The following is a 113,329-nucleotide window of genomic DNA, read 5'->3' on the forward strand; positions in this document are numbered from 1 at the left end:
CACGAACACATCCGCCGGCATCGGCCGCTGCAGCTTCCACGTGATCGCGATCGGTTTCTCGCCCGTGTGCTGCACGTAGTCCACCTGTCCCAGGCACGTGTACGGAACTGTCAGGCCGGTCTCGTCGTCCGCGGTATCCCTGGTGAAGATCAAGACCCTCGAGCCATGCGAAGCCCGATCCAGGTACCGCTTCCCCGTCGGACTACCGGGTGAGGTCGCGTTCTGCGACTCCCAATGAAACAACTCCGGGCTGATAGCGTAGTCCTTGTACATCGTCGTAGCCGAGTGCTTCTTGTCGTCCTTGTTGAGAGTGACAAAGAAGGCGTCCGTGGACGTCGCCGGGCACCACGCCACACCCTCGCGGTGCTGAACGTTTTTGCTCAACTCCAGCGATCCATACTGGAGCGCCGCAAGGATCTCCTCGCGCCGATAAGTCGCGTGCGACAGCAGCGGAACATGTTGCAGCCCAACACCCAGACCTTTGGCCGCGTGCTTGGAAGCGGCCACTCCCAACTGGACGATCTGGCGGATCTCGCTGCACACAAACTGGTAGCCGCGCAGATAGTTCAGGGCGGCGTCGTACGTCTGGAAACCGCCGCCGTCGTCCCACAGGGTATAAAACAGCATGCGGGCGAACGTCTGCTCCCTCATTCCAAGCTCCGAGTAGCGGAGCGCGTCGGGGCCGACCAGCATCGAGTACGCCTCGGCGCGTTCCGGATCGTCCACATGGATGAGCGCCGCCATGCGTCCAAGAAGCTTCTTCTCGTCGGCATCTGCATTAGCGACGAGTTGGCCTTTGATTATGTCTTGTGCCGGCGATTCCGACAGGCTTGATTTCGACAGGCTCAATCCCCGGTCCTCGATCAGCCCCGCTTGGCGGAGGTAGCCGGTCCACGAGTCCCTGGTCGAACGGTAGATCGACTTCACGTCGTTCCCTGACCGCTCCAAATAGCCCTCGAGCTCGGTCTCGGCGTAGGAAGCGATATCACGGACCAACTGTGCCCGGTTGAACCGGAGCTGTGCCTTGATGTTGTCCAGCACCACCTTCTGCGCCACCCGGTCCAGCATGATCTGGGAGCCCGACGGCAAATACGGGAACTCCTCCTCGACAGCCTTCTCCAGCTCCTTGCGCCCGTAGCCAGTGAGCGCCCGGTAGCGCAGATCGAAACGGAACTCACGGCGCTGCTGGCCGATAAAGTCCATGACCGTCAGAACGGCCTTTCCCTCGGCACGGCGCAGCCCCCGTCCCAGCTGCTGGAGGAAAATCGTGGCGCTCTGCGTGGGCCGAAGCAGCAGGATGGTGTCCACTTGCGGCAGGTCCAGGCCTTCGTTGAAGAGGTCAACGGCGAAGATGCAGTTGATTTCCCCTCGGCGGAGGCGCTCAAGCGCCGCTGCGCGGTCGGCGTCGTCAGTGCTGCCGTCGACAGCAACGGAGGCGATTCCGGCACGATTGAACACCTCGGCCATGTAGTGGGCGTGCTGGACCGAGACGCAGAAGCCGATGGCCCGCATCTGGTCGGTGCTAGTGACCTTGTCGCGGAGTTCGCGGATCACCTTGGCAGCGCGGGCGTCGTTGCCGGTGTAGAGGTTGCTGAGTTGCGTGGTGTCGTAGTTGCCGCGCTTCCAATCCAGCTGGCTCAGATCGACGTCGTCCGAGACGCCGAAGTAGTGGAACGGAACCAGCAGGTCAGCATCCAGGGCGTCCCAAAGCCTGAGCTCACTGGCCGTGCGCCCGTCGAAGAACTGCTTGGCGACGTCGACCCCGTCGCCGCGTTCCGGCGTAGCAGTGAGTCCCAGAAGTTGCTGCGGCTTCAGGTGATCCAGCAGGCGTCGGTAGGTGGGCGCCATGGCGTGGTGGAATTCATCTATGACGACGACGTCGAAGAAGCCCTGTTCCAGCTGCTCGATGCCTAGCGAGGACAGCGACTGGACTGAGGCGAAGACGTGCTTCCACTCTTTCGGGCTGTGGTCCCCCACGTAGAGTTCACCGAATGCGCCGTCCTGCATGACGTCCCGGTAGGTGCGCATCGCTTGCTTGAGGATTTCCTGTCGGTGGGCAACGAAAAGCATTTTCAGGTCGCGGCCAGCGGCTTCGCAGAGGCGCTTGTAGTCCAGGGCAGCAATAACTGTCTTCCCCGTGCCCGTGGCGGCGACCAGGAGGTTGTGGTTGAATCCTTTGAGCCGCTCGGCTTCCAGCTCTTCTAGCATCTCCTCCTGGTGGAGGTACGGCTGAACTTCGAGCCCGGTGGCTGCGCCCGGCGCTGCGGTGCGACGGCCGCCATTACGTTCGAGTGCTGCGTCCAGCTTTTCGCCGTCTCGTACCGGGTCGTAGCTTTGGAAGGCTCGCTGCTCCCAGTAGCTGTCGAAGGTGACCTCGAACTTCTGCAGGAGAGTGGGCGTGCCAACTGAGCTGAGCCTGACGTTCCATTCCAGGCCATCCAGCAGCGCAGCCTGGCTGAGGTTGGAGCTCCCGACGTACGCGGTGTCGAAGCCGGAGTTACGGCGGAACAGCCAGGCTTTGGCGTGAAGGCGCGTGGCTTGGGTTTCGTAATTGATCTTCACCTCAGCCCCGTAGCGGTTGACGAGTTCGTCGATGGCCCGGCGTTCCGTGGCGCCCATATAGGTAGTGGTGAGGACTCTCAGGCGGGCTCCCCGCTCCTTGAGCTCCTCGAGGGCCGGCTGCAGCAGGCGAAGGCCCGTCCAGCGGACGAAGGCGCAGAGCAGGTCAATCGTGTTGGCGGACTCGATCTCGGCCCGGAGCTCCGCGGCGAGGTTCGGCTCGTCTTTGCTGTTGGTCAGCAGTGCTGCGTCACTGAGCTTGGTGGTGGGACGGCGGAGTTGCCTGCGTTTGAGGGCGTCCGGGCGGTGCAGCGATTGAAGTTGGGCGGGACCATCGGCAATACGATCTGGGGTACTCAATTCCCGGAGGAGCCGGTTGGCCAACTCAACTCTGTCCGATGGCTTCTCTGCGCTGAGAGCTTGCCTGACGGCGTCAGCGACGTGGCGGGAAAGGACGTCTGCGGCGTCTTCGTCGTCAACAGACCCGAAACGGGCCTCCAGCTGAGGAATCTTTGTGAGGCATGTCATCAGCCCATCGGTTTTGAGTAGTTCATATAGACCTTCGGGCAATTGCTCAATTGCCGATCCCCCATCGGATGTGTTCACTGCGCCAGGCTATTTGGTGGAGCCGACAAATACCAATAACGCGTATTGTCCGGGGTGTCATTTAGCATGGCCCAATGACCATTTCAGTGGGGGAACTCTTCGAAAAATCCGAATTACATCCGGCGGGTGTTGTGATTTGGGGCGACCAAGTTCCGCTAGACCGTCCCGGCGTCTACGTGGTGGCGTCCACCCCGGACGTCAGCGACGCGGTTGGCCGGAGCGGGATCTATCAGCCTGACTTCGAGGCGCTTGCGTCTCTCAGGACCAACTGCCCGTCAGTGACGGTCGATGGTGCGCCGGCAACAAGCGAGCAACTAGCCGATCGAATCGGAGCTTTCTGGATTCCGGAATCAGCCGTCTTGTACGTCGGGCTGGCCGGAACTTCAGTCCGGAATCGCCTCAATCAGTACTACAGAACTCAAATAGGCCAACGGGCACCGCATGCAGGTGGATGGTGGCTGAAGACTCTAGACAACCTTGGCGAACTTTTTGTCCACTACGCGGCGACCGAAGCACCAAAATCGGCCGAGGCGCGACTGCTCGAAACCTTCGCGGCTGCGGTGCACCCTTCCCTACGCCGCGCTCTTCACGATTCTGAGCGAATTGCTCCGTTTGCGAACGTCCAGGTACAAGATGGCACTCTGAAGAGGCACGGTATGGCCGGATACAAGCTTGAGCGAGTGAACAGCTCAACTATGTTGACACCAGCCGTACATGCTGAAGTCCCGTCAACCCCGGCCGCTGTTCCTCGCCCTGAAAACCTGACTGACGCGGTCAAAGTCGGCGCGGCCCAAGAAACGCGAATTGAGTCTCAGGTCATCACCGATAAGGACCGTGCTGGATCCAACCTGCGCATCCCCGCCCGATCGAAGTTCGCGTTGCCTGCGGTAGATGGACACCTGGACGTGCACTATCAGGGGCAGAGAGTCGAAGCGCGGTGGCGAGTGAATGGCTCCCGCTCTGGAACCCTTGGACTAGGTAAAACGATCATGAAATCGATTGGATCGCCCAAGGACAGCATTTGGTTGCGGGTCAATGGCGCCTCAATCATTATCGAGGAGTGAGCCGGCATGACTAAGCCGCACGTTTTTGTAGCCATGGCCGACATCTTGAATCTTAAGTGTGATGCTTGGTTGCTTCCGACGGACACGAACGTCCGTATCGAGCAACACTGGCTCTTGGCTCATCCTCAGCTCCGGGAGCTCGCCGCCGCTTCAGCTTCGGACAGTTTCCGTGACGGAGTTGCGTTGGCCGAGCCGCTCCGGCCTTGGGACCCAAATACACCGCAGCCGATAATGACTGCGGTCCCGGACGACGGCAGTTGGACGCCAGCCCGCGTTAGCACGCGGCTGGAAGCATTTGTGCAAAGCGCCGTGGCTGTGATTCCAGAATCAGGCACGCGTCCGAGGCGGCTCTTAGCCTTGCCATTTTTCGGTACGGCCGGAGGCGGGGCTGGGAATCACCTAGGCGCTGCTCTGCGCGCGATTCTCGACGCCTGCAACGAACTCGCTTCCCGGTACGGCGTCGATCTCGTCTTGGTGCTGCGAGACAAAGCTGCGTTCTCCTTGGCTCAAAAGCTGCGCCGCGAGTCGGCCAATCACTCAACGTGGCCTTCCCTCGGTGATCAACTGCATGGCAGCGCCAAGAATCTAGGCGGCAAAGCCCGGGCCGGGCACCTGGTTCCCTTTCTGGGCGCCGGCGTCAGCGTCAGCGCCGGAGCACCAAGCTGGGGTCAACTCCTCGACAAGCTCAGGACAGGCGTCCAGCTGATGCCAACGGAAGAGGCAGCTTTCAAGAATCTCGGTGTTCTTGACCAGGCAGGGGTACTCGAGCAACTCTATTCCGACCAGCATGGGTCGCCCACAGCTTTTGGAGAGGCTGTAGCAGATGCCGTCGACCTGCCCAGGTACGGATTGGCGCCCGCGTTGCTTGCCACGCTGCCATCGGTAGGCGCAATCACACTCAATTACGACAGACTCTTCGAAACCGCCTGTCTCGATGCGCAGAGGCCGAGAACTGTCTTGCCGGAGAATGTTCCTGCAGTCGGCAACAACTGGCTGCTGAAGCTGCACGGATCCGTCAGTCAGCCGGGGAGTATTGTGCTCACACGGGATGATTACCTCGGTTACAACAGCAACAGGGAAGCGCTCTCAGCTCTGGTTAAAGCTCACCTGCTCACGCATCACCTGCTCTTCGTCGGCTTCGGTCTTGCCGACGATCATTTCCACGAAATCGTCCACGACGTCAGGCGCGCACTGCCGACCAACGTCTCCCAGAGGCACCAAATGGGCACGGTTTTATCACTCTTTCACGAGCCGCTTCAGAAGCTCGTCTGGGAAGGGAGACTGGACATCTTGCCTATGTCGGGGGACACCCCCGATCTGGACTCAGGTGAGGAGGCGATGCAGAACGCGGTTAGCGCAGCGGGAAGGGAGCTCGAAATCTTCCTCGACATGATGATGGCCTACGCGACGGACAGTCACTCCTATCTGCTGGCTCCCGCATACACTCGCGGACTCTCCAGGGAGGAGAACCAACTCCGACAGCAGCTTTTGACACTCGCAAAACAATCTAGGTATGAGGCTACCGCCGAGGTATGGGACGTACTCCACACAGCGCTCCTGACGTTGGGCTACAGCCCAGGCAACGACTACGAACGGAATGAAGTGCTGTGAAAATTGACGTTAGGGTCCTGACACAGGTCGCCGAGTACCTCGGCAATTACGTCTATCTCCTGATTGACCCACGCACAATGTCGCCCTTCTATGTGGGCAAGGGAACAGGAACCCGACTTGCAGCTCACGGAATTGAGGCGGAGACCCTCTCTGCCAGCGACGACGAGACGCCGGTGGAGCGATCGCGAAAGATCGCGGTCATCCACGACATTCGAAGCGTGGGACTGGAGCCAGAGGTGTGGATTCTTCGGCATGGCATGGGAAGCGAATACACCCACGTCGAAGCCGCCGCCATCGATCTCCTGTCGTCGTTCCTGACTCAATCGAGCTCACGCATGACACCGCTTTCTCATCTCGCTGCGCTGACGAATGAACGACGAGAGTCGGCCCGTGGCCATGGGATCGAAACGTTGTCCAACATCGTCGCTGAGTTCGGAGCTCCCGACCTTCAGCCGAACGTTCCCCAAATTCTTCTCATCACGCTCAAACCGTGGGTGGACCTTGAAGAAGTCTCGCCGGGCGGTACGGTACGTAGTGGATACGGCTTCCGTACCGAATGGCTCAATTCGACTGACCGGGCAGCATACGCAAATGAACTGGGCGATTCCGTCCGTTGCTGGTGGAAGCTGAGCCAGTCCAGGGTCGAAGAGCACGGCATTGACCAAGTAGTGGCGGTCCACCGGGGCGTCACCCGCGGTCTCTTCCGCATCATTCCGGACAGCTGGGAGCACGACGCCGGCTCGGGCCGGCGAGGATTTATGGTCGATCCTGTCCTAGAAGGTCCGCTGTTCGACCGAGTAATTGGCAAGTACGGCTACCGTACGCCCACCAAAAAACGCGGTGATATCAGCACACTCAATTACTGGCCACGGCCATTGTGATGTGTCGAACGCCATAGGAATTGAAGTTAGTCACTTCAACGACCGTCTAAAGCAAGTGGCCACCGAAGTGTTCCAGCACTACTCGATGGAGACTTCTGTCCAGCAGTTTGTAACATGCCTGCAAATCAACCAGGCCGCGTTCCGTCTTTACCCATCCAAAGTTATCGAATTCGGCAATGCACAAGTTGTCTTTGATGATCTGATGGCGGGCGCCTTCCCAATTCTTGAGACGGCCACGACTAAATTCGCTAGCTGGGTCTAGGGGACCGCGTCCAATGGACCGCTCCATCCATCGGGCCCTTTCAGTCGCAGTGATCTCCAGGAGCGACGCTATAACGCGGTAGCCGAGCGCTCGCGGCGTGGTGGGAGGGGACTGCGCAGGAAAGCTGAACCCAATCCCTTGCTCAAGAGCCAAAGCAATTTCTCGAGCGCTATTGAACTGCTGCGCGCGATCCCACTCAATCTGAAGCTCCATGTCACCTTTCGCCGCCACGAAGCCGAGACCGTACCGGCGGGCCTGGTACGTAAGACCAGCTGATGACAGAACCATGAGCGCGTTGGCGTCAACGCCGTTGTCAGCTCTGCCCTTCGGTCCGAGGTACAAGTTGTTGTCCCGACGACAGAGCTCGCCGACAACTTTCCACGCCAGCGCATTTCTCTGCCTATACACAATCGAATTCTGATCCACGTACCGGATCCCCTTCTGAAACATTCTTGGCCGACTCCGCCCTTAACGGGGCGCGAGCACTACAAATAGCCCGCGTGATCGAACTCTAAGGCCATAGTCGATTCATGCTCGATGCCAACACGGATCTAGGGCCTTCTCCACAACCGTGAAGGCCTGCCCCTCGTCCCGTCAGACATCTGCCCCGTCCCGGCCAGCTTGGGCTCCATGAACCGCCGGAACGTGTCCCGCATCAAAGGAGCGCCGGCCACCGCCTCATGCAACTCCCGCAGGTCCTTCAACGTGAACGGCTCATCCAGCAGCGCCCTAGGGTCCGGCTCTTCCGCGTAAGCGGCCCGCAGCCACTCCACCGCCGTCGCCACAATGTCCGCGTGCCCGTACGGCAGTCCGGCGATCAGCTCCGGCTCCCCGGTCACGGAGGCCAGCCTGACGCCGTCGGACTTCAACGCCTCATGCAGTGCCGCCAGCGGCACCACATCCACGTGCGCCACCGACAGCACCCAGCCGCGGTCGTCGCGCCCCGGCTCGTCAAACACCTGCAGCTGCCGCGGCACCCGCCCGGAGATTCCAGCCTTCTCGCGCAGGCACCGCAGGACCGCATCCGCCAGGGTCTCGCGTTCGCGCAGGAACGTGCCTGGGAGGGCCCACTTTCCGTGCTGGTGGTCCTCGGAGCGGCGCACCAGCAGCACGCAGATACTGCCTTCCGCGACGGTCAGCACCGCAGTGTCCACCGCCACCGACGGCCGCGGGTAGTCAAGCAGGGACATTGCAGGGTTGTTCTTGGAATCCTTCACACCATTATTTATCGCAGTATTGCGCTAAAGATGCAAGCGGTGCATACTGGGATCAATTAGCGCAGAAATGCATTAAATCAACCGGAGGTCACCATGAAAGTCCCACAGCTCCACGTCGGCGCCGGCAGCAGGCTCGGCCCCCTCAGCATCTTTCCCGTCTGGACCTCCGGCTCCGGCAGCCTCGGCATCAGCACCGGCACCCACGCCGACGTCGCCGTCACCGAGCTCGCCGGCGGCGCCCAGGTGGCCCGCCTCACCGTCACCAACAAGGGCCCACACCCCGCACTGCTGCTGGAAGGCGAGCTGCTCGAAGGCGGCCAGCAGCACCGGACCTGTGCCCGCGACGTCGTGCTCGCTCCCGGCGAAACCCGCGACATCGACACCTTCTGCGTCGAAGCCGGCCGCTGGGAAGCCGGCCAAACCACTCACCGCCGGGAAGCCCGACGCGCGCCGCTCAATGTCTGGTCCGAACTGGCCAACGGCACCGGCGGCGAGCGCGGCGGAAACCGGCAGGGGCGAATCTGGGAGCGGGTCAGCCGCTTCGACAACGCCCGCGGCGCTTCCGCCACCAGTTCACTCCTCCAGCACATGGACTGGTTCAAGGACGACAAGGAGGAACGGAACCGCTTCAGCGCCGCGGACGCGCCGAAGCCGCTGGAAGGCCAGCGCGGCGTGGTGATCGGCCTCGGCCAGCAGCCGCTGCTCCTTGAGGTCTTCGGCACCAGCACGCTCTTCCTCCGCCACTACCGCCAGCTGGTCGAGGCGGCGCTGCTGGACCTCGAGCTCCTGTCGCCACAGGTGCTGGCATCCGGACCGATGCCCGGCCAGCGCGCCCGCGACTTCGCCGCCCACGTCCAGGCGATGGACTTCGGAACGTTCGACGGCGGCGCGGCGGCCGTGGAGGACCGTGATCACGGCTCCCTCCGCAGCCGCAACGTCTCCCGCGCTGCGGGAGCTGTCACCGCGGCCGGCATCGCCGTCGCCCTCCCCCAGCGCCACCCCCAGCTGGCCCACCTGACCGGCTGGAACACCCAACACCCCCTGATGGAGATGGCATGAAACTGAACCCCCTGCAGAATGACCGCGCGGCCGGCGTCCTCGTCGCCCTGGCCGCCGGCGACGCCCTCGGAGCCGGCTACGAGTTCGGCGCACCGCTGCCGGACGGCGCCGAAGTCACCATGAAGGGCGGCGGCCCGTTCGGGTTCGCGCCGGTCGAGTGGACCGACGACACGTCCATGGCCATCCCGATCGCCCAGGCGCTGCTGGAGTCCGCGTCCGCCGCCGGGTCCACCTCTCCTACGGCGCTGACCATGGTGGTCCGGGCGTGGACTTCGTGGGCGGCGGAAGCCAAGGACGTGGGCGCGCAGACCAGCACCGTCATTGCGGCTGCCCGCCGGCTGGCTACGGCCGCCGGGCGGAGCAAGGTCCACGCGGCCGACTTCAGCGCCGCCGCGGACTTCCACGTCCGCACGGGCCGCAGCGCCGGCAACGGTTCGCTGATGCGCACGGCCCCGTTGGCCCTCGCGTACCTGGACCGGAAACCGGCTGAACTGATGGCTGCCGCCGGTGTGATGAGCGCCCTGACCCACGCCGATCCTGATGCGCAGGAGGCGTGCGGGCTGTGGTGCGTTGCCATCCGCAATGCTGTGCTCACCGGGCTACTCGATGTGCGGGTCGGCCTGCCGCTGCTGCCGGCTGACCGGGCTGCTGTGTGGCTGGAGCGGATCGAGACGGCCGAGCGATCCCGGCCGCGGGACTTCCCAAACAACGGCTGGGTGGTGGAGGCCTTCCAAGGCGCATGGAGCGCCATCTACTATGCGGGCCTGTCGGCATCTGGGCCGGCGCATCTGCGGGCGGCTTTGGAGGAGGCTGTGCGCGGCGGCCGGGACACCGACACGGTGGCCGCGATCGCCGGCGGACTGCTGGGCGCTGCCTACGGCTACACGGCGGTCCCCTTCGAGTGGCGTCGGCGTCTGCACGGCTGGCCCGGCATGCACGCCCGCGACCTGATGGTCCTGGGCATGGAGCTGGGCCGTGGCGAGGGGCGCCGGTCGGCCTCCTGGCCGCGTGCTGACCGTCACGACTACAGCATGTGGAGCCGCACCGATGTGCTGGTCCGGCACCCGCACGACGGCGGAGTGTGGCTGGGCGGGGTCAGCTCTCTTGCTCGGGTTACGGAGTTGGGCATCGATGCCGTGGTGTCGCTCTGCAGGCTGGGGACGCTTGATGTGGCCGGGGTGGCACCTGAGGACCACGCCACGTTCTGGGTCATCGACTCAGCAGTTGACGGCGACAACGCCCACGCCGCCTTTACGCTGCAGGAGGCGGCGGCCGCCGTCGAACGTTACCGGGCAGAGGGCAAGACTGTACTGCTTCACTGCGTCCGGGCGGAGTCCCGGACACCGACGGTCGCTGCGCTTTATGGGGCGTCGGTGGCGGGCATCTCGCCGGTGGAGGCTCTGGCTGATCTGCGGCGGGTGCTGCCTGGGGCGCGGCCCAACGAGCTGTTCATGCGGGTGCTGCGAGATGCCGACGGTGCCATCGAGCGAGTTCCCGGCGGGGCCACGCCACCGGTTGCCATGTAATGGCCGAGCCTGCTGATAGGAATATGACCATGACAACAACTCCTGAACTCAGTCGGGACCAGCGCGACGCTGCAATGGTGGAGCGCTACTCCGACGGCCAGACGCTCGAAGCCATCGGCCAGAGCTTCGGCATCACGCGTGAGCGCGTCCGGCAGATCATCGCTAAGGTGGGCGGAACTAACGCCGAGGAATCCCGCAAGAGCCGGATTGCCGCACGGGAAGCGGCGACCGCCGCGGCCCATAAGGCATTCCTGGCTGAGTACGGTGACCTTGCCCGCCAGATGGCCAAGCGTGGCGTGACCCGGCCGGACGCTGTGCTGAAGCTGCAGGCGCTCTACCCAGCAATCGACGTCGATCTGGCTGAAGAGTCACTGAGGGGGTCCACTATCGTCTTCTCCAAGGCACAGATGGATGACATCTTCTCGAAGGAGGCGTTGGCGGCGGGGATCTGGTTCCTGCTGGGCTCGGACCGAAACCTTTCACCTGACCGCAAATGGGCGGCAGTCAACCTGGATCTTTCCCTCATGAGTGAGCTGCGGGCTGCATTGGAATCTGCCGAAGCTTCGCCCGATGACGTGGCGACCATCTTGGGCGTGATTGGTGCCGCACAGAAGCACGTGTCGGAAAACCCGACCGCCAGCATCACAGGTGCGCGCTACCAGGATCTCCGGGAAGAGCTGGTCGTCGCGCTGGGTCTGGTGTCCAGGCAAGGAGCCTTCCCTTGGCCGCCCACCCGGCAAACCGTCACGAAGCGCTTCGGTGGCTGGAACGAGGCACTCGAAGCAATGGGGATCGGGACCACAACACAGGGCCGTCCGAAGGGACTGCTGAAATTCACCCGCGAAGACTACGACGACGCTGTGCGTGATTATTGCCTCCATGCCTCGGCGGCGGAAGCGAAGGCCACCTATTCCGGGTACGACGTTTGGGCCAAGCAGGAAATCGCTGCCGGTCACGAACGGCCGTCCGGGGCGTCTGTACGAAACATCTACGGCACCTGGGCGGATGCCGTCCGTTCCGTGCAGGAGTAGGCGGAGGACTTGGGGGACGGTATGGGGGGACAACTTGTCGCGCCAGTCGACATCAGGGTGCCTCAAGAAATTGCCCCGCGGCGCACATTGGTCGAGGCCTACCGCAGGGGCGATCCGCTGCGGGTGATCGCCAACGATTTCGGTGGGAGCGTCGCCGGCATCTGCGATGCACTCATTGTGGAGACGGTGCCGGAAGACGAACTTGAACGGTACCGGTCGGTCCGGGGCAGGGGCCGGGCCGCCTTGGGCTCCATCTGGGACAGCGCGGAAATGGCCACCAGGCTGAACCGCTCCGGAATGGGCCGCTCTGAAATTCCTGTGGTGCTGCATGCGCTCGGGAAGGAGCTCGACGTCGAGGTCGCCGTCGAACTTTTGCGCATCCGCTGGGTCCCGGTCTACGACCCCACGATCCTTTCGCAGCCAATCCGGCTTAGCGACAAGCTCGCGCTGCTTTACGTCATTGGAAAACGCCATGGGATTGAACCTGACTACCAGCTGGCGCTTGGCCAGATACCCGCGGATGAAGTCATCGAACTGCGACTCCTGACGAAGTCATGCTTCCCACCAAGGCGCTTCGCGGAAATTCTCGCAACTGCGGAGACCACCAAACTGGCTGTGCGTGCACGGGTTGCCACGTCCTTGTCCGTCGCGGAATACGACGCCACCGCGAACCCCCTTTCAAGGCGCCTCAGAGACTACATTTCCGAGGGCACTGACCCTTGGCCTCCCCCTGCCCCAACACTGGTGCGGCGCCTCGGTGCCGGCAGCTGGGAGCAGGCCCTGAACACGGTCGGGTTGAAGTTGAGCACAGCCGCGGATCGTCTTGGACTGGACGAGTTCGACCCCGCGCTGCATGATTTCGCCGAAGAATGTGCCGACTCTGACTTTCCGTTGACCCTCGAGGTTTATGACCGCTGGGTCACGGCGGAGACTGCATTGGATGGCAACCGTCCATCAGTCCTCGAGGTCATAGACCACTACGGCGGCTGGGATGAAGCGCTCAGTCAGGTCCTTGATTACCAGGGAAATGAAGGGTTGGAGCAGCGTTCCAAGTCGCCTGTTCGCTCAGCACCGCTCCTGGAAGGCAGGGATTCAGCCTTGGAAGCGGCCTGGGTGCGCGCCGGAGAGTACATCTCTGAACTCCTGGCTCATATGCCCCGCAACAGGGCGCTGCACATTCAGTACGGCGATGCTGGTGGCGCGGCACTCCGGCCATACGCGGAGGGAACGCGGGGGCCCGACGGGATTTGGTGCGAAATAGTCTCCGAGCGACTGTTGCCTGCCGATCGGTGGCCGATTGATGTGGACCTGTTGCAGTCAGAAGACTGGATTGCACCGGACGACGGGTTTCCAAACTGGTGCAAGGAGAAAGTGCCCGTCCACGAGGCGGGGCATCAGCTGCTCAGGGGGCTGCGGTACGGGCGCCTGAGCCCTGATCCGTGGCAGCTCCGGTGGGGCACTCGCCAACCCATCGGCGGACCTGGGCGAGACCACGGTGTGACTCTCGAAGACGCCCTCGCTGGTGAAGTGCAGACTCTGAGAAATGCAGGCTGAGGCTCTCGCGACCTTCGCGGACGTCCCTCGCCGGACTTGATCATTACTAGACGAATGGGAACACACGATGACGACACCGCACCTCGGCTCGACAGCTGCCGGTGACCGCGCTGAGACCATTGAGCAGGCCATGAGGTCTTTTCTCGCCGGGGATCCGCTGAGATCCATCTCGGAGGCCACAAACCTGAGCAGCTGGGACTTGCTGGGCATCCTTAGCGGACGCATAGCGGATCGCGGCGAGAAACTGCGGTCCACAGCGCTCCGCGATCGTTGTTCCTCGACGGCCAGGATCCTGGTTCAGGAGATGGAACGGTTCGAGCAGCTCATGAGTGCCGGAATCGATGTCCTCGACGTACCGAAAGTGCTGGCCGCGCTGGGCGTCCAGGTCGACGTTCCCATAGCCGTGGAGATGCTCCGGAGCATGCCGATCGTCAAGGACATACACGGAAGGGTTTCCCATATCCCCGAGGGACTGCCCATCGATGCCCTGAGTCTGCTTTACGCCACCGGATTCGCCCGCGGACTGACGCCAGACCATGAACTGGCTCTGGGAAGGATGGACCCGTCATCCATCGCGGAAATCCGAAACTTCCTGGGCCAAAGTTTTTCCTATAAGAAGACAGCCCGAATCCTGGGATTGATTGAAACGACGGCAGAGGCAATCCGCGCTGGCGACGTAGCGGGAATCTCATACTCGGACTATGAGGAAATAGCTTGGGCACACTCGGGGGAAGAAGGAGACACTACAGCCAACCCGACGGCAAGCTGGCCTGTTCCCGCAAAAGACCTCCGCCGGCGGTTGGGCCAAGGGTTCTGGGAGACGGCATTGAACTCGGTGGGGCTGGAACTCCTTTCAGCCAACGACCGGTTCGGCCCGACTGATTTTGTCGCGGCGTCCAGAGGATTCATGGAGAGTTACCGGTACTTCGGCTCTCCGAAAGACGTGTCAAGCTACGACAGCTGGGTCATTGCCGAAGCAGCCGCCGGCCGCGATCGACCGTCCGTTATTGCGATACGCCGGCACTTCGGAGCCTGGGAGTCGGTGATCGGGGCGGTCATGCCTCCCGAGGTCGGTGAAGAGGAGTTCGCCGGTCTCGTTGAACTCTGCAGGACTCAAAACAGCGTCGAAGAACGGTGGGCGCGGGCGGGCGAACTGGTCAGCGAAGTGCTGGCCAAGATGCCGTGGAATTCGTTTCTGAGCATTGATTACGGTGACGAGACCGACGGGCCGCGCCGGCCATACGCCCAGGCAAACCCGAGCGCGGACGGCGTTTGGTGCGAGATCGTATCGGGAGAGTTCCTTCCCGCGGACGAGTGGCCCATCGACACCGACTACCTCCTGAGAAACGGCTGGTCCGCGCCTGACGAGGAAGTCCCGAACTGGCACAAGCAGGGCGTTCCGCCCCTTGAAGCCGGGCACCAGCTACTGGAGGGCCTGGCGCGCGGCCGGCGCTGCCATGATCCAGAGAAGGTCCGCTGGCATAGTGGAGACTTTCCCGGTGGCCCGGGGCCCGACGGTGGCGTCATTTTGGACTTTGAGACCGGCGGAGCGGTCCGGGACCTGCGGCGCGCGAGCTGAACATCGGCCCAGCCGGGAACACCTCCCGCAATAATGTCAGTGGCCGCCTATATCCTTCCGAACATCAGATAGTCCGCTGCAAGGAGGCCCACATGCCGTTCCCCACTCCGTTCCCACGCCGAGTCCTTTCGGCTGCCGAAGCTGTAGCCAAACGTTCCGGGCTCACCGTCCTTGTCGTGCCGCGGCGGGGCCTCGTCCTCTGGGCCGTGGCGCGAACGGTCGAATCAACTGTGCTCGTAATTCGATCCGGCTGGATTCCCGTGGCCTCGGCAGGACCGCGCTGCGGCAAAGCCTACGCCGAGGCTGTTCGCGCCGTCACCGAACTGGATCCCGGCCGGAATGAACCCGTCTTTTCTGTAGTGGATACTGCGGCTGAACTGTTGCTGGAACTTGGGCTTCATGTTGATCTCTCCTATCCCCCAGCGGCGGGAGTGGTGGCTACGGAAAAGGCAGTCACCGATGAACTGAAGGCGTTGTTTTGCCGGTTGGAGATCGCCACCGATGCCTCGGTGGGACACCGCACCTCCTGGGCAGGGCACGGCTGGGTATTGGATTTCGGAAAGGGGCTGCCGCTCCGCCCCGGGCTGAAGGCCGTCAGCGGCGGAAGCATCCTGGAAAGCGAACTGCGTGCCATCCGGCTGGCCCTGGGTGCTGCAAAGAACGTGCACACAGGCGTCTTGGATGGAAGCTGTGCGGTCACCGTTTCCTCCGATAACCTCACGGCCGTCACGATGCTCAAGGAGGCCGACTCGCATCGCGGGCACTCAACGGTGGCCTGCCGCGAGGAAGTGCAGCGGATTCTGACCCAGGCCGCATTTGCAGACGTCGAGTTCCGCTGGGTCAAAGGCCACGCGGATCATCAGCTCAACGTTCTCGCTGACCGGCTGGCCGTCATGGCCCGCAGGCACAAGGAAGCCGATCTCCCGCTAGAGGACACTTTCCGTATGGCCGCCGGCCTCGTCGAACAGGGGCACATGGACCTGGCTGCCTGAATGCGACACTTTTGCCAGACCAGTGGAATCCGCAAGATATTTCCGAAGTGTCTTTGTTTGCCAGTCCGTGAGACCGGACGGGGCCGAACCGGAACGATATTTCCGATTTGCTCTCCCCGACACCGTAGACCCAAGCGAATTAGTCTAGGGGGCAACAATCACGAGATCGAGCTCCTCGTCCCTCTGCCCGGAGTGGGCATGGCAGCCATCGAGTTCAAAGGCGGGCATTGCATGGTGATGACGATGAAGCCGTGATCCGGAGCCGGCGGGGATTCCGACGAACTGGGCAGTCAGCTAGGTGGCCGCAGGGCTTCCATCTGACGCCATCCGCCCATCATGCCTGAACAGTCGCCGCCGAAATAGGATCCCGCTCCATCACCGCTTTTACGCGCTCGACATACTGCTGGCAGTGGAGCCTGTATTGGTGCTCGTAGTGGCTGAAGTAGCCGGCCGCCTCTCCGGGCCACGTGAAGTACAGACCGTGCTCAAGAATGGTTGCGTCGTCACCAGCATCCTGCAAGAAGTCTCGGCTTCGCGCAGATGGATCCGGGTCGCCGAGGGTTCGGGTAACCGCAAGTTCATACGGAACCTCGTGTTCCACTTCGATGGCCGAAACCGACTCCGCACCATCCCGAACTGAGATGAAAACTTGGATTTCACCTTTTCCGTCCGTTCCGGGAGTGCTGAAGCCCCTCACCACCTCTGGATCCACCAAGACGCTGTTCTCAGCTGGCTTGATGAAGTTCCAAACCTGTGATCGTGTCGCCCGAATCGTGGCAATCGCGGACACGTAGTGGACAGATGAAACAGGTACCGACTCTGTCTGCCGGCGTTCGAACCAAGGACTCATGAAGCGAGCATTCCATCGGAGCTACCGGCCCGCAAACTCACGTGCTAAAGATGGCGCTTTTCAGAACACTGGTCATCGTAAATGGCGCCACTTTCGGCATCAAGCCAGACGGCAGTCCCCGTATCACCCTGGACTTTTATTGCCGGCTCATTGCGTGCGGCGCTATGCATTCTGCCCGCCACTTACTGCTCTGCGAGTACTTATCAGCAAGATGTTGCCGAAATGACATGAACAACTCGCTAAAAGCTCTAGAAAGGGCTGGATCGGAAATGACAATTCCGGTTCATTTTTTCGGCGTTCGACTAACGTTGGTACAGCGCAAGACCGGGCGCCGGTTCATCAATTTTGGGGGCAGCAATGAGGTGCATTCCGGAAGAACCGGAGTTCGGCGAAGGACAATTGGCGGAAAAGGCGGTCTGGACGGCTCTAAAGGCCAGCCTCCCCGACGACGCCGTCTTGGCCCACTCCGTCCAGCTACGCGATGGGCGGAACGAATACGAGATTGACCTGCTCGTCCTCTGGCCCGGGCTGGGAATGGCGGCCATCGAAGTCAAAGGCGGCCAGGTCAGCATCGCCGAAGGCCAGTGGTACCAGTCGGACCGAAACCAAAAGCGCAAGATACAGAGCCCCGTGGCGCAGTCGCAAAGCTCGCTCCACGCGCTTAAGAACTGGCTCGAGAACCAACTCGGTTCACGTGTAAGCAGCCGCTGCGTCTACATGGTCAGCCTGCCGTACACAGACGTGCGAAGTGACTGGACGATGGCCGGCTGCCCCCGCGCCCTCATTCTGGATCAGACCGAAAACAAGTCCCCCGCAGAGCTGGTGCGCCGCGCGATTGAAAACGAAGGGGGCGGCGCCGCCCCGTTGGCCCCGGCATTCCTGGAACGCATCGTCCGTCAGCTGAGCGGAAACCTGGACCCCGACGTCGGGACCTCCCACAATCCCCAGGAAGATGAAGACGCCCAGGACCTCCTCACCGAGCGTCAGTCCGTGCTACTACAGGCAACCCGGTCACTCCCCCGGATCCGCTTCGCCGGCGGTGCGGGCAGCGGGAAGACCTGGCTGGCAGTTGAGAAGGCCCGGCTGCTCAGCAGGCAAGGCAAGCGCGTGGGCCTCTTTTGCTACAACAAGGGCCTCGGCCAGTATCTGCAGGATCGCGTGTCCACGTGGCGTCAGGCCAAGCCCGTGTTTACCGGTGAGTTCCACGAATACGTCCGCGGGCTGGGGGTTCCGGACGGCTCCGGTCAGGACTACTTCGACGTCGAGATGCCCCGCATGCTGAAGGAACTGGCAGCCAAAATGGAGCCTCACGAACGGCTGGATGCCGTCATCGTCGATGAAGCCCAGGACTTCGCCCCGCTGTGGTGGGATGCGCTGCTCGCCTGCACCAAGGACCCCGACGGCGGCGAGGTGTACGCCTTTATGGACGACCGTCAGGACGTCTACCGCCGGTGGGGAGGCGCGACGGCGGACCTGGCCTTCGGCCCCACCGCGACGTTTGTGCCCATCCACATAGATGACAACCTGCGCAACACCCGCAAGATCGCCGAAACGCTCAAGCCGTTCGCCGGCGAGCACTTCACTCCTCGGGGCAGCACAGGCCTCCCCGTCCGCGTAGTGGACTGCCCCACCGACCAGGCGCTCGGCGTCGCCGACGACTGCGTGGATGCCCTCATCGCTGAAGGCTGGGCCAACAACCAGATTGCGCTGCTGACCACCAAGGACCGGCACCCGATCCATCTGGACTTCTACGAGCGCAATGCCACCGAGGACTACTGGCGCGAGTTCCACGCAGGGGACGCCGAATTCTACGGCCACGTGCTCGGCTTCAAAGGTCTGGAACGGTCCGTAGTGGTCCTTTGCGTCAACGGTTTCAAGGACATGGAACGGGCGGCCGAACAGCTCTACGTCGGGCTCTCCCGCGCGCGGAGTCTGTTGGTGGTGGTTGGCGATTCCAAGCTCCTGGAGGAAGCCGGCGGCCGGGAGCTGAAGGCTGCATTGTCGCGGACGCAGGTATGGAAACCGGCACCCCAGGCGCCCTAATCGATGGGCCCGACGGTAATTGTCAGAGCCCCTGCATAGTCTTCAGTCACTAGCTTCAGAACGTCCAATGGGGGATGAAATGCCAGAACTGGTCGACGCCGGGTCCAACCCTATCGCGACGCTGCCGCAGGTGCGCACCCAGGTTCCGCCCGCGGCTGTGCCAACTTCCTATGACTACGCCTTCTTGTACGGGTGGCAGCAGGAAGCGCTGAAGGCGTGGCACTCCAACGCCCGAAGGGGTGTGGTTGAGGCAGTCACCGGTTCCGGTAAGACCCGTGTGGGAATCGCGGCCGCCTTCGAAGCGGTCCGGCAAGGCATCAAGGTCCTCATCCTGGTGCCCACTGCCGAGCTCCAGCGCCAATGGCTGGTGTCGCTCCGGCGCGACCTTCCTGCCGCGAGGCGTGGTGCCCTGGGCGACGGCCGGTCGGACTCCCTCGATGACGTGGACATACTGGTGGCCATCGTCCATTCGGCGTCCAACCGCGAAACGCTCCGTACGCACAAGGCCGGACTGATCATCACGGACGAGTGCCACCGCTATGCCGCACCGATGTTCACGGGCGCGCTGCAGGAGGGGTACGCCTGGCGTCTTGGGCTGACCGCCACTTATGAAAGGTCGGACGGTGAGCACGAAAACCTCCTGACGCCCTACTTCGGCGGAGTCATCTACAACCTCTGGTACGACCGCGCACTCAAGGACGAAGTGATCGCGCCGTTTGATATCGCGCTTGTCGGCGTCGACCTCACGGCATCCGAGCAGACTGACTACGACGAATTCTCCAGCACGATGTCCGATGCCGCCCGGAATCTGGAGTCCTATGCAGGAATCCCGCGCCGGCCCTTCCATCAGTTCATCGCCGCCGTCGCCACCCTTGCGGCGTCGGACTCGCCTAGCAGGGAAGCCACGGTTGCCCGCAAATACATGCGCGCGATGGCGTCCCGGCTGACTCTGCTGGCTGAGGCCAAGACCAAGTACCTTGCTCTCGCAGCCCTCAAGGACACGGTGGACCAGTCCAATGGCACTCTCGTCTTCACCCAGACTCAGGAATCCGCCCGCCGCGCCCAAGAGCTGTACACCGCGATGGGGACCAAGGCCTCTGCGCTGTACAGCGGAATGGCCAAGGACGACCGCAGGCAGGGCATGGAGGACTTCCGCAGCGGCGCCTCCCAGATCCTTGCCGCACCGAGGCTCCTCGACGAAGGCATCGACGTCCCCGAGGCAGACCTCGGCGTGATCGTCGCGGCCAACCGCAGCCAGCGTCAGATGGTGCAGCGACTCGGGCGCGTCATCCGCAAGAAGGAGGACGGCCGGGCGGGACGTCTGGTGGTTCTTTACTCCAAGGGCACGGTTGAGGATCCCGATGTCCAGGGCGAGGAATTCCTCGGCAAGGTTCTGCCGTTCGCGCGCAACGTTGGCTTCTTCGACATCAAGTCGGACCAGGATCGGTTGCTGGGCTTCCTCCGGCAGGCGCCGGTGGAGGAACCTCAGGTTTCCGAACCTTCGGTTCCCGAACCCCCAACCGTACCCCCGGTCAATGAGCCTGTAGAGCCCGAGCCGTCATCCTTTGATCTGGAAGACCAGGAATGGCCGGAGGAACTTGCCGGCACAGAGGGCTTCAGCGACGATGCGGTGTCCGACTACCTTCGCCGGGCGGGGCGCGCAGAGCTGCTGACAGCCGGGCAGGAAGTGGAGCTCGCCAAGGAGATCGAGGCCGGACTTTATGCCGCCCACCTCCTGGCAGACGGCGCTCCCCGCGGCCGCAAGGAATCCAGGGAACTCCGGACGATTGCTTTGCTGGGTGAGCGCGCCGCCGATACCTTGCTGGAGGCAAACCTCCGGCTGGTCGTGTCCATTGCCAAGAAGTACGTGTATCAGGGCATGGACCTTCTGGACCTGATTCAGGAGGGCAACATCGGGCTCCACAGGGCAGTCTGCAAGTTCGACTACACCCTGGGTTTCAAGTTCTCCACGTACGCAACGTGGTGGATCCGACAGGCAGTGACCCGTGCCCTGGCGGATCAGGGCCGAACCATCCGGCTTCCGGTCCACATGGTGGAGCAGATCCACAAGGTACAGTCCGTCCAGCGCGAGGCAGCCAAGAAAGGCCGCACCTACAGCCTCGAAGAGCTCGGCAAGCTCACCAGTCAGTCCGCAGACAAAGTGGAGCATCTGCTCTCCTTGGACAAGCCAGTACGCTCGCTCGATACCCTTGTCCCGGACGGCCGCGGCGGCCTGGAACCGCTGGCGGACCAGCTGGTGGATCCAACCGACACGGACGTCATCGACCGGATCGCCACGGAACAGCTCGAGGCCCACATCCATGCGGTCCTGGACACCCTGACTGAACGCGAAGCCGGAGTCATTGCCATGCGCTTCGGCTTGGACGACGGCGAGGAAAAAACACTTGATGCGATCGGCAAGGTCTACGGCGTGACCCGCGAGCGTATCCGCCAGATCGAGTCGAAGACCATGGCATTGCTCCGCGAGCCCGAACGGTCCCAATCCCTTCGCGAGTACAACTTTGGCAGTGTCACCCCGACCAGCTGCACCGAGGCGGGTGCAGCGTGATGGCGGAGCCGCGAAAGCTGCCGTGGCCGACCAAAAGTGCGCCGCCTGTGGACAACTACGAAGAGTTCATCGGCCGCCTCGACGCCGCCAGCGCCAAGCTCAGCGTACGGCGCGACAGCCTCAACGAAACAGTTGAAATCCTGGCACTGCTGATGAGTCAAAACACCATGGGTATTCAGCTCTGGGAGCAGCGGCTTCACGTGTGCGAAGAGCTGTTGGCACATGCCGCTGGAAAGCCTGAACGGAGAACTGACCTGATGGAACTTCACCAGGTTGCGCTCAAAATGGAGCCCCTGTTCCGGAACCGGGCGCAGCGGATCGACGTGCGGCTGGCCGCGGTCCGCGCGCGCTGCGCGGAGATCAACAGCTCCCTCCACGGGCTGGAGAAGAGCAGAATCAAACTGACGTCATCCCGGATGATTTCGCAGGAACGCGGGAACCTGAGCAGGGCGATCGGAGAACTCAGCGGGACGGCGGACGCGGTTGCAGTGGCCCACCCGGACCCGGGCCTGCGCAGCGATCTCCAGGACGCACGGCACGCCATCATCCTGGCCGAAGCCCTGCTGGAAGCGAAACGGGAGAAATGATGCCGAATCCCAAGCCGGAGCAGCGTGTGCTCCATGCTTTCACCTCCGAACAGTGGAGCGGCCGGCCGGCAAAGGACGGCGGCAACATCTTCGTTGGGTCCGCCATCATCGGCGCTGTGCTATGCCTGGTCCTCATGATCTTCGTGCCGGGCCTCAGGAGCGGTGGAGCATTCACCCTCTTTACCGCTGCCTTCGCCGTCCTCTTCACGGTGCTGGCAATCAAGGGGAAGGCTTCTGCCGAACGCAAATTCCTGGCAGCCCTGACCGCAACGCTCAACGACACAATCGTGGGGCTGACAGGAAACATTGAACACCGGTTGTCGGCCCAACAGTTCAGGGCACTGATCGAAAACGGCGCGCCCCTCCCGCTGCCTGTCAACGGTGTGCCCGGGCTGGAACTCCAGGCGATCCGGGAGAAACCGGCTGTGCAGCTGCGGAATGCCGCTGGGAAGCGTGCGGATAACGTAGCCCAGGCCACGCGCATCGTCATCACGGCCACCCCTCCCGATTACGGCATAACGAGCTTTGACCACTTGCTTGCCGCGGCCGTAGAAGCTGACGGGAGTAACGGCGGCGGGGTTCCATAGCAGTTTTGTCAGCGCCGGTTGCTATGTTTTGTGAAATATCAGGATGAGGGGGACAGCATGACCCGCACTACTTTTGCTTCGGTGAGCGATGCTCTGGCCGAACTTGCGGTAATAATCAGCCGCACCCAGGCCACGGATCCGCTGGCTCCGGTGACCATTTTGGTCCCGTCCCATGCTTCCGGGCGGGACGTGACCCACTTCCTTGGCAGGACCCTCAACGCCGGGGCAGGAAGTGCAGGCATCAAGGCACTCACGCTGAAGGACCTGGCAAACGAGCTTATCGCGGACGATCCCGCCGTTACTGGAAGGCGTCCGCTTCTTCCCGTCCTCCGGCTGGGAGCGGTCAGCAAGGTCCTGATGGACGAGCCGGGGCTCTTCAAGGACGTCGCCGGCCAGCCCGCCACCTCCCGCGCCATAGCCAAGACGGCCGAGCTGCTGGATGCGGTACCGAACGCCGCCGGCCCCGCACTCCCCGGTCTCATGAATGAGGTGCTTCGAATCCACGGTGCGGCCAAGCAGTCGCTCGGACCTCAGTGGTACACCGATCATGAGGCCTATGCCCTTGCGGGCCGCAAACTTGGAACCAGCACCGTGATGCGGCGCCTCGGCACAGTCATCGGATTCATGCTGGGCACCGAACACCGCTCCTCGGAGGCCGCCTTCAGAGGGCGCCTCGAAGAAACGGGGATGCAGCACGTCACGGCGTCCGGGTCCGCGGAGGACGGCACAAACCTGATGACGGCTTCCGATGCCGACGACGAAGTCCGCGCCGTTGTCCGGCTCGTCGTCGAGAAGCTGGCAGGAGGCACTCCGGGCCACCGCATCGGGATATTCCACTCCGCTTCCCAGCCCTACGCCGCCCTGCTGACGCAGCGCCTTGACCAAGCAGGAGTCACCTTCGTCGGTCCGGCAGCCCACAGGCTCACGGACTCACCGCTTGCCCGCGCCCTGCTTCAGCTACTGAAACTCGACCCGCAGCTTCCGGACATTCGAGCCATTCTGAACATCCATGCCGAAGGCACCTTCGTCTGGCAGAAACAGAAACTGCCTAGCAGCGCCGTGTGTGAAAGGCTCTACGCGGATCCCCCCACCGAAGAGGACGCCGCGGGGCAAGACTCCGCCAAGCGTGCCTTTCACCTTGAACACTTCGGGATTCTCCGCTCCTTTGTCGAAGCCCTTGCCTTGCGGATCGGTCGAATCCATATGGCAGCAACGTGGAGCGAAGTGTCAGGGGAGCTTGTCCTGCTTCTGGACGGCTTCATGGGCCCGCGAACAGCCACCGAACGGCCGGAAAAGACCGCTGCCCGGGAAGCCCTGACCGTGGCCGCCTCGGAGCTCCGGCACCTGGACCTCGTCGGTCCGGCACCCCGCCCCTCGCTCATCCAAAGTGCCATGGAGGACGCCATCACCTCAAAAGGCGGCTGGACCGGGAAAAGCGGCACCGGCGTCGTCATCGGCAGCTACGCCGACGCCGTGGCAAGGGACCTGGACGTCCTGTTCCTTCTCGGCGCGGCGGAAGGTCTGGCTCCGGCAAGGATCCGGGAAAACCCGCTCCTTCCGGACAGTGTGCGGGCCATGATGGGCGGCGGCCTCCCCAGTGTGGAGCAGCGTGCGGAAGCCAGCAAGGAACAGTTTTTTGCTGCCCTCGCTGCCGGGTCCGAGCGGACCATCACCTACCCGCGCGGCGATCTGCGCGGATCCGGCAGCTACCAGATTTCCCGCTGGATCACCGCCAGGCCCAGGCCCGAGGACGAACTGCAGTCCTTCGCCCACGGCATCGAGAACAGCGCCCCCACTGTGGCTGCGCTTCCCCCGACAGCGCAGGAATGGCGGCTGCGCTGCATCCTCACTGCCGAGGAGCGCACAGCGGCGCTTCCGGAGGATGATGCGCTGCAGCGGGCACTGGCTGCTACCCGTGACCGGCGCGATGGAATCTTCTCCAGGTTCAACGGCAACCTCGGCGCCCATGCCGGGGCCATCGTTGACCCCGAAAAGGCGCTGTCCCCCACGCGCCTCGAAGACTGGGTGACCAGCCCGTTCAGCTACTTCCTGAAACACGTCCTGAAGGTGAACATCCTGGAGGACGCCGCACTGGAGGTGCAGATTTCGCCGCAGGAGCGGGGCACCCTTGTCCACCAGATACTGGAGGACTACGTCCGCAGCATCACCAAGGACGGCCTTCCCCCGTCGGCGGACCGCCTTAGGGAGCTGGCAGACGCCGCCTTTGCCGAATTCGCCAACCCTGCGTGGCTCAGCCACGTCTGGGAGCGCAACCAGGCCATGATCCGCCAGGATCTGGCGCGGGTGCTGGAAGATGACAACGAAAGGTTCGCGGACGGCTGGAGCTACCTCGCGGAAGAGGCAAGCTTCGGTCCGGAGGACACGGACAGCTATCCGCCGGTTGAGCTGGCCCTTGAGGACGGCACCGTCGTCCGGTTCCGAGGGAAGGTGGACCGGATTGACCGGCACGACGACGGCAGGGTCCGGGTCATCGACTACAAGACCGGCAGGATAAGCGACAAATACAAGGCCCTCAGGCAGCATCCGACCGCGGACGGCACCCGCTACCAGCTGCCCGTCTACGGCCTGTTCGCGCAAACCCTCCAAACCTCTGCCTCCCCTGTAGAGGCGGAGTACTGGTTCATCTCGAAAGCCGGCAACTTCGAGAAGATCGGCTATACGGTGACGGATGAAGTTATGGAACAACTCCGCGCGGACGCCGGCCTCATCTTTTCAGCGTTGCGGAACGGGATCTTCCCGCCCCGCCCCGAGTCTGACCGCTACGTCAACTTCACCACCATGATGGGAGCCCCGGAGCTCGGCCAACAGTGGCTGAAACTCCAGAACGCCCCCGAACTTCAGCCCTATGCCCAGCTCCTGAAGGCGGAAAAATGAAATCCGAAGTCCTGGACCTTGCAGACCAGAATGACCGCACGCTCATCGAGAAAGAGCTCGAAGCAAACATCTTCGTCGAAGCCGGCGCCGGCAGCGGCAAGACGCATGAACTTGTCGAGCGCATCTGCGCCATGGTCGACGCAGGCGTGGAACTTAAGAGCGTGGCAGCCATCACCTTTACGGAAAAGGCGGCAGGTGAGCTCCGGGAACGGGTCCGCCGGCAGCTGGACGACGCCAGCCCGACAGACCTGCGCCGGCGGGCCCTCGACCAGCTGGACACCGCGCCCATCGGCACCATCCACTCCTTCGCTGCCCGCATCATCAGCGAACATCCCATCGAGGCCGGCGTCCCGCCCCTGATCACCGTGGTGGACGAGCTGCGGTCCCAGATCGCCTTTACCCGCCGTTGGGAGGCTGCGCGGCAAAAACTCTTCACCGACCCGTCCATCGACGACGCCCTCCGCATCCTCCTCGCGGTCGGCGTGTCGCTGGACCACCTGCAGAACGTGGCGTCCGGCCTGGACTCGAACTGGGACCGGCTGGAAAGCCACCCTCCGCAGCGGCGCCACATCCCGGCCGTGGAGCTGGGCCCGCTTCTGCGCCAGACCTCCGAGGTCCTCGCGCATGCTGACCACTGCACGGATCCGGCAGACAAGCTGCTCACCGCCTTCGAACACATCAAGAGCTGGCACGGCCGGCTCGCCGAGGCCGAAACCGGTGAACTGGGCCTGGTCCTTGAGCTCCTGCATTCCGTTCCGCAATCCGGCTTCGGCGGCGGCCAAAAGGGCAACTGGTCCGTCAACGTCGCTGACGTGCGGAGCTCCTGCAAAGACTTGGCAGAGCAAGCGATCGCGCTGCGCAACAGCTTCGTCCAGCCCGCCGTTGAAACCGTCACGGCCGCCATGGCTGAGGTTCTTCTGCAGGCTGCACGTGAACGCCAGCACAGCGGCGAGCTCGAGTACCACGACCTCCTGATCCACGCTCGGGACCTCCTGGTCGGCGAGGACAAACATGCCGTCCATGCGGCACTCCACAATCGTTACCACTGCATCATGCTGGACGAATTCCAGGACACCGACCCCGTCCAGGCGGAACTTGCGACCCGGATTGCGGCGGACGAGGTATGTGGGCCGGAGGGCTGGGAGCAGCTACGGGTGCCGCCGGGCCGGCTGTTCACGGTTGGTGACCCCAAGCAGTCCATCTACCGATTCCGCAGGGCCGACATCGCCACCTATCTTGCGGCGCAGGAGCGCTTCTCCGGCGACCCTTCTTCGAGCATCGCCTCGCTCCAGACCAACTTCCGCTCGACCGGAGCGCTACTCGAATGGATCAATAGCACCTTCGGGCATCTCATTGTGCCGAGCGGAACCATCCAACCTGAATACCGCGCGCTGGCGCCCGATCCCCAGCGCCCCGATTGGAACAACGGACACGGCGCGGCCGTCTCGGTCATCGGGCGGGCAGGCGCCCAGCCCGGACAATCGGGAAAGGTCACTGCTGACGACATGCGCCGGCAGGAGGCGGCCGACGTCGCCGCAGGCATCAGGATCGCAACCGGCACTGCAGGGTTGCCTGCATGGCAAAAGCAAAGCAAGCGGTCTGATGGTTTTAAATGTTCGCCGGTGGAGCTGAAGGACATCTGCGTCCTGATCCCCACCCGTACCTCCCTTGCCGCCCTCGAAGACGCGCTGGACGACGCCGGCATCGAGTACAGGGCCGAGGCATCATCGCTGGTCTACTCCACCCAGGAGGTCACGGACCTCCTGCTCGCGATGCGGGCCATCTCCAACACAGCGGATGAAGCCGCGCTGGTGCTGTCCCTGCGGTCGGCGATGTTCGGCTGCGGCGATGATGAACTGTTCGAGTGGAAGCAGGCCGGCGGCCATTGGAACATCTTCTCGAATGTGCCGGAGACGCTCAACGACTCCACTGTGGCACACGGCCTGCAGTACCTTGCGGTCCTGTGCCGCGACACCGAGGTGCTCACGCCCACCGAGATCATGGAACGCCTTGTCACGGACCGTCGCATGCTGGAGGCAGCAATTGACGCCCCTCGCTACCGGGATGTCTGGCGCCGGCTCCGCTTCGTCCTCGACCAGGCCCGCGCCTGGACGGAGGCAACGCACGGTGGCCTGCGCGACTACCTGGTCTGGGCGGCCGTGCAGCAGGAAGAGAACTCCCGGGTCAAGGAAGCGGTAGTGCCGGAGACCGATGTCCAGGCCGTGCGGATCATGACCATCCACGCCTCCAAGGGGCTCGAATTCCCCATGGTTATCCTTGCTGGCACCGGATCGGGGCCCAAGAACCAGAAGGCCTCAGCGCTCTGGGATCAACGCGCGCAACTCCAAGTGCACTTCATCGGCGACATCCGGTCGGCCGGGTATGGAAGGGCCGAGGCCGTAGAGAAGGAGTTCGACGACGCCGAGCGTCGCCGGCTGCTCTACGTTGCGTGCACACGCGCGGAAAGCCACCTCGTGGTCTCCCACTACGTGAATGCGAGGAACAGCCTCGGCCAGATCCTGAAGGACGCAGACGCGGCGTCGGCGCCAGATCTCGCCATTCCCGAGGACATGCCGTTACAGGCGAGAGCGCCTCACGAAGTGCTTCCCGTCGAAGCGTTCGACGCGTGGCAGCAGCGCCGCGACGAGTGGAAGAAGAACTCCGCACTCGCGTCCGCCACCTCCGTAACAGCGATTGCCAAGGGAGCCGAGGACCTGGCCGGCCCTGAACCCGATGGTGCGCCGCGCTTTGTGGGCATCGACGAAGACGGCGCACTGCCGTCCTTCGCAGCCCCGGGCGGAGAACACGGCCCGGAGTTCGGGACAGCACTGCACCGGCTGCTGGAGCTCAGCGACCTGCGGGAAGCCGCGAACTTTGATGAGCTAGCCGAAAGGATCGCCGATGCAGCAGGCCTCGGGGATCCGGCGGGCCTCGCGGAACGGGCCCGCTCTGCACTGAGGAGCACCCCCGTCCAGCGCGCCGCGGAACGGGAACACTGGCTTGAACTGCCCGTTGTCACGTCCAAGGATGGCGTGACCCTGGAGGGCATCATCGACCTGATGTACCGGGAGGACGACGGGACACTGGTTGTTGCCGACTTCAAGACGGACATCAGTGTTCCTCGGGAGCGGCTGGCGGCGTACTGGCGCCAGCTCTCCACCTACGCCGGGATGGTGGAGCGCATCACCGGTCAGAAGGTAAGCGAGCTGGTCCTGATTTTCTGCCGGGCCGGAGACGCCGAAATCCGCCGTCAGACACGGCATACGAAAGCAGAGACCGAGTTATAGAGTGACGAGTGCCGTTACCACCAGCGGTGGCGGCACTCGTCATTTTGGCAAGCCCATTCCGGCAGGCCCCATTCAACCTGGCCGGTCGCGGGATAAATGCGCTGTTCGTGCATCATGACGCAGCCAGCGAATTCGGCTTTCGGGTTTTGCTCCACTGTGTCGCGCATGACCATGCCGTAGATGATGCGCCAAGATTCGTGGCCGCACACCGGGCATCTCCTCGTCGCATTTTTTCTCTTGGTATTTCCATTCTCTGCCATCTTAGAAACGTAGCCTCGGCAGCTGACATTCTGTCGACTTACAAAAAGTTCTAGGGCCCGATAGCTACAAAGGAAACAGGAGCAGCAACCCACGTGACTACCTCTGAACCGCGAATAGCAGTGTTGCCAGATGCGCCCGAAACGAGGCTTTTGGTAGCACTTACCAGTCATGCCTCCGACCTTTCGGAAGCAGCGCATACCCTGCGTAATGCCTTCGAGGCCGGTGAAGGTTCCGAGCTTTGGCTCCCACTGACTTCGCATGCAGTCACTGCTTACATCCGCCCGTTCATCGATTCGAACGTTCGCACACGACTCGACGAAATGCCGGAAATCCCGGCGTTGCCGCCTACCCTGGCTGGGGTGCACGACAAGATACGGAAGTATCGAAACACCACCGTCGCGCACTCACAGTCAGAATTGACCCTGCCGCTACCCGTTGCATTCCTCGATGCCGAGGGATTCGGAGTCAAGGTCAGCGGAATTTCGATCATTCATCCGATGCCTTTGGCAATTGCCGCGAGCTTCTCGGACCTGATCTCAGTAATGGAGGACGTGGTGGACCACGCGACACAGCCAGTCCTCGAGAACCTGCGCGTCTGGTTGCAAGGTCAGGCCCCGGAAACCATCAAAGGTTGGGACCATCCGGAGTTTATCCACGCAACCCACTCGGACTTCAGTGCTGCCACTAGAAGAACGCCGGCGCCTCGGTTTACGGCTTATTGGCACGTGGAGCCCTGACCAACGACGAGACACAACCACCCGCGTATTAGGCCGTCAGCCGCTCCGTTGCGTACTTGTTCAGTGGCACTCCGTGATTGGCAGCCTCGATAGCCAGCTTGCGGTGAAGTTCCGGTGGGACGCGAAGGTTGAGTCTGCCACTAAAGGTTTGGGTTGCAATTGGCTGAGGCACAGGTTCGCCCGACTTGGCGAGGTCATCGATGACATCGGACACTAAGCGTTCTATGCCGCGGAGCGCCTCGAACTGATCCTCATCCAGCCAAGAGAGGGATGGGAACTCAAGAACAGTGGCTACAAACTCTAGATCCTCGGGCGACCACTGGACCGAGTAACGATATTGCGCCACCGGGGACGGTACGGCAACTGCTTTTCTGGTGGACATCTACTTCTCCTTGCTCCGATCGATGGCTTGTCGCATCGCCATGGTGCCAGTTTTGGCACCATTTCTCAAGGCCCCTTGCACCCTCGGGACACTGCTCCGGCACATATGGCAAAGGCGCGCCCGGCCATAGCCGGACGCGCCCTGGGAGTGTCACCGAACCCACCATGGGTTCAAGGCGCCTGATTCAGTCGATGAGCACCGGCTGCTTGGCACCATCCGAAGACTCGACAATGGGCAGAACCTTGCCGGAACGGTGGTGGAGCCAGTTTGCCACCGCCAGAAGCGCCACAAGTCCGAAAGTGCTCAGGAGCTGGGGACGGGAATCCTCGCCGATGAAGCCCACCGTGAAGATCGCCGCAAGGATGAGCAGACCAAAGCACGTGAGCCACGGGAAGCCGGGCATCCGCAGGGGAAGCTCCGTTCCTTCTCGGTCGGCGCGGAGGCGCAGCGCGAGCTGGGCGAGGAGCGCGGACGTCCACACCAGAAGGCACGTCGAACCCACGATGTTGAGCAGGACGGGAAGGACCTTCTCCGGGAAAGCCAACTCCAGCACAACCGTGACAACGCCGAAAGCGACGCTGGCCAGGACGGCGACAACCGGGACCCGTGCCTTGGACACGGAAGCGAGCAGCCGTGGTGCTTCGCCCCGCTCGGCGAGGGAGAACGCCATCCGTGACGCACCGTAGAGGTTGGCGTTGAGGGCGGAGAGCAATGCGGCGACGGCCACCAGGGTGATGGCGGTGGCCGCGCCCGGCATGCCGGCGGCCTCCAACACCGCGGCGAACGGGCTCTTCAGCCCCGCCGAACCCACGGGAACCACGGCCGCGATAACGAAGATCGCACCAATGTAGAAGACCAGGATGCGCCACAGCACCGTGCGGACTGCTGTCCGCACGGTGCGGGCCGGCTCGGCGGTCTCGGCTGCCGCCACGGACACGATCTCGGTGCCGCCGAACGCAAATGCCACCACGAAAAGTGCCGTGGCGATCCCGGCGAAGCCGTCGGGCGCGAAGCCGTCTCCGGTGAAGTTGGAAAGGCCCGGCGACTGCACGCCCGGCAGCCAGCCGAAGAGCAGGGCAGCGCCGACCAGGAGGAACCCGACGATTGCTGCCACCTTGAGCAGGGCGAACCAGAACTCGAACTCGCCGAAGTTCTTCACACTGGTGAGGTTCACGGCGGTAAGCACCACGATGAACACGAATGCCATCAGCCACACCGGCAGGGCCGGGAAAATCGTGGACAGCAGGCCTGCCGCACCGAGCGCTTCGGCCGCGATGACCACCACGAGCTGCAGCCACCAGAGCCAGCCCACCGTGGCGCCGGCCACCGGCCCGTAGGCCTTGGCGGTATAGACAGAGAAGGCGCCGCTGTCCGGGTTGGCGGCGGCCATCTCGCCGAGGGCCCACATCACCAGGATGATGAGGGTGCCGGCCACGAGGTAGGAGATCAGCACGGCCGGCCCGGCGGCCTGGATGCCGGCGCCGGAGCCGATGAAGAGGCCCGCGCCGATGGCGCTTCCGAGCCCCATCATGGTGAGCTGGCGGGGTTTGAGTGCCGCGCCCAGTGCGCGGCCAGACGTCTTTGTCTGTTGTTCCATGGGGAGTCCTCTGGTTTGTAGGTGGAACGGATTGAATTTCAGGTCAGTCGATTTGTCAGGCAGCGTGGGCTTCGAGCAGCCGGAGCACGCGGTCGTTCGAGGCGGGATCGGCAACGGTGATCCGCACGCCGTCGCCCTGGTACGCCCGGACCAGGATGCTGGCGCTGTCGAACGCGTCCACCAGCCTCGCGCAGAGATCGTCATCCGCACGGATCCACAGGAAATTGCCCTGGCTCGGCTGCAGGTTCCAGCCCCGGGCTTCGAGCTGCGCGGCCATGCGGCCGCGCTCCTGCCTGACGGCGGCCACGCGCGCTTCCATCTCCTCCCCCGCGTCCAGCGAAGCGATGGCCGCCGTCTGGGCCATGCCGCTCACAGAGAAGGGAAGGGCGGTCCGGCGCAGTCCCTCGGCGATGCTCGGCGCCGCCACGGCGTAGCCCACGCGCAGGCCGGCGAGTCCGTAGGCCTTCGAGAACGTGCGCAGGATGCAGACGTTCGGGTACTGGCGGTAGAGCGCCAGGGAATCGGGGCCGCTGCCCCCTTCAGCGTATTCCACGTAGGCCTCGTCGATCACCACGAGGATGTCTGAGCGGACGGATTGCAGGAAGGCCTCGACGCGTTCATGGCTGATCGGCACGCCGGTGGGATTGTTGGGGGTGCAGAGCAGGATGACCTTCGTGCGGGCAGTGACGGCCGCGGCCATGGCATCGAGGTCGTGGCCCTCAGCGCCGTCCAGAGGTATGCGGACCGACCGGGCGCCTGCAAGCTCAACCAGGATGGGGTAAGCCTCGAAAGAGCGCCAGGCGAAGATCACTTCATCCCCAGCATCGCAAAGGCCGGTGATGATCTGCTGGAGGACGCCGACGCTGCCGGGTCCCACCGCGACCTCTCCGGCCGTGACGCCGAGGTGGCGGGCAATCCGTTCGCGGAGTTCGACGGCGGCACTGTCAGGGTAGCGGTTCATCGTACCGGCCGCTGCGGCCACCGCGGCGGCGGCAGCGGGCAGTGGCTCGTAGTGGCTTTCGTTGCTGGCGAGGGCTGCGATGTCCGTGCCGGCGCTGCGCCGGCCCGGGACGTAGGGCGGGAGGCCGGCCACCGCGCCACGAAGGGTGGGAAGCGCGGTGTCCGGTGCGGTCAGGATCTGATCACGGGTCATGAGGAACGATCATGTTGTGACCCGGCCCACATTGCAAGATACGCTCAACCCATTGGGACTTCTGCTCAACTTCTACTGTCTGTGGTGAAAATATGACCATCCCGAACCCCCGCACCGTGGATTCCCTCGACGGCAGGATCATCCTGGCCCTCGACAAGGATCCGGAAGCCAGCGCCCTGGCACTCTCGCGGACGCTCGGCGTCGCACGGAACACGGTCCATGCCCGGCTGGCACGGCTGGAGCGCAGCGGCGCCCTCCGCTCCTTCAGCCGGAGACTGGATCCCGCCGCGCTTGGATATGACCTGATGGCCTTCCTCTCACTGTCCATCAGCCAGACGCGGACAGGTGCGGTGGAAGACGGGCTCGCCGCGATTCCGGAGGTCATCGAGGTGCACGCCACCACCGGGGACGCGGACCTCATGGCCAAGGTGGTGGCCCGCAGCACGGCCGACCTCTACCGCATCACCAACCAGATCCTGGAAATCGAGGGGATCCAACGGACCAGCACGGCCATTTCGGTACTGGAACTCATGCCGCCCCGCTACGACGGCCTCCTCAGCCGGCTCTCAGAGCAGGAATCCCGCCCTTCCAGCTAAGGACGGGTGATGCACGCCACAAGTGGGCATATTTTCACTTAGGCCTGCATCGTCCTGCCAAATATCCCAATCAAATTCGCTCCTCTTGCCTATCTTTGAACCAGCCCACAAGATTCCTGCATGACTTCACTTACCGTCTCCGGCCGCGTGGCACAGGTTCTCAGCAGCTACCTCAGCGATGTATTCGGCGTCATGGGCAACGGAAACGTCTACTTCCTGGACGCCGCGGAAAAGCTGGGACTCCGCTTCTCCCCCGTCCGCCATGAAGGCGCCGCCATCGCCGCGGCCGACGCTTACTACAGAACGTCAGGACGTCTCGCAGCGGGCACCACCACCTACGGCCCCGGCTACACCAATGCACTCACCGCCCTCGCAGAGGCGGTCCAGGCCCAGATCCCCGTCGTGCTGGTCACCGGGGACGCTCCGAGCACTGGCGCCCGGCCCCAGGACGTGGACCAGGCGGCAATCGCCGCAGGCCTCGGCGCGGCGACCTTCACCGTCACCCGCGAAGCCGCGGGCTCCATCACACGGCAGGCGGTGGAGTACGCACTCACCAAGCGCACCGCCGTCGTGATTGCCATCCCCTACGACCTCGCGGCACTCGAGGCGGCAGATGAAGAACTTCCGGCGCCGTTGGCACCTCAGGTAACGGACGACGGCGGCGGCGACCTCGTGCAGGTAGCCCGCCTGCTCGCCGGGGCGAAGCGGCCGCTGATCCTCGCCGGCCGCGGTGCGCATCTCGCCGGAGCCGGCCCGGAGCTCCGGGAGCTCGCCGACCGCCTGGGCGCGCTGACCGCCGGAACCGCTCTGGCGCTCAACCTCCTCCAGGGCGAGGGCTACCTCGGCGTCGCGGGCGGCTTCGGCACGGACACCGCGGCCGGGCTCATGGGTGAGGCTGATGTGGTCCTCGTGGCCGGGGCAAGCCTGAGCCCCTTCACCATGCGCTTCGGGCACCTGCTCGGCCCGGACAGCACCGTCATCCAGATCGACGCCGCGCTGCAGCCGACGCACCCCCGGGTGGATACGTTCGTCAGCGCGGACGTGAAGTCTGCCGCGGGACACATCCTCCAGATGCTGGATGGCCCGGCCTCGCCGGACGCCAGCCGCGCAGAAGCCTGGCGTGCGGAAGCCCGCAAGCGCCTGGTCGAAGGACCGGCCCACCACCCTGGCTCCGACGAGACCCCAGACGGCCGGCTGGACCCGCGCTCCCTTGCCACGGCACTGGATGCGGTGCTGCCGGAGCGCCGCACGGTGGTCCAGGACGGCGGCCACTTCGTCGGCTGGGCACCCATGTACTGGCACATCCCGAGGCCCCAGGACCTGGTCATGGTCGGAACCGCCTACCAGGCCATCGGGCTGGGCCTCGCCAGCGCCGTCGGGGCAGCCCGCGCAGTGGAGGACGGCCGCACCCTGGTGCTGGCCTCCGGCGACGGCGGCTTCCTGATGGGCCTCTCCGACCTCGAATCTCTCATTGGCGCGGCACACAGCGCCGTCGTCGTGATCTACAACGATGCCGCCTACGGAGCCGAAATCCACCAGTACGGCTCCCAGGGCCTGACCCAAAAGCCCATGCTGATCCCCGAGGTGGACTTCAGCGGCATCGCCCGGGCGCTCGGTGCCGAGTCGGTGATCATCCGCTCACTGGCGGACCTTGCCGCACTCACGGATTGGATCGATGCCGGCGCCAAGGGAACCTTCGTGGCCGACTGCCGCATCACCTCGAGCGTCCGGGCCCCGTGGCTGAGCGAGTGGATGGCGGCCAAGCAGGAGGCGAAGGCTGCGGTGGCGGGCTAGCTGGAATTCGCAGGTCCACGGCCCAACTACCCCATTTTGCTTCCGTTGATCGCGTCCCCGAGCCAATTCATGCCGCCTCTGATTTATGTGACCAGCGGTGAGCGAATGACTTCCGGTACCTTTAGGCTGGCAGGATTCCGGAACGGCTCAGCAGTGCCCGGGTCTTCGGGTGCTGCGGGGCAGTGAAGATCTGGCTTGGTGGGCCCTCCTCGACGATGATTCCCTGGTCCATGACAACAATTCGGTCGGCAATTTCCCGGGCGAACTGCATTTCGTGGGTGACGATGACCATGGTGGTTCCCTGCTGGGCGATTTTCTTGATGACGGAGAGGACTTCGCCCACCAGTTCCGGGTCCAGTGCCGATGTAGGTTCGTCGAAAAGCATGACGCTGGGTTCCATGGCGAGAGCACGGGCGATAGCAACGCGCTGCTTTTGGCCGCCGGAGAGCTTGCTGGGGTAGTTCTCCATCTTGTCGCCTAGTCCCACCATTTCGAGGTTGGGGACGGCTATATTGCGGGCCTCTGAGGCGGAGAGCTTTTTCACGTCCCGCAACGGTGCCATGACGTTGCCCAGGGCCGTCTTGTTGAGGAACAGGTTGAAGTGTTGAAAGACGAACCCGATGTCGGTGCGCTTTTGGGCGGTAATCGAGGCTTTTTCGGCGATCAGTCCGCCGTCGCGTTCTTCGTAGCCGATCAGGTGCCCGTTGACGTAGATCCGCCCGGCTTCGATGGTTTCCAGTTTGTTGATACAGCGCAGCAGGGTGCTCTTACCGGATCCGCTGGACCCCAGGATCGCGATGGTTTCGCCGCGGTGGACCACCAGGTCCACGCCCTTGAGCACTTCCACCCGTTTTTCCACGTGGGGGCGCCCCGTCAGCCGGCTCCATAGCGTCCGCTTTGTTTCCGAGACGAAAGTTTTGTGGACGTCGCGGACCTCGATGATGGTGTCGTCAGCCATTGGCCCGGGCCTTTCGTTCAAGCACTACCACGATGCGCGAAAGCGGCAGGCTGATAATCAGATAGAGAATGGCCGCGGCGGTATAGATGGCCGTGGTCTGGAAGGTCTGGCTGTTGAGGATGTTGGCTGTCTTCAGGATCTCGGTCACGGCGATCACCGAGGTCAGCGCGGTGTCCTTGACCATCGCGATGAAGTAGTTGCCGATTGGCCCCATGGAAACAACGAATGACTGCGGAATGACCACTTTCCAAAGGGTTTTGGTAGGTGTGTATCCGAGCGAGAGGGCGGCCTCGGTTTGGCCGTGTTCCACGGACAGGATGGCGGAGCGGAAAACTTCTGAGAGATAGGCGGCGTAGTTCAGGCCCAGGCCCAGGATGCCGGCCGGAACCGGTTCGATGGACACCCCGATGCTGGGAAGCACGAAGAAGATGTAGACCAACTGCACCAGCAGCGGGGTTCCACGGATCACTTCGAGGTAGAAGGTGGCTATTCCGCGGAGGATTTTGATGTTGGAGATCCGCGCCAAGGCAATCAGGAGGCCGAGGACTAGCGCCAGCGCCATGGCGCCGAGGGCAAGTTGGACGACAACGGGCACGGCAAAAAGGAGGGCAGGGAACACGGCGAGCGTGTTGGTGATGAAGTCCATGAAGGAATCCCTAAGTCAAGGGTCGGGCAGGGCCGGCGGAGCCGCGGCATTAGCGAATGCCCGCCGGCCCTGCGTGAGTTGAAATCTACTTGACCATGTTGGCTTCACCGAGGCCGTACTTCTTGAGGATCTCAAGGTACTTGGGCGAATTCTTGAGCTCAGTCAGTCCCGAGTTCAGGTCCTGCAGCAGCTGCGTATCGTCCTTGCGCACTCCGGCTCCGATGATGCCCGGGTAGAACGGCTCATAGGGGTCGACGAGCTTGAGCTTGGGGTTCGGTTTCTGGACGAGGCTGTAACCGATGACGGCGCTGTCCGTGAACACGGCGTCGACCTGTTTGTTTTCCACTGCTGCGAGCAGGGCCGCCTGCGAGTCGAAGAGCTTGACCTGGCTTCCGCCGAGGCTGTCCACGAGGTCCTTGAATACCGTGCCGGTCTGAGCGCCGAGCACCTTGCCCTTGACGTCGTCGCGCGAGGCCAAAGTGGAATCCGCGGGAACCACCATGGCCTCACCCTCGGTGTACCAGGGCTCGGTGAAGTTGATCTCCTTCTTGCGATCGTCGGTGATGTACATCGCATCCACGATGACGTCGGCCTTCTTCGCGTTCAGCGCCGCAATCAGCGTGGCGAACTCCGAGGTGAAGACTTTGACCTTCCATCCCTTCGCCGCGGCGATGGCGTTGATCATTTCCCCGTCGATGCCTTTGAGTTCACCGGTTGCCTGGTCGGTGTAGGAGAAGGGGGCGTCGTTGGAGGTGGCGATGGTAATGGTCTTCTGTTCGGCCCCGCCGGTGCTGGACCCGCCGCCGCTTCCTGAGCCGCAAGCGGTCATGGCCAGGGCGACAGCTACGCCCATAGGCACCAATGCAGCAAACCGCTTGCGGAGCATATTTTTGTTCATCGTGAAGTGCCTTCGTTAGTGATGGTTTTTATCGGTTGAAGCGGTCGAGCCGCAGGGTAGCAGTGGCCTTGTGAGCCTCCATGCCTTCGAATCCGGAGATCGTTGCCACGTAGTTAGCCAGGCGCGGAGTGGCGTCTTTTTCGACCCGCTGAAACGTCAGCGGTTTCAGGAAGCGGGATACCGAGAGCCCTGCCGAGGACCGGGCGCCGCCACCAGTGGGCAGGACATGGTTGGTGCCTGAGGTGCCCTTGTCTGAGTAGGCAACCGTGGACCACGGACCCAGGAAGATGGAGCCGTAGTTTTGCAGGTTCGCATGGTAGTAGGAATCGTCGGACGTTTGAATCTCGAGGTGTTCCGGCGCCAGCAGGTCCATGATCTGCACCGCCGTCGCGCGGTCCTCGGCGACGTAAACGGTGCCGTAGTCCCGCCACGCCGGGCCGGCGATGTCCCGGGTGTCCAGCGTCCGCAGCTGCTTGCTGATATGCCGCATGACCTCCTCGCCGAACTCCTGGGATGTGGTCACCAGGGATGCCGGTGATTGCGGTCCGTGTTCGGCTTGGCCGAGAAGGTCCGCAGCCACAAGCTCCGCATCCGCCGTTTCGTCAGCGATCACGGCGACTTCGGAGGGGCCCGCAAGGAGATCAATGCCGACGCGCCCGAACAGCTGGCGTTTGGCCTCAGTTACGTAGGCGTTGCCTGCGCCCACCAGAATATCCGCGGGCTGCTCACCCAGCAGGCCGAAGGCCATCGCCGCCATCGCCTGTACGCCGCCCACGGTAAACGCCCGGTCAACGCCAGCGAGGTAGGCGGCGTAGAGTACAGCCGGGTGCCCGCCGGGTCCCGTGGGCGGGGTACAGGCGACGACGCTGGGAACGCCGGCGGCTTTGGCAACCCCCACGGTCATGAAGGCACTGGCGAGGATGGGGAACCTGCCCGCCGGCAGGTAGGCCCCCACTCTGGCAACAGGAACGTACTTTTGTCCTGTGAAAACCCCGGGGAGGAGTTCGGTTTCGAAATCCGTCAGGTGTTCGCGCTGCTCGACGGCGAACAGCCGGGTCCGCTCGGCACTGGCCATGAGGGCCTCACGCAACTCGGCGGACAGTGAGTCCCCGGTCTTGGCCAGGTCTTCCGGGCTGACCTCGAGGCTTTGACCGGACCAGGCGTCGAGTTGCCGTGAGTATTTGACGACGGCGTCGATCCCGTTTCTCTCTATGTCGCCGAGCATGACCGAAACGGTTTCAATGACTTCCGGCAGTCGCTGGGCGGGGACGCCCCCTACAGCTGGGCTCTTCAGCGTGGTGAAGTTTCCCCGAATGTATGCCCTGTCACGTTCAGCTATTTGCATGGGTCACAACGTACGCGCCCCGGAAGCATAGCACAATGGGGCCTTTGCATATACCAGTCATAGGGTCACCCTATAGGCTGGGGGCATGACACTGGCGCAGCTTCGGGCCTTTCTGGCCGCCTATGAGCTTGGTTCCTTTACCGCGGCAGCACGAAAGTTGGAAACAAGCCAAGCTTCCGTCTCAGAGCTCATCAACAGGCTCGAACAGGAGCTGGCCCACAGCCTTTTTACCCGCGGAGGGCGCCGTCTAATCCCCACTACGGCTGCCGTGGAATTGCAGCAGCACGCACAGCGATCTGTGACGTCGTTTGACAACGGGGTGGAAGCCTTGAAATCCATGTCCTCCCTGGAAGGAGGCGTATGCACCTTCGGAGTGCTGCGGTACGGAGCGCACTACGATCTCGCGGACCTCGTCCAGCGATTCCACCGGCGGTATCCCAAGGTAAAAGTGCGCCTGGTGGGCCTGAACTCCGTCGCTGTGGCTGAATCCGTGGCGTCCGGTGAGATCGAGGCAGGGCTCATCGTTCTTCCTGTGGTCGAAACGGGACTGCAGGTAAGGCCGCTCTTCCGGGACCAGGTTTTTTACGTCTCGGCCACGCGCGATCCGTCACAGGGTCCCATGACCATGCAGGAGCTCGCGGCGTCAAAGCTGGTGCTCTACGACGCATTTGCCGGTTGGCGGGACCCCACGCGCCGGCAGATTTTGGAGCGCGCCATGCTCAAGGGCCTCAAGATCGATCCCGCAATTGAAGTGGAGCACGTCGATACCGCCCTTGGGCTCGTGGCCGCCGGAGCCGCGGACACCTTCGTTCCCCAAGCGATCGTCAATGGAGCCGGATTCCCGAAAAACATTAAAGCAGTTCCTTTTGCCGAACCCCTGTACGACACCATTGCCCTCATCCAGCGTGAAGCATCGTATCTCTCGCCAGCGACACGAAAAATGGCGCAGATGGCCGAGCGCACGCTGCTGGCCAAGGTTGACCCGGAACAGAACGTCCGCCGGCAGATTCGGAATTGACAAAGGGCGGCGATTTGGTCCGAAGAATGGGGAGGAACAAAGAGCGTCAGCCTCAACGACTCGATCACTCGCTGGCGCTGGTCAGCGAAGTCGTGGGTGGTCATGGATCGGGTCGTCACACCGGCTTTGAATCAGGTTGACCTACTCAGGTGGGCCCCGATCAGACTGCACTTTCACCCCAAGGCGGGCTCAAGTCAGATTGACATTCTCATATGCTCGGCACAAGCCGTTCCGAGCCCGTCTCGAGTTCCCGGAGGGGGACCACGAGCCGATGGAGCTCGAACACCTGCTTCAGGTGGCCGTCGGCAATGGCCGGCATTACGGCGGCGGCAACACGGTCTCCCCGACGTCAGGGATCGACGATCACACTCTTGACATCTACGCAATCCTGGCGGCGCCGCTCCGGGAGCACGTGAATATCGCACGGTTGCTCAAGGACGGAAGTTTCGTCGAACACGACCGGGTGCACCACCTGACCAGCCGACGTGTCCGGCTGGTCACCGAGCAGCCGCTGCCGGTGAACCTCGACGGCGAGATCGCGACGACCACGCCCACCGACTTCACGGTCCAGCGCAACGCCGTCCACGTCGTGGTTCCTCAGAGCAGCAACAGCGCGTTGTTCGACGGACCGGGCGCCGCGAACTGGCCGTCCGTTTGAAAGCTCATGAGCACACCGGCCCACAGCCCGGTTTCTTTCTTTGGCCAGTCGGCCCGTCCTTCCGGCGTTGTTTCCGAAACACTCACGCCTCCGGCACCTCCCCCCTTGTTGGTGAGGCAAGTCACGTAACCGTTTACGTAAACCGTTTACGTGCCTGTCCCCAGACCGCAGTAAAGCCAAGGAGATCCAGTGCAGATTTAATCAAGGGCTGCTCAAGGTCTACGCAACTTTCACCGAGCAATCGGAGAACGTACTTCTGCGCACCTTATCCCCGTGAAGAATTGGGTCATCAGGCAGGCTGGATGACGCATCCAACCTTGCCGAACTGAATTCATCAAGGGGGAAATAGTTTGAAGCTCACAACAACTCTGGCCAGCGGCGCACTCTTGTGTCTGGCCCTTTCGAGCTGTGCCGCGGGATCGCCGCAATCAGTTCCGGCCGTAACGCACACCGTTACACAGACGGCTACAGCAACCGCCACAGTCACAGCCGAGCCTGTTGCACCCGTCGTAGTGGCGGTCCCGGTTCCGGCTCCTGCGGCTCCAACGACTGCGATTATTCCTGGCAACGTTGCCGGAATGAATGCAGAGGCGCTCGACGACGACCTATCCGCTCTGGGCTTCAAGAAAGTCGTCTACAACGCTGATACTGGCAAGACCGTGCTGTTGCTCAGCAACTGGACGGTTACAGGGATAGACAACGCCGGGGCAGAGCAGGCTGTCGACAAGGCAGTAGTAGTTCACGTGACGAAGTAGTTGCCGCTCGTCCCCAAAGTACCCACCGTGCGGTGCCTTGGGGACTTGGTACTCTCGGCGACGCACCAGGACGCCGTCTCGACGTCGAGCGCAACTATTGGGGGACGAATGACAATTCCGAACATTTTGGATGAGGACCATATCGATGCCGCAGCCAAACTGCTGCGTGCCTACTACAATGATCTTTTCGCTTCAGAGATGCCGAGGACCGGCAGCCGCTTCGACAGCTGGGCCGGTGGTGGTGATGCGGCGGGCGTGGCCAACCGCGTGGTCTCAGATGATCCGGTCGCAGTCTCATTGCTGTCGGTCAAGATTCCAGCCCGGGCCGCTGTCGGCATACTTGAAACGCATGGTCCGGAGATTACTGATCATCTCAAGCAACTGCCATTAAACGTCGACCTGGCGGATCTGACCCCTGACGAGTTCGACAAGTATCTTGGTACAGGGAGCCCCGGAATGTGCCTATGGCACGTGCTCAGGGCGACGACAACCGGACGATGGGGTATCGGCGAAACTAAGGCCAGTAAGATCATGGCCCGAAAGCGCCCCCAGCTAATCCCCATCTACGATTCAATCGTGGGTCCACTAATGGGGCTGCCCAAGAACTCCGTGGGTCAGTGGAAGAAGTGGCACACGGCCTTAATTGACGGCACAGGCCTCACTCACCGGCTTCAAGAAATTCGAAGGCTCTCTGGAATTTCCGATCCGATTTCCGACATTCGTGTCATGGACATCGTGCTCTGGATGTACAGAAAGGAGACCGCAGCCTCGTGAAAAGGACCAGGCAAGGGCCGGAGCTCACGGACAACTATGCACAGTTCGTCGAGCAACTGACGGCCGCTTCGAAAAAGCTACAGGCACGTCATGACTCACTGAACCGGACACTTGAAATAATCACTTTGCTGTTCAAACAGAACGTGCTCGGTCTCAGGCTCTGGGAAGAACGACGCATCAAGCTCAGCAAGTTAGTTGCGAAAGATGCCATTTCGCTGGACACGGCAAACTCGCTGCGCGAGCTCCATGACGTTGCCCTCAGGATGGAATCAATGTTCCTGCTCCGCAGCCAGCGCATCGACGAGAAAAAATCAACTGTTAGCAGCCATGTTGATGAAATCAACAAGTCGCTTCTCGATCTGGACAGAAGCAAGCTCAATCTCCTTTCGTCCCGGATGACAATGCGCGATCGCGAGAAGCTCAACGAGGCCGTCGCAGGTGTTGCCGGGACACCCCAAGGAGCGAACACGGCATCATCCGATCCGGGCCTTCGAGATGACCTCAACGAGGCCCGTAGGGCTATGATCCTGGCCGAAGCACTACTGGAGCTGAAAGGGAAATGACGGTGACACAAACGCAGTCGGAGAAGATCGTCATCAGAAGTTTCACTTCTGCGCAGTGGGATGGCAGTAGCATGCCCAAACCCGTGACCGTCTTTGCCAAATTCCGGGGGAAGCGGCTGTGGGCTGGCATCATAGCCTTCGTCATCCTCTGCAACCTCGGAGTTTTCGGGACGGTGGTGATCGTTCTTGCATTCATCGGCTTTGTCATAGCGATGATCAGGTCAACGGGAAAGCTTTCGCCCCAACAGGCGTTTATGAGCGACCTCATGGCAGAGGTGAATGACACCGTTGTTGTGCTCACCGACAACGCGGATGCAAGGCTGTCCATGAAAGATCTGGTGGCTCTGCGGGGTTCCGACCGGGATATTCCGTTGCCGGTCAACGGCGTATCAGGTCTAAATTTGCGCGTCGTCAGCGACAGACCAGGTGCGGAGCGCATAGCAGCGATAGCCCGAACGGACGACAGGGTACGGACAACAAGAGTTATTGTCACTGCTACTGCACCCGATTATGGCACCGCCAGCTTCGACCGGCTGCTTCAGACCACACTCGACGCAGACTGACAGGACCACCGTAATCGGCATGCCCAAGGTTGGCACCACCCTCAAGCTCCAGGCTTGGGGTCCCTTGTCCCGGCCGAGCCCGTATTGCGTTGCTAGGCAGCCAGCAATGGGAGCGATGACGGAAACAACAGAGGGACAGCAGACTGTCGAAGTTGCCCGTTCCAAGGAGCTGATCCGCGTCCCCGCGTGGGAAGCCAAGTACAGGCTGAGCGACAACCCCGCCTGCGCACCCTCATGGAGGAACGCGGCCTGAAGGCGCCCCTCCATCTCCGGCGCCCGCTGGCAGGCGTCGCAACGGTGATTCCGGGCTACTCGAGGAAGCAGGCGGCCGGAAGCTTAAAGCCGCATTGTCACGGACACAGGCCTGGACGCCGAGCACATCTCACGAGATCTAAACACCCTTCCGCTTCCACGCCACCGCCAACCCCAGCACCACGGCGCCCAGCCCCAGCATCACCAGGACCATCAGCCCCCAGTTCGCCTGGTTCACTCCGGGCCCGTACAGCACACCGATCAGCACCGTCGCCGTGATGGCGCCGAGGTAGCGCGGGCTCATGGGCGAGGCCGATGTGGTCCTCGTGGCCGGCGCGCGCCTCAGCCCCTTCACCCTGCGGTTCGGGCACCTGCTCGGCCCGGACACCACAGTCATACAGATCGACACCGCCCTGCAGCCGACCAACCCCCGCGTGGATACATTCGTCAGCGCAGACGTGAAGTCCGCTGCCGAACACATCCTGCGGATGCTGGATGGCGGAACTTCGAGTGAAGCCTGGCGCGCGGAAGCCCGCAAACGCGTGGCCGAAGGACCGGCCCAGACCGCGGACGGCCGGCTGGACCCGCGCGCCCTGGCCACAGCATTGGACGCCGGGCTGCCGGAGCGCCGCACGGTGGTCCAGGACGGCGGGCACTTCCTCGGCTGGGCACCCATGTACTGGCGGATCCCGCGGCCCCAGGACCTGGTGATGGTGGGGACCGCGTTCCAGTCCATCGGGCTGGGACTCGCGAGCGCCGTCGGGGCTGCCCGCGCCGTGGAGGACGGCCGCACCCTGGTGCTGGCCTCGGGCGACGGCGGTTTCCTGATGGGACTGTCCGACCTCGAATCGCTGATTGGCGCGGCACACAGCGCCGTCGTCGTGATCTACAACGATGCCGCCTACGGAGCCGAAATCCACCAGTACGGCTCCCAGGGCCTGACCCAAAAGCCCATGCTGATCCCCGAGGTGGACTTCAGCGGCATCGCCCGGGCGCTCGGTGCCGAGTCGGTGATCATCCGCTCACTGGCGGACCTTGCCGCACTCACGGATTGGATCGATGCCGGCGCCAAGGGAACCTTCGTGGCCGACTGCCGCATCACGTCGAGCGTCCGGGCCCCGTGGCTGAGCGAGTGGATGGCGGCCAAGCAGGCGGCGAAGGCCGCGGTGGCGGGGTAGCTGCCCGGATGGCACGAAAAAGGAGACCGACGACGACACCCAGTGTCGCCGTCGGCCTCCTTTTATGCCGGCGGTGGTGCTATCCCCCGCAGGCTCTGGACCCTAGGCCGCCGTTGGAAGCGTTACGTAGCTGCCCTCGATGACGCTGGCGGCAACAACGGGAGTGCCGTCTACTGTGACATAGCTGCCACGGGTGACGGGGGGCAGGTTTCGGGCGCCAGCGACGGTGACATAGCTTCCCTCGACGCCGGCGGGGACGCTGCCGGCGGGGAGAGTCACGTAGCTGCCGCCGCGCACTGCGGTGTCAGGGACAGCGCTAGCGGTAGCGGCCTGAAGGGTGGTTTCGGTGGTGGATGAGGAGGTTTCGGGGCGTTCGGTCAGCAAAGTCATGGGTTCTCCGTGGGGTTTCGGGATGAGTGCCATACAGGTTCTTGTGCCGCTCAAGCAGGAGGGCGGTTGCGCGTTATGTCGCTTGCCCCGCTGGCCCGGGTATGTTCACCGGTGCGGTACTCAAGGGCTACGGTGGCCTGTACCTAACTTTACGGCTTATTCTGAGCTACTCAAAATAAGGTGGGAAGGCTCACGTTTACGCAAGGCACCTGTTCGCCATCCGATGCGGGGACTAGTCTGATCCGCATCAACGTCCACCGCCGTCAAGGAGCCGTCATGGCCGGGTTTGTGCAGATCATCGAATTCAAGACCTCCCGTATCAAAGAGATTGAAGAACTGGGCCGTCCCTCAAGAACCGAGGGGAGCGCTCCGGCCACGTTCCGCCGGATTGTTGCCACGGCGGACAGGGACCACCCGGGCACCTACTTCACCATCGTCGACTTCGAATCCTTTGAGTCGGCGATGGAGAACTCCGGCCGGCCGGAAACGTCAGAGTTCGCTGTCAAAATGGCGGAACTGTGCGACGGACCCGTGATCTTCCACAATCTGGATGTCATGTGGGAGGACACCGGAGACGGCGCGGGCAACGGCTAGCCAGCTTCAGCAGGCCGCCTGACGGGGCACCGGCGCAACCTTCCCGGAACCGTGGCGGCGAAACCCCTAGCCTTGGAACATCGGATACTTCCGGTTAATCCTTGAAAACCACCCCGGAAAGGCATGCACCCATGCGGATACTCGTCGTCGGAGCCGGAGCCACAGGCGGGGCGTTCGGTACGCTCCTGCAGGAAGCCGGACGAGATGTCACCTATTTGGTGCGTCCGCGCAAGCAGGAGGTCCTTCGCCGCGACGGGTTACGCTTCATTTCCCCCACCGCTGACCGGACGCACCCGGTAAAAACCATCACCGCTCCGGACGGGTCAGAGGCCTTCGATCTGATCCTCGTCACGGTCAAAGCCACCGCGTTCGAGGGCGTAGTCGGCGAGATTGGCGCCTTCGTCGGGCCCGGAACGAGCATCATTCCCATCCTCAACGGCATGGCCCATGTGGACCGGCTTGAGCAGTTGTACCCGGGCAAGGTGCTCGGCGGCCTGGCCCGGATCGTCGCCACTCTCGACGGCGATGTGGTCCGCCAGCAGATGCCCCTCACGTCCCTCACGGTGGGCGGGCTGAGCGGAAACCCTGTCCCTACGGATGTTTCCGAAGCTCTGGACGTGCCCGGCGTCGACTTCTCGGTAGTGGACAACATAGCCGGCGCCCTGTGGGAGAAATGGGTATTCATCGCGGCCGCAGGAATCGTCAACTGCCTGTTCCGGGCGCCGGTTGGACGGATCATCGAGGCCGGCGGGCGGTCCAGGATCCTGGAGGCCATTAGTGAAACCGAAGCGGTGGCGGCGGCGGCAGGACATCCCGTTTCCGACGCCGGTCATGCACAGGCGGTCGGCATCCTGACTGAACCGGCGTTCACTTCCTCCCTGTACCGGGACCTCAGCGCGGGGCTCCCGTCGGAGGCCGAGCACATCCTCGGCGACCTTGCCGGCAGAGCCCGCAGCTTCAATGTCCCTACGCCTCTGTTGGAGCTCACCCTCATCCAGATCAGGGCCGGCCTCCCGGCCTGAACCGTTCCGGCGCGGCCAGCACGCGGCGGAGCCAGCGACCGGAGCGGGCGAGGTGATCAACCGGCGACGCCGTGCTCTTCCCGCTGCACCGAAAGACCGGACAAGACTGCCGCATCACATCGAGCGTCCAGGCCCCGTGGCTGAGCGAGTGGATGGAGGCCTCGCAGGCGGCGAAGGCGGCGGTGGCGGGCTAGCAGCAATTCACAGGTCCACCGCCTAACATGTCCACATGAAGGCTGCCCGGGACGCACGCTCTGCCGCCGTTGTTATCAACGCCGGATCACGCCGAGGGGCGGCACCCGAACTTGCCGTGGACACAATGCGCCAGGCAGGCGTGCCCATTTCCTCGGTGCACCGCGTGCTGTCCGGGGCAGACCTGGCCGGAACGTTTGACCGGGTGCTTGCGGACGGGCACGACCTGGTCGTAGTTGGTGGCGGCGACGGGACTGTGTCCTACGCCGCCGGCCGGGTTGCCGGCACCAACGTTGTGCTCGGCGTTCTTCCGCTGGGCACCGCCAACGACTTCGCCCGTACGCTGGAGATACCCAACAACCTTGCCGAGGCCTGCGCCGCCATCGCCGACGGGAAAGTAGTGGACATCGACCTCGGCCGGGCCAACGGTGAGCCCTTCCTCAACGTCGCGTCCGTGGGCCTGTCGGTGGCTGTCACCGAAGCTCTCAGCCCCCGCCTGAAGCGGTACATCGGGCCATTGGCCTACAGCATCGCCACGCTAACGGCTTATGCCCGGCACAAGGCGTTCCGGGCCCGTCTCGAGTTCCCCGACGGGGACCACGAGCCGATGGAACTCGACAGCCTGCTTCAGGTGGCCGTCGGCAACGGCCGGCATTACGGCGGCGGCAACACGGTCTCGCCGACGGCAGGGATCGACGATCACACCCTCGACATCTACGCGATCCTGGCGGGGCCACTCCGGGAGCATGTGAGTATCGCGCGGTTGCTCAAGGACGGAAGCTTCATCAAACACGACCGTGTGTACCACCTGACCAGCCGACGTGTCCGGCTGGTCACCGAGCGGCCGCTGCCGGTGAACCTCGACGGCGAGATCGCGACAACCACGCCCACCGACTTCACCGTCCAGCGCAACGCCGTCCACGTGGTGGTACCCCAGAGCAGCACCAGCGCGTTGTTCGACGGACCGGGCGCCGCGAACTGGCCGTCCATTTGAGAGCCCCCTTGGGTGCGAGCTAAGGTGCGGGGTCGGCGTTGCGTTTGGCCGCGTGGTGGCCGCCTATTGCGGCGCGGATGTCGCCCTCCTCGTGCTTGCCCTTCTCCTTGCCGAACGGCAGAGCCTTGAGCAGCGGATGCACGATGGCCATCACCACGAGGCCCCAGGCGAGTCCGATGACGGCCGAGCACAAGGTGTTCACGAGCCAGGCCAGGAAGCCGCCCACCACCGCGATCCCGGCGAAGGGGTGCTCGAGGACGTGGACTATGTCGTAGGGCGCGTGCCAGCCGAGGTCGTGTGCACCCTGCAGCATGATGTGGCCACCCACCCAGAGCATGGCGATTGTCCCGATAAAGGTTATCCCGGCCAGCACGGCGGGCATCCCCTTGACGAGCAGCTCACCGGTGCGCTGGGAGCCGGCGGAATCTTTAGCGGCCAGGTGCATCCCAATGTCGTCCATCTTGACAATGAGTGCGACGGCACCATAGACGGCCACCGTGATCACCAGGGCCACGACCACCAGGATAATCGCCCGGGACAACAAGGAATCCTGGGCCACCTCATTCATCGAGATAACCATGATCTCGCAGGAGAGGATGAAGTCGGTGGTGATGGCGCCCTTGATGACCTTGTCCTCGGCCTCCGGGCCGCGTTCAACCGCCGGCGCATCTTCCTCTGCGGCGTGGTGGCCGCGGAGCTTGTGCCAGACCTTCTCGGCGCCTTCGTAGCAAAGGTAGGTCCCGCCCAGCATGAGGATGAACGGGATGGCCCATGGGACGAAGGCGCTGACGAGCAGCAGTGCCGGCAGGATGATCAACAGCTTGTTGCGGAGCGAGCCCCAGAAGATCTTCTTGATCATCGGCAGTTCGCGGGACGGGTCCGCCCCGGACACGTACTGCGGGGTGACGGCGGCGTCGTCGATGACGACGCCGGCGGCCTTGACCCCCGCCTTGGCGGCTCCGGCCGCGACGTCGTCCACCGAGGCGGCGGCTATGCGGGCCAGGGCTGCGACGTCGTCGAGCAGGGCGACGAGACCGCCGCTCACAGATCGGCCCCGAGCTGCTCGAGGGCGGACGGCTGAGTGTAAATACCTAGATCAAGGCGCGAGATTGGCATGCTCCGAGTCTATTGCGGCGGACAGCCGGCCGAACAACCCCGTGTAACCTCCGCTCCGCGTTAACCTCCCCTCCAACTCAAGGCCCCAAGCGCGCAACCTCCCCTTCCTAGGGTGGACGGGTCACCGGCCATCAGCCGGTCCCCGTCACCCCAGGAGGAAACCACCCATGCGCCCAGTCCTGACCGCAGCGGCAGCCGCCGCCCTGATCGCCGCCCTGGCGAGCCCCGCCGTCGCCGCCCCGGAAAACGAAGCCGGCACGCCGTCGTCGAACGCTGCCGGAACCGCCACGTCCGCGATCAAGGTGAACGAGCGCAACGGCTCCTTCGACCTGCAGAGCCACCGCGGCGGCCGCGGCGAGTGGACCGAGGAGTCCCTGGCCGCGTTCGCGAACTCCCTGGCGCTGGGCGTGACCACCCTGGAGTTGGACACCCACCTGACCGAGGACGGCAAGGTCATCGTGTGGCACGACGACACCATCCAGGCCAACAAGTGCGCGGACACCGCCCCCGCCACCGCCGGCGACCCCGAGTTCCCGTACGTCGGCGACCGGGTGGCCGAGCTGTCACTGCCGCAGGTCAAGACGCTCAACTGCGGCTTCGTGCAGCTGCCTGGCTACCCGGAGCAGGACATCATCGAGGACAACCGGATCGCCGAGCTCAAGGACGTCTACCAGCTGGTCCGCGACACCAACGCCGCCAAGGTCCGCTTCAACGTGGAGACCAAGGTGGAGGATATCCAGATCGGCGGTGCGGGCATGGAGTCCCTCACCCGGGCCGTGGTGGCCGAGATCCAGGCTTCAGGCATGGCGGACCGGACCACCCTGCAGTCCTTCGACTGGTCATCGCTGAACCTCACCAAGGAGATCGCGCCCGAACTCCCGCTGGTGGCGCTCTCCAGCGGCGACGCCTGGATGGGCGTGGGCCAGCCCGGCGCCAGCCCCAACCTGGGCGGCATCGACATCGACGACTACAACGGTTCCCTCCCCAAGGCGGCAGCCGCGCAGGGGTACGACGTCGTCTCCCCCACGTTCCGCTCCGTCACCTCTGCGATGATCGCCGAAGCCCACGAACTGGGCCTGCCCGTCATCCCGTGGACCGTGAACACCACCGCGGACATGGAACGCCTGATGGACCTGGGCGTGGACGGCATCATCACCGATTACCCCACGCGCATGCGCACCCTCATGGAGGAACGCGGCCTGAAGCTGCCCAAGTCTTACGCGACGAAGGGCTAGACTCCCTGCCTTTGAGTGCGCGCCGGGCGGCAGCTTTTCGAAGCTGCCGCTAGGCGCCCTTCCGCTTCCACGCCACCGCCAACCCCAGCACCACGGCGCCCAGCCCCAGCATCACCAGGACCATCAGCCCCCAGTTCGCCTGGTTCACGCCCGGCCCGTACAGCACACCGATCAGCACCGTCGCCGTGATGGCGCCGAGGTAGCGGCAGGTCTGGAAAATACCGGCCGCCACTCCCCTCTCCTCCGGCCGGGCAGACACGTACAGGCCCTGGTTCGACGCCGTGCTCACCACGCCGTACGGCACACCCATTAACGCGGTCAGCATAAACACCAAAGGCGGCCACAGGGACAACGTCAACGCCCCCAGCCCGCCCGAGGCCACCAGCAGGATCAGCGCACCGGCGATCATCACCGAACGCACGCCGAACCGCTCAATCAGCCGTACCGTCACCGGCGTGACCAGCACGGACATTGCCGCCAGGGGGAACATCAGCAGGCCCACCAGCCCGGCGTCGTAATGTCCTGCCTCCTGCAGCAGCTGCGGCAGGCCGAAGAACGCAAAGTAGTAGACACTGCTGAAGACGACGAACACCAGATACACCAGCAGCAGCGGCCGGTTCCGGCCCAGCAGCCGCAGGTCCAGGAACGGCGGACGGAAGCGCAGCTCCCGCCACGCGAACAGGGCGGCAATGACGGTCGCGGCGCCCAGGAGCCACCAGCGGTATCCCGGCATCACGTTCAGCAGCGCCATCATCGCGAGCATCAGCGAGGCGACGAAGGCCAGGATGCCGGGGATGTCGGAGTCACGGATCAAGGTTGAGAGCTTCCCGGTTTCGCGCCCGGAATCGGCCGGCGCCACCCGGTGCACCACAATCAGCGCCAGCAGCGCGAGCGGCACGTTGACGGCGAACAGCGCCTGCCAGCCCAGCAGGCTCACCAACAGACCGCCGACGACGGGTCCCACCGCGGCCGCCGATGTGTTCGCCATCTGGATCCGGCCCAGCGGGCGGGTGGACGGCAGCTTCGCCAGCCGGCTCAGTTCGGTGACCATCACGACGGCGGACGGGTACGCCGTCGCGGTCCCCACGGCCATGAGCGCGCGGGCCACGCAAACCAGCGCGAAGTTGGGCGCAAACGGAGCCAGCGCACACGTCACCGCCACCAGGGCCATTCCGAACGTGAACAGGCGGCGCGGCCCGAAGCGGTCCGCGAGCCTGCCCATGAGCGGCTGCCCGGCTGCGGACGCGAGGTAGAACGAGGTGATCACCCAAGTGACGGTGGCGACGTCGAGCGCGAAATCCTCCCGCAGGACCACCAGCGCGACGGCGATCATGGACGAGTTCAGCGGGTTCAGGGAGGTGCCGAGGCTGAGCGCAGCGATCGCGAGGCCGGGACGGGGTTTGTTCGTCACGCCCCTAAGTCTGGTGCATCGTTGCCTTGGGTCACGGACCTACTCCGGGGCGTGCGGCGAGTCGAGCTCGCCCCAAACCGGCGAAAGGCTCACCACCCCCTGGGCGCCGGCGCTGGCCAGCCTCGTGCCCCGGTCACATCCCGGGCATCAGCCCAAGCTGCCCCATCAGTGCGGCAACATCCGGGTGGGCGCGGAACGAGGTGATCTTTCCGTCGGTGACGGAGGCGAAATAGGTTCCTGTTCCCACTACGGATTTGCCAGTGGCCGGAATTTCCTGGTCCCCCATCCGCACCGGCCCGGTGTTCGTGCCGGTGAACTCCACTTCCGCCGCCACCTCGTCATCACTGATCACCCGCCGGGTGGCCCGGATGCGCATATCCGGAAACGCCATGAACCAGGTGTCCATGTAGGCCCGGACCTGCTCCCGCGTGCGGAACGGCTCGGGGGCCATCACGTCCGTAAAAGTGAAATCATCGGCCAGCAGGTCGGCGAACGCCGCCGTATCGTGCTGGTCCCAGGCCGCCATTCCGCGGTCGTCAAGCTGCTCTACTTCGGCGCGTGACATCACACATCTCCTCCTTGAAATGTCCTGATGCGCCTCATGTTAGACCGCTGGAACCCGTAGTCAATGGTTAGTTACTACCTGGGCGCAGGTCAGTCGGATGGCGCCCGCACCCAACCCTGGTACCGCCGTCGTACTCTCCCTTATTCCGGGGCGTGTGGTGCGTTCAGTTCGCCGGCAATCTTTACTTCCACCGCCGCTACCGTGGCCTCGGGCAGGACGATGAGACCGTCCAGTTCCCGCCGGGCGCGCTTGTATGCGGTCTGCCGTTCGGCAGGTGTCGCCGCGTTGTCGGAGGCGATGTTGAGCAGCTTCCTGGCCGTTGCCAGCCGCTGGCGTTCGGGCCCCGTGAAGTTGCTGTCCTTGGTCCGCTTGGCTTCCCGCTCGGCGACGTCGAACGCCAGCTCGGAAGCTGTGCACGGCCGCCCGGTATTCCGTCAGCCGGGCGGCCGTCGTAATCTCCTCCGGCTTGGCCGGCCGCAAACCGTCGGCCTCCCGCTTGGCCCGGAGGAAGGCGACCGTCAGGGGTTCGCGCACATCCGTCATGACCGGGAAATCGATAAGTTTCCCCACGTCGAGCTCGTAGTCCAGCCACCGCCGGTTCACGGCATCATGCGCTGCCACCAGGGCGGCGACCTGGGCCTGGCTGGCTTGTTCCGCCTGGACCGCCTGGTTCTTGAGCTTGTACAGCTCCAGACGGCGACGGTGCCGGCGTTCGCTGGCCTTGGAGCACTGCCTTGCCCACCCTCCGGCCATTCCGCCGAGAGGGAAGACGAGCCACCAGTAGTGGCGAAGGAAGTCAAAGAATTGGTCCACGGATTCATCGTCCCACCTGCGCCCGCCCACTGACACGCATTTCCCGAGTCATGTGCTTATGGGAAACGACTTCTAAAACCCGTTGACATGTGACTAAATGGTCACCTATTCTTGAGCCGTGGACGCCGTATTCAAGGCCCTCGCCGACCCCACCCGCCGGGACCTGCTCGATGAGCTCTTCCGGGAAGACGGGCAGACCCTTCACGCGCTCGAGGCGCACTTCGAGATGACCCGCTATGGGGTCATGAAGCACCTCAAGCTGCTGGAGGAAGCCGGCCTGGTGGTCACCCGCCGTCGGGGCCGCGAGAAACTCCATTTCCTCAATCCGGTGCCCATCCGCCTGGTCCACGACCGCTGGGTCAGCAAATATGCACAACCATGGGCCGCTGCCCTCAGCGACCTCAAAACCAGATTGGAAAGTCCCATGGAAAAGATCTTCGAAATCTATATCAAGACCACTCCGGAGCGGCTCTGGGAAGCCATTACGGACAGCGAGATCCGCAGCAAGTACCAGTTCGGCAACAGCATCAAATCGGACTGGACCACGGGCAGCCGCTTCGAAATGGGCAACCCGAAGGCGGACGGAGCGCTCCTGGGCGAGGGCGAAAACATTGAAGTTGTTCCCCCGCGCCGCCTGGTCCAGACCATGCGCGCCCTGTGGGGCGAGGACGTGAAGGCCGAAGGCACCTCACGCATCACCTGGGAAATCGAACCGGTGGGCGATTCCTGCCACCTCACCGTCACCCACGACCAGCTCCGCGAAGGCGCCAACGAACAGCTCTACGGCGGCTGGCCGATGATCCTCTCCGGCCTCAAAACCTGGCTGGAAACCGGCGAAAAGCTCACCACGCCCGGCTCCCTCATGTACACCTGAGGCGACCGACGGCGGCACCTGGACCGGTTACAGCTGCCTGCGCGCCGTGCTTCCGGCAATGAGATCTTCTGCACGAGCAGCCACGAGGGCGGGCAGGTGCGCGAGGCGCTGGGGAACGGACGCATGAGCCTCCGCCGCCGCAACGAGGATGCCCGTCACGCCGGAGCGGGCTTCCTCGACGTCCATCCCCCAACTGCCAGCCTCCCTCACAAGATGGTCCAGGGTGATGTAGTTCAGCCGGGCCTGACCGGCCACTGAATGCCCTGCATTGGAGCTGCGCGCATAGAGCAGCAGCGTTGGCGCGACGTCATACAGGGGCGCTAACTGCACCTCGCCCGTTTCCCGGATAAGCACCGAGTAGTTCTTGGAATGGGCGTCGCCGTTGCCGATAAGGACATTGAAAGCCACAGCCTTCAACAACTCACTCTTGAAAGCCGCAGCATTTCGGCTGTGCGGCGACGCGACCGCAGCCACTTGCGCGAGGCGTGACGGTGCCGCGGTCGACTGATCGTACTTTGCCGCAGACGCAATCCCCAGAACCTGCGTGAAGTCTTCCTGATGAATCCGCTTGTGGTCCTCGGTTCGGTCATAGCGTTCCACTACCAGGGCATCCCGGGTGCCGAACGTCTCCATCCGTGTCCGTGCCGCACGAAGGCCTGCCGCCCTGGCCAGCTCAAGCGCCCAATGTTCGGCCGCCAGCAAGTCCGGAATCGGTGAATCAAGCGGGTCGGGTTTGATGATGTGCGTGGAGGCGGCGCCCCGGGCCGGCCAATACCAGCCACTGTCGCCTGACGACAAGCTGCTGGACAACAGGACCTTGGACTGGACACCGCCAAGGGACGTGGTGATGGCGAAGTCCTCAGGGAGGTCCCAAGTGGGGAGGGACTCGACGGCGGCCACGACTTCCTGCTCGGTCATCGGCAGCAGTTCTCCCCCCTCCTCGGGATCCACGCCGTCGGGAAGGACCTGCACGGCGCCGGCACAGTCAGCGCCCACCGCCGCGAGCAACGCTTTGATGTCCGTGGAAGCAACGCCGTGCAGGTCGGCCAGGTGCGCACGAACCTGACCTTCCGGGAGGAGTCCATCGAAGAAGTTCAGCACTGCCGGACCGCTGATGGCTTTGGACTGCAACGGCAAGGACAACGAGAGCAGGGCAGCGCCGGCACCGTACTCAGCTACAAGGTCCGGGAGGTATCCAAGCCGCGGACGCAACGACGTTCCCGTGAGCCAGGCAATCCGCCGGCCATGCAGCCAGACGGCCAGCCGCTCATTCCGCCTCACTGCTTGACGTCCAAACGTGAAAACCGCGGAATAAGGGCAATGTCCCGCTCAAGGGCCCGCACCGCCGCGATGGCCGTCTCCAAAGAAACATTCTCGCCCTGTTCCAGGCGGACGATGGTGTGACGGCTCGCGTTGATGAGCTCGGCCAAGCCGCTCTGCGTCAGCTTCCGCTCCTGACGGGCGCTACGGACCGAAGCGCCAAAGGATTTCGAATCCATGGCACGGAAGAACGGAGTTTCAGCCGGATGTTCCATATATTCACCATAACAGGCATGAGAACAAATGGTGAAGATAGTGAACATTCGTAGCTATTTCTGATATGTTCACGATCTTCACCGGCGGGGCACCCAAACCGGGAGAAGAAGAGATTGCGCGACCGCCAACTGATCGCCGGGCGCCGCGATCGCCGTCGTCCGGGACGGTGTCCAGGTGCACTCCGCCGCATTTGGACGCGCCGACGACTCCGGGCGCCCGATGACCGCCCAGACGCCAATGCTGCTAGCCTCCACCAGCAAGTCTCGAATCACTGGCCCAAAACGTGGCTTCCGTCAGCATAGATTTGCTGTCGTTCCATGAAACTTACTACTTCCGCGAAGTCGAGAAGAGGGTTCCCTGCCGGCTACCGTTGCCTACGCCTACCAGTTGGCGTCTGAGGCCAAGCTCAGTGAAAACCCGGAACTACGGTTTGCCGGACGGATACTTCATGCAGCGCTGGACGATCTCGCAGAGGTACTCCGCGGCAAGTTCGGCCATCCAGAAACGACGTCGTCGGAGGTGTTTGACAGCTACGCCCTGCACCACAGACACCGACAGCCACGGGAACTTGACACCAAATAGTCTCCCAGCCTTTGAGAGGGGGACTACGATTTCCCATTCCGGCGTCTCAACCTGCGTAACTTCGGTCTAGTTGTTCCGCTAACGTACGCGGAAGCTACTCAGCAGTTGAGACGGGAGGTCTGTGGCTACAAAGGCATCCCATCAAGCACCTCAGCAGTCGGAAGGTCGCGAGTTCATCAAGTCACCAGTTGATGCGCCAGGACAACTAATGCTACGAAAAACAGGACACGTACCGCTGAAGTCACAAATACCTTGCCTCTCGGCGAAGTCCCCCCCCATGAGGGCCCGCGGCGACGTAGGATCAAGATAGGCGGCAGCCAGGAGTGTGGCGAAAATGTTTGAGCGATTTACGGACCGTGCCCGTCGCGTAGTTGTGCTTGCCCAAGAAGAGGCACGCATGCTGAACCACAATTACATTGGTACCGAACACATCCTCTTGGGTCTGATCCATGAAGGTGAAGGCGTTGCCGCCAAAGCTCTTGAGTCCTTGGGCATTTCGCTCGACGGCGTGCGCGAACAGGTGCAGGAGATCATCGGCCAGGGCCAGCAGGCCCCATCCGGCCACATCCCCTTTACCCCGCGGGCCAAGAAGGTGCTGGAGCTGGCTCTGCGCGAGGCCCTGCAGCTGGGGCACAACTACATCGGCACGGAGCATATCCTGCTGGGCCTCGTCCGTGAGGGTGAGGGTGTGGCCGCCCAGGTGCTGGTCAAGCTGGGCGCAGACCTCAACCGCGTCCGCCAGCAGGTTATCCAGCTGCTCTCGGGCTACCAGGGCAAGGAGACCATGGGCGCAGGCGCAGGCGAGGGCCAGGGCCCGGGCCCGGGCCCCGGCCAGCCCGAGGGCACTCCCGCCGGTTCCGTGGTCCTGGACCAGTTCGGCCGCAACCTCACCCAGGCTGCGCGCGAGAACAAGCTGGACCCGGTGATCGGTCGCGAGTCCGAGATGGAACGCGTTATGCAGGTCCTGTCGCGCCGCACCAAGAACAACCCTGTCCTGATCGGTGAGCCCGGCGTCGGCAAGACCGCCGTCGTCGAGGGCCTGGCCCAGGCGATTGTCCGCGGCGACGTCCCGGAAACCATCAAGGACAAGCAGCTGTACACCCTGGACCTCGGTTCACTCGTGGCCGGCTCCCGGTACCGCGGTGACTTCGAAGAGCGCCTGAAGAAGGTCCTGAAGGAAATCCGCACCCGCGGCGACATCATCCTCTTCATCGACGAAATCCACACGCTTGTGGGTGCCGGTGCGGCCGAGGGTGCGATCGATGCGGCTTCGATCCTGAAGCCGTTGCTGGCCCGCGGCGAGCTGCAGACCATCGGTGCCACCACCTTGGATGAGTACCGCAAGCACATCGAGAAGGATGCCGCGCTTGAGCGCCGCTTCCAGCCGATCCAGATCAAGGAACCCTCCGTGGCCGACGCGATCGAGATCCTCAAGGGCCTCCGCGACCGCTACGAGGCGCACCACCGGGTCACCATCACCGACGGCGCGCTGGTCGCAGCGGCGAATCTCTCGGAGCGTTACATCTCGGACCGCTTCCTGCCGGACAAGGCGATCGACCTGATCGATGAGGCCGGTGCCCGGTTGCGCATCCGCCGGATGACCGCCCCGCCGGAGCTCAAGGCGATGGATGAGCGGATCGCCGCCGTGAAGCTGGAGAAGGAGTCCGCGTTGGATGCGGAGGACTACGAGGGTGCCGCTTCGCTCCGCGACCAGGAGCAGAAGCTCGTCGAGGTGCGCAGAGAGAAGGAGCGCCACTGGAAGACCGGCGGCATGGACGACATCTCCGAAGTTGATGAGGAACTCATCGCCGAGGTGCTGGCGAACTCCACCGGCATCCCGGTCTTCAAGCTGACCGAGGAGGAATCCAGCCGTCTGCTGAGGATGGAAGACGAGCTGCACCAGCGCGTGGTGGGCCAGGAGGAGGCGGTTAGGTCGATTTCGCGGGCTATCCGCCGTACCCGTGCAGGCCTGAAGGACCCGAAGCGTCCGGGCGGCTCGTTCATCTTCGCCGGCCCCACGGGCGTCGGCAAGACCGAGCTCGCCAAGGCCCTGGCTGAGTTCCTGTTCGGCGAGGAAGACGCCCTCATCACGCTGGACATGTCCGAGTACTCCGAGAAGCACGCGGTTTCGCGGCTCTTCGGTGCCCCTCCTGGCTACGTCGGCTACGACGAGGGCGGCCAGCTGACCGAAAAGGTCCGGCGCCGTCCGTTCTCCGTGGTCCTGTTCGACGAGGTGGAGAAGGCACACGCTGACCTGTTCAACTCACTCCTGCAGATCCTGGAAGACGGCCGCCTGACCGATAGCCATGGCCGGGTGGTGGACTTCAAGAACACCGTGATCATCATGACCACAAACCTGGGCACCCGGGACATCTCCAAGAGCGTGGCCACCGGCTTCCAGTCCGGCACAGACACGCAGACCGGCTACAACCGGATGCGCGCCCGTGTGACGGAAGAGCTCAAGCAGCACTTCCGTCCGGAGTTCCTGAACCGTGTGGATGACGTTGTGGTGTTCCCGCAGCTCACCCAGGACGAGATCATCGAGATCGTGGACATGTTCGTTGGCCGCCTGGAGAAGCGCCTCAAGGACAAGGACATGGGCATCGAGCTCACCACCGCGGCCAAGGTGCTCCTGGCGACCCGCGGGTACGACCCGGCCATGGGTGCCCGGCCGCTGCGCCGCACCATCCAGCGCGAGATCGAGGACCAGCTCTCCGAGAAGATCCTGTTCGGCGAGCTCCACGCCGGCGACATCGTTGTAGTGGACGTGGACGGCGAAGGCGACGACGCCAAGTTCACGTTCGCAGGAAACACGAAACCCCGGATCCCTGACGCACTGCCAGCCGCGAGCTAACCACGAAAACGACGTCTGACCACCGTCGAGGCGGGCTGAAGTCCGGTGTGTCTCACTCGCTGCCCTGCAGGCGAAGGATTCCATGACGCCCTGAGGATCCAGCCGGGGTGCTTCAGCCGGTCGTTGCCGGTGGCATCGCCTGCTGCTTCTTTGCCTTGCCGTGAAGTTTCCCGGCAGCGTTATGGATCTTCTCACCCAAACCCATGGTGGGTCTCCTTAGTTTGCCGCCCCGTCGACGTGAATGCCGCAAGAGGCCGACAAATAATTGTTGGTACAGACCCGCCATAAGAGGCAGAACTGGACCCATCCGGCACTTGAGGTGCCGCTGTGCCTCCGGCAATGGTGGGTTTTGATTCAGGTCGGGGTGCCGTGTGCGGGCAGGTGGTAACCCGGGAGATCAGCGGTCTTCGCCGCCTTTGTGGGTAACTTCTAGGGCGCCAGCCGGTGGTAGGCAGAAGCAAAATGTATGAGGGGGTCCGGTACTTCCGCCGCTGGAGCGTCACTACCCATCGCAAGTACCTCTCCGACGATGAGCAGATGCGTTGCCGCAGGATGGATTGCAACCGTTCGCAGCTCGAAGTACGCGATCGATCCATCGAGGATCACCGATCCGGTGGCCGGGCCGCGGCGGTAGGGAACCTGGGCCAGCAGGCCCTCAACGGGGGTCCCTTGACTGGCCAGCCAATCCGCCGCGCCTTGATGCTTGCTGCGCAACAGACTCAACGCCCACGTACCCCTCGTGGCAATTGCTTCGCCAATGCGTGAGCCCGCGTAGAGGCTGACAAGCATCGTAGGCGGATCATAGGAGACGGAGAGAAAAGCAGTCACTGTTGCTGCGTAGTCGCGCTTGTGCAGCAATGTAGAAACCACGGCGACGCCGGCTGAGATGTCAGCGCTGAGCACGCGGTACAGATCGATGTCCGCTTCGGAAGGATGTTCGTCGCCAAGGCGATGCGCGTCCAACGTCCCTGGAATCTCCATAAGCACATCGTTTCACGCAGTGAACACATCAGGGCCGATCGTGACGAAGCCTTAGTGGTCGTTGTGGCTGTAAAGGACGGCCGACACCTGATGCTGACGCGTAGCTTCGGCCGGGACGAAACCGGATGGCCCGTTCTCGGGCCCATGTTTGGTAGGCCTTTCGTGGCGGCTGAGTGACTGTTGGTAGGTGACGCGCTGCAACTACGCGGACCTGCAGTTATTGGGGAATGTTCAACATCTTCACCATGACTTCATCTCCCCGGTGCGCCGTCCGTCTGGCCCACGACGGCGGATCTCACACCAGCAGCTCGGCAGTATCAGTCAGGGGTTCAGGCCCTTGGCGTACGCGGCCTGCCCCACGTGCTGGAGGCAATCGGCAATAGTGCTGACCAGCCGCACCCCGAGAGTGACCGGCGGGTCCCAGCGGGTGTCGACGATGCGGACACTGCCGCACAAAGGGGCCTCCCGCCGTCGGCTAGGACGACGGCGGAAGGCCCTTCTAGGGTTGGCCCGATTGCGGACGCCCGTCAGATGAGACCTAGGTAGGGATGGCACCGAGCTGCTGCATGAGGCTCAGGTTGTCCGTGGTTCCCCAATGCTCAGCCACCTTGCCGTCCTCGACGCGAATAATGTCGGTGGTGCCGAATTCGACGCTTTTGCCGGTTGCTGCCATGCCGGCCATCTCGCCACGATGAGTGCCCGTGAGAATTACGTGGCACGCCTCCATGTTTCCGTCAGCCAATGACGCTTCCATTGTCTTGACTTTAATATCGGGGAACGCCGTCCGGATCGCGTTCACGAAGTACCGGACGCCATCCTTGCCGGGAGGTTGCCCTGGAAGAGCCTCTTCGTGATCGATGTAGTCATCCGTCGCCAACTCGTCAATGAGGGACAGATTTCCGCCCTCGATTATCTCCTTGTAAAACCGCTGGATCAGTCCAGTCCCGTCAGACATTTCCGACTCCTCTAGTACATAAGACCATTCAAGAACCCCCCGTTTTACATCCCCATCCCGACCAACGCCGCTGGCGTGAGGGCAACTCCGAGCGCAATCACGGCCAGTGCCACCGCAACCGAGCGGTTGGCGAGCCGCTTCCACGGGAGCATCTTCTCTCCTGCAATGAAGGCCCCAATCAGCGCCATCCAGCCGATGCTCATCACACCGAGCGCAAACAGCGCCACCATCAGCGCCCAGCAGCATGCGACGCACCACGCCCCGTGCTCAACTCCCATGCGCAGCGCGCCACGGTATCCGGGGCGCATGCGGTGCAGGATGAAGTCCATGGGTGTCCGGCATTTCATCAGGCTGACGTTCTTGGCGGGCGTGAGCTGATAGGCCGCCGCCGCCATAATCACCCCGGCCGCCAGGTACCGGCCGCCTTGATCCGCGGCGAAGAGCCCGGGAGCCAGCGACGCTACTGACATGTAGAGCGAATACGCCACGACGCCGAAGACCGTCCACGTGATCAGGTAACCGGCCACGAAAACGGCGGTGGATCCTGCCGGAGCATACCGCGCCATCTTGCGTCGGTGGCTCTGAATCCGGCCATATGCGACCACCATGGGTGCCACGGACGGGAACATCATGGCCGCCAGCATCACCACCCACGTGGCGACGAAGAATCCCAGCGGCCCCGGCTCAGTCCACCGACCCATGTCCATCACGCTCAGCTGAGTGGACGTGAAGACCCAACTCGCCGCGGCGAGTATCAGCAGGACCGCGATCAGGCCAGCCTCCCGCGGATCGACCCGGGACGCGGCTGCCGTAGAACCGGCCGCTGTGGCAGGCGAAACGGCGGCGCGCGCAGACGGGCGAACGCCGCCTCTTGTGGACTGCTTCCTGCGCAGCATCAGCTGTCGGCGCTCATGCCCGGCCTTTGGGGGCGTTTTCGGCCATCGCGCTGGCGAACGTGAAGTCCGCGGTCTCACCGTAGACGCCGTCGAAGTCAAGGCCAAAGAGGTCCGAGTGTACCTGCGCTTTGCCGATCCGGAATTCCGGGGCGAACCCGAACATCGCGTTCTTGACGGTGGTGACACCACCGTCGGGTCCCGGCAGGGCCTCGAACGTGTAGCTCACCCGCCCGGCAACCGACGCGGACGGGGTGTCGCCGTCCGAGAATGTGACGCTGGCGCGCTCCACTCCCAGCCATTCTCCGTACAACGCCGCAAAATCCGCGAACGGGCCGCCGGCCTCACCATGAAGGATGCTTTCCAAGGCAGTGGCTTGCGCAGCCGATGCGCCGTCGTCAAGGACGACTCCCACCTTCCAGCCGCCGGCCGAGAGGTTCGACGGGAACCAGTTGCAGAAGGCGAAGGCGATGCCCGACAGATCGGTGTCATCGAGTTTTCCACTCGCGATTTGGAACACAGCCACGCCGCGGCACTCGCCATCCGATCCCGTGGGCGTACCATCCACCGGGCACGGACAAATCAGCTGGCAATTGCAGTTGGCGACATACTTTCCGGTCATTTCCCAAGACATTTAGAACTCCTTGCTGGCACCCTCGCCTAGCAGAAGCGGCCCAGACTCCAGCGCCGAATATACCCAGGAACGGGACGGAAAGCCCCGTTAAGGCAGACAGTATTCCGACGAAATCTGTGTGTCAATACGCCGCGTTGACTCATAGAAGATGCGCGCGTAGAGGGTATCGAAGAATCATTTGGTAATGCGCGCGTAGCGGGGTGTCTGCGGCTGCCCGTTCGCTGGCGGGGGTAGGGCTGCTGCTATGGAGCTGACGATGAGCGAACGCAGGGCTGTCACGAAGGTTCTGGCCACGGAATACCGACGTGCTTCCAAAGCCAGGAAGGGCGAGATTCTGGATCAGATCTGCGCGGTCACGGGCTGGCACCGCAATCATGCCCGCAAGGCGCTGGGTCTGGTCCTGACTATCAGGGTCGTCCGGCCCCGCCCGCCGAAGCCACTGGTCTATGACGAGGCCGTCATCGACGCGCTGCGGTTCTGCTGGGCCGTGCAGGGTACGCCGTGCGGGCGGCTGCTGGCCGCTGCCCTGCCTGATCTGGTCCCGCGCCTGCGCCGGTTCGAGGAGCTTCAGATCGACGACGGGACGGCGGGGTTGCTGCTGCGGATAGCGCCGGCGACGATTGACCGCCGGCTCAAGGCGGACCGGGCCAAACTGGATCCGCGAGGCCGGTCCCATACCAAGCCTGGAACGCTGTTGAAGGACTCCATCCCGATGCGGACCTGGGCCGAATGGGATGATGCCAGACCCGGATTCGTGGAGATCGACCTGGTCGGTCATGAGGGAGGCAATTCCCAAGGCGAGTTCTGTTTCACCCTGGATATCACTGACATCGCGACGGGCTGGACGGAGACCGTGTCGGTGCGGAACAAGGCGCAGAAGTGGGTGTTCGCCGCGATCAAGGAAGCCACCGCGGCGTTCCCTTTTCCCGTCCTGGGCATCGACTCGGACAACGGGTCCGAGTTCATCAACTGGGAGCTGTTCCGCTGGTGCGAGCAGGAGAAGCTGACGTTCACCCGGTCCCGGTCAGGGAACAAAAACGACGGCGCCCACGTGGAGCAAAAGAACTGGCACATCGTCCGCCAGACCGTGGGATACCACCGCTACGACACCCCCGGCGAACTGGATCTGTTGAACCGGATCTGGAAGCTGCAGCGGCTGCTGACCAATCACTTCGGCCCCCAGCAGAAACTCGTCTCCAAGGAACGCCAGGGCGCGAAGACCACGAAGAAGTACGACCTTCCTGCCACGCCATACCAGCGGATCCTCGCCGACAAGGGCACGGTCCGCAAAACGGTCAAGACCAGGCTCACCCGGGAAAACCGTCCTTTGAACCCGGCGGCCATCCAGCGACAGATCCAGGCACTCACGGCCGAGCTACTCACGCTCACGACCAGCAAACAATGCGCCAAACCCAAGCCCGCCATGCGCGCACTTCCAAATGATTCCACGAAGAAGACTACGCGCGCCTCTTGACATGATTCCTCGGGTACGCCGAGGAAATAGGGCGCCGAAGGGGTCCCTTGTGGTTGATAAACCAGGGGTGCTGTCGTCGGGTTCAGAAGCACTCACCGCTAATACGGACACAGTCATGCCAGTGGGCCTCTGGTGGCAGTAGGATTCAGAAATCTCCCGGAACTGCAGGCGGCGGAAACAAACGGCTGGACAGATTTGAAAGGAAGCACGAATGGGTAACGCGATGCCGCTCCTTTCGCTCGATAACTACTTCCGGAGCCTGGACCTTAGGGGTCGGATGGTGATATTCCAGTTGCCGCTGTCGGTGACGATGCTGCTGGTCACCGTCCTTGCGGAGGCATTTCGCCCCGGGCTCCTGCAGCCCGGTCCATTCCTGTACAGTCTGGGCGCCCATCTGGTCCTTCTGGCCGCGTGCGCGCTGGTGCCGTGGGGGCGGCTGCCGACCCGCGCCTGGGTAGTCATTCCGGTCCTGGACTGCCTGGCCATCGGGTTCTCCCGCGAAGCGGCGGATCAATACCTCACTGTGCTGGGTTTCCTGCTGGTTTTCCCGGTCGTCTGGCTATCCCTCGACCGCCACCGTAGCGGGGTTGTGATGGCGGTATCGGCCACGATTCTCAGTGCGGTCCTTCCGCCGCTGATCCTTGGAATGGGCTTCACAGGGCCGTCGTTCATCCGGATCGTACTGCTCCCGGTCATCCTCGGGGTGATCTCCCTCACCGCGCATGTGGTCTCCAATGCTGTCCTGCGTCAGCGGCTGCAGCTGGAAAACCAGGACAAGGAACTGCAGGAACTGCTCGCGGCCAGCGAACAGCGCGAGCGGTTGCTGGGCACCATCATGGATACCGTCAGTGTCGGCGTGTGCGCGGTCGATGAACAGGGCCGGAAAATTCTCATGAACAAGCAGCAAAGCCACTACCTCGCCGGTACCCTCAGCGAAAACCCGCCGGCGCCCGGCAGTGAGGAGGTGCCGGTGTTCGGCGTTGACCGGAGCAGCCCACTGCCGCCGGCCCGGCACCCGCTGCGCCGAGCGGCCAGGGGCGAAGCGTTCACCGACGAATTGATCTGGACCGGCACCGGCACCGGTCAACGCGCCTTCTCCGCAACGTCTCGGCTGATCAAGGACGGCACCGGCCGGAGTTCCGGCGCCGTGCTGGCTTTTACCGACGTGACGGCGCTGGTCACAGCCCTTGCAGCCAAGGACCAGTTCGTCGCCAGTGTCTCGCATGAGCTGAGGACTCCCCTGACCTCGATCCTGGGCTACCTCGGCCTGGCCCAGGACGAACACCCCGACCTTCCCGCCGACCTGGCCCAGTATCTGGTCGTGGCCAAACGCAACGCCGAACGGCTGCTGCATCTAGTGACCGACCTGCTCTCAGTCGCCTCGGATACCCTGGCCATCAACCCCCGGCCAGCAGACCTGACCAAAGTGATCCGCCACAGCATCGAATCCGCCACTCCGCGTGCCAGTGCCGCGGGCATCAGCCTGCACCTTGAACCGTCCGGACCCGTGACCGGCCGGTTCGATCCGGCCCGCATCGGGCAGGTTATCGATAACCTGCTCTCCAACGCGATCAAATACAGCCCCGACGGCGGGGCCGTCACGGTCCGAGCCCGCCGGGACGGGGACAACATCAGATGCGAGGTCGCCGATACCGGCATCGGGATGACCCAGGAAGAACAGGCCCAGGCCTTCACCCGATTCTTCCGCGCAGCACGCGCACACGCCTCCGCCATTCCCGGTGCAGGCCTGGGACTGCCGATCACCAAAACCATCATCGAAAACCATGGCGGGACGATCGCCCTGGCCAGCAGCCCCGGACGGGGGACCACCGTCACCCTGACACTGCCGGAGGCAGACGGCGGCTCCTTGGATGCCGGCGAAGTACCGGCCATGTCATAGGCCAGCTAACCCAGCCTTGCAGAGCGCGATCCGGGTCAGCCGGAAAACCTACTTCCGCTCCCGCCACAGCAGCGTCACGCCGAACGCGACGGCGCCGAGCACCAGCATGGTGATCACTATGACTCCCCAATTGGCCTGGGTAACGCCGGTCCCGTAGAAGATGCCGATCATCACCGTGGCTGTGATGGCGCCAAGGTAGCGGCTGTTTCCGGATGCCGCCGATCCCCTCGGCGCCCGGCGCTGGAACCTCCCTACCCGATCTTCGACCAAGGAGATCCATAGCCTGCTTCTGTCCGGTGGCTGGCGCGCGTGCGGCGAAGCTTGTGACTACCGGGGAACAAGCCGCCACAGGGACGTGACCTCGGCCGTGCGCGCCTCGAACAGAGGATCATCGCGGTCCGATGCCTTAGGATGCGTTGGCTTGGTGTCGAGCCGTTCCACCACCTTCAGCCCAGCCGCGTCGATGGCGGCCAGCAGATCCTCACGGGTCCGCAGGCCAAGGTGCTCGGCTAGGTCGGACAGGACAAGCCAGCCCTCACCGCCCGGCTCCAGATGGTCGGAGAGTTCGTTCAGGAAGCGGAACAGCATCCTGCTGCCGGGGTCGTAGACGGCATTGTCCAGGGTGGAATGCGGCGTGGCTGGAATCCAGGGCGGGTTGCACACAACGAGCGGCGCCCGTCCGGGCGGGAACATGTCGGTCAGGACGGCCTCAGCACGGTCCTGGACACCGAGGTTCCGGAAATTCTCACCGGCGCAGGCGATGGCACGCGGTTCATTGTCCGTCGCTACCACGCGGTGGACGCCGCTGCGCGCGAGGACGGCAGCGAGCACCCCGGTGCCGGTTCCGACGTCGAACGCCAGCGTGTCCGAGGGCAGCGGCGCGGCGGCCACGAGATCCACATACTCACTCCGGGTGGGGAAGAACGTGCCATAGTGCGGGTGGATGCGGCCCTGCAGGGCATCGACGTAGACGCCGTTCCGTCGCCACTCGTGGGCGCCAATTGCCCCGACAAGCTCATGCAGGGACACAACGGAAGATTCGCGGATATCGCCGTACGCTTCAGCGGCGGCCTCCCGGATATCCGGTGCGCGGCGCAGCGGCACCACAGGGCCCGGATCAAGAGGAATCAGCAGCAGGCCGAGAATGCGTGCACGATGCGAGCGGGACTGGCGATGCCGATAGAACTTTTCGGCCGGAGTTCCTGTGATCTTCTTTCCGGCACCTACCCGCCGGTCCATGGCGTTGAGGATCTGCCGCCCGTTGTGGAAGTCGCCGTGCCAGAGCATCGCGATCCCCTGTGACGCCAACCGGTTCGCTTCATCGGCCGTGAGGGAGTCGGAGACCACTTCGACGCGCGTCGGCGCTGGTCTGCCGTTCGCCGAACGCCATCGCGCGGTCATACTGACACCCGCCTCGGCCCAGGTCACGACGGCGGGCTCATCCACCGCAGCTCCGCGCGGGGGCTGGAGGGCCGACGTCGGGATTCCCACGGGAGCTGGCGAGTCAGTAGTGATATAGATCCATTCCAAGAGTCCGGGGGCCGATCGGCGACTGACGATTGCGGCGGTGATTCCACGACGTGGAAGGCGACGGCCCAAGATTCCGGACCGTCATCCGGCCGCGAACCGAGCTTGGTTGATGGCCGCTGGAACCATTCAACCTGCATTGTCAGGATACAGGGGTGCACTTGCCGCAACCGCCGCCCGACTGCATGGATGCATTGTTTTCCACCTGGCCAGGCCATACCGTGAAGGGACGGTCAGCCGAAGTGCAGGTGCGGGCATGCGAGCTATTTCCTGGTCAGCGCCCTGTATCCTCATGTGCTTCCTGACCGTGGGGATCCTCGGCGGCGCCACCACACCGGCACCGGCCCCTGCCGGCCCGCTGGCCACAGGACCCGCGAGCCCCGAGCAGACCTACGACGCGCTGGACACCTTCCTCCGGGAGCAACTGGACATCCTCGGGATTCCGGGCGCCGCCATCGCCGTCGTCCGGGACGGCGTCCAGGTGCACTCCGCCACATTTGGACGCGCCGACGACTCCGGGCGCCCGATGACCGCCCAGACGCCGGTGCTGCTGGCCTCCACCAGCAAGTCCCTCACCGCCATCGCCGTGATGCAGCAGGTGGAGGCCGGCCGGCTGCGGCTGGACGAGCCGGTGCAGACGTACCTGCCTTGGTTCACCCTGAACGACAGCCGCTCGCAAGCCATCACGGTCCGTCACCTGCTCCACCAGGCCAGCGGCATGTCATCCAAGGACACGGCCTTCGAAGCCTCAGACGCGCAGGGCCCGGAGGCTCTCGAAGAAGGGGTCCGCGCCCTGTCGGGCTCCGCGCTGGCCGGTGAACCGGGCGAGGCCTTCCACTACGCCAGCGCCAACTTCAACGTCCTGGGCCTCCTGGTGCAGACAGTCTCCGGCCAGCCTTTCGGGGAGTACCTGGAGCAGCACGTCTTCGGACCGCTGGAGATGACGCACACGCATCCCACGCAGGCTGCCGCCCGCGCGGACAAGGCGGCCGCCGGCTACTCGCTGTGGTTCGGCTCGTTCTGGCGCCAGACCGACGTGCCCGCACCCACCACCGGCATGCCGTCGTCCACGCTGTACGCCTCGGCCGAGGACCTCGGCCACCAGCTGATCGCACTGCTCGACGGCGGACGGTACGGCGATGCCCGCATCCTCCGGCCCGAGAGCGTGGCGGCGATGTTCGAGCCTCTCGTGCAGGTGGACGGGTCCAAGGGGTACGCCATGGGGTGGTTCACCCGGCCGCTCGTGGAGTCCGCCGATCCCGCAGCGCCGCCAGTCCCGGAGGCGGACCTGCCGCTGCTGCTGGAGCATCAGGGCGAATGGGGCAACAGCCACACCTACCTGGCTTTGGTTCCGGAGTCCGGCCTTGGTATCGCCCTGGTCATCAACGGCAACGACACCGCCGCCCCGTCCCGGCTCAAGGCCATCGACACCAACGTCCTGCGGATCCTGCACGGGCAGTCCCCGGTGCCCGCGGTGGTGTTTGAGGACTGGCTGCAGCGCTACAGCTGGGCAGTGGCCCTGGCCCTGCTCCTCGCTGAGCTGGTGAGCCTGTGGCTGGTGCTGCGGTTTTTGCTCCGGCGGCGTGCCGCGTCCCGGAAGCGCTGGGTGCTTCTGATTTGGGGAGTTGCGGCTCTCGTGCTCGACGGGTTCGCCCTCTGGCTGTGCCTCGTCTACGCCCCCGCACGGTTCGACACCCACCTGTTCGTGATCATCCGCCAGTTTCCCGACGTCGGCGTCTCGCTGGTGCCTGTGCTCGTGCTGGCCATACTCTGGCCGATCCCGCGGACGGTCTGGCTGCTTTCCAGGATGCGGGCCGGCCAGCAAGAAACGGCTTGAGGTGGTCGGCGATGCGGCAGCGTGGACCGTCAGGGCCCTGTGATGATGACGTCGATACCAAGTCCGGCGAGGTAGTCGACCAGCCAGTCGAACCCGGTGCCGGCAGCGAATATCCTGCCAGGCCCCTTAAACGCCTTGAGGTCCCCGGGCAGTACGCTGTCCCCGAAAAACACGTAGGTCCGGTCTGTATTGCGCTTGTTGCTCACCCACACTAATCCATCGAACCCGGCCGCGTGGGCGGCCTCTGCCCAGCGCACGGTGCGGTGATACTGGGTGGACATCGTCCCGGTGACGTGCTTGGCCTCAGTTCCGAGCATGCGCAGTCCATCGCCCATCAGCGACGCCAGACGCAGGTCCCTAGTCGGCGTGAGCGGGGCGCAGACTTTGTCTTGGAAGCTGTCGAAAAGGATCTGCCCGGGCTCCGGCGGGACGTCGTGCAGGATCGACTCGCAGACGGCGGCTTCTTCGGTGTCGGCCGCATAGAGCACGGGTACCTTTGGGTCCCCGAAAAACGCAAACCTAGTGGGATCCCCTCCACCCGGGTTGAATTTGTCGACGGTCCTGGAGTTGCTGAAGACGCGGAACAGGTGACTGCCGGCCGGGAGCACGTACTCCTGCGGCTCGAACGGCTTCGGCGGGACATATCTCACCACTGAACGTTGAAGGCGTGCCGGGCTGCCTCCACCACCATATTGGGGCTGGCCAGCTGGTCAACGGGGCGGGCCCCGTCCAGGTATCCGGTGCGGATAAGCATCCACAAGGCCAGGCTCGACTCCGAACGCCCGGCTTCCTTGGCAACGCTGAGCAGGTCCGCCATTACGGGCCGAATCCTGTGTTCCTGACGGTCAATCTGGAAGCCCGGGTAACGGTAAGCGCCGGCGCGCTTGACCGCCAGCAGCTTGCCGGCCGCGTGCTGTTCGGACGCATAACTGCGGTTCGGCGACTTCGAACCCACCGCCGCGGAAACTTCAGTGGCCGTAAGGAGTTTGAACTCCCTCTCCATCGCCCGCCACAGGTTTTCGGTGGCCTGGATACTGCGGGCAAGCTGGGGTGAGACCGGGGTTTCCACTTCCCCCAGCGCAGACCCGAGAGCCTTGATACTGCGTTCCATATTGACTGCGGTGTCGACCAGTACACGCTCCGTGGGCACGCCCTCCGCCTGCCGCGGATCAGGACGCGTGCGGCGCCTTTTTCGCGCGCGAAATGGCAACCCTTCCTGGATGACCTCTACAATCTCGCCGTCCTTTACGGAGATCTTCACCGGGATCCCCACGCGGGAGCCTGTGGGTGTGGTCCCGATGATTTTCGCAGCGGCCAGTTCGACGTCACCCAGCACGTTCTTTCGTTCCGTGCCGTACTTGAAGACGCCGAGCTCCTTCGGCCCAACGGCAAACTTACGGCGGCCGTAGACCACGGCCTTCGTGGTGGCCGAATCAGCGAACGCTCCGTGCGGTTTTTTCTGTGGCATTTTCGTTCACTTCCTGACGGTTCTGACATCTAGCATACTTGTCTGAATCGTCAGAGGATAGTAGTCGGGACATGTCAAAGAGGGTAGCCCCCTGGTTTCCGGAGGCGACGGTCGGCCCCCAGTCCACGCGCCGCAGGGCTCTACTAGTACGGTGCATCATGGGTCCTCAACCTGGCGGGCCGAATACTTCATCTACCGGCGCGCCCAAGGACCCGCACGAACGCCCCGCCCTTCCGGCTGGCTGGCTTAGGGTCAGTCGGAAGCGGCGGAATTAGTAAGTGCACTTACGGGTTGGGATCTAAACTTAATCATGGACACGATCCCGGCGGTTTTCCTCGTCATCGGGGCAGCGTTCGCCTGGCTGGGCGTGACGCTAGTCGTCATTCTCCGCTCTCGGCGCCGAAGGAGTGCATCGAGGCCGGTACATCCAACGCATCCCACGGACCAGGCTCACCCCCGGACCGGCATGCGCTGGCGCCGCCTCCGCCGGATCGCGGACCAGAACACTGGAACTCCGTCGAGACGACACAGTCTGAAAATCAGGAAGGTCCGCCATTAAGGGCCCGGTGGTTTAGCTCAATCACCGAAACCGTCAGGACACGCGGCGGAACTCCCCCGGCCGGAGCTGGACATGGATGGGCAGCACCAGCTGGATGTGGGTGTCGCCGATGGGCTTGTCGAGCAAGTCGTTGATGGAGGTCTGCCCTTCCAACTCGCTGTGCTGGTTTTTGCCCATGTATCGAGCTTATGTGCGCCACGGCGGGAGTGAATCCTAAGACACGCGTGAGCTATGGCCTCTTGTCTGCGGCAGTGCCAGTATGTGGAGAATCAGGTTCGCTGCAGGCGCCCCATAACCGGGCAGTAAGGACGCGCAGTCATGACCTACGTCAACAGTTTGGCCGATGTGGGAGCAGCCGACATCGCCGTGGCCGGCGGCAAGGCCGTGGGACTGGGCGGCCTCCTTCAGGCCGGGCTGCCCGTCCCCCCGGGGTTTGTGCTGAACACCGCAGCTTATTCGCACTTTGTGGAAACCAACCACAATGAGGCACGCATCCAGGAACTGGCAACTGTGCCGCCGGATGCCACGCCACAGGACTACGAGGACGCCTCGGAGCGGATCCGAACCCTGTTCACGGCCGGCACCATGCCGGCCGCCGTCGCAGCGGAACTCGGCGCCGCCTACGGGCGTCTTGGCGACGCGCGTCTCGACGACGGCGGGGAAACCGCCGTCGCGGTGCGTTCCTCCGCCACGGCCGAGGACCTCGCCGCAGCCAGCTTCGCCGGGCAACAGGAAACCTACCTGAATGTCCGCGGGGCCGAGGCGCTGGCCGCGGCCGTGATCGATTGCTGGGCCTCCCTGTGGACGGCGCGGGCCATGGCCTACAGGGCCCGCGAAGGCATCGGACCGGACTCGGTGCGGCTCGCCGTGGTGGTCCAGCGGATGGTCCAGGCCGACGCCGCCGGGGTGATGTTCACCGCCAACCCGGCCAACAGGCGCCGCGACCAGATCGCCATCAGTGCCGCGTGGGGACTGGGCGAATCCGTGGTCAGCGGGTCGGTCACCACGGATGACCTCGTGGTCGACGCCGGGACTGGCACCGTGGTGTCGCGGCACACGGCCGACAAGGCGGTTATGACTGTCTACGCTGAGCACGGCACCCGGGAGCAGCCGGTGGCGGCAGCCCGCCGTCGTGCGCCCGTACTGGACGACCGGGCCGCAGCCGAGCTCGCCGGCTACGGGACGCGGAGTGCGGATCATTTCGGGGCACCGCAGGACATCGAGTGGGCGCGGGCCGGGGGCGAGTTTTTCATCCTGCAATCCCGGCCCATCACCGCGCTCCCCGAACCGGCGGCCGACATCCCGGACACCTGGCCCGTGCCGTACCCGAAGGGGATGTACTTCAGGGCGAGCATCGTGGAACAGTTGCCCGACCCGCTCTCGCCGCTGTTTGCCGACCTCATTGACGGCTCGGTGTCCAGGTCGCTGCGAGCCTTGATGAACGAGGCCGTCGGCACGAACGTCATCCGCGAGGACGACGTGGGGCTGCCCACCATCAACGGCTACGCCTATTACTACTACCGCACCTCCGGAATGTGGCGGGTAATGGGCAGGGCGCTGACGGCGGTACGCGCACTGGCCCGCGGCCAGGCGCACATGGGAGTGGCCGGCTGGCGCGAATTCTCGCATCCCCGCTACGAACGCGTGATCAAAGACTGGCAGGCGAAGCCCGCCGCGGAGCTCTCCGGTGCGGAACTGCTGGACGGCGTGCAGGCGCTGCTGGACGCCGGCACCGTGTACTACACAGCCGTGCAGTCAGTCATTGCGCTCGCCGCGACCAGCGAAATCTCCTTCGGTGCGTATTACGACAAGTTCGTCCGCCGCGAGGGGGATCCCCCCGCCCTGACGTTCATCCTCGGCTACGACAGCGAACCCATCCGGGCGGAGAAGTCTCTGTACGACCTGGCAGCCTGGGCCCGCGGCGTCCCTGGGCTCGCCGCGGCGATCCTCCATGAACCGACGACGGCGTTGGCCGAGTCCCAGCGCACGGGGTTCCCGCCTGCCGGGTTCAGTGAGCCGTTGTGGCAGTTGTGGCGTCCTCGCTTCCAGGACCACCTCGGCCGGTTCGGCCATGCGGTGTACAACCTGGACTTCGCCAGCCCCGTGCCAGCCGACGATCCGTCAGCGTTGCTGGGCGCGGTGAAGTTCTATCTGCGGGGGCAAGGTGCTGACCCGCACGAGCGGCAGCGGCCGTCGGCCGCCCGCCGGGAGGACGAAACCAGCCGGATCAGCACCCGGCTCGGGCCGCGCCGCCGGGCCGCGTTCCTCCGTTTGCTCCGGTGGGCACAGAACACCGCGCCGATCCGCGAGGATGCCTTGGCCGACGTCGGTCTGGCCTGGCCGCTGCTGCGGCGGATGCTGCTGGAACTGGGACAGCGGCTGGTGGACTCCGCTGTCATCACCGAGCCCGCCGACGTGTTCTGGCTGCGGCACCAGGAGCTGCGCAGCGCCATCGAGTTCGGACTGGCCGCGCCGGGCACCCCGGCGGCCGTGGCCATTACCGGAGCGAACCGCCCCGTCCGCGCCGCCGCGGTTGAGGAGCGCAAGATGCTGTGGCGGGGCCAGGTGAAGGCCGCTGCCCCGCAACTGCTCCCGGAGAGCCGGTGGATGGAAAAGGCCTTCGGGTCCATGATGCCTGCAGGCTCGCAGCACCAACTCGGCGACATCATCAAGGGCACGGGCGCGAGCCCGGGCCGGGTCAGCGCTCCGGCCCGCGTCCTGCGGGGGCCCCAGGATTTCGCCCTGATGGAGCCCGGAGAGGTCCTGGTGGCCCGCATCACCACGCCCGCCTGGACCTCGCTGTTCGCGATGGCCTCCGCCGTGGTGACCGATGTGGGCGGCCCGTTGAGCCACAGCTCCATCGTGGCCCGGGAGTACGGCATCCCGGCCGTGCTCGGCACCGGAGTTGCCACCCAGCGGCTCACCAGCGGCCAGCAGATCCGCGTCGACGGCGACGCCGGCACCGTCACGATCGAGCATCCAAGCCCTACGCAGGAGCCGTGACCGGGTGGCATGATGGGCGCATGAGCCGAGTCACGTGCGACCTGACCATCTCCCTCGACGGCTTTGTCGCCGGCCCGAACCAAAGCCCGGCGGAGCCGCTGGGCGAGGGCGGCGAGCTCCTGCACCGGTGGATGTTCGAGGAACCCGAGGCCAACGCGGCCGCGATCGAAGGCATCCTCGCTTCCGGCGCCTACATCATGGGACGGAACATGTTCGCAGGTCCCGGGGCGTGGGATGAGGACTGGCGGGGATGGTGGGGCGAGGAGCCGCCCTATCACGCACCGGTTTTCGTTCTCACCCATCAGCCACGCGAGCCCCTGCAGATGCAGGGCGGCACCACGTTCAACTTCGTGACCGACGGCATCGAATCGGCACTGGCCCAGGCACGGGAGGCCGCCGGCAGCAAGGACGTGGCCATTGCCGGCGGAGCGCAGACCGCCCAGCAATACCTATCGGCGGGGCTGATCGACGAGCTGCGGCTCCACACCGCGCCCATCATCCTGGGGGCGGGCGAACGGCTGCTCGACGGCGTCGCGAACCTCACGCTGGAGCCGACAGAAGTGAGCGGCACCGCCCTCGTCACGCATGTGCGCTACCGGGTGATCCGCTGAAAACTGATGCTCGATCTGCATCAGGACCACGGCCAAGCTAGGCCCCAAGTGTCGCCGGCACGGCCCGGTCGAATGGTCCGCTGCCCCTGATCCGATCGACCACCTCAGTTCCGCGGACGCCTCACTTGCCGTGCTCCTTGGTGTGCTGCGCAAGCTCACGCCGGAGGACCGCGACAAGCCCACGCCGAGCGAGGCGTTCACCGCCCACGAGCTGCTTGAGCACCTGTCCGGATCGCTCAGAAACATGGGCACCGCCCTCGGTGCCGACATCACGGACCGCAGAGATGCTGCACCCGAGGTCCGGATCGCCGAACTGGCGCAACCCGTACTGGAAGCCTTCGCCCGCCGCGGCGTTGACGGAACCATCGATATGGGCTTCGCCGAGCTCCCCGCGACTATGGTGGCCGGCATCCTGAACCTCGAACTGCTCGTGCATGCGTGGGACTTCGCGAAGGCAAGCGGCCAGCAGCTGGCCGTGTCCGACGTCGTCACCGACTACGTGGAAGGGCTGGCCCTGGCGACGATCTCCGAACAGGTCCGCTCCGGTGGCAGCTTCGCACCCGCCCAACCCGTCGCGGAGACCGCCGGCGGCCTCGAGCGTCTCATCGCCTTCACCGGCCGGACCGTCACAGTCTGACCGTTTCCGCCAGGCAAACAACAGAAACAGCAATCACGAAAGAAGGACCGAGAATGTCAAAGTTTCTCTTTGTTTACCACGCCCCGATGACTCCCGCAGAGGCCGCGCCGGCACCGGAAGACATGGCAGCCGTTATGGCGGAGTGGAACGCCTGGGCTGCCAAAGTCGGCGACGGGATGGTCGACTTCGGAACCCCGCTGGCCAACGGCGTCCGCGTTTCGCCCGGCGGAGCCACGGCACCGAGCCAGCGCGAGGTCGCCGGCTACAGCCTCATCGAGGCCGAGAACGTCGAAGCAGCCTTGGAGCTCGCCAAGCAGCACCCGCACCTGAACATGCCAGGTGGCTGCGAAATCGAGGTCCACGAGGCCCAGCAGATCCCCGGAATGTAGTCCTGGCTCCCTATGGATTAGGCCGGTGTCCGCCGCCCTTCACGGCAGCGGCGGGCACCGGCGACGCACAGATTGGAATTCCCATGTCATGAGCATCGACGGAACCGCGACAACAAGAGTCACGACTTTCAGCCGGACATTCACCCTGAAAATCAAGGAATTTTCACCGACTGCACGGCTGGCACGGGGTGACGCGCTCGGAACCCGCGTCTACACTCTCAAGGAAACCGGCCCAGGAAAGACCCGTTTCGAGATGTCTGAACGTATCGGCGGGCCGGTGTTTCCGCTGTTCGCGAGCAAGATTCCGTCCTTCGACGCCAGCTTCTCCCAGTTCACCTCCGACCTGAAAGCGGCAGCCGAAGCGAAGGGCTGATTCGATGGACTGATCCGCGCAACCCGGACCCTCACCAGGGTTTCCATAGGCGAAACTCTACCGAGGGCGGCCCGCGGCGTACCCTGAATCTATGGACTCCGAAGTCCGCGATCTCAGGCTCCACACCGGCATCACGGTGCCGTGCCTCATTCACGGCGACGGCGACGCAAAGCCGGTGCTGCTGCTGCACGCGTGGGGCGAATCCCGCGGCAGCTTTGACCGCCTGATTCCCCTGCTGACCGGCCTCCGGGTCTACGCGCCGGACCTCCGCGGGCAAGGCGAGGCGGACAAACCGGAGCGCGGCTACTCCCTGGCGGAACAGGCCGAGGACGCAGCCGCAATCCTGGAGGCCCTCAACGTGCCGAGCGCCGTCGTCGTCGGCTCCTCAAGCGGCGGCTACGTTGCCCAGCAGCTCGCCATTGCCCACCCACAAAAGGTCGCTGCACTGGTGCTGGTGGGTGCTCCCTGGAGCCTCCACGGGCGGACCGCCTTCGCAGACGAAGTGGACGCCCTGGCTGACCCCCTCGACGAGGACTGGGTACGGGCGTCCCTGTCCTGGTTTCCCCTGCTGCACGAGGTTCCCGCCTGGTACATCGAGGACCGCGTGCGCGACGGTCTCAGGATGCCGGCCCATATGTGGAAAGGCATCCTGAACGGGCTGTGCGAGGCCACGCCACCCACGGAAACGGGAACCATCCACGCCCCCACGCTGATCCTGTGGGGCGCCCAGGACAGCTTGCTGCCACGCCGCGACCAGGAAACCCTGGCGGCCCGGATCCCCGGCTCCGTGCTGAAGGTCTACCCCGATGTGGGGCACCCGGTGCTGTGGGAGTGCCCGGAACAGGTCGCAGAAGATACGACGGCGTTCCTCGCCTCCCTCTTTGACGCCCGCAAGCCATCGGACGTACTGTGACGGCCCGTTCTGCAAGCTCGCCAGCCAGGCGGTTGAAGGAGGTTTACGACAACCTCCCGCTGCCACTGCCTATCGTGGCCGCGCTGGCCCTGGATCTCCTCCTTGACCGGGTCCGTCCAATGCCGCTTCCCGGCTCCCGCTCCCTCCACCGGATAGCGGGGGCGGCACTGCTGCTCGCCGGCGTCGGCCTGAATCTTTGGGCGCTGGCTGAACGGCGACGCCGCTCGGCGGGCCCCTTCGCGCTGGAGCGGCCGGTGGAGCTGGTCATCACCGGCCCGTATGCAATCACCCGCCATCCGATGTATGTCGGCTGGTGGCTCATCCAACTGGGCGCGGGAACCTTGGCCGGTTCATCATGGGTCCTCGCGACGCTGCCGGCCGAATTGCTTGTGGAACACCGCTTTGTCCTCGGCGAAGAGACCATGCTGGCCGAGCTCTTCGGACGGTCCTACCGTGATTACGCGAAAAAGGTTCCGCGCTACCTCGGGTTCCCGATGAGGCACAGTCCGCCAGATGCATTGCCCTGCAAAGTGCCGGGGCATTGCTTGCGCGGCGGGCTCGCTATTTAGCGGCAAGAGAACTCTTCAACGGGCATCGCGGGCGGCACTTCCTTAGTTCCGGCGGTGCCGGTGATGACTTTCGTAGCTTTGGAACACTTCTGAGGAGGTTTGGCCGGTGTGTCCGAATTTTCCGCGGAGGACCTCGGCCAGGTCATCCAAGGCCGCGTGCATCATCCGTCCGGCGAATTGCAGGTCGATGTTCGTGCTTGCCTGCGCTTCTGAGGCCAGTTGGTGCGCATAGGCGACGGTGGCCGGCAGTGATCCTCTCTGCTGCGCTTCGTGGAAGTAGTACGTTTCGTTGAACGCCAGCAGGTCCATGCTGACCGTGGCTACACTTCTGGCGAATGATTCGAGCAAGGCAGCGGCATGTCCGGATTCCAACGTCGACATGCCTTGCGGCCCGGCGGCCTGCCTGAACAGGTTCAGCTCGTGGGCAAGGGCGCGGCGTCGGCTGAGGGCGGGGTACATCTGCAGAATCCAGGAGACCGTGGCCGTAAGCAACCCGAATCCTGTGACGGCCTGTGCAGCGACGACGAACCGAAGTAATGGCGCCGCCGGAACTATCTCACCGAAGCCGACCGTGGAGAGGCTGACCATCGAGATATACATGGCCTCGGCAAGGTCCCCTCCCTGGGGGACGCCCGCTGCGTAGACGAACCCGTCCGGTAAATGCGGTAAATACACCAGTGCCCATCCCATGATGGACAAGGACGCCCAGGCGCCGATCACCGCCGCCATGGCGGCGGGTGCCGCGACAGTGGAGGCCCGGCCGGCGAATCGTCGGGACAGGAGCCACAGTGCACGCATGATCAGCCTGCACACGGGTCCCGTGCCGTGAGGATAGAGGAGCGTGTGAAAGACATCTGCGGCCATCAGCAGAATCAGTCCCGCACCGATGACCGTCAGCACAACGTCCGCAAAGTCCATGCTTCACCTTAGGCGTTGGGTAGCTGCCCCGGAGCACCCAAGGCCCGGCAGGGATCGAATGCGACGGCGGGCACCCTTCAACTATTGAAAAGGGTGCGCCATGAAGGCACGCGGCCGGTGCCGCCTCTGCGGTCGGCATCACGGGTCGGCATCACGCGGTGAGGTCACGGCGCCGGAGCCGGTAGGCAGCGATCCCTGCCCCGGCGAGGGCGATGACGGTCATGGTCAGGGCAGGCGCGGGGTTGAAGGCTTCGACTGGCATCGCCGCCGAGTGACGGAAAGGGCTCGCGTCCTGCAGCCAGGCCGGCAGGCGCAGAAGTTCACCGAACTGGCCCAGGACAAGGCCGGCGGCCAGCATGCCCCAACCCAGTGGAATACTCACTCTGGGTGCCGCTGCAAAGAGGACCGCGGTTGCCGCGACGAAGACGACGGCGGCCGGGACGTGCCCCAAAGCGGCGCCGACCAGCAGGCCTGGCGGGCCGTTTTCCGCTCCGGCCAGGGCAAGACCGATGGTGGCTGCGGTCCCGGCGACGACGGCCACCGCTACTGTCGAGGAGGCGGCGAGGATCAGGTTCGCGCCAAGCCACCGGGCCTTGGTTCTGGGTGCGGCAAGGAGAAGTTCGGCCCGGCCCTCGGCCTCTTCTGCACGGAGCCGCAGCACCGCCTGGATGCCGGCGGCTGCGGCGAGGACACCGGCGATGCCCAGCAAGGCTGCGGTGAAGACATCGATCATCCCTGCCCGGGCGCCCGGGACGAGCCGGTTGATCAGCTGCCGTAGTGAGTCATTGCCGCCGATCACGTCGCTGACCGCGGGCCCGAGGCCCCCAGCGATGCCACCCAGGAGGGCTGCGGCGACGGACCAGCCGATCAGGGTGGGCAGCTGCTGGCGCCAGGCAAGGCCAAGGAACGAAGCACCCCCGGCCCCAGCGCGTTCCGGGCCCGCGCGTTCGGGCAGGAGGCTGGCGCCCAGATCCCTGCGGCTCCTGAGTACCATGACCGCACCGGCCAGGACGGCTGCGGCCGCGGTCAGGATCAGCAGCGGTGCGGGATCGGCGGCCGTGAAAGGCCGGGAACGCTGCCCCCATCCGATAGGCGAAAGAAGCGAAACCCACCCGCTGGTGACATGGGCCGGATCGGCGCCCCGCCAAGGATCAGGGTTGCCGTCAACGACGCGGCGCGCCGGACCGGTACGGACCCGACCAGCTCTGCCCGTCCGAGCTCTTCATCGGTGCGGGTATGCCGGATGACCAGAAACGTGCTCATTAATCCTGCGAGCACGGCGGTGAAGGAATAGCCCTGGAAGAACACCAAAGCTCCGATACTGGTGCCGTCGGGCAGTCCGCGGATGAACCGGAACGCCGGGCGCGCCACAGACATTCCGATGATCGCAGCCCGCTCGGACTCGTCAGCGAACTCCGTGGCAACCGCCCCTGCGATGGCAAACCCCAGAAAAGCGATGCCCAGAATCCATGCTGGCAGCACGATCCGGTCCCTGCGCGCCTGAATCAACAGCAAAGTCATGACTCCGGACATCAGCGCACCTGCCCATTGGAATCGCTGTAGTGGCTCAGGAACAGGGACTCCAACGACGGCGGCGAGACGATCAGTCCGCTGATCCCCGCCGCGGCGACCGCTTGCAAAACCGGGGCAAGGTCCGCTGGGTCCACGTCAAACTCGACCACGTCCCCGTCGGTCAGAACCCCCTGTACGCCGGGCAGGGCTGCCAGCAGTGCAGCGTCAGCGCCCTCGAGCCTGAAATGGGTGAGTTTCAGATGCCTCAGCTCAGCCAGGGTCCCCGATTCCACGGCCCGGCCGGAGCGGATGATCGTCACCCGGCCGCAGAGCTGCTCGACTTCGCTGAGGATATGGCTGGAGAGCAGAACAGTGGCGCCGTCCGCGCTGACGCGCCGGACCTGCCGGCGGAACACCGAATCCATCACCGGGTCCAGGCCGGCGCTGGGCTCATCGAGCAGATAGAGGCGGGCCGGGCGGGCGAAGGCCGCGATCAGTGCCACCCTTCTGCCGGTTTCCCTTGGAATACGTACGGGCCTTGCGCCGCGGGTCGAATTCGAACTCGTCGATCAGTTCCCGGCGCAGCCGCTCATCGGATCCGCCGCGCAGTCCGGTAAGCAGGTCAATGACTTCACCGCCGGAGAGGTTCGGCCAAAGGCTCACGTCCCCGGGAACGTAGGCGACGTCCCGGTGGGCCCGGACCGGGTCCCGCCAGGGATCCAGCCCGAACGCACGCGCGGTTCCCGATGTCGGCCGGATCAGCCCGAGCAGCACTCTGAGGGATGTTGATTTGCCCGCGCCGTTGGGACCAAGAAACCCGTGGACCTCGCCCGGACCAACGCGCAGATCAAGGTTGTCCAGTGCCCGGGTCCTGCCGAAAGTCTTCACGAGCAGGGTGGCGTCAATGACCGGTTCCGTTGCGGATGTCATGGTGGGTTCCGTTCCCTCGGTCCAGCGATAACGACCGAGGCGGCTGCCATGGCGTTCCGCGGGCACAGATTCCCGCGGGCCGACCAGGCTTCCCGGCTCTCCGATCCACAGCCTACGTCCGGCCAACCCGCCAGGGAAGAGCTACCGGCGCAGGCCCGTCACGGCTGTGCGTTGAGCCGTTGGATGAACTCGTCCGCTTGGGCCAGGTTCCGGGCCATTTTGGCCCGCTGGTGGACGGCCTGCTCCAAGAAATCCGAGAGCCTCGCCCGGCCTTCCTCTGGAACTTCATGGCCCTGACCTGCGGCGAGGATGCCAAGGATCTCGGCCATTTCCTCGAGCGAGAACCCCAAAGGCTTCATCTGCTTGATCACCATGAGACGGTCGAAGTCATCTTCCGAATAGACCCGGAACCCACCGTCAGTGCGTGCGGTTGCAGGCAGCAGACCCACGTCGTCGTAGTGCCGGATGGTCCGCAGGGACAAGCCCGTCCGTTCTGCCAGTTCGCCGATGTGCATGGTGGTGCTGCCGGTTTTGGCCGTCATCAGGGACCTCCGTTCCTTGTCCGGATACAACTCTACCATCACGTTAGGGTAGAGTTTGTGGTGAGTGGTGAGACCTTCAAGGATAGATGCCCACTTCCCGGCGCGGCGCTGCGCCCCCTGCATTCTTCGAAAAAGCGAAGACACTCTCGTGTCTTCCTGACCATGAACGGAGCCAGCAATGGCCGTCAAAACCGCCGGGGAAGCCTCAGCCTACACACCCGAACAGCTGCAATCTGTCCGGGAAACCCTGAAGTCTCCGCGCCGGCTCAAAACCGAAGTCCTCGCCGGGCTGGTCGTCGCCCTGGCGTTGATCCCGGAAGCGATCGCGTTCTCGATTATCGCCGGGGTGGATCCGCGGCTGGGATTGTTCGCCTCCTTCACGATGGCCGTCACCATTGCGTTCGTTGGCGGCCGGCCGGCGATGATCTCCGCCGCCACCGGTGCGATCGCCCTCGTCATTGCCCCACTGGTGAAGTCCCACGGTGTGGACTACTTCATCGCCGCCGTGATCCTCGCAGGAGTCTTCCAGGTCATCCTGGGCCTGTCCGGGGTGGCGAAGCTGATGCGATTCATTCCGCGCTCGGTGATGGTGGGCTTCGTCAACGCCCTGGCAATCCTGATCTTTATGTCCCAGGTCCCCGAGCTGCTCGGTGTCCCCTGGCTGGTTTACCCGCTGGTGGCCCTGGCACTGGTGATCGTGTTCGGCCTGCCCAAACTCACGAACGCCATTCCCGCCCCGTTGGTCGCGATTGTGGTCCTGACCCTCATAACGGTGCTTGCCTCCGTCGCCGTGCCGACCGTGGGTGATAAGGGCGACCTGCCCGATTCGCTGCCCTCGCTCTTCATTCCGAATGTTCCGTTCAACCTCGAGACGCTGCAGATCATTTTCCCCTTCGCGCTGGCCATGGCGTTCGTCGGCCTCCTGGAATCCCTCATGACCGCCAAGCTTGTCGATGACGTCACGGACACCCGCTCCCATAAGACCCGCGAAGCGTGGGGCCAGGGCGTGGCCAACATCGTCACCGGCTTTACCGGCGGCATGGGCGGTTGCGCGATGATCGGCCAGACCATGATCAACGTCAAAGCCTCCGGCGCGCGCACCCGCATCTCCACCCTCCTCGCCGGGGTCTTCCTGCTGATCCTCGTCGTAGCCTTGGGCGACATCGTTTCGCTGATCCCCATGGCCGCGCTCGTCGCAGTGATGATTTTCGTTTCGTGGGCCACGTTCGACTGGCACAGCATCCACCCCCGGACGCTGAAGATGATGCCCAAGAGCGAAACGATGGTCATGGTCGCCACCGTCATCGTTACCGTCGCCACCCACAACCTCGCCATCGGCGTCGGCGTCGGCGTCCTCGTCGCGATGGTTCTCTTCGCCCGCCGGGTGGCCCATTTCGTCACGGTGGAGCGGACAGCCAAGACCGTTGACGGTCATGAAACCGCTACCTACGTCGTAGACGGTGAACTGTTTTTCGCCTCGTCCAACGACCTCTATACCAAGTTCGAATACGCCCTGGACCCCAAGGAGGTCATCATCGACATGCACGCCTCACACCTCTGGGACGCCTCCACCATCGCTGCCCTGGATGCGATCACCGAAAAGTACCGGCACCACGGCACGGAAGTGAAGATCATCGGCCTCAACGACGCCAGCGAACTCATGCGCCAACGCCTCGGCGGGAAGCTCGGCGCCGGGCACTGAACCTCAGTCCCCGTCAGGTCGACTTCACGGCACGCTGGGTGTCAGGGATGGATGTCGTCGGATGCTTCCACATGCTGTACGCCATGGGCAGCATGGCCACGAGAGCGGCGACACCGTGGACGTAGAACTGGACGGCGGACAGCGGGACAACACGCGACAGGGCCATGACGAGCAGCGCCACGACGACGACCCAGGTAAGCCAAGGGTTCAGCAGTCCGCTACGCGAGACGCTGATGGCAAAGCCGACCATCCCGACAGCAAATGCGACCGCCGCGGCGATCAGCAGCGGGATGAACCATGGGAGCAGGGCAACTTGAGCCGCCCCGACGTCTCCGCCCGTTTCACTCGCGGCGAGCGGTGCGAATTCCATTCCTGGCAGCATCGCGTACAGCGTGCTGCCGATGACGACGAAGGGCAGCGCGGCGGCGCTCCAGCGGTCTTCGCCCAGCTCGTGCAGGTGGCTTCTGATCGCGAGGAATGCCACGGCCAGGACTGCTGAAGCGACTCCCGTCGCCAAATGCACAACCGCCCAGCGCGTCGGGTCGGCGGTGACCTCCGCAACCAACGCATCAATGTTCGGCTGTGGACCCGGAAGGTACGGGTGGTAACCGAGAGCGGCGAGCAGGATCACTGGCGCGATCGCCACGACGCCTGCGCGAAGCGAATACTTGGCCTGGATAGACATGAGGGGCCTCCTGCAGCAGGTGCCACGCCGGGCTCCCTCCCACAGGAGTCGCAGTTCTGGATTCTCAGTATAGACCGTGAGCCATGGGAACGATGCGGGCGCCACTCGCCGGTTCCTTGAGGGTGCAAAACATCGCCGGTTCCTGATTTCGACGGCCATCCGGTGATGGCTGGCCTCGCGGAGTGGCCAATATAGTAAGTTGCCTTATGATTTTGGTATATACATTGCCGCAGCGCCGGAAGGAACGGGTATGGTGGCGGAATCGCCGAGCTCCAACAGAATCGACGTGGTTGGCGGACGTTACCGGCTGGGCGAGGTGATCGGCCGCGGCGGCATGTCGTCCGTCTACCGTGCAAGGGATAAGAATCTGGGTCGCGACGTGGCCTTGAAGCTGTTCGCACCCCAGGCCCCCGACGCAGACGAGTTGAAACGCCAGGAAGCTGAAATAACGCTGCTGGCGACGCTGAACCATCCCAGCCTCGTGACATTGTTCGATGTCGGCGTCGACGCACGTATCCCGGAGGAGCCCCGGCCGTTCCTGACGATGGAACTGGTCGAGGGACAGGATCTGCGCAGCCGGATCAGGCACAGTAAAGTCCCCCTGGACGAGCTCGCCGTCATAGGAGCCGGCATCGCCGACGCACTGGCCTATGTCCACGGCCTCGGCATCCTCCACCGCGATATCAAGCCGGGCAACATCCTCTTGGTGCAGATCCGACCCGGGGAGCCACTGCGGGCCAAGGTCGCAGACTTCGGCATAGCACGAATCGCCGACGCAACACGCCTGACCGTTACGGGGGCAATGGTGGGCACCGCGGCGTACCTCAGCCCCGAACAGGCCATGGGTTCCCCGCTCACCCCTGCCACAGACATCTATTCGCTGGGGCTGGTCCTGCTCGAATGCACCAAGCAGACAATGGAGTACCCCGGCAGCGCCGTGGAATCTGCGGTGGCCAGGCTGCACCGCGCGCCCAAAATTCCTGCGGATCTCCCTGCCGAGTGGGCAGACCTGATCCGCTCGATGACGGCAATCGAGCCGCTGGAACGCCCGACAGCTGCGGACATCGAGACGGTGCTGCGGCAGGCCCTTGTCTCGCCGACATCCACTCCCGGCGACCTTGCACCGGAAACCACGCGTGTGCTGCCGGCCATGCCGTTCAGGACGCCGTCCGTCACAGGAGAGTCGCCCTCCCCTAATCTGCGCGCAAGGCCGACCAACGAAGGCCCCAACGGTGAGGATTCCGCCAACGCCGCCCAGTCACGGCCGGTGCCTGGCGCCTATCAGCCCAGCAGCCCCCTGGGAGTGCGCCGACGGAGGTCGGCCCGTGCGGGACAGAAGATGCGGCGGCTCCCGGTGGTGGCCATCCTGATCCTTGTTGCGCTGGCAGGCGGGGCCGCGGCACTGACAGCGGGCCAGGCGCCAGAGTCCACATCCGGCGTCGTGCCTTACCCCGCGGTGAGCGGCACGCTGGGTGACCACCTCCTGGAACTTCAGAAGAGTGTGGAACCATGACCGGCTTTTACTCCACAGGCCAGCGCGCCGGAGCACGGGGAGCCGGCTTTGCCGCCACCTTGGTGCTGGCGGCATCGCTCGCCGGCTGCGGCCCGGCCGCTACCGGCCTGCAGCGCGACACGGCCTCCCATCTTCAGGAACTCGTGCTCGGCGTAAGCCAGGCAGCGGCCGCCAACGATCACGCGGCCGCGCTCACGGCACTGGAGAATCTGGAAGCGGACCTGGCGACTGCAGCCGGCAGCGGCCAGGTCTCCGAGGAACGGCGCCGAAGCATCATGACCAGCATCACCGCCGTCAGGGCCGACCTCAATGCCGCCGTAGAAGCCGCCGCCGCGGCAGCGAAGGCAGCTGAAGAAGCAGCGGTTGCCGCGGCAGAAGCGGAAAAAGCCAAGGCCGACGCGGAAGCCGCGCAGGCCGCCCAGGAAAACACTGCGCCCGTCGTGCCGGAACCTATACCGGCACCAGCTCCTGCACCGGAACAGGCAAAAGGCGCCGAGGGGAAAGGCAAAAACAAGAACGGCTGACGATTTGCCGTCCACCCTGGCGGACCCTTCGACTACGCTCATGTGATGCCTGTTCTCATCGCTCCGGACGTCAGTTATCACTCCTCCTGGGTGGAAGGATCCACGGAATTTGGCGGCGCCAACCGGGACGGTGGGGGCCCGGAGGACTGGTCCTTGGAAGCACTCAAAGATGCCCAGACGTTCCGCCGCTTTGTCGATGCCCTCGTCAACGATGCCCTGCAGGAGAGCCCGCGCAAGCCGGGGTACGTGCCCTGCACCTACTTATGGATTGTGGAGGGTGACACGTTCCTTGGCTCGCTGGCCATCAGGCACGAGCTGAACGATTTTCTCCCCAACGAGGGCGGGCACATCGGCTAAGGTGCTTAGGCAAACACTCATTGGGGGAATTATGAACTGTTTCGACTTGCGCTGATCCTGGGCTTCCTTGCTGCAGGCCTTACCGGCTGCACCTACTCATCCCCTCCTTCGTAGGCTGGAAGCACGCACACGGAATTGCCGGCGCTGTCCACACCTGCCCCGTTAACCATGGCAACCGACAACCGCAGGGGTCCGCGACGCCTTTCTCGATGGATACCAAACAGTGCGACGACTCACCCGACTCGAACACAAATGGCTGCACGCACTCGTGCTGTTGCCGGGAATCCCAGCCATCCCACCCGGCGATGACCCCGCCGGGTGGGCCAGCGCTCTGTAAGCCGGTGACTGGTGGAGAAGTTCCTTTATCGGCTTCCCGCTATGCCAGGCGAGAAACTGGCCTTCCGCGCGCACATCCTGGGTGGGATGAGGAGCAAGGACGTGGCCATTGCCGGCGGAGCGCAGACCGCCCAGCAATACCTATCGGCGGGGCTGATCGACGAGCTGCGGCTCCACATCTCGCCCATCCTCCTGGGAGCGGGCGAACGGCTGCTCGACGGCGTCGCGAACCTCAAGCTTGAACCGACGGAAATGCGGCTGCCGCTAGACGCGCGTTGGGAAGGACTCCACCTTGGCTGGATCCCGCTCGACGACGTCGCCCAGCACCCCATCAATACGGTCCAGAGTGTCCTGGCCCAGCGGGAGGTCGGCGGCCTTGACAGTGTCGTCGAGCTGCTCAGAGCGGCTGGCGCCGACAATCGCCGCGGAAACGTTGGGGTTCGCCAACACCCAAGCCACGGCCAGGGTAGCCAGCGGCACACCGAGGTCCGCGGCAATCGGCTTGAGCTTCTCCACCCGCTCCAGCACCTCGGGTTGCATGAACTTGTGCTCAGTCTTCAGCCCGCCGTCGTCGGCGGTGAATCGGCTGCCGGCCGGTACGGTGGAGGCACCGTACTTGCCGCTCAGCACGCCTTGGGCCAGCGGCGACCAGCACACCTGGGTGATCCCGAGCTCTTCGCAGACCGGCACCACTTCAGGTTCGATCACGCGCCACAGCATGTTGTACTGCGGCTGGCTGGAGACGAACTGGATGCCCAGTTCGCCCGCCAACGCGGCGCCCGCGCGGATCTCCGCCACGGTCCATTCCGAGACGCCGATGTAGTGGGCCTTCCCGGCACGGACGATATCCGCAAAGGCACCCATCGTCTCCTCGAGCGGGGTCTCGTAGTCATAGCGGTGCGCCTGATAGACGTCCACGTAGTCCGTCTGCAAGCGGCGCAGCGAACCGTTGATGGATTCCATGACGTGCTTGCGGGACAGGCCACGGTCGTTCTTCCCGGTGCCGGTTGGGAAGAACGCCTTGGTCATGACCTCGATGCCCTCGCGGCGCACACCCTTGAGTGCTTCGCCGAGCATCGTTTCGGCCTTTGTGCCTGCGTAGGCGTCGGCGGTGTCGAAAGTGGTGATGCCAAGGTCCAGGGCCTTGCGCACGCATGCCGTGGCAACGTCCTGGTCCACGGTTTCGCCGTGGGTGGCCCAGTTGCCCAGCGCGATCGAGCTGACGTACATGCCGCTGTTGCCGAGTTTGCGATACTGCATAAAGTTTCCTTTCAGAGTTTGCCGGGGTGTCCGGCGGAATACTGAGAATCCGGGGCGGTAGGTGTTGTGCGCAGGGCCCGGGGCGGTGCGGTGGTCTCCCGTACCACCAGGCGTGCCGGACGGGCAAGGTTGGCCGCTTGCCCTCCATGCATGACCTCCAGGAGGATCCGGGCGACGTCCTGTCCTTGTTCGGCCACCTCGTGGTCCATCGTTGTCAGGCCCACGACGTCGCAGAGCTCGTGGTTATCGAATCCGACCACAGAGAAATCCCGGGGAACTTCCAGGCCTGCCTGGCGGAGGACCTTAAGGACCCCGAAGGCCATCTCATCGGAGGCTACAAAAGCCGCGGTCGGAGCGCGTCCAGCGATAAGCAGCCGGGACATGGCCGCCGCGCCCCCAGCGACACTGTTCTCATCGAATTGTTCAAGGGCGACGTCCAGGGTCAGTCCGGCCTCGGCCAGAGCCTCCCGGTATCCCACCAGCCGCTCCAAGGGCGGCACACCGCCCAAATTGCTGCCCTCCTCATCACGGATGCCGATGAACGCTATCTGCTCATGGCCTAGGTTCAACAGATGCCTCACAGCAGCCCGCCCGGCCCCGACGTTGTCCACAGACACCGATCCGGCGCCCTGCGCTTGAGCCCCCAGCAAAGCCACCGCCTGCCCCTGGGAGGCGAGCGATTCCAGCTCCTCCCTGCTCGGCTGCAGGGCCATGATGATGACCCCGTCCGTACGGCCATGCAAATGCACGGTGCCGAAGAACCTCTGACGCTGTCCGGCAGTGGCGAGCTCGTAGAGGAGCACATCGAATCCGGCCTCCCGGAGCGTGTGTGTGGCCTCGCCAATAACCTTTCCGAAAAACCACTTGGCCAGCACCGGTACCACGATGCCCACGGTCATCGTCCGGCCTGTCGCAAGACGCGACGCAGCCGGGGATGCCGAATACCCTAGCTCATCGGCCGCCTTCTGCACGCGCTTGCGAGTTGCCGTCGAAACACCCGGAACGGAACGCAGCGCACGGGAGACTGTTGATATGGAGACCCCAGCACGTTCCGCCACTGATTCAACGTTTGCTACCATGCAACCTATGCTAGACAAGCATTCCGCAGTAACGCAAGCGCTTGCAATGCGTTCAGCGCGTCGCTGACTCCAATGCCGACGCCGGGGACCCATAACCGGGCTGACCAGCCTCCGGCTACATCGCCCAGCAGCTCGCCATTTCCCATCCACAAAAGGTTGCCGCACTGGTGCTGGTGGGCTGTCCCCTGAGCCTCCACGGGCGGGCACCCTTCGCCGACGAAGTGGACCGCCTGACGGACCCCCTCGACGAGAACTGGGTCCGGGATTCCCCTGTCCTGGTTTACCCTGCTGCACGAGGTTCCGCAGTGGTCGCTCGAGGACCGTGTGCGCGACGGTCTCAGGATGCCAGCCCACGTGTGGAAAGCCATCCTGAACGGCCTGGGCGAGGCCACCCCGCCCACGGAAGCGGGATCCATCCACGCCCCCACGCTTATCCTGTGGGGCGGCCAGGACGGCTTGCTGACGCGCGGCGACCAGGAAACCCTAGCCACCCGGATCCCCGGCTCAGGGCTGAAGGTGTACCCCGGAATGGCACATCTGGTGCTGTGGGAGTGCCCGGAACAAGTGGCGGAAGATACGACGGCGTTCCTCCGCTTGCTCGGTTGAGGTCAGGCACCAAACCAGCGGCCGCCGTCGTGATTCCCGACGACGGCGGCCGCCCGGCAGGCGCTCAGCTGAGGTATCCGTTCGGGTTGAGGACGTACTTGGTGGCCGCTCCGGCGTCGAACTCGGCATAGCCCTTGGGCGCATCCTCCAGGCTGATCGCCTTCGCGTTCACGTTCTTGGCGATGCTCACCTTGTCGTGCAGGATGGCCATCATCAGTTGCCGGTTGTACTTCATCACCGGGCATTGTCCGGTGGTGAAGCTGAGCGACTTGGCCCAGCCAGTGCCCAGGCTCAGGCTCAGCGCACCCTTCTTGGCAGCTTCGTCCACGCCGCCCGGATCGCCGGTGACGTACAGCCCGGGAATGCCCAGCGCACCGCCGGCCGCGGTGATTTCCATCAGCGAATTCAGCACCGTAGCGGGCGCCTCCTTGGCGTCATGGCCGTGGCCGCGCGCTTCGAAGCCCACCGCGTCCACGCCGCAGTCCACTTCCGGGACGCCCAGGATCTGCTCGATCTGCTCCGCCGGGCCGCCCTTGCTCAGGTCAATCGTTTCGCACCCGAAACTGCGCGCCTGCTTCAGCCTGTCCTCGTTCAGATCGCCCACAATCACGACGGCGGCACCCAGCAGGTGCGCGCTGGTGGCCGCTGCGAGGCCAACAGGCCCGGCGCCGGCCACATACACGGTGGAGCCGACGCCCACCCCGGCCGTCACGGCGCCGTGGAAGCCGGTGGGGAAAATGTCCGACAGCATGGTCAGGTCCATGATCTTTTCCAGGGCCTGGTCCTTGTCCGGGAACTTCAGCAGGTTCCAGTCTGCGTACGGGACCAGCACGTAGTTGGCCTGGCCGCCCACCCAGCCGCCCATATCCACATAGCCGTAGGCGCTGCCGGGGCGGTCCGGATTGACGTTCAGGCAGATGCCGGTCTTGCGTTCCTTGCAGTTCCGGCAGCGGCCGCAGGCGATGTTGAAGGGCACCGAACAGATGTCCCCCACTTTGATGAACTCGACGCCGGGACCAACCTCCACCACCTCGCCGGTGATCTCGTGCCCCAGCACCAGGTTGGGCGGCGCCGTGGTGCGCCCGCGGACCATGTGCTGGTCCGAACCGCAGATGTTGGTGGCCACGGTTTTCAGGATGACCCCGTGGGGTACTGTGCGCCCCACGTTCGCCGGATTCACGCCCGGGCCGTCTTGGAGTTCGAAGCTTGGATAGTCGATGTCGATCAGTTCGACCTTGCCCGGTTCTTTGTAGGCAACGGCTTTGTTCCCAGTCATCAGTGCTCTCCTCTGGTCAGAACGGCGAAGCCCGGTGGGGCCGCCATGAATCATGAGTGTTGCGATGGATCCCCACGTGCAGGGCCTGCCCGTTGCTTGAGCAGCTGGATGTTTTCCTGGCGTTGGGGGTCCGGCCAGTCTAGGCATGCCGGCCCGAAGGGTCCATAGCCCGAACCCCTTATCTTTATCTGCTCCCCTGCCGGGGCCGGTTGGCCGTCAAGAGCTCCGCCGCCTGTAGGTACAACTCGTCATCTCTCCGGCTTCCGTTGCGGCCAGGGACGAAACCTTGAGCAGCTTCACCCGTACGGCCGGTACCCTTAACCGGTGACTTTGACGCACCCGCCACACCTCGCCGACCCTGTGATCAGCTCCCTGGTGGGCGGCACCTCGCTCAGCCGCGGCCGCACCTATGCGCGAAGGGGCGCCGTCTCAGGCGTCGAGTGGGATCCCCAGAAACTGGAGCTGAAAGGCAAGGTCCAGGGCAACCGCAGCGCCCCGTATCGGACCAGGGCCTCGTTCAAGAACGGCATCAACGGTTTGCGCCTGGAATGGGGCAATTGCTCCTGCCCTATGGAGTACAACTGCAAGCATGTGGCCGCGCTGCTCCTGGAAATCAGCAGCGGGCCCGTGATGGAGCAGCCGCCGCTTCTGGTCATTCCCGCCGCCGCTGCCCGGGCCCCTGCCCCGGCCCGTGCGAAGGCACCAAAGAAGTCCCCTCCCGATCCCTGGCAGCGGCAGCTCCACAGCATTCTTCACCCGCAGCCAACTCCCCGCCACACAGCCTTCAACCCCGGCGTCAGCTCCGCCGCCACCACACCCCCACTCCAGCTCGGCGTGCAGCTGGATCTGCAGGAAACGGCACCAGGCCGGACCTGGTCCCAGCACGGACTCCACGATCCCTGGGAAAATCAATCGGCCTCTGCCATTAGCCTGACGGCCCGGCCCGTAAAACTTGGGGTCAAAGGCAAGTGGGTGGCTGGCCAACTCCGCTGGGATACCTTCGGGCGTTCCCACTACTACGGCTACCCACGCGAAGCCTTCAAGCCGGAACAGGTCCGCTGGATGCGGACCTTCGCCGCCGTCTACGCCATTGAAGGCTCACAGGCAACCAGCACGCACCTTCCCCTGGACCAATTCCACAGCCCGTTGCTCTGGCAGCTCCTCGCTGAAGCCCGCCACGTCGGAGTGGCGCTGGTCGCCGCAAAGTCCGGCGACGTCGTCGTAATTCATGACCCTGTCAGCCTGTCACTGGATCTTAGCGATCACGACGGCGGACTGCGGCTGGCCGCGCACGTCGGGGTGAACTGTGACGCCAGTTCACCGGACCGCCGGGCCCTGGGCATGATCGGCCAGCCCGGCCACGGAGTGTTCTGGTGGGATTCCGCCACCGGTCCGGGCACATCCAAGGCGCCCCGGGGCTTCCACCTCGCCCCGAGCGCGGGGCCTGTACCGGAAGCCCTCCGGCCCCTGATCATGCACCGAACCGAACTGCGGGTCCCGGCGGAGGCCCGCGACGCCTTCCTGGGAGCCAGCTTCCCGCAACTGGCCCAGGCCACCGATGTCATCTCCAGCGATGCCTCCGTGGAACTTCCGCAGATCCTGCCGCCGGAGCTGGTCCTGACCGCCACCCATAATTCCGCCACACTGCAGCTTCACTGGCACTGGGAGTACGCGTCCGCGGCCACCGTCACCCGCCAGCCGCTGCCCGACGCCGGCAACGGATACCGCGACCACACGTTCGAGTCCCAACTCCTGGCGCAGGTGGCCGGGGTTCTGGCCCCGTTTCCGTCCGCCTGGCAGGAGCAATTCCCGGACCAGCCGTCCGGCCACCCCGGCAGCGTCGAGCCCACTGTGCTCAGGAACGTCGCCGCCGCCCGGTTCACTACCGATGCGCTGCCCGCGCTGGAACAGTTCGAGCACGTGCGGGTAGTCACCTCGGGCCCGGCGCCGGACTACAGCGAGCTGACGGACAGTCCGCTGGTCAGCGTCAGCACCAAGGGAACGGACGACGGCGACTGGTTTGATTTGGGCGTCACCGTCACCCTGGGCGGGGAAGAAATCCCCTTTGACCTGCTGTTCCGCGCCCTGGCCGCCGGCGATGAACACCTGATGCTGGCCAGCGGCAGCTACTTCCGGCTCGACCAGCCCGAGTTCCTCCGGCTGCGCCGCCTGATCGAGGAAGCCAGGGCCCTGCAGGACCACGAGGGGCCCCTGCGGATCAGCCGGTACCAGGCCGGCCTCTGGGACGAGTTCGAGGAACTGGCAACCACCGCCGAACAGGCCGATTCCTGGCGGCGGAGCGTCGGAGGGCTGCTGCGGTTCTCGGAGATGCTGGACGTGCCGCAGCCGGCGGGCCTCGTCGCATCGTTGCGCCCCTATCAGCAGGACGGCTTCAACTGGCTGGCCTTCCTGTGGGAGCAGGGCCTGGGCGGCGTGCTCGCGGACGATATGGGCCTGGGCAAAACACTGCAGGCCATAGCCCTGATCTGCCACGCGAAAAACGGCATCGGCGCACCGGCACGGGACGAAGCCGCACGCCACCCTTTCCTGGTGGTCGCCCCTACCTCAGTGGTGCCCAACTGGGCCGCGGAAATCGGGCGGTTTTCCCCCGGGCTGCGCGTCACCGCCGTCACCGACACGCTGCAGCGCAGCGGAACGGATCCCGCGGCACTCACTGCAGAGTCCGACGTCGTGATTGTCTCCTACACACTGTTCCGGCTGGACTACGAGGCCTACGCGGCCCAGGAATGGGCGGGGCTGCTGCTGGACGAGGCGCAGTTTGTGAAAAATCCGGCCACCAAGGCCAGCCAGAATGCCCGCCGGTTCCCCGCCCCGTTCTAGCTCGCCATCACGGGGACACCCATGGAGAACAACCTGATGGAGCTGTGGTCCATGTTCTCCATCACCGCTCCCGGGCTGTTTCCGTCGTCGAGGAACTTCGCCGACTACTACCAGAAGCCGGTGGAGAAAGACGGGGACGCGGAGAAACTGGCGCAACTACGACGGCGGATCCGGCCTCTGATGATGCGCCGCACCAAGGACCTTGTGGCCAAGGATCTTCCCGCCAAGCAGGAACAGGTGCTGGAGCTGGATTTGGCGCCGCGGCACCGCACGATTTACCAGCGGCACCTGCAGCGCGAACGGCAAAAAGTCCTGGGATTGCTGGATGATATGAACAAGAACCGCTTCGCGATCTTCAAATCCCTCACCATGCTGCGCAGGCTCAGCTTGGACGCGTCCCTGGTGGACGAGAAATACGCCTCCGTCCCGTCCAGCAAACTTGATGCCCTGCTGGAGCAACTCGGCGACATCGTATCGGAGGGACATCGCGCCCTGATCTTCAGCCAGTTCACCGGATTCCTTGGCAAGGCCGCGGCGCGGCTCGACGCTGAAGGCATCGAGTACGCCTATCTGGACGGCAAGACCCGCCGGCGCGGCGACGTGATCGATCAGTTCAAGTCCGGAAGCGCACCCGTGTTCCTCATCAGCCTCAAAGCAGGCGGATTCGGCCTGAACCTGACTGAGGCGGACTACGTATTCCTGCTGGACCCATGGTGGAACCCCGCGTCAGAGGCGCAAGCCGTTGACCGCACCCACAGGATCGGCCAGAACCGGAACGTCATGGTCTACCGGCTGGTGGCCAAGGACACCATCGAGGAGAAAGTCATGGCGCTCAAGGAGAGAAAGGCCAAGCTGTTCACCGCCGTGCTGGACGACGACGCGATGTTCGCCTCAGCACTGACTGCGGATGACGTGCGGGGCCTGTTCGACGGCTGACGCGCGCTAACGCCCCGGAGCAGGTCGCGGAAGATGCGGCGGCGTTCTTCCGTTCCCTCAATTAGGGGCAGCCCCGCCAGCCAAGGCTCTCGTTCCCGCCCAGCGCGGTCTGTTGACCTGCACGGGGATGCGGAGTCTAATCGGAAGCAGGTGGCGCTGCTCGCGCGCCGACTTACTCATTTCGGGGTGGATCATGGCCGCTGGAGAAAACGTTCGGGAGGACCGGCTGGAGGTTCCCGGCGGCAGTGTCTGGTACCGGGTCGTCGGCGACGGTCAGCACACACCGCTGGTCATTGTTCACGGCGGCCCAGGTGCCACCCATGACTATCTCGAGCCGTTGGAGGCCCTGGCCGATGAGCGGCCGGTGGTTTTCTACGATCAACTCGGGGCGGGAAAATCGGATGCGCCCGACGATATCGAAATGTGGACCAACGAGCGCCTGGTTGACGAACTTGGCAGGATCCTTGACGGCCTCGCATTGGGTCGCGTCCACCTGCTCGGCCAGTCTTGGGGGACGATCATCGCGACCGAGTACGCCCTCCGGACGCCGGAGAGGCTGGCGAGCCTGGTCCTGGCGAATCCATGCCTGAGCCTGCCCCGCTACGCCGTCGGTGCAGCGGCACTGCGCGCGGCCCTGCCCGCGGATGTCCGCGCTGTGCTGGACCGGCACGAGGCCGCAGGAACTACGGACTCCGATGAATACCAGGCGGCCACGATGGAGTTCTACCTTCGACACGTCTGCCGGCTGGACCCGTGGCCGGATTCTTTGATGCGGACTTTTAGCCAACTGAACCAGGCTATCTATGAGCGGATGCAGGGGCCGAGCGAATTCCAGATCACAGGCATCCACAAGGACTATGACGTGACCGGTCGCCTGGGTGAACTAACGGTTCCTACACTGTTCCTGTGCGGCCGTCACGATGAGATTCGGCCGGAGGACGCGGCTTGGTACCACAGCCTGGTGCCGGGATCGGAGCTGGTCATCTTCGAGGAGAGCAGCCATATGCCCCATCTCGAGGAACCTGAGCGCTACCAGGAGGTACTGCGAGATTTCCTGCACAGGGCGGAACAGGCACCCACGGAAACGCCCGTACAGGTTCAACGGGGCTGACTGTCCTGTAAGTCCTCGCCTGAGTCTTAACCGGATGTACGCCCAGCAAGCCCGCCCAGCACCACGTTCACCGGCTCCTGCCCGGCCTGCAACAAACCGATTTGCTTCCGGATCAGCCGCGCCACCCGCGGCAGCATGGCCGAGCTGGCCCCGCCCACGTGCGGGGTGATGAGGACACCGGGCACGGTCCACAGGGGATGATCGCGCGGCAGCGGTTCCGGATCCGTCACGTCCAGGGCGGCCCGGAGCCTGCCGGACGACGTCTCGCGCAGCAATGCCTCGGTATCGGCCACCGGCCCGCGGGCCACGTTCACCAGCAGTGCGCCGTCCGGCATCGCCGCCAGGAACCGGGCGTCAACCAGGTGCCGGGTCTGCTCGCTCAGGGGAACACTGACCACCACAATGTCGTGGAGCGGCAGTTGCTCATACAGGGAATCAATCCCGTGGATCCTGCCGCCCTCATCGTCGCGGCCGCGGCTGGCCAGCCGCGTCACCTCGGTCTCGAACGGCAGCAGCCGGGCCTCAACCGCCTTCCCCACTCCCCCATAACCCACCAGGAGCACCCGCCTGTCGGCCAGGCTAGGGCGCTCGCGGTGGTCCCAGGTTCCCGTCGCCGAATTCCGCACAAAGTCCGGGATCCCCCGCTGGCTGGCGATGATCATGCCCAACGCAAGTTCCGCCGTCGACGTCTCATGCACTCCCGCCGCGTTGGCGAAAAGGCACCCCGCGGGCAGAACCGCCGCGACGCCGTCGTACCCGATCAGCTGGCTCTGCACCAGGCCGACGTCCACGGAGTCCAGCGCAGCCAGCGCCCCTACTCCGCCCATGTAGGGCGGCACCACAATGTCGAACTGCTCCGCCGGCGCCGGGCCGGTCAGGTCCCACAGGAAGAGTTCGACGCCGGCGGACGGCTCGAGTGCGTCCACCAGGTTCTGGCTGGGCAGACTCACCCGTAGTTTCGGTGATGTGGGCAAACCGGACATGGGTGCTCCTTCTCTCGACTTTCCTGCCAGTTAACCAGCCCCGCGCTACCGGTCGGTCTTGACCACCGTGAACAGCACCGCCGAGTCCTCTTCCGCTTCCAGGCTGTGCAGCCCGTCCGGCACGATCAGGAGATCCCCTGCCTTGCCCTGCCACGACTCCCCGCCAGCCCTCAGCCAGACCGATCCCTTCAGCACGTAGACCGTTGCCTCGCCGGGGTTCTGGTGCTCGCTGAGCTGCGTGCCGGCACGGAAGGCCATGACGGTCTGGCGCAGTTTCTTCTCATGCCCGCCGAACGCTGTATCGGCTGCCCGCCCACTGGGTGCCGCAACAGCGGCAGCGATCTGCTGACGGGCCAAAGCCTCAATCGATATCTTTTGCATGACGCCACCGTACCTACGATTGACGGCGTTGCCGAGGGCCGTTCACTCACCGTCCTGCGGCGCTACCCGTGCGTGACGGCAGCCCCCAGAAGCCCGAACAGCGTTCCGGCCGCCAGGGCAATGAGGGCGCGCCTCCGCGTGGGATACAGCCAGCGCACTGCAAAAACAGCCACCGCGAGAATCAACCCGTTCACCACGCTCATGGTGACCGCCAACCATTCGGTACCGGTGGACACCCCGAAGCCTCCACCGCTGCAGCCGCTGATCCCGCACCAGGCAAGACCCGCCACGAGCCACTGCGGAAAGCTCAGCAGGACAGCGAGGGGCACGGTCCACCAGAGATTGCGGACGTTCCGGGTGACCCCGTGAATTGTCACCCCCGGAACCTGAGGCATAGCGAGAGGCCTGGCGGCTGGAACCGGCTTCCGGATGCTCAGGACCATCCACCGGAAGAGCGCTGCGTTGACCACCGCAAGGGCGAGGAATCCCAGGTAGTGGATAACCGTCGTCGGCCTCAACCCACCCTGCGGCGGCGGACCCGAGGAATCAAGGAGGAAGACCACGGCGAAATACGCCGCCGAAACGGGCAGCGTCAGAACCACCACGGCCAACCACAGCCGCTCCCGGAACACGGCATCCAGCCCCGTTTCGAAGGAACCGGTGACGAGCGAAGCCCCGACAGCGGCAACCGTCACCGCCAGATAAACGGCGACGGCGATCCTGGCCCAGCGCGGTAGCAACCCCTTATCCGGTAAGGATCCTGTCCGCATAGTCATGACCGGGCCCTCACCGGACGGACCATGCGGATTTCGGGCAGCTCTTCCCACTCGGGTGGCAGCTGGCCGCGCGTGCCGTCAGGGCGAAAGCCGTGTTTGAGGTAGAAGGCCTGCGCCCGAGGATTGTTCTCCAGCACCCAGAGATAAGCCGGACTCTCACCGATGGCCGCGCTCAGCAACGCGGCCCCCAGCCCGCTGCCGTGCGTCCGCCGGAGTGTGTACAGCGAATACAGTTCCAGCGCCTCCGGGCCGTCCTCATCCCGTGCGGGACCCGAGTCGGCGAGACCCACCACTTCATGGTTGGCGTCCACGGCCATGATCCGCGGGTCGCTGCCGGCCAGGAATGGTCGACACTGTGCATCGCGCCCATGTGATCCAGGCCCGGCAGGACGCGGACGTCCCACCCGGCTTTGGTCAGGGACGCTTGATGCCTCGCCAGGGGCTCCCCGATGGACACCCGCACTCCGCCCCAGACCGGTTTGTAGTCAATCTGGTCCTCGGCGCCGGCGAACGCGAGTTTGGGCAGGTCCCCCGGGAGCACTGCGGCGGAATCGTCAAAGTCCTGCAGCGCTTCGTACAGGGTGACGAACTGCTGCGTCTGCGCCTCGGTGGTCTGGACCGACACCGAATCCCAGTCGCCCGGTTCAGGTTCCGTGACCTGGCCTGCCGGTTCGCCGGCCTTTTCCACGGACATGGCGTGCGGGGCGCGGGTGACGGCCAGCATGCTTCGGTACGGACCCTCGAGCGGCGGGAACCCGCCCAAGGCGAGCGCCCGCAGACGGTCGGTGCGGAGTGCGAGCTGCAGGCCGCACAGCGCCAGCCAGGAGTAGCCGTAGTAGGCAAAACGGTCGACGCCGGCGGCATCGGCAATTGCCAGCAGATCCTTCGCGATGTTCCCCGGGGTGAAGCGTCTGCGGCGCCGGGTGGGCCATGCGGTGCGCTTCGTAGTACGCGGCTATCACCCGGTTGGTTGGTGCCAGTCCGTTGATGAGGTTTGGTCCCAGGTCCGGGTCCCCGCCCCACTGGCGCAGCGTCTCCGCCTCCGCCGCGGTGTGGGGCGCCAGGCTGACCGGCAGGAGGACTCCGGGTCCGTCTCCCTGAACCGTGACGGGGATGGTTGAGCCGTCACGGAGAACTGCCTCAACTGTTTCCGTGCCCATTGGCTGCCTCTTCCTCCGCGGTATTCACAGAGGGCATCCCCGTTCGTTGACACTCCTCTACGGCGGACGTGTACTTAAAATGGCGCCTGTGATTGCAGGGACAAATCACGAAGCGGCCCACGCTTCCGTGCGGCCGCCCTCAACACATGGAGGTCGAAATGGGACAGGCACGCGAGGTCATGGACCGCTTAACCACGGCCATGGCAGCAAAGGACAAGGAAACACTAGCGGGGTGCTACGCCGAGGACGCCGTGGCCTTCACCCCTGATGAAGGCGAGCTCACCGGGCGGGAGGGAATCACCAACTACCTCTTCCATTTCTGGGAAGCGCTGCCGGACGTCACGTATGAGTACGCCGATAAACATGAGGCCGGGAATGTGGCTATCGATGAGGGTTTCGTCGCCGGAACCAACACCGGGCCGTTGAGCCTGCCTTCCGGCGAAACCCTGCCGGCCACGGGCAAACAGGTCAGGGTCAGAAGCTGCGACATCGCCAGGGTCGAGGGCGGCCTGATCACATCGCACCACTTCTACTTTGACCAGATGGACTTCCTGGGACAGCTCGGGCTGCTTCCGGAATTGTCCAAACACTGATCGGCGCCGGCCCTACTTGAGGATCTCGGCACGGCGCAGCCGGACGATGTCCTCCAGCACGTCGTTGGGGAGGGGATGCGCCGCCGTGAACCGGATGGTCCCTTTGGACAGGGAGTACCCTTCAAGCCGGCCGGCGACGGCGTCAATCACCGCCGGGGAAAACGGGAAGACGGAGAGGTGCTTGCCTGCCCGGACGACGCCCACGAGAGGCTTTCCCTCAAATTTCAGGGCCGGCATCCCGTAGCTCATCCCCTGCTCGGCCTCCGGCACAACGGCCCTTGCAACATCGATCACATGTTGCAGGCAGCCGCGGTCCGGCTCAGGAAGATCGGCCAAGGAATGTCAACGGAGCCCATGGCACCCATTCTATTCCTGAGCGTGACGCGCTATTCCTGAGCGTGGCGCGAGGGGCCGCACCTGCCTTCGCGGCAAGTGCGGCCCCTTCGTGCGCCAATCAGCCCTGCGGCTGGCTACTTGCGCTGGGAGATGTTGAGAATGTTCCCTTCGCTGTCCAGGAACCAGGCGGACTTCCCCCAGTCGTTATCCGCAACGCCGTTCTCCGTCTTCAGGCCGGGGAAATCGTAGTCTTCAAAGACGACCCCGCGGCCCCGCAGTTCCTCCATCTCGGCTTCGAGGTTGTCCGTTTCCCAGCCCATCTGGGTGTTCTTGGCCGTCCCGGCATTCTCCGTCTGGTAAATCAGGAAACCCGTTCCGTTGCCGCCGCTGTAAAACAGGCTGTCGTCCTCCATGGAATCGGACGGTTCCAGCCCCAGCTTGTCCCGATAGAAATCCTTCGCCCTGTTGATGTCCTTCGCAGCGAGAACAGCCATAATGGTTCGATCCTTGAGCATGATGATTTCCTTTGTGCCTTGCTTTCGCGTTGATGGCGATGCTCTCCCCCGGAGGCGGTTCCGGAACCCCGTTGTCCGGTGCCGCGTGGCCGCCCGTTACGCCAAGTGCCGGAGCGGCCACCTGGGACTCTCCTGCGCCGCGCCAGCCATCATCAGCGAGAGGATCCCCGAAGCCTATGTGGCCATTATGGAACTGAAAGGGCACTCGCGGATATAGGGGATTTCTACCGCTTCGAGCGTCCCTCCCGGAGGCCCCACGGATGCCGGGAACAAGTATGGCATCCGGGGCCGCTGTTGTTGCCGCACACTTAGCTAGTGCGTACTTTTGGTGTTGAAGAAGAATTCCTGATCGTTGATCCCTCCAACGGCAGTCCCCTGCCCCTGGCAGCAGACCTGCTGCGCCTCCAGGACCCGGGCGAACCGGCGGACCTTTCCACGCACCCGGCGCTCGCCGTCGAGCTTCACCAGGAACAGCTCGAAGTGATCACCCACCCGCACAGCACCCTGAGCGGACTCTCCGCCGAAATCCTGTCAGGCCGCGCCTACGCGGACTCGCTTGCCCGGAAAGTCGGCGCCAGAATCGCCGCGCTTGCCACGTCCCCGTTGGCAGTGACACCCCATTCCACCAGCAACCCCCGCTATGACGCGCTGCTGGAAAAGTTCGCCCTGACAGCCCGTGAGCAGCTGACCTGCGGATGCCACATCCATGTCTCCGTCGACTCCGATGAGGAAGGCGTCGCAATCCTGGACCGGATCAGGTCCTGGCTGCCGCCGCTGATGGCGTTAAGCTCCAATTCACCGTTCTGGGACGGCGCTGACAGCGGCTATGCAAGCTTCCGCACGCAGGCCTGGAATCGCTGGTCCTCGGCCGGGCCGACGGAAATCTTCGGCTCGGCGCAGGCCTACCACCAGCGCGTGGCGGACCTGGCTGCCACGGGCGTAGTCAACAACCCTGATTTTGACGCCCGCCTCTCCGCCCGCCACCCCACCGTGGAGATCCGGGTATCCGATGTTTGCCTCGATCCCCGCGACACCGTCCTGATCGCCGCCCTGGTGCGGGGCCTGGTGGAGACCGCTGCCCGGGAATGGAAATCCGGCCAGGAGCCGGACATGGTTCCGGCCATCATCCTGCGCCAGGGGGCCTGGCTGGCCAGCCGGTGGGGAATCCAGGGCGAACTGCTCCACCCGCTGACCCACAAGCCGGAGTCCGCGCGCAATGTCATCGCCGCGCTCCACCACCATGTCCGCGACGCCTTGGTCGAGGCGGGCGATGCAGCCTACGTCGAGGAATCCCTGCACCGGATCTTCGCCAACGGAACCGGCGCCAGGCTGCAGCGGCAGGCCTACGCGCGCCACGGCCGGCTGGCAGACGTGGTGAGCGACGCCGTCGTGGTTACCCACCAGGAACCCGCCATCTACGAGCCGCTCACCCCGGTTGACCTGTCACTTCTGGTCCCCAACCAGGTGGTTTAGCCACCAGACGTGATAGAGCAAGCCCGCGCGCCCTCGGCCTCGCGTCGGATTCTGCTCAATCATCAACTTCCACCCTTCGGGGCGGGCTGGATTTCCGGGGGCGCCCGCGTGCCGCCGTCGAATGATTGAGCAGAATCCGTCGGCCGCAAGCGGGCCGGGAACCGCGGGATAATGGAAGCATGAGCAATCAGGACCCGGATCCCTGGGCCGAATTCGACAGGCTCAAGCCCGCAGTCCCGGACCGTGTGGCTGGCTATCCCGGTGGCGAACCGGTGGGCTTTGGCTTCCGGACGGGTGTGCGCAGCGCCAACGTGGCCCTCGGCTTCGCCGTGTACGCGCTGGCGCTGGGAACCATGCTGGTCCTCACCGGCGCGGTGGTCTTCATCGCGCAGGGGCAGTGGCTGCTGCTCGGGCTGATGGTGCTGGTCGAGGCCGTCTTCGTCTATGGATTCATCCGGCTGGCACGCCAGGCGCGCGACCGCCGAGTCTCCGGCTAGTCGCCCCTCCGGTCAGGCGGGCTTCTGGGCAGGCTGCGGGGCAGGCTTCTGACCGGGCAGTACGGCTAGGACCGCGCGGCGCGGATAGCCCGGGCCCCAGCTGCGCCGGCGGCCAGGATCACCGGGACCAGGCACATCAGGGTGACCACTGTGTTGGGGCGAAACGCCGCGCGGCCGCCGACGGTCCGGTACACACCCAGCGGCAGCACCATTCCGCCGCCACCCCCGCCGGAGGCACCGTCACCGGCTTCGCCGCCTCCCCCGAACCCGAAGGACACCAGTGCAACCGGGATGATTTCTTCCCCGCCCACCTGGACGGCCGGGCCATAGGCCTTGGTGACGCCAATGTTTTTGAAGGTGTCCACGAAGGACGAAAAGGAATCAGACATGACTTCACCATAGGCGCGCGGCGCGGCGATCACCATGGGTGAGCGGCCGACGTCGGGCCTTCCCCAGCGAGCGGCGCATTGCCCGCGACCCCTGCCTGCAATACTTCGGGGATGTCTGCTCCTTCAGCCGCGTTCGCCGAGAACGCCATCCGCCAGCCCGTGCGCGCCCAACACCTGACGAGTCGTTCATCCTCACGGACCAGGACACCATCGCCAGCGTCCGTCGCGCGCACCGGGAGGCTTGCGAGGCATCGCGCGAGGCGACGTCGTTGTTGGAGCTCGACGACGTGCTGCGCGGCAACCGCCGCGGCCCGCTCCCGCTGCATTGGGTGTACCTGCATGTGCTGCGGGAGTTCGCCCAGCATTGCGGGCACGCCGATATTCTGCGCGAGCAGATCCTCAACGGCTGACGCCGGGCAAGCGCCGGCGTCAGCAGCGCCGGGTCAAGCCTTGTTGACCGTCGCGGCGGCCGAGAGGGCGGCCAGCCCGCGCTCGAAGTCGCCGCCGACCATCTTGTCCATGTTCACGATCATGGCGAAAATCTTCGCGAGCCCCTTGTTCTCGCCGGTCATCCGCCACGTGACCTGGGTCCCGCCGTCGGCCGGTGTGAACGTAAACGTGGTGGGATTCACAGCCTTGAACGGCTTTGTGAACTCAAGGCGGACCTTGATACTCCGGGGAGCATCCGACTCGACGATCTCCATGTTTCCGCTGCCTGCTTTGCGGTTGCCGCTCCAGGCATACTTGGCCCCCACACCGGCGTCACTGCCCGAATACGAGCGGTTGAGTTCCCGATCCACGTTCTCCCAGGGCGACCATTTGGTCCACTCCAGGAAGCTGTTGACCAGCGGAAACACGTCTTCCGCAGGGGCAGGAATAAGGGCGCTGCGAGTGACTTCGTAAGTTGACATGCCGCAATCGTAGGTGGAGGGAGCCGATATTCAGCGAGTCCCGCATGTGGCGTTCACCAAGTGTTCCGGAACCCGATACCTGTCTTGCGTACTGTCGCAGGATCGACGGCCGGAGGTACGGCCGCATCAGTGAAAGAGGCATCGATGACCACCGGAATCCACCAGCCCACCCTCAGCCGGCGGGCCGCGCTGGCCGCCGCCGGAACCCTTGGCGCGCTGGGACTGACAGTGGCCGCAGCAGCCGGAAGCTACGCGGCACCGGGAGCGAAGGCACCCAAGCCCACCCTCGCATTCCGCCCAGACGGCGGCTTCAAAGTGATCCAGTTCAACGACACCCAGGACGACGAGCAAACGGACCGCCGCACCATCGAGCTCATGGACAAGACCCTGGACGCGGAGAAGCCGGACTTCGTGGTGATCAACGGCGATGTGATCAACGGCGGCTGCGACTCTGAGCTGGAGGTCAAGCAGGCACTCAACCACGTGGTCCAGCCCATGGAGCACCGGCAGATCCCCTGGGCCGTCACGTTCGGCAACCACGACGAAGATTCCGTGGCACGGACGGGCATGACCGAGGCCAAAATGCTGCAGTTTCTGCAGACCTACGAATTCAACATGAACGGCGACTCCACGCCGGGGCTCACCGGGACGTCGAACTCGCTGCTGCTCGTGCAGTCGGCCAAGTCCAAGGAGCCGGCCTTCGGCCTGTGGCTCATCGACACCGGCCGATATGCCCCGGACGCCATCAATGGACAGGACTTCGAAGGCTACCCCGACTGGGACTGGGTACGCATGGACCAGGTCACCTGGTACCGCAGCCTGTCCATCGCCACCGAGCAGAAGTACGGCAAGAAGGTCCCCTCCCTCATGTGGGGCCACATTGCGCTCCACGAGCACCGCAACATGTGGTTCGCCAGCCTCGACTCGCGGACGGACGCCGATCACACCCGGGCCCGCACGAAGCACAACATCGTCGGCGAACGGAACGAGGACGAGTGCCCCGGCCCCATCAACTCCGGCCTGTTCAGCGCCTTCCTGGAACGCGGGGATGTGCTCGGCTACTTTGTGGGCCACGATCACGTCAATACCTACGTGGGCAACTACTACGGGGTGCAGCTCGGCTACGCCCCCGGAACCGGATTCGGCGCCTATGGGCTCCCCGGCGCTGAACGGAATCGCCTGCGCGGCGCCCGGGTCTTTGAGCTGGATGAGAACCACCCCGGAATCTACAAGGACACCCGGCTGGTCTTCGCCAAGGACATGGGCATCGACCTGACGGCCAACGACCAGCCGATCGCTCCCCGGCCACTGGACCCGGCCCAGGCCTAGGGACGCTACCGTCGGCGAGGACTGGGTGCCGCTCCGTGTGGCTCCGGCGGGACTGGCGGGCGAGGGGGTGGGGCGGGCTATCCGGCTGTTGGCCGGTTTCTGCCGTCCCATCCCCTGTGCCGCAGGTTGCGGGTGGCCATCAGCGAGGCGCCGATGAACAGCACGCCCAGGACCACGGTGGCGACGCCCACGTAGAACCATCCACCCTGGCCGAAGATCATCAGCGCGACGCCCAGCAGGCACAGGCCTTTAGCTGTGATATCCAAGTACAGCTGCGCCTTTGGAGAGTCCATACTTCCACGATAAGCCCGGTGGCGGCATCGCACCCCGTGCGCTTTTCCTAGTCCGCCCGCTCGAAGCTACTGGTCAGGCGGACAGCGGCCAGGCCCGCGGCCGCAGCCCAGGCCTGCGGCGAACCTGCGTGATGGTACGTAACCGGCACAGGGAAATCCGCCCGCGAGAACCCGCCGAACAGTTCCGGCAAGCTGTTGCCAAAGTGCGCGGCCGCCTCCCGGATCCCCGCTGCCACGGCCCGTGCCTGGTCGGTCAGCCCGTAGGCTGCCATTCCCTCCGCGGCCAGCATGCTGTCATGCGGCCAGACGGAGCCGTTGTGATAGGACATCGGGTGGTAATAGTGCTGGCCTTCGGCGAGGGTCCGGATCCCCCACCCGGTGAAGAAATCGTCCCGGAGCAACCGGGAAGCGACCGCACGGGCGTCGTCGGCATCGAGGATCCCCGCCCACAGCAGGTGGCCGGCATTGGAAGCCAGCGCGTCAACCTGCTGGCCTTCACCGTCCACGGCCAGGGCGGGAAAGTTCTGGTTGTCCATCCAGAACGCGTCCCGGAACCGGAGCTTCAGCTCCTCGGCGAGCCCGTGAAGGGTGCCTACCCAGGCCTGGTCATCCCATTGCTCGGCTGCAAGGCGGGCGCATTCCCTGAGGCCGCGCCAGGTGTAGCCCTGCACTTCGGCAAGGGCGATGGCGCCCACCGGTTCGCGGCCGTCGGCTCCGGCCACGGCGTCGAACGAGTCCTTCCAGCCTTGGTGGAGCAGGCCCGCGGGGTCCGGGGTGTAGCGAACAAACCCGGTGTCCTTCAGGCCGCCGTCGCCGAGGATCCACTCGACGGCGGCCCGGGCGGGCTGCTCCAGGTCGCGGAGCAGCACGGGATCCTCCACTTGCCCCATCGCCATCAGGAACAGCGGGGTGGAGTCCACCGTGCCGTAGTAGCGGCCGTAGGGAACGGCACCCAGCTGGGCCAGCTCGCTCACGCGCACCTCGTGGACAATCTTCCCTGGCTGCTCCACCCGCGCCGGATCATCCGCTGTTCCCTGCGTTGCAGCCAACGCGCGGAGCACATCGCCCAGCAGCTGCGGGCATTCTTCACGCGTGAGCATCGACGCCAGCAGGGAATCCCGGCCGAAGAGCGTGAGGAACCAGGGCAGCCCGGCCGCGGGGATGGTCAGTTCGGGCTTGACGGGGCAGGGCATCAGCAGCGAATCAAGGTCTTTCAGGCTCTGGCGCGCCAAGGCGGTCAGCCCATCGCCGGAACGTACGACGGCGGCCGGAACCGTCGGGGGTGCCTGCCCGCCACTGGCGACCGCAGAAACAGTCAGGGCCTGCGTCTCGCCCGCTGCCAGCGCCAGATCCCAGGACAGGGCGGCGCCGACGAAGCGCCCGTCGGCAGGCTCCCTGCGGACCGTTGGCGGGATGCTCGCGGCCAGGCGGACGCCGGCCTGGAAGGTCCGGCCCCGGAAAGTGTGGCTGTAATCGAAGGCCAGCGAGCCGTCGTCGTGGACGTCCATGCTGCTGGCGGCGGCGCTGAGATCGAAGATCCGGCCGTCGGTGCGGACGGTGAACTGGTCCGCGAAGTCTGTGCCGGCCCGCAGGACCAGGCGGGCGGTGATTGGCTCCCGGCCAAGGTTGCGGATGCGCAGGGTATCGGTGAGGCCTCCGGCGTCCAGCTCCTGGGTCCGGAGGACGAAGAGGTCGTGCGTCTGGTTCCGCCGTGCCGCCGGACTGAGGGCGGTCTCGCGGCGGCCCGGTTCACGGACGCTGCCCACATCCCAGAAGGTGGAGTCGTTGATCTCCAGGATCCAACGGGACAGCAGGCGCGTATCGGCAATGTAGAGGCCTTCGGTTCCCTGCGCGGGTGCGTCTGCCCGGCCCACGCTTCCGTCGGCAGCGCCGCGCATCATGGCGCCGTGGGCCACGAGGACCGAGGCGGCGGACGGGGGTGCAACGGCGGTCATGGCGTGCTCCGATGATAGGTGGTTTCCAGGGCCAGCGCGGCGGTCCAGCTGAATCTGCGGGTCCCGTGCGCGGCTCCGGTCCAGGGGTCTACGTACTCGGGGAAGTTGTGCTCCGCTGCGAGCCTGCCGATATTGCCCCGAAGGAACGCCGCCTGGTCGGTGTGGCCAAGCCTGTCCAGCGCCTCCGCGACCATCCAGGACATGTTGAACCAGGCCGGGCCGCGCCAGTACAGGGCCGGATTGTGGTCCACGGCCGTGGCATCGTAGCTGGGCACCATCAGGGCGCGCCCGTCCATGAAGCGGGGTCCGTTCAGGGTCTCCAGCAGGGCGTCGGTGTGGACCTGTCCAGGCAGCAGGAGCGGGATCAGGCCGTTGATGGTCGCCTTCTTGACCACTGTTCCATCGGTGATGTCGCGGGCTGAGTAGCAGCCCAGTTCCGGGACGTACAGGTCCTCCAGCGCTTCGGTGATCTGTTGCGCCCGGTTTCGGTGGGCCTCGCCGGGCAGGCCCACCTCGGCGGCAATGTCCGCCAGGGCCAGCTCCGACACCGCCAGCAGCGTGTTGAACAGCGGATCCTCCATCAGGAACGGGTAGTCCGCATCGGCGTCGTCGCAGCCGTGGTCCCGGTAGCGCTCAGCCATCCAGAAGTATTTGCCGTACTCCTTCTGGCTGGGCCGCTCGCCGGCGTCGGCGTGCTGCAGGTCGGGCCGGTTCAGATCGGTTTTGTTGTCCGTCGGGATCCGTTTCATCACCGTGTCCCACAGCGGCGAATTGTCCGTGCCGGACTCCCAGGGGTGCACGATGCAGGCCAAGCCGGACCCGCCGCGGTCGCGGCGGCCGGACAGGTATTCGTGCCAGTGGACCAGCTTGGAATAGTTCCGCTCCAGGAAGGACCGGCGGCGGGATTCGGCGGGGTCGGCCTGGTGGATTTTCCAGACAGCCCACGAATGGTTTGGCGGCTGGACCAAGCCTGCTGTCTCCACCTGCTTCGGGGAGCCGGGAATGAGGCGGGACTGCCAGAACGATGCCCCCGGGGCGTAGTCCTCGTCCCGGTGGGGATCGAAGATGATCTGCGGCAGCCGGCCGTCATCCCACTGGCCGGCGAAGAGGGCATCCATCTCCTGGCCCGCGCGGCGGGGTGAGATCCGGCTGAGGCCCATGGCAATGAAGGACGAATCCCAGCTCCACTGGTGGGGATAGAGGCCGGCGGCCGGAACCGTGTAAGTCGTGCGCCAGTTGGCCTCCAGCACCGCCGTGGAGCGCGCGGCGATCAGCTCGGCCACTACTGATGACCCGCCGTCGCTGGTCCCCGAAACGGCCGTCACAGGTATCGCCCCAACAGGGAGGGCACCCGGGGAAGGACTTCCTCCGCCGGTCCGGACAGCCGGGATTCCAGGGCCACTGTGCCCTGGTAGCCGATGGATTTCAGCGTCGCACCAAAGAGGGCCCAGTCGATGTGCCCGGCACCGGGTTCGAGGCGGTTGGAATCGCTTGCTTGAATGTGGCCGATGTATCCGGCGGCGTCCTGGAGGGCCGCTGCAGGGTCGCTTTCCTCAATGTTCATGTGATAGGTGTCCGGAGCCAGGCGTACGGCGTCCAGGCCCACAAGCGTCAGCAGCCGCACGCCGTCGGCGAGGGTGTTGATCATGTGGTCCTCATAGCGGTTCAGGGGTTCAAGATAGATCTCCACCCCTTCGGCGGCCGCATGCTCGCCAAGCTCCGTGAATGATTCCACCAGCACGGCGGTGTCCTCTTCCTCGGAGCGCGACGGGATGAATGGAGGAAGGCGCTTGGAGAACATGCCGTAGGAGGCCGGCGTCATGACGCCCCGGCCGCCGATCTCGGCCATAACGCTCAGCTGCGATTTGAGCTGGACGACGGCGTCCTTCCGCAGTTCGTCGTCGAAGGCTCCGACAAAGTGGGGCATCTCCACGCAGGCGGTAGGCATGACCACACCGGCATCCCGGGCCCGGCGCAGTTCCGGCAGGCGCGCCTGGAACCGCAGCCCGCCGGCGGACCGCAGTTCGATGCCGTCGAAGCCCCAGGCAAGCGCTTGGTCGAATTTCTCTTCCAGGCTGGTACCGGGCAGGTGCTGCTCCTGGACGGTGATGAGGGTCATGGGAACTCCAATACCACCTGGAGGGCGGACTCCGGGTCCGTGTCCAGGAGTTCGTAGGCTTTGGCGGAATCCGCCAGGGAAAAGGTGTGGGTTACCAGCGCCGGCGCGTTCACCCGGCCGTCCGCGAGGTGGTCCACCACGGTCTGCTGCAGCCGGGGCACGGTCCAGCGGGAGCGGAGCCGGTTAGGAACGGAGCCGATCTGGGAAGCGAGGAGCTGAACCCGGTTATGGTGGAACTCCTCACCGAACCGGACACCGGCGGCTTCGCCCTGATAGAAGCCGGCGGCGATGACGGTGCCGTCGGCACCTACCGCCCGGGTGGCTTCGTGCAGTGCACGGTAGTTTCCGCTGAGCTCGATGGCCACATCCACGCCGGCACCGCTGGTGATGCGCCGGATGTCCCCTGCCAGTTCCGGGGCGGGGCCGAGGGCATGCAGGGCACCCCATTCGAGGGCACGCCGGCGGCGGGCCTGGATTCCGTCCACGGCGATCACCTTTGCCCCGTTAAGCACTGCGAAGCGGGTGGCAAGCAGTCCGATGACGCCCTGGCCAAAGATGGCCACGGTGGAGCCGGGGCCCAGGTCCGCGGCCAGCACGGCACTCAGGGCGATTGCGCCAACCCGCACGAACGCGCCGGCGAGGGGATCCATCCCTTCCGGCAGCACGTGGCCCCGCAGTGATTCTGCCGCGAGAACGCCCTCGTCCCGGTGGCCCCAGATCCCCCAGACCATGTCGCCCACCTGCACGGGAGGATCGGCATCAACGGTGTCCACCGCCTGTCCTGCGGGTGGCGCCAGCTCCACCACTTCGCCGACTTCGGAATATCCCCAGCCATCCAGCGGATACCCAGGGGCCTCCAGCCCGGGCTCGAACAGCCGCGACGCGGGGTCCCAGATGGATGTCAGGTAGGGGTTGGTGCCGCGGTAGGCAGTGAGCTCGGTGCCCGCCGAGATGCCGGAATAGATGGTCCGCACCCGCGCCTGACCGGCTTCGAGCGGAACGGAAGGCTGGTCGATCACGGCGACGCTGCGCGGCGCGGCCATGCGGAGGAAGCGGGACACTTCGGATCGATCCTTAGGTAGGTGAGGTGGCTAGGACTGTGATGCAAACGACATTAGCATAACAACTAGCCTACTTGTGTATAGACGTTAGGCAGAATCTGCAGTATCTTCATCACATGGTTTCCGACGCCTCCGCGAGTCAATCCCCTGCCTGCTATCCGGCTGTGAAAGTCGGGCTGGTGGGCGCCGGCCAATGGGCCGCAACCATGCACGCACCACTGCACAGCGCAGGCGCCGAGACCGAACTTGCAGGCGTGTGGTCCGCGAGCGGGAGCACCGCCGAGACGCTTGCAGCGAAGCACGGCGTGCGGGCTTTCGGCACGTTCGAAGAGCTGCTCGCGTCCTGCGAGGCCGTCGACTTCGCCGTGCCGCCCCCGGTGCAGGCCGAACTGGCCCCACGCGCCGCCGACGCCGGCCTGGCACTCCTGCTCGAGAAACCGCTGGGCGCCTCCTTGCAGCAGGCAGTAGCCGTGGCGGACGCCGTACGCCGCAACAAGGCGGCAAACGCCGTCGTCCTTACCAAGCGCTACCACCAACGGACCCGCAGCTTCCTCGCGGAGGCGACGGAACTGCGCAGCGAAGCGGCCGTCCTCGGCATCACCGGCACGTACCTCCACGGCGGATTCCTTGACGGAGGATTCCTCAACACCGGATTCCCGGCCGGCAAAGCCAGCCAAGGCTGGCGCGACGAGCTGGGCGTGCTGTACGACCTGGGCCCGCACCTGCTGGACCTCATGGAACTCGCCGCCGGACCGATCCAGGCAGTCCGCGCCGAAGGCAGCAAAGACTATGTCACGCTGACCACATTCCACCGTGACGGCGCCACCGGCCAGGCGTGCCTGTCCGGCTCCGTTCGGCTGCCCCGGCCCAGAACCACGCTCAGCGTCTATTCAACAGCCGGCAGCCTGGACTACACCACCGAGGGGATGGACCACTCCGAATGCTGGCCTGCCCTGCGGCGGGAGTTCGCAGACGCCGTCCGGCTGGGCACCCCGGTAACAGTCGATGTGGAGCGGGCAGTACACGTCCAGGCGCTGGTTGAGGCGGTGGCCCTCTCCGCCCTCGAACAACGGCGGGTCCCGCTGGCCGAGATCCTGCCGAACGCGTAATGTGGCGCGGTTTGCAGGCGCCGGGCCCAGCCAGGTGTCCGGGCCGGCGCCGCCGTACCGCATGTGCGGCACCATGCCGTTGTCCAGTTGCCCGGGCAGGACGGCGTCCAGTAGTCGGAGTGCCCGGCCTTGCGGCCGAATCGCCCGCCATTATCCTTTCTCCGCGCCGGCAGTGAGGCCCTCGGTGAGGAGCCGCTCAGCAGCGAAGAAGATGATGATGATGGGCAGCGTGAGGATCACCGAACCGGCCATCAGCACGGTGGTGGGCACTTCAATGCTGCCGGCCAGCTGGGACAGGCCCAGCGAGACGGTCCAGTTGGAACGGGTGTTCACCAGGAACAGCAGGGCGAAGAGGAACTCGTTCCACGCGATCATGAACACGAACAGGCCGTTGGAAATGATGGCCGGCATGGCCAGCGGCAGGCTGATACGGCGCAGCACGCCGAGCCTGCTGCAGCCGTCCAGGGCCGCGGCTTCCTCCAGGCTGGTGGGAATGGTGTCGAAGTAATTGCGCAGCATGTAGATGGTGACCGGGATGACCTGGGCCACGTACACGATGAGCAGCGCCACCAGCTGGCCGCGCAGGCCGAGCCGCGTGAAGAAGGTGAACAGCGGGATGGCCAGCAGGATGCTGGGGAACAGATACACGGCCAGGAACAGCGCACTGATCTGGCGGCGGCCGAAGAAGTTCAGCCGGCTGATGGCGTAGGAGCCTGGAATGGCCACCAGCAGCGAAATCAGCACCGTTCCCAGCGCCACCATGGCACTGTTGCCCATGAACCTCAGGAAGCCTTGGCCGCCGTCCTCTTGCGGAGTCATGATGTTGCGGTAGGAACTCCAATCGAGTTCGCCGAACGGAATGGCCAGCGAGCCGGGATCGCGCAGCAGCGAGTCAAGGGGCCTGATGGAGAGGATGAACATGTAGTAGAACGGGAACAGCGTCACCAGCACCAGGCCCACGATCACTACCCAGCGGAGCACACCGAAGACCTTGGTCTCGATCACGTCCCGCGTCCAGCGCGAACCCTCCGGGGGCCGGGACGGGGAGGCCGGGCGTCTCGTTTCGACGGGGACAGCCATTAGGAGACCTCCTCTTTCTTGCCGAAGAATTTGATGTAGATTCCGACCATCAGGCCGAGGATTACGGCCAGCACCAGCGCCTGGGCAGACGCGGCACCGATATCGCCGCGCGCGGTCAGGAAGTTGAACACGGTCACGGCCACCACTTCGGTGCCGCCGCCACCGCCGGTGAGCAGGTAGATGTCATCAAAGCTGTTGAACGTCCAGATGAACCGCAGGACGGACAGCATGGCGATGGTGGGCAACAGTTGCGGAAGGATGATGTGGACAAAGCGCTGGATGGGGGTTGCCCCGTCCACCCTGGCGGCCTCCTCCAAGCTGTCCGGAATAGCGTTGATCCGGGCAGTGAGGAACAGGAAGGCGAACGGGAAGGACCGCCACATTTCAAAAACGATAACGGCAATCAGTGCTGTGGGGATTTCGAAGTTCAGGCCGAGGAAGGAGACTTCCCTG

General features: G+C 64.5%; 105 protein-coding genes and 7 pseudogenes (2 of these 112 running past the window's edge). 57 read left to right on the forward strand and 55 right to left on the reverse strand.

Annotated features, from left to right (window positions below; genetic code table 11):
- A protein-coding gene (locus tag NG697_RS00760; RefSeq protein ID WP_252613238.1) for a DEAD/DEAH box helicase crosses the window boundary here: on the reverse strand, window positions 1-3,087 show its 5' portion. The gene continues 24 nt to the left of window position 1, outside the view; the window shows 3,087 of its 3,111 coding nt (coding positions 1-3,087); its start codon is at window positions 3,085-3,087; its stop codon lies off the left edge, out of view.
- A 152-nt stretch (window positions 3,088-3,239) separates the two neighbouring features.
- On the opposite strand from NG697_RS00760, the gene NG697_RS00765 reads away from it, so the two are divergent.
- Genes NG697_RS00765 through NG697_RS00775 form a run of 3 tightly spaced genes read left to right on the forward strand, consistent with a single transcriptional unit; the run spans window position 3,240 to window position 6,721 of the window.
- Entirely contained in the window at window positions 3,240-4,229 is a 990-nt protein-coding gene (locus tag NG697_RS00765; protein ID WP_252613247.1) for a hypothetical protein, read from the forward strand.
- 6 nt (window positions 4,230-4,235) lie between these two features.
- Complete coding sequence (locus NG697_RS00770) at window positions 4,236-5,840, forward strand: SIR2 family protein (RefSeq protein WP_252613249.1); 1,605 nt, start codon at window positions 4,236-4,238, stop codon at window positions 5,838-5,840.
- Window positions 5,837-6,721, forward strand: a complete 885-nt coding sequence (locus tag NG697_RS00775; protein ID WP_252613251.1) for a hypothetical protein — start codon at window positions 5,837-5,839, stop codon at window positions 6,719-6,721. The genes NG697_RS00770 and NG697_RS00775 overlap by 4 nt, the downstream gene beginning before the upstream one ends.
- Window positions 6,722-6,767: 46 nt before the next feature.
- Here the strand turns inward: NG697_RS00775 and NG697_RS00780 are convergent, their stop codons facing one another.
- Window positions 6,768-7,409, reverse strand: coding sequence for a TY-Chap2 family putative peptide chaperone (locus tag NG697_RS00780; protein ID WP_252613253.1), 642 nt, complete (start codon window positions 7,407-7,409; stop codon window positions 6,768-6,770).
- A 125-nt stretch (window positions 7,410-7,534) separates the two neighbouring features.
- Window positions 7,535-8,200, reverse strand: coding sequence for an NUDIX hydrolase (locus tag NG697_RS00785; RefSeq protein WP_252613261.1), 666 nt, complete (start codon window positions 8,198-8,200; stop codon window positions 7,535-7,537).
- 93 nt (window positions 8,201-8,293) lie between these two features.
- On the opposite strand from NG697_RS00785, the gene NG697_RS00790 reads away from it, so the two are divergent.
- The 6 genes from NG697_RS00790 (at window position 8,294) to NG697_RS00815 (ending at window position 15,941) form a co-directional block, all read left to right on the forward strand.
- Window positions 8,294-9,259 (forward strand): ARPP-1 family domain-containing protein, encoded by a 966-nt coding sequence (locus NG697_RS00790; protein WP_252613263.1) that lies wholly within the window; start codon window positions 8,294-8,296, stop codon window positions 9,257-9,259.
- Window positions 9,256-10,785, forward strand: a complete 1,530-nt coding sequence (locus tag NG697_RS00795) for an ADP-ribosylglycohydrolase family protein (protein WP_252613271.1) — start codon at window positions 9,256-9,258, stop codon at window positions 10,783-10,785. The genes NG697_RS00790 and NG697_RS00795 overlap by 4 nt, the downstream gene beginning before the upstream one ends.
- A 29-nt stretch (window positions 10,786-10,814) precedes the next feature.
- Window positions 10,815-11,816 carry a sigma factor-like helix-turn-helix DNA-binding protein gene (locus tag NG697_RS00800; protein WP_252613273.1) on the forward strand — a complete coding sequence of 334 codons (1,002 nt, stop codon included), beginning with the start codon at window positions 10,815-10,817 and terminating at the stop codon, window positions 11,814-11,816.
- Between the two features lie 21 nt (window positions 11,817-11,837).
- Window positions 11,838-13,370 (forward strand): TY-Chap domain-containing protein, encoded by a 1,533-nt coding sequence (locus NG697_RS00805; RefSeq protein ID WP_252613275.1) that lies wholly within the window; start codon window positions 11,838-11,840, stop codon window positions 13,368-13,370.
- 67 nt (window positions 13,371-13,437) lie between these two features.
- Window positions 13,438-14,949 (forward strand): TY-Chap domain-containing protein, encoded by a 1,512-nt coding sequence (locus NG697_RS00810; protein ID WP_252613277.1) that lies wholly within the window; start codon window positions 13,438-13,440, stop codon window positions 14,947-14,949.
- Between the two features lie 92 nt (window positions 14,950-15,041).
- Window positions 15,042-15,941: a ribonuclease HI gene (locus tag NG697_RS00815; RefSeq protein ID WP_252613279.1), complete on the forward strand. Its 900-nt coding sequence runs from the start codon at window positions 15,042-15,044 to the stop codon at window positions 15,939-15,941.
- A 334-nt stretch (window positions 15,942-16,275) separates the two neighbouring features.
- Here the strand turns inward: NG697_RS00815 and NG697_RS00820 are convergent, their stop codons facing one another.
- Window positions 16,276-16,791 (reverse strand): hypothetical protein, encoded by a 516-nt coding sequence (locus NG697_RS00820; RefSeq protein ID WP_252613280.1) that lies wholly within the window; start codon window positions 16,789-16,791, stop codon window positions 16,276-16,278.
- A gap of 357 nt (window positions 16,792-17,148) precedes the next feature.
- Between NG697_RS00820 and NG697_RS00825 the strand changes: the two genes are divergently transcribed.
- The 6 genes from NG697_RS00825 (at window position 17,149) to NG697_RS00850 (ending at window position 28,759) form a co-directional block, all read left to right on the forward strand.
- Window positions 17,149-18,834, forward strand: coding sequence for a nuclease-related domain-containing DEAD/DEAH box helicase (locus tag NG697_RS00825; protein ID WP_252613282.1), 1,686 nt, complete (start codon window positions 17,149-17,151; stop codon window positions 18,832-18,834).
- A 79-nt stretch (window positions 18,835-18,913) separates the two neighbouring features.
- Window positions 18,914-21,403 carry a sigma-70 family RNA polymerase sigma factor gene (locus NG697_RS00830; RefSeq protein ID WP_252613284.1) on the forward strand — a complete coding sequence of 830 codons (2,490 nt, stop codon included), beginning with the start codon at window positions 18,914-18,916 and terminating at the stop codon, window positions 21,401-21,403.
- 47 nt (window positions 21,404-21,450) lie between these two features.
- Window positions 21,451-21,990: a hypothetical protein gene (locus NG697_RS00835; RefSeq protein ID WP_252613286.1), complete on the forward strand. Its 540-nt coding sequence runs from the start codon at window positions 21,451-21,453 to the stop codon at window positions 21,988-21,990.
- On the forward strand, window positions 21,987-22,577 hold the full coding sequence (locus NG697_RS00840; protein ID WP_252613288.1) for a hypothetical protein: 591 nt from the start codon (window positions 21,987-21,989) through the stop codon (window positions 22,575-22,577). The genes NG697_RS00835 and NG697_RS00840 overlap by 4 nt, the downstream gene beginning before the upstream one ends.
- A gap of 57 nt (window positions 22,578-22,634) precedes the next feature.
- Complete coding sequence (locus NG697_RS00845) at window positions 22,635-25,472, forward strand: PD-(D/E)XK nuclease family protein (protein ID WP_252613290.1); 2,838 nt, start codon at window positions 22,635-22,637, stop codon at window positions 25,470-25,472.
- A complete protein-coding gene (locus tag NG697_RS00850; RefSeq protein ID WP_252613292.1) occupies window positions 25,469-28,759 on the forward strand; it encodes a UvrD-helicase domain-containing protein in 3,291 nt (1,096 codons plus the stop codon). The genes NG697_RS00845 and NG697_RS00850 overlap by 4 nt, the downstream gene beginning before the upstream one ends.
- Window positions 28,760-28,773: 14 nt before the next feature.
- Here NG697_RS00850 and NG697_RS00855 read toward each other — a convergent pair whose 3' ends face one another.
- Window positions 28,774-29,019: a hypothetical protein gene (locus NG697_RS00855; RefSeq protein ID WP_252613294.1), complete on the reverse strand. Its 246-nt coding sequence runs from the start codon at window positions 29,017-29,019 to the stop codon at window positions 28,774-28,776.
- A gap of 93 nt (window positions 29,020-29,112) precedes the next feature.
- Here NG697_RS00855 and NG697_RS00860 point away from each other — a divergent pair, with 93 nt between their 5' ends.
- Window positions 29,113-29,757 carry a hypothetical protein gene (locus tag NG697_RS00860; protein ID WP_252613296.1) on the forward strand — a complete coding sequence of 215 codons (645 nt, stop codon included), beginning with the start codon at window positions 29,113-29,115 and terminating at the stop codon, window positions 29,755-29,757.
- Between the two features lie 28 nt (window positions 29,758-29,785).
- Here the strand turns inward: NG697_RS00860 and NG697_RS00865 are convergent, their stop codons facing one another.
- From NG697_RS00865 to hisC, 3 genes are all read right to left on the reverse strand, one after another.
- The gene (locus NG697_RS00865) at window positions 29,786-30,139 is read right to left on the reverse strand and encodes a type II toxin-antitoxin system HicB family antitoxin (RefSeq protein WP_252613298.1); all 354 of its coding nucleotides are present in this window, start codon (window positions 30,137-30,139) and stop codon (window positions 29,786-29,788) included.
- 184 nt (window positions 30,140-30,323) lie between these two features.
- Window positions 30,324-31,736: an amino acid permease gene (locus tag NG697_RS00870; protein WP_252613301.1), complete on the reverse strand. Its 1,413-nt coding sequence runs from the start codon at window positions 31,734-31,736 to the stop codon at window positions 30,324-30,326.
- 55 nt (window positions 31,737-31,791) lie between these two features.
- The gene (hisC, locus tag NG697_RS00875) at window positions 31,792-32,889 is read right to left on the reverse strand and encodes a histidinol-phosphate transaminase (protein ID WP_252613303.1); all 1,098 of its coding nucleotides are present in this window, start codon (window positions 32,887-32,889) and stop codon (window positions 31,792-31,794) included.
- A gap of 92 nt (window positions 32,890-32,981) precedes the next feature.
- Here hisC and NG697_RS00880 point away from each other — a divergent pair, with 92 nt between their 5' ends.
- Together NG697_RS00880 and NG697_RS00885 are read left to right on the forward strand one after the other, a co-directional pair.
- Window positions 32,982-33,485, forward strand: coding sequence for an Lrp/AsnC family transcriptional regulator (locus NG697_RS00880; RefSeq protein ID WP_252563665.1), 504 nt, complete (start codon window positions 32,982-32,984; stop codon window positions 33,483-33,485).
- 120 nt (window positions 33,486-33,605) lie between these two features.
- The gene (locus NG697_RS00885) at window positions 33,606-35,279 is read left to right on the forward strand and encodes a thiamine pyrophosphate-binding protein (RefSeq protein ID WP_252613311.1); all 1,674 of its coding nucleotides are present in this window, start codon (window positions 33,606-33,608) and stop codon (window positions 35,277-35,279) included.
- Window positions 35,280-35,400: 121 nt separating this feature from the next.
- Here NG697_RS00885 and NG697_RS00890 read toward each other — a convergent pair whose 3' ends face one another.
- The 4 genes from NG697_RS00890 to hisD all read right to left on the reverse strand — a co-directional run bounded on the left by NG697_RS00890 (window position 35,401) and on the right by hisD (window position 39,126).
- Entirely contained in the window at window positions 35,401-36,237 is an 837-nt protein-coding gene (locus NG697_RS00890) for an amino acid ABC transporter ATP-binding protein (protein ID WP_104173460.1), read from the reverse strand.
- Entirely contained in the window at window positions 36,230-36,883 is a 654-nt protein-coding gene (locus tag NG697_RS00895; RefSeq protein WP_104173461.1) for an amino acid ABC transporter permease, read from the reverse strand. The genes NG697_RS00890 and NG697_RS00895 overlap by 8 nt, the downstream gene beginning before the upstream one ends.
- 85 nt (window positions 36,884-36,968) lie before the next feature.
- Entirely contained in the window at window positions 36,969-37,781 is an 813-nt protein-coding gene (locus NG697_RS00900; RefSeq protein WP_104173462.1) for an ABC transporter substrate-binding protein, read from the reverse strand.
- Between the two features lie 28 nt (window positions 37,782-37,809).
- Entirely contained in the window at window positions 37,810-39,126 is a 1,317-nt protein-coding gene (gene hisD, locus NG697_RS00905; RefSeq protein ID WP_252613314.1) for a histidinol dehydrogenase, read from the reverse strand.
- An 85-nt stretch (window positions 39,127-39,211) separates the two neighbouring features.
- Here hisD and NG697_RS00910 point away from each other — a divergent pair, with 85 nt between their 5' ends.
- The 7 genes and pseudogenes from NG697_RS00910 (at window position 39,212) to NG697_RS00940 (ending at window position 43,710) form a co-directional block, all read left to right on the forward strand.
- The gene (locus NG697_RS00910) at window positions 39,212-40,144 is read left to right on the forward strand and encodes a LysR family transcriptional regulator (protein ID WP_252613316.1); all 933 of its coding nucleotides are present in this window, start codon (window positions 39,212-39,214) and stop codon (window positions 40,142-40,144) included.
- A 208-nt stretch (window positions 40,145-40,352) separates the two neighbouring features.
- Window positions 40,353-40,802: pseudogene (locus NG697_RS00915) on the forward strand (diacylglycerol kinase); the annotation flags it as partial.
- Window positions 40,803-41,152: 350 nt separating this feature from the next.
- A complete protein-coding gene (locus NG697_RS00920; RefSeq protein WP_252613318.1) occupies window positions 41,153-41,557 on the forward strand; it encodes a hypothetical protein in 405 nt (134 codons plus the stop codon).
- A 108-nt stretch (window positions 41,558-41,665) separates the two neighbouring features.
- On the forward strand, window positions 41,666-42,331 hold the full coding sequence (locus NG697_RS00925; protein ID WP_252613319.1) for a DUF6308 family protein: 666 nt from the start codon (window positions 41,666-41,668) through the stop codon (window positions 42,329-42,331).
- On the forward strand, window positions 42,328-42,894 hold the full coding sequence (locus NG697_RS00930; RefSeq protein ID WP_252613321.1) for a hypothetical protein: 567 nt from the start codon (window positions 42,328-42,330) through the stop codon (window positions 42,892-42,894). Before NG697_RS00925 ends, NG697_RS00930 begins: the two co-directional genes overlap by 4 nt.
- 83 nt (window positions 42,895-42,977) lie before the next feature.
- On the forward strand, window positions 42,978-43,457 hold the full coding sequence (locus tag NG697_RS00935; protein WP_252613323.1) for a hypothetical protein: 480 nt from the start codon (window positions 42,978-42,980) through the stop codon (window positions 43,455-43,457).
- Between the two features lie 115 nt (window positions 43,458-43,572).
- Window positions 43,573-43,710, forward strand: a complete 138-nt coding sequence (locus tag NG697_RS00940; protein WP_252613325.1) for a hypothetical protein — start codon at window positions 43,573-43,575, stop codon at window positions 43,708-43,710.
- 138 nt (window positions 43,711-43,848) lie between these two features.
- On the opposite strand, the gene NG697_RS00945 is transcribed toward NG697_RS00940, so the two are convergent.
- Complete coding sequence (locus NG697_RS00945; protein ID WP_252613327.1) at window positions 43,849-44,013, reverse strand: hypothetical protein; 165 nt, start codon at window positions 44,011-44,013, stop codon at window positions 43,849-43,851.
- Here NG697_RS00945 and NG697_RS00950 point away from each other — a divergent pair.
- Window positions 44,012-44,887 carry a thiamine pyrophosphate-dependent enzyme gene (locus tag NG697_RS00950; protein WP_252613329.1) on the forward strand — a complete coding sequence of 292 codons (876 nt, stop codon included), beginning with the start codon at window positions 44,012-44,014 and terminating at the stop codon, window positions 44,885-44,887. The two genes, NG697_RS00945 and NG697_RS00950, sit on opposite strands and share 2 nt — an antisense overlap.
- 102 nt (window positions 44,888-44,989) lie before the next feature.
- Here the strand turns inward: NG697_RS00950 and NG697_RS00955 are convergent, their stop codons facing one another.
- Window positions 44,990-45,277 (reverse strand): hypothetical protein, encoded by a 288-nt coding sequence (locus NG697_RS00955; RefSeq protein WP_252613331.1) that lies wholly within the window; start codon window positions 45,275-45,277, stop codon window positions 44,990-44,992.
- Window positions 45,278-45,553: 276 nt separating this feature from the next.
- Between NG697_RS00955 and NG697_RS00960 the strand changes: the two genes are divergently transcribed.
- The 3 genes from NG697_RS00960 (at window position 45,554) to NG697_RS00970 (ending at window position 48,079) form a co-directional block, all read left to right on the forward strand.
- Window positions 45,554-45,871 (forward strand): hypothetical protein, encoded by a 318-nt coding sequence (locus NG697_RS00960; protein WP_252613333.1) that lies wholly within the window; start codon window positions 45,554-45,556, stop codon window positions 45,869-45,871.
- A gap of 131 nt (window positions 45,872-46,002) precedes the next feature.
- On the forward strand, window positions 46,003-46,893 hold the full coding sequence (locus NG697_RS00965; RefSeq protein WP_252613342.1) for a 2-dehydropantoate 2-reductase: 891 nt from the start codon (window positions 46,003-46,005) through the stop codon (window positions 46,891-46,893).
- A gap of 229 nt (window positions 46,894-47,122) precedes the next feature.
- Window positions 47,123-48,079 (forward strand): lipid kinase, encoded by a 957-nt coding sequence (locus NG697_RS00970; RefSeq protein ID WP_252613344.1) that lies wholly within the window; start codon window positions 47,123-47,125, stop codon window positions 48,077-48,079.
- Window positions 48,080-48,098: 19 nt separating this feature from the next.
- On the opposite strand, the gene NG697_RS00975 is transcribed toward NG697_RS00970, so the two are convergent.
- A complete protein-coding gene (locus tag NG697_RS00975; protein WP_252613346.1) occupies window positions 48,099-49,124 on the reverse strand; it encodes a DUF808 domain-containing protein in 1,026 nt (341 codons plus the stop codon).
- Between the two features lie 238 nt (window positions 49,125-49,362).
- Between NG697_RS00975 and NG697_RS00980 the strand changes: the two genes are divergently transcribed.
- On the forward strand, window positions 49,363-50,430 hold the full coding sequence (locus tag NG697_RS00980) for a glycerophosphodiester phosphodiesterase family protein (protein WP_252613348.1): 1,068 nt from the start codon (window positions 49,363-49,365) through the stop codon (window positions 50,428-50,430).
- Window positions 50,431-50,479: 49 nt separating this feature from the next.
- Here the strand turns inward: NG697_RS00980 and NG697_RS00985 are convergent, their stop codons facing one another.
- The 3 genes and pseudogenes from NG697_RS00985 to NG697_RS00995 form a co-directional block, all read right to left on the reverse strand.
- Entirely contained in the window at window positions 50,480-51,841 is a 1,362-nt protein-coding gene (locus tag NG697_RS00985; RefSeq protein WP_252613350.1) for an MFS transporter, read from the reverse strand.
- A gap of 133 nt (window positions 51,842-51,974) precedes the next feature.
- Complete coding sequence (locus tag NG697_RS00990; protein ID WP_252608706.1) at window positions 51,975-52,406, reverse strand: ester cyclase; 432 nt, start codon at window positions 52,404-52,406, stop codon at window positions 51,975-51,977.
- Window positions 52,407-52,546: 140 nt separating this feature from the next.
- A pseudogene (locus NG697_RS00995) lies at window positions 52,547-53,219 on the reverse strand (hypothetical protein).
- 118 nt (window positions 53,220-53,337) lie between these two features.
- Here NG697_RS00995 and NG697_RS01000 point away from each other — a divergent pair.
- Window positions 53,338-54,093, forward strand: coding sequence for an ArsR/SmtB family transcription factor (locus NG697_RS01000; RefSeq protein ID WP_252608709.1), 756 nt, complete (start codon window positions 53,338-53,340; stop codon window positions 54,091-54,093).
- Window positions 54,094-54,120: 27 nt separating this feature from the next.
- On the opposite strand, the gene NG697_RS01005 is transcribed toward NG697_RS01000, so the two are convergent.
- Complete coding sequence (locus tag NG697_RS01005) at window positions 54,121-55,374, reverse strand: type II toxin-antitoxin system HipA family toxin (protein ID WP_252613352.1); 1,254 nt, start codon at window positions 55,372-55,374, stop codon at window positions 54,121-54,123.
- On the reverse strand, window positions 55,371-55,676 hold the full coding sequence (locus tag NG697_RS01010; protein ID WP_252613354.1) for a helix-turn-helix transcriptional regulator: 306 nt from the start codon (window positions 55,674-55,676) through the stop codon (window positions 55,371-55,373). The genes NG697_RS01005 and NG697_RS01010 overlap by 4 nt, the downstream gene beginning before the upstream one ends.
- 88 nt (window positions 55,677-55,764) lie before the next feature.
- On the opposite strand from NG697_RS01010, the pseudogene NG697_RS21295 reads away from it, so the two are divergent.
- Both NG697_RS21295 and NG697_RS01015 read left to right on the forward strand, forming a co-directional pair.
- Window positions 55,765-55,893 (forward strand): annotated as a pseudogene (locus NG697_RS21295) (serine hydrolase); the annotation flags it as partial.
- A gap of 652 nt (window positions 55,894-56,545) precedes the next feature.
- Window positions 56,546-59,065: an ATP-dependent Clp protease ATP-binding subunit gene (locus NG697_RS01015; RefSeq protein WP_252613356.1), complete on the forward strand. Its 2,520-nt coding sequence runs from the start codon at window positions 56,546-56,548 to the stop codon at window positions 59,063-59,065.
- Window positions 59,066-59,494: 429 nt separating this feature from the next.
- Here the strand turns inward: NG697_RS01015 and NG697_RS01020 are convergent, their stop codons facing one another.
- From NG697_RS01020 to NG697_RS01040, 5 genes and pseudogenes are all read right to left on the reverse strand, one after another.
- Window positions 59,495-60,046, reverse strand: coding sequence for a flavin reductase family protein (locus NG697_RS01020; RefSeq protein ID WP_252573739.1), 552 nt, complete (start codon window positions 60,044-60,046; stop codon window positions 59,495-59,497).
- Between the two features lie 321 nt (window positions 60,047-60,367).
- Window positions 60,368-60,487, reverse strand: a pseudogene (locus NG697_RS01025) (mycothiol transferase); the annotation flags it as partial.
- A 97-nt stretch (window positions 60,488-60,584) separates the two neighbouring features.
- On the reverse strand, window positions 60,585-61,001 hold the full coding sequence (locus tag NG697_RS01030) for an ester cyclase (RefSeq protein WP_252599280.1): 417 nt from the start codon (window positions 60,999-61,001) through the stop codon (window positions 60,585-60,587).
- Window positions 61,002-61,045: 44 nt separating this feature from the next.
- On the reverse strand, window positions 61,046-61,897 hold the full coding sequence (locus tag NG697_RS01035; RefSeq protein WP_252599282.1) for a DUF2182 domain-containing protein: 852 nt from the start codon (window positions 61,895-61,897) through the stop codon (window positions 61,046-61,048).
- A 13-nt stretch (window positions 61,898-61,910) separates the two neighbouring features.
- Window positions 61,911-62,528: a DUF1326 domain-containing protein gene (locus tag NG697_RS01040; RefSeq protein WP_252563703.1), complete on the reverse strand. Its 618-nt coding sequence runs from the start codon at window positions 62,526-62,528 to the stop codon at window positions 61,911-61,913.
- Between the two features lie 256 nt (window positions 62,529-62,784).
- Here NG697_RS01040 and NG697_RS01045 point away from each other — a divergent pair, with 256 nt between their 5' ends.
- Both NG697_RS01045 and NG697_RS01050 read left to right on the forward strand, forming a co-directional pair.
- Window positions 62,785-64,002, forward strand: a complete 1,218-nt coding sequence (locus NG697_RS01045; RefSeq protein WP_252613358.1) for an integrase catalytic domain-containing protein — start codon at window positions 62,785-62,787, stop codon at window positions 64,000-64,002.
- Window positions 64,003-64,213: 211 nt separating this feature from the next.
- The gene (locus NG697_RS01050) at window positions 64,214-65,902 is read left to right on the forward strand and encodes a sensor histidine kinase (RefSeq protein WP_252613360.1); all 1,689 of its coding nucleotides are present in this window, start codon (window positions 64,214-64,216) and stop codon (window positions 65,900-65,902) included.
- Window positions 65,903-65,950: 48 nt separating this feature from the next.
- On the opposite strand, the gene NG697_RS01055 is transcribed toward NG697_RS01050, so the two are convergent.
- Complete coding sequence (locus NG697_RS01055) at window positions 65,951-66,172, reverse strand: hypothetical protein (RefSeq protein WP_252599286.1); 222 nt, start codon at window positions 66,170-66,172, stop codon at window positions 65,951-65,953.
- Window positions 66,173-66,229: 57 nt separating this feature from the next.
- Window positions 66,230-67,303, reverse strand: a complete 1,074-nt coding sequence (locus NG697_RS01060; protein WP_252599430.1) for a methyltransferase — start codon at window positions 67,301-67,303, stop codon at window positions 66,230-66,232.
- Window positions 67,304-67,685: 382 nt separating this feature from the next.
- On the opposite strand from NG697_RS01060, the gene NG697_RS01065 reads away from it, so the two are divergent.
- Entirely contained in the window at window positions 67,686-69,266 is a 1,581-nt protein-coding gene (locus tag NG697_RS01065; RefSeq protein WP_252613362.1) for a serine hydrolase domain-containing protein, read from the forward strand.
- A gap of 29 nt (window positions 69,267-69,295) precedes the next feature.
- Here NG697_RS01065 and NG697_RS01070 read toward each other — a convergent pair whose 3' ends face one another.
- The 3 genes from NG697_RS01070 to NG697_RS01080 all read right to left on the reverse strand — a co-directional run bounded on the left by NG697_RS01070 (window position 69,296) and on the right by NG697_RS01080 (window position 71,470).
- Window positions 69,296-69,916, reverse strand: coding sequence for an RES family NAD+ phosphorylase (locus NG697_RS01070; RefSeq protein WP_252613364.1), 621 nt, complete (start codon window positions 69,914-69,916; stop codon window positions 69,296-69,298).
- Entirely contained in the window at window positions 69,913-70,734 is an 822-nt protein-coding gene (locus tag NG697_RS01075) for a hypothetical protein (RefSeq protein ID WP_252599293.1), read from the reverse strand. The genes NG697_RS01070 and NG697_RS01075 overlap by 4 nt, the downstream gene beginning before the upstream one ends.
- 592 nt (window positions 70,735-71,326) lie before the next feature.
- Window positions 71,327-71,470 (reverse strand): hypothetical protein, encoded by a 144-nt coding sequence (locus NG697_RS01080; protein WP_252599294.1) that lies wholly within the window; start codon window positions 71,468-71,470, stop codon window positions 71,327-71,329.
- Between the two features lie 141 nt (window positions 71,471-71,611).
- Between NG697_RS01080 and NG697_RS01085 the strand changes: the two genes are divergently transcribed.
- The 7 genes from NG697_RS01085 (at window position 71,612) to NG697_RS01115 (ending at window position 77,788) form a co-directional block, all read left to right on the forward strand.
- Window positions 71,612-74,296: a PEP/pyruvate-binding domain-containing protein gene (locus NG697_RS01085; RefSeq protein ID WP_252613366.1), complete on the forward strand. Its 2,685-nt coding sequence runs from the start codon at window positions 71,612-71,614 to the stop codon at window positions 74,294-74,296.
- A 20-nt stretch (window positions 74,297-74,316) separates the two neighbouring features.
- A complete protein-coding gene (locus NG697_RS01090; RefSeq protein ID WP_252613368.1) occupies window positions 74,317-74,907 on the forward strand; it encodes a dihydrofolate reductase family protein in 591 nt (196 codons plus the stop codon).
- A 94-nt stretch (window positions 74,908-75,001) separates the two neighbouring features.
- Complete coding sequence (locus tag NG697_RS01095; RefSeq protein WP_308293068.1) at window positions 75,002-75,544, forward strand: TIGR03086 family metal-binding protein; 543 nt, start codon at window positions 75,002-75,004, stop codon at window positions 75,542-75,544.
- A gap of 53 nt (window positions 75,545-75,597) precedes the next feature.
- Complete coding sequence (locus NG697_RS01100; protein ID WP_252599301.1) at window positions 75,598-75,933, forward strand: YciI family protein; 336 nt, start codon at window positions 75,598-75,600, stop codon at window positions 75,931-75,933.
- Between the two features lie 88 nt (window positions 75,934-76,021).
- The gene (locus NG697_RS01105; RefSeq protein ID WP_252599302.1) at window positions 76,022-76,306 is read left to right on the forward strand and encodes an SRPBCC family protein; all 285 of its coding nucleotides are present in this window, start codon (window positions 76,022-76,024) and stop codon (window positions 76,304-76,306) included.
- A gap of 91 nt (window positions 76,307-76,397) precedes the next feature.
- Window positions 76,398-77,219, forward strand: a complete 822-nt coding sequence (locus tag NG697_RS01110) for an alpha/beta fold hydrolase (protein WP_252613372.1) — start codon at window positions 76,398-76,400, stop codon at window positions 77,217-77,219.
- A gap of 74 nt (window positions 77,220-77,293) precedes the next feature.
- Window positions 77,294-77,788 carry a methyltransferase family protein gene (locus NG697_RS01115; protein ID WP_252608765.1) on the forward strand — a complete coding sequence of 165 codons (495 nt, stop codon included), beginning with the start codon at window positions 77,294-77,296 and terminating at the stop codon, window positions 77,786-77,788.
- Between the two features lie 42 nt (window positions 77,789-77,830).
- On the opposite strand, the gene NG697_RS01120 is transcribed toward NG697_RS01115, so the two are convergent.
- The 5 genes and pseudogenes from NG697_RS01120 to NG697_RS01140 all read right to left on the reverse strand — a co-directional run bounded on the left by NG697_RS01120 (window position 77,831) and on the right by NG697_RS01140 (window position 81,690).
- Complete coding sequence (locus NG697_RS01120; RefSeq protein WP_252599305.1) at window positions 77,831-78,706, reverse strand: ion channel; 876 nt, start codon at window positions 78,704-78,706, stop codon at window positions 77,831-77,833.
- Between the two features lie 151 nt (window positions 78,707-78,857).
- On the reverse strand, window positions 78,858-79,700 hold the full coding sequence (locus tag NG697_RS01125; protein ID WP_252599306.1) for an efflux permease Rv1217c-related protein: 843 nt from the start codon (window positions 79,698-79,700) through the stop codon (window positions 78,858-78,860).
- A gap of 38 nt (window positions 79,701-79,738) precedes the next feature.
- Window positions 79,739-80,227, reverse strand: a complete 489-nt coding sequence (locus NG697_RS01130) for a hypothetical protein (protein ID WP_252613374.1) — start codon at window positions 80,225-80,227, stop codon at window positions 79,739-79,741.
- 11 nt (window positions 80,228-80,238) lie between these two features.
- Window positions 80,239-81,148 (reverse strand): annotated as a pseudogene (locus tag NG697_RS01135) (ABC transporter ATP-binding protein).
- A 158-nt stretch (window positions 81,149-81,306) separates the two neighbouring features.
- Window positions 81,307-81,690 (reverse strand): helix-turn-helix domain-containing protein, encoded by a 384-nt coding sequence (locus NG697_RS01140; RefSeq protein ID WP_252599310.1) that lies wholly within the window; start codon window positions 81,688-81,690, stop codon window positions 81,307-81,309.
- Window positions 81,691-81,868: 178 nt separating this feature from the next.
- On the opposite strand from NG697_RS01140, the gene NG697_RS01145 reads away from it, so the two are divergent.
- Complete coding sequence (locus tag NG697_RS01145) at window positions 81,869-83,392, forward strand: SulP family inorganic anion transporter (protein WP_252613376.1); 1,524 nt, start codon at window positions 81,869-81,871, stop codon at window positions 83,390-83,392.
- Window positions 83,393-83,405: 13 nt separating this feature from the next.
- Here NG697_RS01145 and NG697_RS01150 read toward each other — a convergent pair whose 3' ends face one another.
- Window positions 83,406-84,077, reverse strand: a complete 672-nt coding sequence (locus NG697_RS01150; RefSeq protein ID WP_252613378.1) for a hypothetical protein — start codon at window positions 84,075-84,077, stop codon at window positions 83,406-83,408.
- A gap of 250 nt (window positions 84,078-84,327) precedes the next feature.
- On the opposite strand from NG697_RS01150, the gene NG697_RS01155 reads away from it, so the two are divergent.
- The 4 genes and pseudogenes from NG697_RS01155 to NG697_RS01170 form a co-directional block, all read left to right on the forward strand.
- The gene (locus NG697_RS01155) at window positions 84,328-85,590 is read left to right on the forward strand and encodes a serine/threonine-protein kinase (RefSeq protein ID WP_252599315.1); all 1,263 of its coding nucleotides are present in this window, start codon (window positions 84,328-84,330) and stop codon (window positions 85,588-85,590) included.
- Window positions 85,587-86,114: a hypothetical protein gene (locus NG697_RS01160; RefSeq protein WP_252608782.1), complete on the forward strand. Its 528-nt coding sequence runs from the start codon at window positions 85,587-85,589 to the stop codon at window positions 86,112-86,114. The genes NG697_RS01155 and NG697_RS01160 overlap by 4 nt, the downstream gene beginning before the upstream one ends.
- Before the next feature lie 45 nt (window positions 86,115-86,159).
- Window positions 86,160-86,471, forward strand: a complete 312-nt coding sequence (locus tag NG697_RS01165) for a GNAT family N-acetyltransferase (RefSeq protein ID WP_252613380.1) — start codon at window positions 86,160-86,162, stop codon at window positions 86,469-86,471.
- 429 nt (window positions 86,472-86,900) lie between these two features.
- Window positions 86,901-87,065: pseudogene (locus NG697_RS01170) on the forward strand (dihydrofolate reductase family protein); the annotation flags it as partial.
- A gap of 6 nt (window positions 87,066-87,071) precedes the next feature.
- Here NG697_RS01170 and NG697_RS01175 read toward each other — a convergent pair.
- Window positions 87,072-88,067 (reverse strand): aldo/keto reductase family protein, encoded by a 996-nt coding sequence (locus NG697_RS01175; RefSeq protein WP_252599319.1) that lies wholly within the window; start codon window positions 88,065-88,067, stop codon window positions 87,072-87,074.
- A gap of 11 nt (window positions 88,068-88,078) precedes the next feature.
- Entirely contained in the window at window positions 88,079-89,146 is a 1,068-nt protein-coding gene (locus NG697_RS01180; RefSeq protein WP_252613382.1) for a LacI family DNA-binding transcriptional regulator, read from the reverse strand.
- Window positions 89,147-89,488: 342 nt separating this feature from the next.
- Between NG697_RS01180 and NG697_RS01185 the strand changes: the two genes are divergently transcribed.
- Window positions 89,489-89,752, forward strand: a complete 264-nt coding sequence (locus NG697_RS01185; RefSeq protein WP_252599321.1) for an alpha/beta fold hydrolase — start codon at window positions 89,489-89,491, stop codon at window positions 89,750-89,752.
- 64 nt (window positions 89,753-89,816) lie between these two features.
- Here the strand turns inward: NG697_RS01185 and fdhA are convergent, their stop codons facing one another.
- Complete coding sequence (fdhA, locus tag NG697_RS01190; protein ID WP_252599322.1) at window positions 89,817-91,028, reverse strand: formaldehyde dehydrogenase, glutathione-independent; 1,212 nt, start codon at window positions 91,026-91,028, stop codon at window positions 89,817-89,819.
- 375 nt (window positions 91,029-91,403) lie between these two features.
- Here fdhA and NG697_RS01195 point away from each other — a divergent pair.
- Both NG697_RS01195 and NG697_RS01205 read left to right on the forward strand, forming a co-directional pair.
- Window positions 91,404-94,805, forward strand: a pseudogene (locus tag NG697_RS01195) (SNF2-related protein).
- 193 nt (window positions 94,806-94,998) lie between these two features.
- The gene (locus tag NG697_RS01205; protein ID WP_252599324.1) at window positions 94,999-95,916 is read left to right on the forward strand and encodes a proline iminopeptidase-family hydrolase; all 918 of its coding nucleotides are present in this window, start codon (window positions 94,999-95,001) and stop codon (window positions 95,914-95,916) included.
- Window positions 95,917-95,942: 26 nt separating this feature from the next.
- Here the strand turns inward: NG697_RS01205 and NG697_RS01210 are convergent, their stop codons facing one another.
- From NG697_RS01210 to NG697_RS21160, 5 genes are all read right to left on the reverse strand, one after another.
- On the reverse strand, window positions 95,943-96,899 hold the full coding sequence (locus NG697_RS01210; RefSeq protein WP_252599325.1) for a 2-hydroxyacid dehydrogenase: 957 nt from the start codon (window positions 96,897-96,899) through the stop codon (window positions 95,943-95,945).
- Window positions 96,900-96,944: 45 nt separating this feature from the next.
- Entirely contained in the window at window positions 96,945-97,280 is a 336-nt protein-coding gene (locus tag NG697_RS01215) for a cupin domain-containing protein (RefSeq protein ID WP_056346835.1), read from the reverse strand.
- Window positions 97,281-97,342: 62 nt separating this feature from the next.
- Entirely contained in the window at window positions 97,343-98,056 is a 714-nt protein-coding gene (locus tag NG697_RS01220) for a hypothetical protein (RefSeq protein WP_252599327.1), read from the reverse strand.
- The gene (locus tag NG697_RS01225) at window positions 98,053-98,346 is read right to left on the reverse strand and encodes a GNAT family N-acetyltransferase (RefSeq protein WP_252599328.1); all 294 of its coding nucleotides are present in this window, start codon (window positions 98,344-98,346) and stop codon (window positions 98,053-98,055) included. Before NG697_RS01225 ends, NG697_RS01220 begins: the two co-directional genes overlap by 4 nt.
- The gene (locus NG697_RS21160; protein ID WP_252613419.1) at window positions 98,229-98,780 is read right to left on the reverse strand and encodes a hypothetical protein; all 552 of its coding nucleotides are present in this window, start codon (window positions 98,778-98,780) and stop codon (window positions 98,229-98,231) included. The genes NG697_RS01225 and NG697_RS21160 overlap by 118 nt, the downstream gene beginning before the upstream one ends.
- A 594-nt stretch (window positions 98,781-99,374) precedes the next feature.
- Between NG697_RS21160 and NG697_RS01235 the strand changes: the two genes are divergently transcribed.
- Window positions 99,375-99,809 carry a nuclear transport factor 2 family protein gene (locus NG697_RS01235; protein WP_252613383.1) on the forward strand — a complete coding sequence of 145 codons (435 nt, stop codon included), beginning with the start codon at window positions 99,375-99,377 and terminating at the stop codon, window positions 99,807-99,809.
- Window positions 99,810-99,821: 12 nt separating this feature from the next.
- On the opposite strand, the gene NG697_RS01240 is transcribed toward NG697_RS01235, so the two are convergent.
- Entirely contained in the window at window positions 99,822-100,145 is a 324-nt protein-coding gene (locus tag NG697_RS01240; RefSeq protein ID WP_252613386.1) for an iron chaperone, read from the reverse strand.
- A gap of 134 nt (window positions 100,146-100,279) precedes the next feature.
- Window positions 100,280-100,660, reverse strand: a complete 381-nt coding sequence (locus NG697_RS01245; RefSeq protein WP_248762184.1) for a VOC family protein — start codon at window positions 100,658-100,660, stop codon at window positions 100,280-100,282.
- A 315-nt stretch (window positions 100,661-100,975) separates the two neighbouring features.
- Here NG697_RS01245 and NG697_RS01250 point away from each other — a divergent pair, with 315 nt between their 5' ends.
- Window positions 100,976-102,133: a glutamate--cysteine ligase gene (locus NG697_RS01250; protein WP_252599335.1), complete on the forward strand. Its 1,158-nt coding sequence runs from the start codon at window positions 100,976-100,978 to the stop codon at window positions 102,131-102,133.
- 179 nt (window positions 102,134-102,312) lie between these two features.
- On the forward strand, window positions 102,313-102,630 hold the full coding sequence (locus tag NG697_RS01255) for a hypothetical protein (RefSeq protein WP_252613388.1): 318 nt from the start codon (window positions 102,313-102,315) through the stop codon (window positions 102,628-102,630).
- A gap of 65 nt (window positions 102,631-102,695) precedes the next feature.
- Here NG697_RS01255 and NG697_RS01260 read toward each other — a convergent pair whose 3' ends face one another.
- Window positions 102,696-103,019 carry a hypothetical protein gene (locus tag NG697_RS01260; RefSeq protein WP_104062533.1) on the reverse strand — a complete coding sequence of 108 codons (324 nt, stop codon included), beginning with the start codon at window positions 103,017-103,019 and terminating at the stop codon, window positions 102,696-102,698.
- A gap of 38 nt (window positions 103,020-103,057) precedes the next feature.
- Here NG697_RS01260 and NG697_RS01265 point away from each other — a divergent pair, with 38 nt between their 5' ends.
- On the forward strand, window positions 103,058-103,429 hold the full coding sequence (locus NG697_RS01265) for a mycothiol transferase (RefSeq protein WP_308216164.1): 372 nt from the start codon (window positions 103,058-103,060) through the stop codon (window positions 103,427-103,429).
- A gap of 33 nt (window positions 103,430-103,462) precedes the next feature.
- On the opposite strand, the gene NG697_RS01270 is transcribed toward NG697_RS01265, so the two are convergent.
- Window positions 103,463-103,930 carry an SRPBCC family protein gene (locus NG697_RS01270; RefSeq protein ID WP_252613390.1) on the reverse strand — a complete coding sequence of 156 codons (468 nt, stop codon included), beginning with the start codon at window positions 103,928-103,930 and terminating at the stop codon, window positions 103,463-103,465.
- A gap of 144 nt (window positions 103,931-104,074) precedes the next feature.
- On the opposite strand from NG697_RS01270, the gene NG697_RS01275 reads away from it, so the two are divergent.
- Window positions 104,075-105,259 (forward strand): metallophosphoesterase family protein, encoded by a 1,185-nt coding sequence (locus tag NG697_RS01275; RefSeq protein WP_252608831.1) that lies wholly within the window; start codon window positions 104,075-104,077, stop codon window positions 105,257-105,259.
- A gap of 77 nt (window positions 105,260-105,336) precedes the next feature.
- Here NG697_RS01275 and NG697_RS01280 read toward each other — a convergent pair whose 3' ends face one another.
- The 5 genes from NG697_RS01280 to NG697_RS01300 are packed head-to-tail and all read right to left on the reverse strand — an operon-like array spanning window position 105,337 to window position 110,687.
- On the reverse strand, window positions 105,337-105,552 hold the full coding sequence (locus tag NG697_RS01280) for a hypothetical protein (protein WP_252599342.1): 216 nt from the start codon (window positions 105,550-105,552) through the stop codon (window positions 105,337-105,339).
- 47 nt (window positions 105,553-105,599) lie between these two features.
- Complete coding sequence (locus NG697_RS01285) at window positions 105,600-107,507, reverse strand: glycogen debranching N-terminal domain-containing protein (protein WP_252613392.1); 1,908 nt, start codon at window positions 107,505-107,507, stop codon at window positions 105,600-105,602.
- Entirely contained in the window at window positions 107,504-108,832 is a 1,329-nt protein-coding gene (locus NG697_RS01290) for an MGH1-like glycoside hydrolase domain-containing protein (RefSeq protein WP_252613394.1), read from the reverse strand. The genes NG697_RS01285 and NG697_RS01290 overlap by 4 nt, the downstream gene beginning before the upstream one ends.
- Window positions 108,829-109,626 carry a sugar phosphate isomerase/epimerase family protein gene (locus NG697_RS01295; protein WP_252613396.1) on the reverse strand — a complete coding sequence of 266 codons (798 nt, stop codon included), beginning with the start codon at window positions 109,624-109,626 and terminating at the stop codon, window positions 108,829-108,831. Before NG697_RS01295 ends, NG697_RS01290 begins: the two co-directional genes overlap by 4 nt.
- Window positions 109,623-110,687 carry a zinc-dependent alcohol dehydrogenase gene (locus NG697_RS01300; protein WP_252599348.1) on the reverse strand — a complete coding sequence of 355 codons (1,065 nt, stop codon included), beginning with the start codon at window positions 110,685-110,687 and terminating at the stop codon, window positions 109,623-109,625. The genes NG697_RS01295 and NG697_RS01300 overlap by 4 nt, the downstream gene beginning before the upstream one ends.
- A gap of 116 nt (window positions 110,688-110,803) precedes the next feature.
- Between NG697_RS01300 and NG697_RS01305 the strand changes: the two genes are divergently transcribed.
- A complete protein-coding gene (locus tag NG697_RS01305; RefSeq protein WP_252599349.1) occupies window positions 110,804-111,796 on the forward strand; it encodes a Gfo/Idh/MocA family protein in 993 nt (330 codons plus the stop codon).
- 150 nt (window positions 111,797-111,946) lie between these two features.
- Here the strand turns inward: NG697_RS01305 and NG697_RS01310 are convergent, their stop codons facing one another.
- Together NG697_RS01310 and NG697_RS01315 are read right to left on the reverse strand one after the other, a co-directional pair.
- Window positions 111,947-112,876 (reverse strand): carbohydrate ABC transporter permease, encoded by a 930-nt coding sequence (locus tag NG697_RS01310; RefSeq protein ID WP_252613398.1) that lies wholly within the window; start codon window positions 112,874-112,876, stop codon window positions 111,947-111,949.
- A protein-coding gene (locus tag NG697_RS01315; RefSeq protein ID WP_252608841.1) for a carbohydrate ABC transporter permease crosses the window boundary here: on the reverse strand, window positions 112,876-113,329 show its 3' portion. The gene runs 548 nt beyond the window's last position; the window shows 454 of its 1,002 coding nt (coding positions 549-1,002); the start codon falls outside the window, past its right edge — the gene reads right to left on this strand; it ends in the stop codon at window positions 112,876-112,878. The genes NG697_RS01310 and NG697_RS01315 overlap by 1 nt, the downstream gene beginning before the upstream one ends.

The organism is Pseudarthrobacter raffinosi (genome assembly GCF_023913835.1).
Classification (GTDB): domain Bacteria; phylum Actinomycetota; class Actinomycetes; order Actinomycetales; family Micrococcaceae; genus Arthrobacter; species Arthrobacter raffinosi.

Bases quoted from the DNA above. Each gene is read 5' to 3' on its own strand.
- NG697_RS01080 (WP_252599294.1), bottom strand. From the start codon at position 71,470: ATGGGCAAAAACCAGCACAGCGAGTTGGAAGGGCAGACCTCCATCAAC.
- hisD (WP_252613314.1), bottom strand. From the start codon at position 39,126: ATGCAAATAGCTGAACGTGACAGGGCATACATTCGGGGAAACTTCACC.
- NG697_RS01015 (WP_252613356.1), top strand. From the start codon at position 56,546: ATGTTTGAGCGATTTACGGACCGTGCCCGTCGCGTAGTTGTGCTTGCC.
- NG697_RS00845 (WP_252613290.1), top strand. From the start codon at position 22,635: ATGACCCGCACTACTTTTGCTTCGGTGAGCGATGCTCTGGCCGAACTT.
- NG697_RS01145 (WP_252613376.1), top strand. From the start codon at position 81,869: ATGGCCGTCAAAACCGCCGGGGAAGCCTCAGCCTACACACCCGAACAG.
- NG697_RS00840 (WP_252613288.1), top strand. From the start codon at position 21,987: ATGATGCCGAATCCCAAGCCGGAGCAGCGTGTGCTCCATGCTTTCACC.
- NG697_RS01045 (WP_252613358.1), top strand. From the start codon at position 62,785: ATGAGCGAACGCAGGGCTGTCACGAAGGTTCTGGCCACGGAATACCGA.
- NG697_RS00830 (WP_252613284.1), top strand. From the start codon at position 18,914: ATGCCAGAACTGGTCGACGCCGGGTCCAACCCTATCGCGACGCTGCCG.
- NG697_RS01090 (WP_252613368.1), top strand. From the start codon at position 74,317: ATGAGCCGAGTCACGTGCGACCTGACCATCTCCCTCGACGGCTTTGTC.
- NG697_RS00790 (WP_252613263.1), top strand. From the start codon at position 8,294: ATGAAAGTCCCACAGCTCCACGTCGGCGCCGGCAGCAGGCTCGGCCCC.
- NG697_RS01165 (WP_252613380.1), top strand. From the start codon at position 86,160: ATGCCTGTTCTCATCGCTCCGGACGTCAGTTATCACTCCTCCTGGGTG.
- NG697_RS00855 (WP_252613294.1), bottom strand. From the start codon at position 29,019: ATGGCAGAGAATGGAAATACCAAGAGAAAAAATGCGACGAGGAGATGC.
- NG697_RS01105 (WP_252599302.1), top strand. From the start codon at position 76,022: ATGAGCATCGACGGAACCGCGACAACAAGAGTCACGACTTTCAGCCGG.
- NG697_RS01035 (WP_252599282.1), bottom strand. From the start codon at position 61,897: ATGCTGCGCAGGAAGCAGTCCACAAGAGGCGGCGTTCGCCCGTCTGCG.
- NG697_RS01110 (WP_252613372.1), top strand. From the start codon at position 76,398: ATGGACTCCGAAGTCCGCGATCTCAGGCTCCACACCGGCATCACGGTG.
- NG697_RS00950 (WP_252613329.1), top strand. From the start codon at position 44,012: ATGGGCGAGGCCGATGTGGTCCTCGTGGCCGGCGCGCGCCTCAGCCCC.
- NG697_RS01120 (WP_252599305.1), bottom strand. From the start codon at position 78,706: ATGGACTTTGCGGACGTTGTGCTGACGGTCATCGGTGCGGGACTGATT.
- NG697_RS01285 (WP_252613392.1), bottom strand. From the start codon at position 107,507: ATGACCGCCGTTGCACCCCCGTCCGCCGCCTCGGTCCTCGTGGCCCAC.
- NG697_RS01220 (WP_252599327.1), bottom strand. From the start codon at position 98,056: ATGACTATGCGGACAGGATCCTTACCGGATAAGGGGTTGCTACCGCGC.
- NG697_RS01180 (WP_252613382.1), bottom strand. From the start codon at position 89,146: ATGGTAGCAAACGTTGAATCAGTGGCGGAACGTGCTGGGGTCTCCATA.
- NG697_RS00825 (WP_252613282.1), top strand. From the start codon at position 17,149: ATGAGGTGCATTCCGGAAGAACCGGAGTTCGGCGAAGGACAATTGGCG.
- NG697_RS00805 (WP_252613275.1), top strand. From the start codon at position 11,838: ATGGGGGGACAACTTGTCGCGCCAGTCGACATCAGGGTGCCTCAAGAA.
- NG697_RS01210 (WP_252599325.1), bottom strand. From the start codon at position 96,899: ATGTCCGGTTTGCCCACATCACCGAAACTACGGGTGAGTCTGCCCAGC.
- NG697_RS00955 (WP_252613331.1), bottom strand. From the start codon at position 45,277: ATGACTTTGCTGACCGAACGCCCCGAAACCTCCTCATCCACCACCGAA.
- NG697_RS01205 (WP_252599324.1), top strand. From the start codon at position 94,999: ATGGCCGCTGGAGAAAACGTTCGGGAGGACCGGCTGGAGGTTCCCGGC.
- NG697_RS01010 (WP_252613354.1), bottom strand. From the start codon at position 55,676: ATGTTCACTATCTTCACCATTTGTTCTCATGCCTGTTATGGTGAATAT.
- NG697_RS01030 (WP_252599280.1), bottom strand. From the start codon at position 61,001: ATGTCTGACGGGACTGGACTGATCCAGCGGTTTTACAAGGAGATAATC.
- NG697_RS01050 (WP_252613360.1), top strand. From the start codon at position 64,214: ATGGGTAACGCGATGCCGCTCCTTTCGCTCGATAACTACTTCCGGAGC.
- NG697_RS00940 (WP_252613325.1), top strand. From the start codon at position 43,573: ATGACGGAAACAACAGAGGGACAGCAGACTGTCGAAGTTGCCCGTTCC.
- NG697_RS00810 (WP_252613277.1), top strand. From the start codon at position 13,438: ATGACGACACCGCACCTCGGCTCGACAGCTGCCGGTGACCGCGCTGAG.
- NG697_RS01255 (WP_252613388.1), top strand. From the start codon at position 102,313: ATGAGCAATCAGGACCCGGATCCCTGGGCCGAATTCGACAGGCTCAAG.
- NG697_RS00800 (WP_252613273.1), top strand. From the start codon at position 10,815: ATGACAACAACTCCTGAACTCAGTCGGGACCAGCGCGACGCTGCAATG.
- NG697_RS00865 (WP_252613298.1), bottom strand. From the start codon at position 30,139: ATGTCCACCAGAAAAGCAGTTGCCGTACCGTCCCCGGTGGCGCAATAT.
- NG697_RS01155 (WP_252599315.1), top strand. From the start codon at position 84,328: ATGGTGGCGGAATCGCCGAGCTCCAACAGAATCGACGTGGTTGGCGGA.
- NG697_RS01275 (WP_252608831.1), top strand. From the start codon at position 104,075: ATGACCACCGGAATCCACCAGCCCACCCTCAGCCGGCGGGCCGCGCTG.
- NG697_RS00965 (WP_252613342.1), top strand. From the start codon at position 46,003: ATGCGGATACTCGTCGTCGGAGCCGGAGCCACAGGCGGGGCGTTCGGT.
- NG697_RS01310 (WP_252613398.1), bottom strand. From the start codon at position 112,876: ATGGCTGTCCCCGTCGAAACGAGACGCCCGGCCTCCCCGTCCCGGCCC.
- NG697_RS01100 (WP_252599301.1), top strand. From the start codon at position 75,598: ATGTCAAAGTTTCTCTTTGTTTACCACGCCCCGATGACTCCCGCAGAG.
- NG697_RS00870 (WP_252613301.1), bottom strand. From the start codon at position 31,736: ATGGAACAACAGACAAAGACGTCTGGCCGCGCACTGGGCGCGGCACTC.
- NG697_RS01150 (WP_252613378.1), bottom strand. From the start codon at position 84,077: ATGTCTATCCAGGCCAAGTATTCGCTTCGCGCAGGCGTCGTGGCGATC.
- NG697_RS01270 (WP_252613390.1), bottom strand. From the start codon at position 103,930: ATGTCAACTTACGAAGTCACTCGCAGCGCCCTTATTCCTGCCCCTGCG.
- NG697_RS01160 (WP_252608782.1), top strand. From the start codon at position 85,587: ATGACCGGCTTTTACTCCACAGGCCAGCGCGCCGGAGCACGGGGAGCC.
- NG697_RS00925 (WP_252613319.1), top strand. From the start codon at position 41,666: ATGACAATTCCGAACATTTTGGATGAGGACCATATCGATGCCGCAGCC.
- NG697_RS01065 (WP_252613362.1), top strand. From the start codon at position 67,686: ATGCGAGCTATTTCCTGGTCAGCGCCCTGTATCCTCATGTGCTTCCTG.
- NG697_RS00795 (WP_252613271.1), top strand. From the start codon at position 9,256: ATGAAACTGAACCCCCTGCAGAATGACCGCGCGGCCGGCGTCCTCGTC.
- NG697_RS00960 (WP_252613333.1), top strand. From the start codon at position 45,554: ATGGCCGGGTTTGTGCAGATCATCGAATTCAAGACCTCCCGTATCAAA.
- NG697_RS01040 (WP_252563703.1), bottom strand. From the start codon at position 62,528: ATGTCTTGGGAAATGACCGGAAAGTATGTCGCCAACTGCAATTGCCAG.
- NG697_RS00880 (WP_252563665.1), top strand. From the start codon at position 32,982: ATGACCATCCCGAACCCCCGCACCGTGGATTCCCTCGACGGCAGGATC.
- NG697_RS01175 (WP_252599319.1), bottom strand. From the start codon at position 88,067: ATGCAGTATCGCAAACTCGGCAACAGCGGCATGTACGTCAGCTCGATC.
- NG697_RS00970 (WP_252613344.1), top strand. From the start codon at position 47,123: ATGAAGGCTGCCCGGGACGCACGCTCTGCCGCCGTTGTTATCAACGCC.
- NG697_RS01130 (WP_252613374.1), bottom strand. From the start codon at position 80,227: ATGACTTTGCTGTTGATTCAGGCGCGCAGGGACCGGATCGTGCTGCCA.
- NG697_RS01215 (WP_056346835.1), bottom strand. From the start codon at position 97,280: ATGCAAAAGATATCGATTGAGGCTTTGGCCCGTCAGCAGATCGCTGCC.
- NG697_RS00895 (WP_104173461.1), bottom strand. From the start codon at position 36,883: ATGGACTTCATCACCAACACGCTCGCCGTGTTCCCTGCCCTCCTTTTT.
- NG697_RS00885 (WP_252613311.1), top strand. From the start codon at position 33,606: ATGACTTCACTTACCGTCTCCGGCCGCGTGGCACAGGTTCTCAGCAGC.
- NG697_RS01075 (WP_252599293.1), bottom strand. From the start codon at position 70,734: ATGCCACAGAAAAAACCGCACGGAGCGTTCGCTGATTCGGCCACCACG.
- NG697_RS01060 (WP_252599430.1), bottom strand. From the start codon at position 67,303: ATGACCGCGCGATGGCGTTCGGCGAACGGCAGACCAGCGCCGACGCGC.
- fdhA (WP_252599322.1), bottom strand. From the start codon at position 91,028: ATGACTGGGAACAAAGCCGTTGCCTACAAAGAACCGGGCAAGGTCGAA.
- NG697_RS00890 (WP_104173460.1), bottom strand. From the start codon at position 36,237: ATGGCTGACGACACCATCATCGAGGTCCGCGACGTCCACAAAACTTTC.
- NG697_RS01305 (WP_252599349.1), top strand. From the start codon at position 110,804: ATGGTTTCCGACGCCTCCGCGAGTCAATCCCCTGCCTGCTATCCGGCT.
- NG697_RS01245 (WP_248762184.1), bottom strand. From the start codon at position 100,660: ATGCTCAAGGATCGAACCATTATGGCTGTTCTCGCTGCGAAGGACATC.
- NG697_RS01235 (WP_252613383.1), top strand. From the start codon at position 99,375: ATGGGACAGGCACGCGAGGTCATGGACCGCTTAACCACGGCCATGGCA.
- hisC (WP_252613303.1), bottom strand. From the start codon at position 32,889: ATGACCCGTGATCAGATCCTGACCGCACCGGACACCGCGCTTCCCACC.
- NG697_RS00990 (WP_252608706.1), bottom strand. From the start codon at position 52,406: ATGTCACGCGCCGAAGTAGAGCAGCTTGACGACCGCGGAATGGCGGCC.
- NG697_RS01280 (WP_252599342.1), bottom strand. From the start codon at position 105,552: ATGGACTCTCCAAAGGCGCAGCTGTACTTGGATATCACAGCTAAAGGC.
- NG697_RS00820 (WP_252613280.1), bottom strand. From the start codon at position 16,791: ATGAGTCCTTGGTTCGAACGCCGGCAGACAGAGTCGGTACCTGTTTCA.
- NG697_RS00910 (WP_252613316.1), top strand. From the start codon at position 39,212: ATGACACTGGCGCAGCTTCGGGCCTTTCTGGCCGCCTATGAGCTTGGT.
- NG697_RS01260 (WP_104062533.1), bottom strand. From the start codon at position 103,019: ATGTCTGATTCCTTTTCGTCCTTCGTGGACACCTTCAAAAACATTGGC.
- NG697_RS00765 (WP_252613247.1), top strand. From the start codon at position 3,240: ATGACCATTTCAGTGGGGGAACTCTTCGAAAAATCCGAATTACATCCG.
- NG697_RS01140 (WP_252599310.1), bottom strand. From the start codon at position 81,690: ATGACGGCCAAAACCGGCAGCACCACCATGCACATCGGCGAACTGGCA.
- NG697_RS21160 (WP_252613419.1), bottom strand. From the start codon at position 98,780: ATGCTGGCCGTCACCCGCGCCCCGCACGCCATGTCCGTGGAAAAGGCC.
- NG697_RS01085 (WP_252613366.1), top strand. From the start codon at position 71,612: ATGACCTACGTCAACAGTTTGGCCGATGTGGGAGCAGCCGACATCGCC.
- NG697_RS00770 (WP_252613249.1), top strand. From the start codon at position 4,236: ATGACTAAGCCGCACGTTTTTGTAGCCATGGCCGACATCTTGAATCTT.
- NG697_RS00850 (WP_252613292.1), top strand. From the start codon at position 25,469: ATGAAATCCGAAGTCCTGGACCTTGCAGACCAGAATGACCGCACGCTC.
- NG697_RS01185 (WP_252599321.1), top strand. From the start codon at position 89,489: ATGCCAGCCCACGTGTGGAAAGCCATCCTGAACGGCCTGGGCGAGGCC.
- NG697_RS00815 (WP_252613279.1), top strand. From the start codon at position 15,042: ATGCCGTTCCCCACTCCGTTCCCACGCCGAGTCCTTTCGGCTGCCGAA.
- NG697_RS01125 (WP_252599306.1), bottom strand. From the start codon at position 79,700: ATGGTACTCAGGAGCCGCAGGGATCTGGGCGCCAGCCTCCTGCCCGAA.
- NG697_RS01020 (WP_252573739.1), bottom strand. From the start codon at position 60,046: ATGGAGATTCCAGGGACGTTGGACGCGCATCGCCTTGGCGACGAACAT.
- NG697_RS00945 (WP_252613327.1), bottom strand. From the start codon at position 44,013: ATGAGCCCGCGCTACCTCGGCGCCATCACGGCGACGGTGCTGATCGGT.
- NG697_RS01295 (WP_252613396.1), bottom strand. From the start codon at position 109,626: ATGACCCTCATCACCGTCCAGGAGCAGCACCTGCCCGGTACCAGCCTG.
- NG697_RS00900 (WP_104173462.1), bottom strand. From the start codon at position 37,781: ATGAACAAAAATATGCTCCGCAAGCGGTTTGCTGCATTGGTGCCTATG.
- NG697_RS00980 (WP_252613348.1), top strand. From the start codon at position 49,363: ATGCGCCCAGTCCTGACCGCAGCGGCAGCCGCCGCCCTGATCGCCGCC.